General features: G+C 52.7%; 97 protein-coding genes and 3 tRNA genes (2 of these 100 only partly in view). 49 read left to right on the forward strand and 51 right to left on the reverse strand.

Annotation, left to right across the window (positions count from 1 at the left end; all coding sequences use genetic code 11):
* The 3 genes in view from IG609_RS15040 to phoB are tightly spaced (at most 27 nt apart) and all read right to left on the reverse strand, a layout consistent with a single transcriptional unit that may run on beyond the window.
* A protein-coding gene (locus tag IG609_RS15040; protein ID WP_193397574.1) for a PstS family phosphate ABC transporter substrate-binding protein crosses the window boundary here: on the reverse strand, positions 1 to 803 show its 5' portion. Its footprint begins 136 nt before the window's first position; 803 of the gene's 939 nt are visible here — the first part of the coding sequence; its start codon is at positions 801 to 803; the stop codon falls past the left edge of the window.
* Positions 804 to 818: 15 nt separating this feature from the next.
* Positions 819 to 2141 carry a phosphate regulon sensor histidine kinase PhoR gene (gene phoR, locus IG609_RS15045; protein WP_102116797.1) on the reverse strand — a complete coding sequence of 441 codons (1323 nt, stop codon included), beginning with the start codon at positions 2139 to 2141 and terminating at the stop codon, positions 819 to 821.
* Positions 2142 to 2168: 27 nt separating this feature from the next.
* The gene (gene phoB / locus IG609_RS15050) at positions 2169 to 2858 is read right to left on the reverse strand and encodes a phosphate response regulator transcription factor PhoB (RefSeq protein WP_102116798.1); all 690 of its coding nucleotides are present in this window, start codon (positions 2856 to 2858) and stop codon (positions 2169 to 2171) included.
* Positions 2859 to 3152: 294 nt separating this feature from the next.
* On the opposite strand from phoB, the gene sbcD reads away from it, so the two are divergent.
* The 3 genes from sbcD to rdgC all read left to right on the forward strand — a co-directional run bounded on the left by sbcD (position 3153) and on the right by rdgC (position 9330).
* Entirely contained in the window at positions 3153 to 4391 is a 1239-nt protein-coding gene (sbcD, locus tag IG609_RS15055; protein WP_193397606.1) for an exonuclease subunit SbcD, read from the forward strand.
* Positions 4388 to 8071 (forward strand): AAA family ATPase, encoded by a 3684-nt coding sequence (locus tag IG609_RS15060; RefSeq protein ID WP_193397575.1) that lies wholly within the window; start codon positions 4388 to 4390, stop codon positions 8069 to 8071. Before sbcD ends, IG609_RS15060 begins: the two co-directional genes overlap by 4 nt.
* 329 nt (positions 8072 to 8400) lie before the next feature.
* Entirely contained in the window at positions 8401 to 9330 is a 930-nt protein-coding gene (gene rdgC, locus IG609_RS15065; protein ID WP_193397576.1) for a recombination-associated protein RdgC, read from the forward strand.
* A gap of 95 nt (positions 9331 to 9425) precedes the next feature.
* On the opposite strand, the gene IG609_RS15070 is transcribed toward rdgC, so the two are convergent.
* From IG609_RS15070 to IG609_RS15085, 4 genes are all read right to left on the reverse strand, one after another.
* Positions 9426 to 11216 (reverse strand): methyl-accepting chemotaxis protein, encoded by a 1791-nt coding sequence (locus tag IG609_RS15070; RefSeq protein WP_193397577.1) that lies wholly within the window; start codon positions 11214 to 11216, stop codon positions 9426 to 9428.
* Positions 11217 to 11917: 701 nt separating this feature from the next.
* Entirely contained in the window at positions 11918 to 12202 is a 285-nt protein-coding gene (gene ppnP, locus IG609_RS15075; RefSeq protein WP_005975968.1) for a pyrimidine/purine nucleoside phosphorylase, read from the reverse strand.
* Between the two features lie 140 nt (positions 12203 to 12342).
* Positions 12343 to 12864 carry a shikimate kinase AroL gene (gene aroL, locus IG609_RS15080; protein ID WP_193397578.1) on the reverse strand — a complete coding sequence of 174 codons (522 nt, stop codon included), beginning with the start codon at positions 12862 to 12864 and terminating at the stop codon, positions 12343 to 12345.
* A 405-nt stretch (positions 12865 to 13269) separates the two neighbouring features.
* The gene (locus IG609_RS15085) at positions 13270 to 14319 is read right to left on the reverse strand and encodes a type II asparaginase (RefSeq protein WP_130633901.1); all 1050 of its coding nucleotides are present in this window, start codon (positions 14317 to 14319) and stop codon (positions 13270 to 13272) included.
* A 753-nt stretch (positions 14320 to 15072) separates the two neighbouring features.
* On the opposite strand from IG609_RS15085, the gene pelI reads away from it, so the two are divergent.
* A complete protein-coding gene (pelI, locus tag IG609_RS15095) occupies positions 15073 to 16116 on the forward strand; it encodes a pectate lyase PelI (protein ID WP_193397579.1) in 1044 nt (347 codons plus the stop codon).
* 98 nt (positions 16117 to 16214) lie between these two features.
* On the opposite strand, the gene uxuA is transcribed toward pelI, so the two are convergent.
* Together uxuA and IG609_RS15105 are read right to left on the reverse strand one after the other, a co-directional pair.
* Entirely contained in the window at positions 16215 to 17411 is a 1197-nt protein-coding gene (gene uxuA / locus IG609_RS15100) for a mannonate dehydratase (protein ID WP_193397580.1), read from the reverse strand.
* 405 nt (positions 17412 to 17816) lie between these two features.
* Positions 17817 to 18551, reverse strand: coding sequence for an FCD domain-containing protein (locus tag IG609_RS15105; RefSeq protein ID WP_039490436.1), 735 nt, complete (start codon positions 18549 to 18551; stop codon positions 17817 to 17819).
* A 217-nt stretch (positions 18552 to 18768) separates the two neighbouring features.
* Here IG609_RS15105 and IG609_RS15110 point away from each other — a divergent pair, with 217 nt between their 5' ends.
* From IG609_RS15110 to IG609_RS15130, 5 genes are all read left to right on the forward strand, one after another.
* Positions 18769 to 19962 (forward strand): alpha/beta hydrolase, encoded by a 1194-nt coding sequence (locus IG609_RS15110; protein WP_193397581.1) that lies wholly within the window; start codon positions 18769 to 18771, stop codon positions 19960 to 19962.
* Between the two features lie 85 nt (positions 19963 to 20047).
* On the forward strand, positions 20048 to 21292 hold the full coding sequence (locus tag IG609_RS15115) for a SpoIIE family protein phosphatase (protein ID WP_193397582.1): 1245 nt from the start codon (positions 20048 to 20050) through the stop codon (positions 21290 to 21292).
* Between the two features lie 13 nt (positions 21293 to 21305).
* A complete protein-coding gene (locus IG609_RS15120) occupies positions 21306 to 21860 on the forward strand; it encodes a SiaB family protein kinase (protein WP_193397583.1) in 555 nt (184 codons plus the stop codon).
* Between the two features lies 1 nt (position 21861).
* The gene (locus IG609_RS15125; RefSeq protein ID WP_193397584.1) at positions 21862 to 22314 is read left to right on the forward strand and encodes a DUF1987 domain-containing protein; all 453 of its coding nucleotides are present in this window, start codon (positions 21862 to 21864) and stop codon (positions 22312 to 22314) included.
* Positions 22301 to 23008, forward strand: a complete 708-nt coding sequence (locus tag IG609_RS15130; RefSeq protein ID WP_193397585.1) for a GGDEF domain-containing protein — start codon at positions 22301 to 22303, stop codon at positions 23006 to 23008. Before IG609_RS15125 ends, IG609_RS15130 begins: the two co-directional genes overlap by 14 nt.
* A 192-nt stretch (positions 23009 to 23200) precedes the next feature.
* Here IG609_RS15130 and mltB read toward each other — a convergent pair whose 3' ends face one another.
* The 3 genes from mltB to IG609_RS15145 all read right to left on the reverse strand — a co-directional run bounded on the left by mltB (position 23201) and on the right by IG609_RS15145 (position 26490).
* Positions 23201 to 24271, reverse strand: a complete 1071-nt coding sequence (gene mltB / locus IG609_RS15135; protein WP_116156107.1) for a lytic murein transglycosylase B — start codon at positions 24269 to 24271, stop codon at positions 23201 to 23203.
* 134 nt (positions 24272 to 24405) lie between these two features.
* The gene (locus IG609_RS15140; protein WP_010296489.1) at positions 24406 to 24747 is read right to left on the reverse strand and encodes a zinc ribbon domain-containing protein YjdM; all 342 of its coding nucleotides are present in this window, start codon (positions 24745 to 24747) and stop codon (positions 24406 to 24408) included.
* Between the two features lie 120 nt (positions 24748 to 24867).
* Positions 24868 to 26490: an EAL domain-containing protein gene (locus tag IG609_RS15145; RefSeq protein WP_193397586.1), complete on the reverse strand. Its 1623-nt coding sequence runs from the start codon at positions 26488 to 26490 to the stop codon at positions 24868 to 24870.
* 324 nt (positions 26491 to 26814) lie between these two features.
* Between IG609_RS15145 and fecI the strand changes: the two genes are divergently transcribed.
* The 9 genes from fecI to IG609_RS15190 all read left to right on the forward strand — a co-directional run bounded on the left by fecI (position 26815) and on the right by IG609_RS15190 (position 36794).
* Positions 26815 to 27336 (forward strand): ferric citrate uptake sigma factor FecI, encoded by a 522-nt coding sequence (gene fecI, locus IG609_RS15150; RefSeq protein WP_193397607.1) that lies wholly within the window; start codon positions 26815 to 26817, stop codon positions 27334 to 27336.
* Positions 27333 to 28289 (forward strand): ferric citrate uptake sigma factor regulator FecR, encoded by a 957-nt coding sequence (gene fecR, locus IG609_RS15155; RefSeq protein WP_193397587.1) that lies wholly within the window; start codon positions 27333 to 27335, stop codon positions 28287 to 28289. The genes fecI and fecR overlap by 4 nt, the downstream gene beginning before the upstream one ends.
* Before the next feature lie 92 nt (positions 28290 to 28381).
* Entirely contained in the window at positions 28382 to 30730 is a 2349-nt protein-coding gene (fecA, locus tag IG609_RS15160; RefSeq protein ID WP_193397588.1) for a TonB-dependent Fe(3+) dicitrate receptor FecA, read from the forward strand.
* Between the two features lie 91 nt (positions 30731 to 30821).
* Positions 30822 to 31736 (forward strand): Fe(3+) dicitrate ABC transporter substrate-binding protein FecB, encoded by a 915-nt coding sequence (locus IG609_RS15165; RefSeq protein WP_193397589.1) that lies wholly within the window; start codon positions 30822 to 30824, stop codon positions 31734 to 31736.
* Positions 31733 to 32725 (forward strand): iron-dicitrate ABC transporter permease FecC, encoded by a 993-nt coding sequence (fecC, locus tag IG609_RS15170; protein ID WP_193397590.1) that lies wholly within the window; start codon positions 31733 to 31735, stop codon positions 32723 to 32725. Before IG609_RS15165 ends, fecC begins: the two co-directional genes overlap by 4 nt.
* Complete coding sequence (gene fecD / locus IG609_RS15175; RefSeq protein ID WP_193397591.1) at positions 32725 to 33684, forward strand: Fe(3+) dicitrate ABC transporter permease subunit FecD; 960 nt, start codon at positions 32725 to 32727, stop codon at positions 33682 to 33684. The genes fecC and fecD overlap by 1 nt, the downstream gene beginning before the upstream one ends.
* On the forward strand, positions 33685 to 34452 hold the full coding sequence (fecE, locus tag IG609_RS15180) for a Fe(3+) dicitrate ABC transporter ATP-binding protein FecE (protein WP_193400095.1): 768 nt from the start codon (positions 33685 to 33687) through the stop codon (positions 34450 to 34452).
* Between the two features lie 196 nt (positions 34453 to 34648).
* Entirely contained in the window at positions 34649 to 35278 is a 630-nt protein-coding gene (locus IG609_RS15185) for a glutathione S-transferase family protein (RefSeq protein ID WP_193397608.1), read from the forward strand.
* 283 nt (positions 35279 to 35561) lie between these two features.
* A complete protein-coding gene (locus IG609_RS15190) occupies positions 35562 to 36794 on the forward strand; it encodes a DUF711 family protein (RefSeq protein ID WP_193397593.1) in 1233 nt (410 codons plus the stop codon).
* A 289-nt stretch (positions 36795 to 37083) separates the two neighbouring features.
* Here IG609_RS15190 and IG609_RS15195 read toward each other — a convergent pair whose 3' ends face one another.
* Entirely contained in the window at positions 37084 to 37416 is a 333-nt protein-coding gene (locus IG609_RS15195) for a DUF4225 domain-containing protein (RefSeq protein ID WP_250127218.1), read from the reverse strand.
* A gap of 70 nt (positions 37417 to 37486) precedes the next feature.
* Positions 37487 to 38368: an NmrA family NAD(P)-binding protein gene (locus IG609_RS15200; protein WP_193397594.1), complete on the reverse strand. Its 882-nt coding sequence runs from the start codon at positions 38366 to 38368 to the stop codon at positions 37487 to 37489.
* A 77-nt stretch (positions 38369 to 38445) separates the two neighbouring features.
* Here IG609_RS15200 and IG609_RS15205 point away from each other — a divergent pair, with 77 nt between their 5' ends.
* Positions 38446 to 39060, forward strand: coding sequence for a TetR/AcrR family transcriptional regulator (locus IG609_RS15205; protein ID WP_193397595.1), 615 nt, complete (start codon positions 38446 to 38448; stop codon positions 39058 to 39060).
* A 274-nt stretch (positions 39061 to 39334) separates the two neighbouring features.
* On the opposite strand, the gene IG609_RS15210 is transcribed toward IG609_RS15205, so the two are convergent.
* Positions 39335 to 39820, reverse strand: coding sequence for a winged helix-turn-helix transcriptional regulator (locus tag IG609_RS15210; protein ID WP_193397596.1), 486 nt, complete (start codon positions 39818 to 39820; stop codon positions 39335 to 39337).
* A 265-nt stretch (positions 39821 to 40085) separates the two neighbouring features.
* On the opposite strand from IG609_RS15210, the gene IG609_RS15215 reads away from it, so the two are divergent.
* From IG609_RS15215 to mutS, 8 genes are all read left to right on the forward strand, one after another.
* Positions 40086 to 41069, forward strand: a complete 984-nt coding sequence (locus tag IG609_RS15215; protein ID WP_193397597.1) for an MBL fold metallo-hydrolase — start codon at positions 40086 to 40088, stop codon at positions 41067 to 41069.
* Between the two features lie 8 nt (positions 41070 to 41077).
* Positions 41078 to 41971 carry an alpha/beta hydrolase gene (locus IG609_RS15220; protein WP_193397598.1) on the forward strand — a complete coding sequence of 298 codons (894 nt, stop codon included), beginning with the start codon at positions 41078 to 41080 and terminating at the stop codon, positions 41969 to 41971.
* Between the two features lie 80 nt (positions 41972 to 42051).
* On the forward strand, positions 42052 to 42462 hold the full coding sequence (locus IG609_RS15225; protein WP_193397599.1) for a hypothetical protein: 411 nt from the start codon (positions 42052 to 42054) through the stop codon (positions 42460 to 42462).
* A 53-nt stretch (positions 42463 to 42515) separates the two neighbouring features.
* Entirely contained in the window at positions 42516 to 42929 is a 414-nt protein-coding gene (locus IG609_RS15230; protein WP_193397600.1) for a tautomerase family protein, read from the forward strand.
* A 227-nt stretch (positions 42930 to 43156) separates the two neighbouring features.
* A complete protein-coding gene (locus tag IG609_RS15235) occupies positions 43157 to 43777 on the forward strand; it encodes a flavin reductase family protein (protein ID WP_193397601.1) in 621 nt (206 codons plus the stop codon).
* 287 nt (positions 43778 to 44064) lie between these two features.
* Positions 44065 to 44958 carry an MBL fold metallo-hydrolase gene (locus IG609_RS15240; RefSeq protein ID WP_193397602.1) on the forward strand — a complete coding sequence of 298 codons (894 nt, stop codon included), beginning with the start codon at positions 44065 to 44067 and terminating at the stop codon, positions 44956 to 44958.
* Between the two features lie 387 nt (positions 44959 to 45345).
* Positions 45346 to 46190, forward strand: a protein-coding gene (locus tag IG609_RS15245; protein WP_250127219.1) for an IS5 family transposase whose coding sequence is annotated in 2 segments (ribosomal slippage) — positions 45346 to 45691 and positions 45691 to 46190 — 846 coding nt in all. Because the reading frame shifts where the segments join, the coding sequence is not laid out codon by codon here.
* A 485-nt stretch (positions 46191 to 46675) separates the two neighbouring features.
* Positions 46676 to 49240: a DNA mismatch repair protein MutS gene (gene mutS, locus IG609_RS15255; RefSeq protein WP_193398009.1), complete on the forward strand. Its 2565-nt coding sequence runs from the start codon at positions 46676 to 46678 to the stop codon at positions 49238 to 49240.
* 57 nt (positions 49241 to 49297) lie between these two features.
* Here mutS and nlpE read toward each other — a convergent pair whose 3' ends face one another.
* Positions 49298 to 49993, reverse strand: coding sequence for an envelope stress response activation lipoprotein NlpE (gene nlpE / locus IG609_RS15260; RefSeq protein WP_193398013.1), 696 nt, complete (start codon positions 49991 to 49993; stop codon positions 49298 to 49300).
* Positions 49994 to 50066: 73 nt separating this feature from the next.
* The gene (locus tag IG609_RS15265) at positions 50067 to 50621 is read right to left on the reverse strand and encodes a YaeQ family protein (RefSeq protein WP_193398008.1); all 555 of its coding nucleotides are present in this window, start codon (positions 50619 to 50621) and stop codon (positions 50067 to 50069) included.
* A 240-nt stretch (positions 50622 to 50861) separates the two neighbouring features.
* Between IG609_RS15265 and IG609_RS15270 the strand changes: the two genes are divergently transcribed.
* Both IG609_RS15270 and rof read left to right on the forward strand, forming a co-directional pair.
* Positions 50862 to 51062 carry a YaeP family protein gene (locus tag IG609_RS15270; RefSeq protein WP_010285748.1) on the forward strand — a complete coding sequence of 67 codons (201 nt, stop codon included), beginning with the start codon at positions 50862 to 50864 and terminating at the stop codon, positions 51060 to 51062.
* Positions 51049 to 51309, forward strand: a complete 261-nt coding sequence (gene rof, locus IG609_RS15275) for a Rho-binding antiterminator (protein ID WP_029367608.1) — start codon at positions 51049 to 51051, stop codon at positions 51307 to 51309. Before IG609_RS15270 ends, rof begins: the two co-directional genes overlap by 14 nt.
* 143 nt (positions 51310 to 51452) lie before the next feature.
* Here the strand turns inward: rof and tilS are convergent, their stop codons facing one another.
* The 19 genes from tilS to rpsB all read right to left on the reverse strand — a co-directional run bounded on the left by tilS (position 51453) and on the right by rpsB (position 73092).
* On the reverse strand, positions 51453 to 52805 hold the full coding sequence (gene tilS / locus IG609_RS15280) for a tRNA lysidine(34) synthetase TilS (protein ID WP_193398007.1): 1353 nt from the start codon (positions 52803 to 52805) through the stop codon (positions 51453 to 51455).
* Positions 52795 to 53184 carry a VOC family protein gene (locus IG609_RS15285; protein ID WP_116163942.1) on the reverse strand — a complete coding sequence of 130 codons (390 nt, stop codon included), beginning with the start codon at positions 53182 to 53184 and terminating at the stop codon, positions 52795 to 52797. The genes tilS and IG609_RS15285 overlap by 11 nt, the downstream gene beginning before the upstream one ends.
* Positions 53185 to 53310: 126 nt before the next feature.
* Positions 53311 to 54270 carry an acetyl-CoA carboxylase carboxyl transferase subunit alpha gene (accA, locus tag IG609_RS15290; RefSeq protein WP_102118266.1) on the reverse strand — a complete coding sequence of 320 codons (960 nt, stop codon included), beginning with the start codon at positions 54268 to 54270 and terminating at the stop codon, positions 53311 to 53313.
* A 12-nt stretch (positions 54271 to 54282) separates the two neighbouring features.
* Complete coding sequence (gene dnaE / locus IG609_RS15295) at positions 54283 to 57765, reverse strand: DNA polymerase III subunit alpha (protein ID WP_193398006.1); 3483 nt, start codon at positions 57763 to 57765, stop codon at positions 54283 to 54285.
* A 102-nt stretch (positions 57766 to 57867) separates the two neighbouring features.
* Positions 57868 to 58464 (reverse strand): ribonuclease HII, encoded by a 597-nt coding sequence (gene rnhB / locus IG609_RS15300; protein ID WP_193398012.1) that lies wholly within the window; start codon positions 58462 to 58464, stop codon positions 57868 to 57870.
* A gap of 20 nt (positions 58465 to 58484) precedes the next feature.
* Positions 58485 to 59636, reverse strand: a complete 1152-nt coding sequence (lpxB, locus tag IG609_RS15305) for a lipid-A-disaccharide synthase (protein WP_193398005.1) — start codon at positions 59634 to 59636, stop codon at positions 58485 to 58487.
* Between the two features lie 3 nt (positions 59637 to 59639).
* Positions 59640 to 60428 carry an acyl-ACP--UDP-N-acetylglucosamine O-acyltransferase gene (lpxA, locus tag IG609_RS15310; protein WP_010284845.1) on the reverse strand — a complete coding sequence of 263 codons (789 nt, stop codon included), beginning with the start codon at positions 60426 to 60428 and terminating at the stop codon, positions 59640 to 59642.
* Positions 60429 to 60432: 4 nt separating this feature from the next.
* Positions 60433 to 60888: a 3-hydroxyacyl-ACP dehydratase FabZ gene (gene fabZ / locus IG609_RS15315; protein ID WP_005975923.1), complete on the reverse strand. Its 456-nt coding sequence runs from the start codon at positions 60886 to 60888 to the stop codon at positions 60433 to 60435.
* 101 nt (positions 60889 to 60989) lie between these two features.
* Positions 60990 to 62012 carry a UDP-3-O-(3-hydroxymyristoyl)glucosamine N-acyltransferase gene (lpxD, locus tag IG609_RS15320; protein WP_193398004.1) on the reverse strand — a complete coding sequence of 341 codons (1023 nt, stop codon included), beginning with the start codon at positions 62010 to 62012 and terminating at the stop codon, positions 60990 to 60992.
* A 3-nt stretch (positions 62013 to 62015) separates the two neighbouring features.
* Complete coding sequence (skp, locus tag IG609_RS15325; RefSeq protein ID WP_012773638.1) at positions 62016 to 62513, reverse strand: molecular chaperone Skp; 498 nt, start codon at positions 62511 to 62513, stop codon at positions 62016 to 62018.
* Positions 62514 to 62690: 177 nt separating this feature from the next.
* Positions 62691 to 65135, reverse strand: coding sequence for an outer membrane protein assembly factor BamA (gene bamA / locus IG609_RS15330; RefSeq protein WP_193398003.1), 2445 nt, complete (start codon positions 65133 to 65135; stop codon positions 62691 to 62693).
* A gap of 35 nt (positions 65136 to 65170) precedes the next feature.
* The gene (rseP, locus tag IG609_RS15335) at positions 65171 to 66526 is read right to left on the reverse strand and encodes a sigma E protease regulator RseP (protein ID WP_193398002.1); all 1356 of its coding nucleotides are present in this window, start codon (positions 66524 to 66526) and stop codon (positions 65171 to 65173) included.
* A 21-nt stretch (positions 66527 to 66547) separates the two neighbouring features.
* Positions 66548 to 67405, reverse strand: a complete 858-nt coding sequence (gene cdsA / locus IG609_RS15340; RefSeq protein WP_193398001.1) for a phosphatidate cytidylyltransferase — start codon at positions 67403 to 67405, stop codon at positions 66548 to 66550.
* 9 nt (positions 67406 to 67414) lie between these two features.
* Positions 67415 to 68176: a (2E,6E)-farnesyl-diphosphate-specific ditrans,polycis-undecaprenyl-diphosphate synthase gene (gene ispU / locus IG609_RS15345; RefSeq protein ID WP_193398000.1), complete on the reverse strand. Its 762-nt coding sequence runs from the start codon at positions 68174 to 68176 to the stop codon at positions 67415 to 67417.
* A 190-nt stretch (positions 68177 to 68366) separates the two neighbouring features.
* Entirely contained in the window at positions 68367 to 69563 is a 1197-nt protein-coding gene (gene ispC / locus IG609_RS15350) for a 1-deoxy-D-xylulose-5-phosphate reductoisomerase (RefSeq protein ID WP_193397999.1), read from the reverse strand.
* Positions 69564 to 69807: 244 nt separating this feature from the next.
* Positions 69808 to 70365: a ribosome recycling factor gene (gene frr / locus IG609_RS15355; protein ID WP_005975911.1), complete on the reverse strand. Its 558-nt coding sequence runs from the start codon at positions 70363 to 70365 to the stop codon at positions 69808 to 69810.
* 135 nt (positions 70366 to 70500) lie between these two features.
* Complete coding sequence (pyrH, locus tag IG609_RS15360) at positions 70501 to 71226, reverse strand: UMP kinase (protein WP_005975910.1); 726 nt, start codon at positions 71224 to 71226, stop codon at positions 70501 to 70503.
* 154 nt (positions 71227 to 71380) lie between these two features.
* Positions 71381 to 72232, reverse strand: a complete 852-nt coding sequence (tsf, locus tag IG609_RS15365) for a translation elongation factor Ts (protein WP_102118276.1) — start codon at positions 72230 to 72232, stop codon at positions 71381 to 71383.
* Positions 72233 to 72366: 134 nt separating this feature from the next.
* A complete protein-coding gene (gene rpsB / locus IG609_RS15370; protein ID WP_102118277.1) occupies positions 72367 to 73092 on the reverse strand; it encodes a 30S ribosomal protein S2 in 726 nt (241 codons plus the stop codon).
* 344 nt (positions 73093 to 73436) lie between these two features.
* Here rpsB and map point away from each other — a divergent pair, with 344 nt between their 5' ends.
* From map to IG609_RS15390, 4 genes are all read left to right on the forward strand, one after another.
* Complete coding sequence (map, locus tag IG609_RS15375; RefSeq protein ID WP_102118278.1) at positions 73437 to 74231, forward strand: type I methionyl aminopeptidase; 795 nt, start codon at positions 73437 to 73439, stop codon at positions 74229 to 74231.
* Positions 74232 to 74273: 42 nt separating this feature from the next.
* Positions 74274 to 76988, forward strand: a complete 2715-nt coding sequence (glnD, locus tag IG609_RS15380) for a bifunctional uridylyltransferase/uridylyl-removing protein GlnD (protein ID WP_193397998.1) — start codon at positions 74274 to 74276, stop codon at positions 76986 to 76988.
* A gap of 28 nt (positions 76989 to 77016) precedes the next feature.
* Positions 77017 to 77844, forward strand: a complete 828-nt coding sequence (dapD, locus tag IG609_RS15385; RefSeq protein WP_039490396.1) for a 2,3,4,5-tetrahydropyridine-2,6-dicarboxylate N-succinyltransferase — start codon at positions 77017 to 77019, stop codon at positions 77842 to 77844.
* A gap of 84 nt (positions 77845 to 77928) precedes the next feature.
* Positions 77929 to 78318 carry a DUF3461 family protein gene (locus tag IG609_RS15390; protein WP_010284811.1) on the forward strand — a complete coding sequence of 130 codons (390 nt, stop codon included), beginning with the start codon at positions 77929 to 77931 and terminating at the stop codon, positions 78316 to 78318.
* Positions 78319 to 78390: 72 nt separating this feature from the next.
* Here the strand turns inward: IG609_RS15390 and IG609_RS15395 are convergent, their stop codons facing one another.
* The 4 genes from IG609_RS15395 to syd all read right to left on the reverse strand — a co-directional run bounded on the left by IG609_RS15395 (position 78391) and on the right by syd (position 81409).
* The gene (locus tag IG609_RS15395) at positions 78391 to 78846 is read right to left on the reverse strand and encodes a flavodoxin (protein WP_193397997.1); all 456 of its coding nucleotides are present in this window, start codon (positions 78844 to 78846) and stop codon (positions 78391 to 78393) included.
* Positions 78847 to 78913: 67 nt separating this feature from the next.
* Positions 78914 to 79702 (reverse strand): tRNA pseudouridine(65) synthase TruC, encoded by a 789-nt coding sequence (truC, locus tag IG609_RS15400; protein WP_193397996.1) that lies wholly within the window; start codon positions 79700 to 79702, stop codon positions 78914 to 78916.
* Positions 79695 to 80045, reverse strand: coding sequence for a YqcC family protein (locus IG609_RS15405; protein WP_193397995.1), 351 nt, complete (start codon positions 80043 to 80045; stop codon positions 79695 to 79697). The genes truC and IG609_RS15405 overlap by 8 nt, the downstream gene beginning before the upstream one ends.
* An 815-nt stretch (positions 80046 to 80860) precedes the next feature.
* Positions 80861 to 81409, reverse strand: a complete 549-nt coding sequence (gene syd / locus IG609_RS15410; protein ID WP_193397994.1) for a SecY-interacting protein — start codon at positions 81407 to 81409, stop codon at positions 80861 to 80863.
* A 70-nt stretch (positions 81410 to 81479) separates the two neighbouring features.
* On the opposite strand from syd, the gene queF reads away from it, so the two are divergent.
* The 3 genes from queF to xni all read left to right on the forward strand — a co-directional run bounded on the left by queF (position 81480) and on the right by xni (position 85058).
* Positions 81480 to 82328 carry an NADPH-dependent 7-cyano-7-deazaguanine reductase QueF gene (gene queF / locus IG609_RS15415; protein WP_193397993.1) on the forward strand — a complete coding sequence of 283 codons (849 nt, stop codon included), beginning with the start codon at positions 81480 to 81482 and terminating at the stop codon, positions 82326 to 82328.
* 509 nt (positions 82329 to 82837) lie between these two features.
* Positions 82838 to 84202, forward strand: a complete 1365-nt coding sequence (gene ppnN, locus IG609_RS15420; protein ID WP_193397992.1) for a nucleotide 5'-monophosphate nucleosidase PpnN — start codon at positions 82838 to 82840, stop codon at positions 84200 to 84202.
* A gap of 73 nt (positions 84203 to 84275) precedes the next feature.
* Positions 84276 to 85058, forward strand: coding sequence for a flap endonuclease Xni (xni, locus tag IG609_RS15425; protein WP_193397991.1), 783 nt, complete (start codon positions 84276 to 84278; stop codon positions 85056 to 85058).
* Positions 85059 to 85111: 53 nt separating this feature from the next.
* Here xni and rlmM read toward each other — a convergent pair whose 3' ends face one another.
* The 4 genes from rlmM to IG609_RS15445 all read right to left on the reverse strand — a co-directional run bounded on the left by rlmM (position 85112) and on the right by IG609_RS15445 (position 88347).
* Positions 85112 to 86212 carry a 23S rRNA (cytidine(2498)-2'-O)-methyltransferase RlmM gene (gene rlmM / locus IG609_RS15430; RefSeq protein ID WP_039276084.1) on the reverse strand — a complete coding sequence of 367 codons (1101 nt, stop codon included), beginning with the start codon at positions 86210 to 86212 and terminating at the stop codon, positions 85112 to 85114.
* Complete coding sequence (locus IG609_RS15435) at positions 86205 to 86600, reverse strand: DUF423 domain-containing protein (RefSeq protein ID WP_193397990.1); 396 nt, start codon at positions 86598 to 86600, stop codon at positions 86205 to 86207. The genes rlmM and IG609_RS15435 overlap by 8 nt, the downstream gene beginning before the upstream one ends.
* A 64-nt stretch (positions 86601 to 86664) precedes the next feature.
* Positions 86665 to 87588, reverse strand: a complete 924-nt coding sequence (locus tag IG609_RS15440) for a transcriptional regulator GcvA (protein ID WP_193397989.1) — start codon at positions 87586 to 87588, stop codon at positions 86665 to 86667.
* 537 nt (positions 87589 to 88125) lie between these two features.
* A complete protein-coding gene (locus tag IG609_RS15445; protein ID WP_005975888.1) occupies positions 88126 to 88347 on the reverse strand; it encodes a YgdI/YgdR family lipoprotein in 222 nt (73 codons plus the stop codon).
* Positions 88348 to 88530: 183 nt separating this feature from the next.
* On the opposite strand from IG609_RS15445, the gene csdA reads away from it, so the two are divergent.
* Complete coding sequence (gene csdA / locus IG609_RS15450) at positions 88531 to 89736, forward strand: cysteine desulfurase CsdA (RefSeq protein ID WP_193397988.1); 1206 nt, start codon at positions 88531 to 88533, stop codon at positions 89734 to 89736.
* Between the two features lie 3 nt (positions 89737 to 89739).
* On the forward strand, positions 89740 to 90195 hold the full coding sequence (gene csdE, locus IG609_RS15455) for a cysteine desulfurase sulfur acceptor subunit CsdE (RefSeq protein ID WP_193397987.1): 456 nt from the start codon (positions 89740 to 89742) through the stop codon (positions 90193 to 90195).
* A gap of 15 nt (positions 90196 to 90210) precedes the next feature.
* Here the strand turns inward: csdE and tcdA are convergent, their stop codons facing one another.
* Complete coding sequence (tcdA, locus tag IG609_RS15460) at positions 90211 to 91029, reverse strand: tRNA cyclic N6-threonylcarbamoyladenosine(37) synthase TcdA (RefSeq protein ID WP_039310434.1); 819 nt, start codon at positions 91027 to 91029, stop codon at positions 90211 to 90213.
* 68 nt (positions 91030 to 91097) lie between these two features.
* Complete coding sequence (locus IG609_RS15465) at positions 91098 to 93356, reverse strand: molybdopterin-dependent oxidoreductase (RefSeq protein WP_193397986.1); 2259 nt, start codon at positions 93354 to 93356, stop codon at positions 91098 to 91100.
* A gap of 534 nt (positions 93357 to 93890) precedes the next feature.
* Here IG609_RS15465 and IG609_RS15470 point away from each other — a divergent pair.
* From IG609_RS15470 to IG609_RS15500, 7 genes are all read left to right on the forward strand, one after another.
* Positions 93891 to 95477, forward strand: coding sequence for an ABC transporter substrate-binding protein (locus IG609_RS15470; RefSeq protein ID WP_193397985.1), 1587 nt, complete (start codon positions 93891 to 93893; stop codon positions 95475 to 95477).
* Positions 95478 to 95530: 53 nt separating this feature from the next.
* A complete protein-coding gene (locus tag IG609_RS15475) occupies positions 95531 to 96517 on the forward strand; it encodes an ABC transporter permease (protein WP_014914428.1) in 987 nt (328 codons plus the stop codon).
* A 1-nt stretch (position 96518) separates the two neighbouring features.
* Positions 96519 to 97454 carry an ABC transporter permease gene (locus IG609_RS15480; protein ID WP_104213239.1) on the forward strand — a complete coding sequence of 312 codons (936 nt, stop codon included), beginning with the start codon at positions 96519 to 96521 and terminating at the stop codon, positions 97452 to 97454.
* On the forward strand, positions 97451 to 99172 hold the full coding sequence (locus tag IG609_RS15485) for an ABC transporter ATP-binding protein (protein ID WP_193397984.1): 1722 nt from the start codon (positions 97451 to 97453) through the stop codon (positions 99170 to 99172). Before IG609_RS15480 ends, IG609_RS15485 begins: the two co-directional genes overlap by 4 nt.
* Before the next feature lie 49 nt (positions 99173 to 99221).
* Positions 99222 to 100430 (forward strand): M20 aminoacylase family protein, encoded by a 1209-nt coding sequence (locus IG609_RS15490; protein WP_404825795.1) that lies wholly within the window; start codon positions 99222 to 99224, stop codon positions 100428 to 100430.
* Between the two features lie 85 nt (positions 100431 to 100515).
* Positions 100516 to 101217, forward strand: coding sequence for a TetR/AcrR family transcriptional regulator (locus IG609_RS15495; RefSeq protein WP_193397982.1), 702 nt, complete (start codon positions 100516 to 100518; stop codon positions 101215 to 101217).
* A 43-nt stretch (positions 101218 to 101260) separates the two neighbouring features.
* Complete coding sequence (locus tag IG609_RS15500) at positions 101261 to 102178, forward strand: 4-hydroxy-tetrahydrodipicolinate synthase family protein (RefSeq protein WP_193397981.1); 918 nt, start codon at positions 101261 to 101263, stop codon at positions 102176 to 102178.
* A gap of 87 nt (positions 102179 to 102265) precedes the next feature.
* Here IG609_RS15500 and mltA read toward each other — a convergent pair whose 3' ends face one another.
* A complete protein-coding gene (gene mltA, locus IG609_RS15505; protein WP_180784934.1) occupies positions 102266 to 103396 on the reverse strand; it encodes a murein transglycosylase A in 1131 nt (376 codons plus the stop codon).
* 292 nt (positions 103397 to 103688) lie between these two features.
* On the opposite strand from mltA, the gene IG609_RS15510 reads away from it, so the two are divergent.
* From IG609_RS15510 to IG609_RS15520, 3 genes are all read left to right on the forward strand, one after another.
* A tRNA-Met gene (locus IG609_RS15510) sits at positions 103689 to 103765 on the forward strand.
* Positions 103766 to 103822: 57 nt separating this feature from the next.
* Positions 103823 to 103899 (forward strand) — tRNA-Met (locus IG609_RS15515).
* Positions 103900 to 103956: 57 nt separating this feature from the next.
* A tRNA-Met gene (locus tag IG609_RS15520) sits at positions 103957 to 104033 on the forward strand.
* 214 nt (positions 104034 to 104247) lie between these two features.
* Here the strand turns inward: IG609_RS15520 and amiC are convergent.
* Complete coding sequence (amiC, locus tag IG609_RS15525) at positions 104248 to 105492, reverse strand: N-acetylmuramoyl-L-alanine amidase AmiC (RefSeq protein WP_193397980.1); 1245 nt, start codon at positions 105490 to 105492, stop codon at positions 104248 to 104250.
* Positions 105493 to 105750: 258 nt separating this feature from the next.
* Here amiC and argA point away from each other — a divergent pair, with 258 nt between their 5' ends.
* Positions 105751 to 107094, forward strand: coding sequence for an amino-acid N-acetyltransferase (gene argA, locus IG609_RS15530; protein ID WP_193397979.1), 1344 nt, complete (start codon positions 105751 to 105753; stop codon positions 107092 to 107094).
* Positions 107095 to 107271: 177 nt separating this feature from the next.
* Here the strand turns inward: argA and recD are convergent, their stop codons facing one another.
* The 3 genes in view from recD to ptrA are tightly spaced (each overlapping or abutting the next) and all read right to left on the reverse strand, a layout consistent with a single transcriptional unit that may run on beyond the window.
* Positions 107272 to 109155 (reverse strand): exodeoxyribonuclease V subunit alpha, encoded by a 1884-nt coding sequence (gene recD / locus IG609_RS15535; protein WP_193401144.1) that lies wholly within the window; start codon positions 109153 to 109155, stop codon positions 107272 to 107274.
* Positions 109152 to 112733 carry an exodeoxyribonuclease V subunit beta gene (recB, locus tag IG609_RS15540; protein ID WP_193401142.1) on the reverse strand — a complete coding sequence of 1194 codons (3582 nt, stop codon included), beginning with the start codon at positions 112731 to 112733 and terminating at the stop codon, positions 109152 to 109154. The genes recD and recB overlap by 4 nt, the downstream gene beginning before the upstream one ends.
* Positions 112730 to 115343 carry the 3' portion of a pitrilysin gene (ptrA, locus tag IG609_RS15545; RefSeq protein WP_193397976.1) on the reverse strand. The gene runs 323 nt beyond the window's last position, so only the last 2614 of its 2937 coding nucleotides appear in the window; the start codon falls outside the window, past its right edge; the stop codon is at positions 112730 to 112732. Before ptrA ends, recB begins: the two co-directional genes overlap by 4 nt.

Here is a 115343-nt window from a genome sequence, read left to right on the forward strand (position 1 = left end):
AGCGGTTGGCTGGGCGCTTTGTTTACATAGATATAGAGATAGCGGGTGTAGGGATACAAACCGCTGCGGATATTTTCAGTCGAGGGGTAGATGTAGTCGGTGCCCTGTGCGGCTAACGGCAGCATTCTCACACCGCTGGTACGAAACCCCACGCTGGCATAGCCGATGGCATCGGTTGACGCTGCAACCGCTTGTACGACAGACGCCGAACCCGGCAACTCATTAACTTGAGGAAGGAAATCGCCACGGCATAGCGACTTTTGCTTAAAGAACCCATAGGTTCCCGACGCAGAGTTTCGCCCATAGCGCAGTAGCGTGCGCTTTTCCCAACTGCCGTGCAGGCCGACATCACCCCACTGTTTTATCGGCTGGTGGTTACCGCAGCGCTGCGTAATTGAAAAGATGGCGTCCAACTGCGACAAGTTCAGCCCAGACAGCGGGTTATCCTGATTGACCAACACGACCAGCGCATCCAGTGCCACCGGCACCGCCAGCGGCGGGTAACCATAATGCTGGACGAACGCCTCAATTTCGCTGGCCTTCATCGCCCTGCTCATCGGCCCAAGCTGCGCGGCACCGGATGCCAGAGACGTCGGCGCAGAGGACGAACCGGCGGCCTGAATCTGTAAATTCACGTTCGGGTAATGCTGGCTGAAATCCGTCGCCCAAAAGGCCATCAGGTTAGCCAGCGTATCCGACCCCGCACTGGAGAGATTACCCGCCAGCATCTGACGAGGCTGTGCGGAACACAACGCGCTGAGCAGCAGTAAAAAAGCGCCCGCAATACGAGTGGCGGATGTCATAGATAGCGTTTTCCGTCAGGCTGAAGGTTTCACCGTATTTTCAGCCAGAGAGGCAGGGACAATCAACCGATTCGGCAACGTAAAGACAAAACGTGAGCCCAGACCATCCTCACTCATGATCTCCAGACGCGAATCATGATGGCTAAGCGCATGCTTCACAATCGCCAGCCCCAGCCCGCTGCCGCCCGTTTGTCGTGAGCGCGCCTTATCCACCCGATAAAAGCGTTCCGTCAGGCGCGGCAAGTGCTCGGCCGCAATGCCAGGCCCGTTATCGCTGACCTGAAATTGCGCGCCCTGTGGGATCTTCTGCCAACAAACTTCGATACGCGTTCCCGCTGGCGTATGGTTGACCGCGTTATACACCAGATTGGATACCGCACTGCGCAGCTGTTCTTCATTACCAAACACGCGGAGGCTTTCGTTCACACGAAAGACGATCTCATGACGCCCCTGACTCAGCGTCTGCGCTTCACGCTGCAATACGCGCAGCATCAACGGAATATCGACCTTTTCATTCAGATCGATGGCCGTTGCCGCCTCAATACGGGACAGGGTCAGCAACTGTTTGACCAGCCCGTCCATGCGTCGGGTCTGCTCCTGCATGGTATTCAACGCTTTTCCGCGTAGCGCCGCATCCAGCGTTTCTTCCTGCATCATTTCCAGATAGCCCTGCAACACCGTCAGCGGCGTACGCAGTTCATGGCTCACGTTGGCAAAAAAGTTACGTCTGGCTCCTTCAAGCTGGTGCATTTGCGTAATATCACGCGCCACCATCAATAGCTGGCCTTCGGAATAGGGCATCACGCGGAATTCAACATGGTGGGAATTATTCAACTGCAGCGTGAGAGGACGGCTAAAATCCTGTCCTTTCATGTAATTCGTGAATTCGGGATAGCGCAATAAGTTGAGGATATTCTGACCGTTATCTTCCGGCCAACGAAAACTCAGCAGGTGCTGCGCCAGATGATTACACCAGAAGATCGTTCCTTCTTCGGTGGTGATCACCACGGCATCAGGTAAGGATTCGGCACCGCTGCGAAACCGTTTGATAAGGAGCGCCAGCTCACGGCGTCGGCGTCGATTACGCAACTGCATCTGATAGAGACCGTAAAACAGCGGTTCCCAGCTCCAGCGGCCGGGCGGCGGCGTCATGCTGCGGTCAACCCACAGCCAATAAGAGAGTTTTAGCTGGTTATAAAAATTCCAGCACAGTAAGCCTAATACGGCGACCAGCAGAAACCAGGGCAGATAGCCAAAAATCAGCCCCAGCAGTAAAGCGGGCAAACAAAAAAAAGCTAGCTCCAATGCCAGCCTTTTCCAGGATAAACGTTCTAGCACGTTAATGTGTCTCCGGTTACGATCACCTCAGTAACGCGTTGAAAAACGGTAGCCCGTTCCCCGAACGGTTTGCACCATTTTGTCATGTCCGCTGGTTTCCAGCGCTTTACGCAGGCGACGAATATGAACGTCGACAGTACGATCCTCAACATAAACGTTAGTGCCCCAAACGTGATTCAGCAACTGTTCCCGGCTATAAACACGTTCAGGATGCGTCATAAAGAAATGCAGCAGTTTAAATTCCGTCGGCCCCATGTCCAACGCGTGCTCCTCGGTCGTCACGCGATGTGAGGAAGGATCGAGGTTCAGGCCACGCATTTCAATCACTTCTTCCACCGCCATCGGTGAAATTCGGCGCATGACGGCTTTGATACGCGCCACCAATTCTTTGGGTGAAAACGGTTTGGTAATGTAATCATCCGCCCCCACTTCAAGCCCGCGCACGCGGTCTTCTTCTTCGCCACGCGCGGTCAACATCATCACCGGAATATCACGCGTCAGCGCCTCGCGCTTCATATGCTTGATGAATTGCAGGCCCGACCCGCCTGGCAGCATCCAGTCCAATAACACCAGTTCCGGGAATGGCTCCGACAGTTGCGTCACCGCGCTGTCATAGTCTTCAGCTTCAACGGGTTGATAACCATTTTGTTCCAGTACAAAGCAGACCATTTCACGAATTGGTGCTTCATCTTCCACGACTAATATGCGTTTTGCCATTGTTAATCCTGTCGTTAATCATCGTCGCTGTTAGCAAGCGGAGGCATTATGCGTCAGTTTTATGACAGATTTATGAAAAGCACACGGGCCTCTCTGCACGATTGTTACAACGCGTACATCCGATTTTTCGAGCCGCTTTCCAAAAGCCTGATTCCACCGCGACAGCCGCCATCCCTGCTATATATAATCATGGCATTACGATGACAAAGCACCATGGCGACGACACACCCTTTCACATAATAAATAATGACAACGTCATCCACCGCCACGCGGCATGAATATCGAGAGAGCACGATGCGCATTATCCATACTGCCGATTGGCATTTAGGGCAATATTTTTATACCAAAAGCCGCGCTGCTGAGCATCAGGCTTTTCTAAACTGGCTTATCGTTCAGGTGGAACAACACCAGGTCGATGCCATTATCGTTGCTGGCGATATTTTTGATAACGGCTCTCCTCCCAGCTATGCGCGGGAAATGTATTATAGCTTCGTGGTCGCGCTACAGCGCACAGGCTGCCAGCTCATTGTTCTCGGCGGTAACCACGATTCTGTCGCGATGCTAAATGAATCTCGCGAACTGCTGGCCTGCCTGAACACGCAAGTGATTGCCTGCGCCAGCGACGATCCGGCCCAACAGGTGCTCCTGCTAGAAAACCGTCAAAGACAGCCCAGAGCCCTGCTCTGCGCGATTCCTTTTTTACGTCCGCGTGATGTGTTGACCAGCAAAGCCGGGCAATCCGGGGATGAAAAACAGCTGGCACTACAGGAAGCGATTACCGCGCACTACCAGCAATGTTATCAACTGGCTTGCCAAAAGCGCGACGAGCTTGGCCTGCCGCTGCCGATTATCGCAACCGGACATCTGACGACGATTGGCGCAACCCCCTCAGAATCCGTACGCGATATCTATATTGGTACGCTCGATGCCTTCCCTGCTCAGGCTTTTCCGCCTGCGGATTATATCGCGCTCGGCCATATTCACCGCCCGCAGCGCGTGACCCAAAGCGAGCATATTCGCTACAGCGGTTCGCCCATCCCGTTGAGTTTTGATGAGCTAAACAGCGAGAAATCGGTCTGTCTGGTGAGCTTTGCACCTGACGCGTTACCGCAAACGCCTCCGCAGATAGACATCCTGTCAATTCCCATGACTCAGCCGATGCAATTGATTAAAGGTAGCCTGAGCGATATTGAACAACAGCTGGCCACCTTCAAGAATTATCAGGGCGATAAACCCGTGTGGTTGGATATTGAAATCAACACGCAGGATTATCTGAGCGACATGCAAAAACGCATTCAGGCGATGACCGAGAACCTGCCCGTAGAAGTGCTGCTGCTGCGCCGCACGCGTGAACAACGCCTGCAGGCGATTACCCGACAGGACAAGGAAACGCTGAACGAACTGAGCGTACATGACGTTTTTGAGCGTCGTCTGGTAACGGAGACAGACATGGAAGACAGCCGCCAACAGCGTGTTCGCACGCTGTTTAATCAGGTTATTGACGAACTGGAAAATAGCGAGACGGCCAAATGAAAATTCTCAGTCTGCGCTTAAAAAACCTCAACGCGTTGAAAGGCGAATGGAAGATCGATTTCACGCAAGAGCCCTTTTCCAGTAACGGCTTATTTGCCATTACCGGCCCGACCGGCGCGGGGAAAACCACGCTGCTGGATGCGATCTGTCTGGCGCTGTACCACGAAACGCCACGGCTTGGGCTGCTTTCCGCCAGCCAGAATGACCTGATGACGCGTAACACCGCTGAGTGCCTTGCCGAAGTCGAGTTTGAAGTTAAAGGCGTCGGATATCGCGCCTTCTGGAGCCAGCGTCGGGCAAGAAACGCCCCAGACGGCAATTTGCAGTCTCCAAAGGCCGAACTTGCGCTCATTGAAGACGGCAAGATTCTGTGTGAAAAGCTCAATGATAAGAAAGAGATGATCACACAGCTCACCGGGCTGGATTTTGGCCGCTTCACGCGATCCATGATGCTGTCTCAGGGGCAGTTTGCCGCCTTCCTCAACGCCAAAGCAGATGACCGAGCGGAACTGCTGGAAGAGCTGACCGGCACGGACATTTACGGCCTGATTTCCGAACGCGTCTATGACAAGCACAAGCAGGCAAACGTCGCACTGAGCACGTTACAGGCGCGCGCATCAGGCATTCAGCTTTTAATCGACGACCAGCGCCAGCAGGTGGAAGAACAGCTTGCCGAGCTGCTCCAGCACGAGCAACGGGGCAACGTCGAACGTGAGCAAGCGCTGACTACGCTGCGCTGGTTTGAGCAACTGACGCAGCAGCACACACAACGAACCAACACGCAGGCGCAACATGCAAGCGCCGAATCCGCCATTCAGCAGGCTAAACCGCAGCTCGACAGGTTAACTCACAGCGAACCCGCAGAAAAACTGAGGCCACTACATCAGGAACGAGAACGCTATCGACAGGAATCTCTCACGCTGTCACAGCGTATTGAACAACTGACTGGGAAGCAGGCCGCCGAACAGGTGACGTTAACCGCGCTACGCCAGCAGGAAGAAAAAGCAGAGCGGGATGTGAGTGAGCACAAACAGGTACGGCAGCAACAAGAGCGGGTGATCAACGAACAGGTTGTGCCACTTGACCATCGCATTGCCACGCTGGAGCAGCAAAAAGCGCAGCAACAAGACGAACTGGCAAAAACGCAGGCTCGTCTGCACGCCGATGAAAGTAAACAAACCCAGACGGCGGCGGAACAGCAGCAGGCTACACAGCAGCTTGAACAGATCCAGTCTTACCGCCAGCAACACGCGCATCATCAGCAATGGGGAGAACAACTTCCTCTGTGGCGCACCCAGTTTCGCCAACTGCGCCAGCTTCAGGACGAGCAAGAGAAGCTGAAGCAAAAACAGGCGCAGCACACAGCACAATCGGCAGTGCTACAGCAAGAGACACTGACTCTGGCGACACAGCAGCGTGAACAACAAACGGTCGTTGATGCTGCCCGTCAGCAGTTCATGCAACACGATAAAACACGGCAACAGCAGGAGGCGTACCAGTCGCTTTACGCCCTGCAACAGCAGTTTAATCAACGCATTGACCAGCATGCTGAACGCCAACGACTCGCGACAATCAGCGACCAGTTCCAGCGTCTGCACGTCCGCAAGCAACAGTACCTTGCCAAACAGGGTGAAGTACAAGGGCATATCAGCCAGTCAGAAATCTTAAAGAAACAGCAGCAATCCGAGCATGAGCAGCGAAGCCAGCATCTGGTCGATCTGGAAACGCTGCTCCGGCAGGAAGAGCGTATCGTTAAGCTGGAAGCCGAACGCCAGCGGCTACAGGCCGGAGAAGCGTGTCCGCTATGTGGTTCAACCGAGCATCCAGCCATTGAACGCTATCAAGCGCTGCAACCGTCTGAAACCCAACAGCGCCTGACGGCGCTACAGCAGGACGTGAACCAGTTAACGGCAGCGCTGGCGAATACGACCGCACAGTTGGCCTCGCTAGCGCAACAGCGGGAAATGTTGCAACAGGAGATCGCTCAGATCGATAGCGAACATCACGCCCTGCTGCAACAGTGGCAAGATGTCAGTGAGCGCTTACAAGTTACCTACTCGCTGGAACAGCAGGACGAGATAGCCGTCTGGCTTACAGAGCGTGAAGCCGAAGAACAGGCCATTCGACAGCAGATTGCCGCACGCGAGCAATTGCAAAAACAGTGGCAGGAAAGTAAGGATTTACTGACTGCCGCAGAGGCATTGCAGCGGGAACTCGGCCAGAAAATCGCGCTGAATACCCAGCAGCAATCCTCGCTAAGCATTACGCAGCAAGAAATCGATCAGTCGCTGCAAAACGTGCACCAGCAAATCACACAGCACACTCAGGAAATCACGCAGACGCTGACAACCTTAAACCTTCCTCTGCCGGAGGCCGATGCCCAGAATGACTGGCTGGCTCAGCGCGAGAACGAGTGGCAAGACTGGAAAACCAAAGAGCAGCAGCAATCTCGCTTAGTTCCTCTATTAGCCACGCTGCAAAGCGATCTTCAACATCTGAATCGCAGCGTGACAGAGGCGAGACAACTGATCCAAACACAGCAACAGCAGTTGGAACAGTACCTCACGCAACTCAACACAAGCCAACAAGAGCGGCAGGCGTTGTTTGGGGACAAGCAAATTGCCACTGTGCGTGAACAGCTACAGCACATCAGCCAGCGGTACGACGATGCACTCAGGCTAGCCCTGTCAGCTCGTCAGCAAACCGAAACAACGTTAAGCCGTCTGACGGGAGAGCTGGCTAGCACGCAACAGCAGTATGAACAGAGCACACGCCAGCATGAGAGTGCGACCGAACGCTTTACTCAGGCGTTGCAGCAAAGCACTTTCGCCGATGAAACCACGTTCCTCAATGCGCTGCTTGATGAGCAGGAACGCCTGACGTTGCAGACGTGGAAGGAAGAACTATCTCAGCGTTTGCAGCAGGCGGCGGCACTTCACCAGCAGGCTGAACGTGAGCTGCTCGCCCATCAACAAAAGCGCCCCGCTTCCCTGACGGAAGACGCCACACAAGAAGCGGTACAACAGCAGTTGGCAGCGCTGGATGAAACACTGAAAACCAACCTGCGGCAGCAAGGCGAGTTCCAGCGTCAGTTGGCTGACGATAAACAACAGCGCCAGAATCAGCAGGATTTACTCAATGAGATCGCCCAAAGCCAGCAAATGTATGACGACTGGAGCTGTCTTAATACGCTCATCGGCTCACAAAGCGGGCATAAATTCCGTAAGTTTGCTCAGGGGCTAACGTTGGACCATCTGGTTTATCTCGCCAATCTCCAGCTTTCTCGCCTGCACGGGCGCTATATGCTGAAACGGAAACCCGGTGACGATCTGGAGCTGCTGGTGATGGATACCTGGCAAGCGGACGCCGAGCGTGATACGCGTACGCTGTCCGGCGGCGAGAGCTTCTTAGTGAGTTTGTCGCTGGCGCTGGCGCTCTCCGACTTGGTCAGCCACAAAGCCAGCATCGACTCGCTGTTTCTGGATGAAGGCTTCGGCACGCTAGATGCTGAGACGCTGGATATCGCGCTGGATGCCCTCGATAACCTGAACGCCTCCGGTAAAACCATCGGCGTCATTAGCCATGTCGAAGCCATGAAAGAGCGTATTCCGGTACAGATCAAAGTGCAGAAGATTAACGGGCTGGGCGTCAGCCGGCTGGCGCCGCAGTACGCCGTTTAACCATTATTCCGTCTTCGGCCAGAGCCAGGCGGCTCCGCGTACCCCGCTGGAGTCGCCGTGTATGGCCTGAAGCACGGGCGTTGGTAATCCACGGCAAACTCGGTGCCGGAGATAAACGTTTCAATATAATTTGAGTCGTGCTGCCAACGCACATGCAGCTTGAAGCATGACGAATATGACTAGATAAACCAATTAGTTACCATTCAACGCGTGATGGGATTCCTCTGGATCTCGGTATTTTATTCCACATAACCGCCTCGAATTCGTTATCATGCGCGCAACATTACAAACCCGCGTGCAAACCTGCGCGCCCAGTCAGGGATAACACCATGTTGTGGTTTAAGAACTTAATGATTTACCGCCTAAGCCGAGACAGCGTACTGTCCAAAGATAACGTTTTGTCTGCGGACGAACTGGAAAAACGGCTCAGTGCTTTCGCGTTCACCCCGTGCGGCAGTCAAGATATGATGAAAACGGGCTGGGTATCACCGATGGGATCCCATAGCGATGCCTTAACCCACGTCGTAAATGGGCAAATCGTTATCTGTGTTCGCAAAGAAGAAAAAATCCTGCCGTCCCCAGTCATCAAGCAAACCCTTCAGGCCAAGATTGAACGTCTGGAAGCGGAACAGCACCGCAAGCTGAAAAAAACCGAAAAAGATTCGCTGAAAGACGAAGTACTGCATAGCCTGCTTCCGCGTGCATTTAGCCGCTTTAGTCAGGTTTGGCTGTGGATCGATACGGTTAACGGCCTGATAATGGTCGATGCCGCCAGCGCCAAAAAAGCGGAAGATACGCTGGCGCTGCTGCGTAAAACGCTGGGTTCGCTGCCCGTTGTGCCGCTAACGATGGAAAACCCTATCGAGCTGACGCTGACCGAGTGGGTTCGATCCGGTGAACCAGCAGCAGGTTTTACACTACAGGATGAAGCAGAGCTGAAAGCCATTCTGGAAGACGGCGGCGTTATCCGCTGCAAAAAGCAGGATTTGGTCTGCGATGAAATCGCCGTACACATTGAAGCAGGCAAACTGGTCACCAAGCTAGCGCTGGACTGGCAGGAAAGGATTCACTTAGTCTTGTCCGAGGACGGTTCAGTAAAACGCTTGAAGTTCTCCGATACGCTGCGGGAACAAAACGACGATATCGATCGGGAAGATTTTGCTCAACGGTTTGATGCCGATTTTATTTTGATGACCAGCGAGTTGGCGGCATTGATTGCGAATCTGATTGAAGCATTGGGCGGAGAAGCCCAACGTTAATATTATCGTAGTATTAATACCATCGATTGTTAATATCATAGATGATTGCCCGCCACCGTTATGGCAGCGGGCAATGCAACTCAGTGACGAATCCGTTAAACCCGGAATGCCCCAACCACAGCGTTCAGCTCTTCAGCCTGTGACTGCAACGCACCCGACGCAGCGGCAGATTCCTGCACCAGCGCGGCGTTTTGTTGCACCATCGAATCCAACTGTGCGACCGCTTTGTTAATCTCGTTGATGCCACGCATTTGCTCATCTGCCGCATGTGTGATTTCAGACATCACCGAACTCACCGTAGAGACGCCGCCGACAATTTCATTCATCGTGTCGCTGGCCTGACGAACCTGCACCGAGCCAGACGTCACGCTGGAGACTGTCGCTTCAATCAGCTCTTTAATTTCTTTTGCAGCCTGCGCACTGCGCTGTGCCAAACTGCGAACTTCACCAGCAACCACGGCGAAACCACGCCCCTGTTCGCCCGCTCGCGCGGCTTCAACCGCAGCATTAAGCGCCAGAATGTTAGTCTGGAATGCAATGCCATCGATCACACCGATGATATCGCCGATTTTGCCAGACGCGACCACGATCTCTTCCATCGTGACAATCACATCGGATACCACCTTTCCGCCCGTACCGGCATCTTTCGACAGCAGTAAAGCTTTAGCATTAACCTGCTGTGCAGAACCTGCCGATTGCGTTACCGCCGCAGAAATTTCTTCCAGCGAGGCGGCGGTTTGCTGAATGCTCGACGCCGCAGATTCAGTACGCGCAGAGAGATCGTTGTTTCCCGCCGAAATTTCATCCGCAGCCACCTGAAGCGATGCGCTGATATCCCGAATCTGCATCATTACCTGACTGATTTTATCGACAAAAATATTAAACGAGCGGGCAATTTGCGCTACTTCATCATGCCCTTCATCCGGCAGACGCTTCGTCAGATCGTTATTACCGTTGCTGATATCATCCATTGCATCACGGATTTGCAGCAAGCGCTTAAGCGTTGACGCAATAATGAAACCAATCACCAACGAGCCCAACAGCGCGATAACGACCAGCGTGATGACAGAGGTAGACAGCAGAGAACGCATGCTCGCGGTGGCTTCGGCTTTATCCAACGCCACCAGCATGAACCAGTTCGTGCCAGCAATCGGTTTTGCCACCACAAGCTTTGTCGACCCAGAAAAATCCACATCACGGGCGCTATCTGCTGAAAGGATATCGTTCAAATCAATCCCAGGGGCAATGTCGGTGATATTTTTCAGCGTCAGTTTTTCATCTGGGTGAGCAATGATCAGACCGCTGCGCTCGATGAGAACACCGAAGCTATCTTTAGCTGGGTTAATTGCTTTTACGTTTTCAATCACGCTTTTCATCGTGACATCGCTACCGACTACGCCTCTGACCGTTCCGCCTTGCACCACGGAAGCAACGAAAGAAACCACTAACGTATTCGTCACCGCATCAACGTAGGGGGCAGTGACCAGCGGTTTGCCCTCTTTCACCGCCTGCTGATACCAAGGCCGGACAGTTGGGTTGTAATCGGCAGGAATACCGCCAGAATCGGCAAACTTGGCCGTGCCATTAGCATAACCCATGTACACATTCAGGAGGCCGCCGGATGCCGCAATCTGTTTAAACAGCGGAATCGGATCCTCATCAGTGGTGACACGGTCATGCAACGCAGAGATCATCAGCGTTTTAGAAGAAACCCAGTCGCTAATAGCGATACTATGGCTTGTCGCTACCGCATTCAGCGTATTCTGGATCGATTCCTTATTGGCGTTATTGGCGATGCTGTAATTAAGAAAGGTATTGATAACAAGCGAAAGCACAACAATTGTCGAACAGGCCGCAAGAATGCGGGAACGCGTCGTTTTCAGCATAAAATACTCTTTGCATAAAATAGTTATACTATCCATAACGGCACAGCAAAATAAAACTTGAATGCGATCACATTCCACAACCACCATTTATCTTAAAACTCAAAAAAACAATTAATATGTTTAACCAAATCCTTATAAAAAAAAAGACATCAAATGGATTTTAAACCAACAAAACAGAGCATTAGACCAAATTAACGAAAATAAAAAGAACAAAAAACTTATTTACCTACCATAATATAAAATTATCGGTCAATGCCATAATCCGCCGCATTTTAACAATCATGGGATTATTCCTAATAACCACGACATTCTTTTACGCAATTAGTTAATAAACACCATTAAATAAAATAACTCATATATGGAATTAATGATGGGCGTGACAAAGATTAGATGACATTTTTTTGACAGATAAACATGCTAGAAATAACCAAATATACTTTATTTTCTGTGGAAAATCGCGATTGCCATTTTCAGTAGAGAGGTAACAATCCCAATGGTAATGTTACCTCTACGCAGGCCGATCAGGATCAGAAAAGAATGGAACACGCGCATACTCGATTAATAGAACAACTTACTCAACGCTTTGTGACAACAGATAACATCCCACGCGACCTAAAGAGTACCGAAAGGGTAAAAAAACGCCGCGTTATGTCGTACACAACGCGGCGAGAATGATCTAATCTACACAGATAGAATAGAAATTACAGGTATTTACAAAGATAAGAGGTCGGTTCGACCACCTGCAAATTGAACTCACTTTTTCCCGGAACGAAAAACGTTTCTCCCGGTGTGAAAACCTGCCAATCCGGTGCGCCTGGCAGCAGTACTTTCAATGCTCCGGTGATCACCGTCATTTCTTCCGGCTGTCCGGTTCCAAAGGTGTATTCACCCGCATCCATGACGCCAACACTGGCGCGGCCAATGCTGTCGCCTTCAAAACCGATTGATTTGACCTTCCCTGCAAAATACTCATTTACATTCAGCATAGCGCGGCACCCTATCATCGAAAAAATTCATGAAATTCATCTTAAAAGGAGAGTCGAGCCACTGTCACGATCTATTCATTGAAAGTTGGTGTTCGGTAACACTGACTGGTGATTATTTTGCCAGTGTCCAGCCCACCGGCCTATGCAGCCGACGAGCGCAGCACTTTCAACACGCTTGCCACAATCACTTCCGGCGTTTGCGATGCATCAATAACGTGATGCGCGACGCCGCGATAAAGTGCCTCGCGTGCGGCCAGTACATCGGCCATTTCCTCGGCGATAGGGCGACCGGTCAACGTCGGCCGCTGGTTATCCTGCGGGTTTTCTTCCAGCCGCTGGGCCAACAGTTCGGCATCCGCATGGAGGTAAATAACAGTACCTTTCTCATGCATAAAGCGCCGATTGGCTTCCGCCAACACCATACCGCCGCCTGTTGCGACGATGCAACGGTTGGACGTCACTTGCTGAAGCGCCAGACTTTCACGCTGGCGGAATCCATGCCATCCTTCCTGCGCAACCACATCAGCCACCGTCATATTGGTGGTCTGTTGCATAAACAGGTCGGTATCGACAAAGTCATATCCTAACGCCTGTGCCAGTTGATGCCCAACAGTGGTCTTCCCACAGCCTCTGGCACCAACCATAAAAATGGGGTGTGTCATGTAGTGACGTATCCTTCTTCTTTATTGCCCCCTCCACCATACTTCAAGCTGGACGCGCGAAGGCAGTGCCGCCACTCGAATTATTTCGGGTATCAAAGATAAATAGGGGTGATTACCTGCTTTGTCGTGGGCTGAATCATACCGATAAAATCAACAGAGAGGGAAGTGACTTCTCAGTGGAAACGAAAAGTTGAATAACTAAAAGTAAAAATAGGATGACAGGAAATATACCCTAAATAATTCGAGTTGCAGGAAGGCGGCGAGCGAGGGCATCCCGATGAGCTTACTCAAGTAAGTGATTCGGGTGACTGAACGACGCCAACGCACATGCAGCTTGAAGTATGACGGGTATAAAAAGCCCCGCGTTTAAAGGCGGGGCCATCACACTACAAATCGATCAGGCGATTAATACGCGTGGAAATAATCCTGAATCACCGCTGGGTTCGTCGTTTTCGTCAGCGCCAGCATCAGCAGAATACGTGACTTAGCTGGGCTCAGAGAATCAGCAACTAGACCAGGTTGGCCCGCATCTGGTGGCACGATGCCGCTGCCGGTACGGCTGGAGCGCACAACAACGATACCTTTGCTTTCCGCTTTACGGATACCTGCATCGCCGCGCTTGGATACCGAGCCTGCGCCCATGCCCGCATAGACAATACCTTTCGCGCCATGTTTGATAGAGGCGTCATACATGTATTCTGGATCGTCCTGATAGCCATAAATAATGTCAACGGCTGGCAGTTTATCGACGTTGGTCACGTCAAATACGGAACGTGTGGTGTGAACTTTATCCAGACGAGTCTGGTAGTAAACTTTGTCACCGATAATCACGCCCAGATAACCTTCTTCCGGCGCTTTAAAGGTATCCAGCGTAGAAGCGTTGGTTTTGCTGATGAAACGAGCAGAGCCAATACGGTCGTTCAGCACAACTAAAACGCCGCGACCGCGAGAGTTTTTATCCGCTGCCACTTTTACTGCGCCGTACAGGTTCATTGGGCCGTCGGCGCTGATTGCCGTTGCCGGACGCATCGCGGCGGCAAAGACCACCGGTTTGTCACTTTTCACCGTCAGGTTCAGGAAGTAAGGCGATTCGTCGAGCGTATCCGTACCGTGCGTAATGACCACGCCATCAACATCGCTGCGTGCCAGCAGCTCGTTCACGCGCTTGCTCAGTTTCAGCAACACGTCGCTGGTCATATTTTCACTGCCGATGCTGGCAACCTGCTCACCTGAAATATTGGCAAGCGTTTTCAGCTCTGGTACTGCTTGAATCAGCGTCTCTACGCCCAGCGCACCCGCTTTATACCCCGTGGTTTGCGTATTGGCCGCAGCGGAACCGGCGATTGTCCCGCCGGTTGCCAGAATAACAATGTTAGGTAGATTTTCTGCCGCATTTGCCAGAGACGAAAAACAAACAAAAACAACAACGAATAATGCGTTAAATATCCTTTTCATAACCTATACCAACTTATTGAGTTAAGTGGCAGATCAGATACGTCAGGTGCCTGATCTGTAAATAAAAACGTCAACTCTGTTAGCAGCCTGCTAACATTGGCGTTTATTCTGCCCCAGAATTCAACGAATTAATATATGCCTGTCAGACTTCACGCTAACGGTGTGTGATACCTCACAGCACGGTATTCAGCCGCACCGATTTACGTTACCGACTAATCTGCGCCACAGCATCCCGCGAGGCCTGATTACGAGCTTCCCCCGTCAGCTCTGATAGCGTTCCCTGATGCATTTCCAGAAGCAAACGCCGATGCGCTGCACTTGTTATCTGAATTCACGCCCCAATTTATCAATAAAAGCATTCAGCTTTACATGTGGTTAAATGATCACCATAAATTAAATAACACATCAACGAAACGTGGAAACACACTGAATCCCATCACGCACAGCAATAGGCGAGTGATAAGATCCCCGCCTCTTCATACCATTAATTTCTCTTATCCTTTAACAAGAGATTTTCGCGTGTTTATTAATTTCCCAAAAATAATTAATAAGAAAATAATAAACAATAAATAAAATTAAATAAAAAATAATAACACGCTAAATTAAATAATCTGATTAACCTCAACAATTTCGTCGAATTATTATTCATTTCATATTCCCTGCTATATAATCATTTTCGATGTGCAAGGACTCCCTCTTTATTTGGAATAAATAAAGAGAAAAAATATCCGTTTAATTTACAAGGAAAAACAAATGTTTAAGTATTTAACACCGATATTTTTATGTACCGCTGCTTTCTCTTTTCAGGCTCAGGCGAGTGACACCATGCTGATGCTTCTGAAAAAAGACAATGCCACTTATTTAAGCTGGTCTACCGATGCAGGCAACGTTGTTCGCCAGGATGTGTATCGCAGCACCAGTGATAATCAGGCAGGCAGCGAAAAAATCGCAGAGCTCAATTCCACCGATAGAACCTTTACGGATTTAACCGCCAATCCGAAATCGGATTATTGGTATTGGGTAGATACCGTTAGCGGCAATAAGAGTGTCCTGAAATCTAATGCCGCATCAACGGCACCAGCACCATTGCGCGCCGCTCCGCTTAAGGCTGCAAGCTCTGAATGTAAGGCCGGTGCAGTCATCAAAAACAAATCTGTCGACTGCGATGGGATTACTCTGGGTCTGAGCTGTAGCGGTGACAGTGATAAGCAACCTCCTGTTATCACGCTGGAAAATGCCAGCATCAAAAATCTGCGCATTTCGGCAAAAGGCGGTTCTGACGGCATCCACTGCGCAAGCGGCGACTGCCGTATTGAAAACGTGATTTGGGAAGACATCTGTGAAGATGCAGCAACCAACAACGGCAAAACCATGACCATCGTCGGCGGTGTTGCCCATAACACCACTAATGGCCCTGGTGGAAAACCGGACAAAGTGCTGCAACAGAATGCCAAAAACAGCCACACTATCGTTCAAGGTAACTTCACCCTGACTGGGCAACACGGCAAACTGTGGCGCTCTTGCGGTGACTGCACCAACAACGGCGGCCCACGTAACCTGACCATCATCAGCGCAACCGTTAACGGCACCATCGACAGCATCGCTGGCGTAAACCGTAACTTTGGCGATGTCGCTGAGATCCGCGATTTGCGTATTAAAGGCTACAAAGAAGGTAAACCGCCGGTATGTGAAGAGTTTAACGGTGTAGAAAAAGGGAAAGGAAAGTCCGATAAATACGGAGAGTTCTGGGATACCAAGAACTGCAAAGTCAGCCGCTCAAACGTTAAAGCCCTGTAATTCTGCTGGCAGAATTCACACGTAATTAACTTCCTCTGGGGTCCTGACGCATCAGTCATCGACAGACCGTGCTACTAAGCACGGTCTGTTTCATTTCATCACCCTTGCTGCAATTCGGTAAACAGCGTGCGCTTCAGCGCCAGCTCGACGCCACGCAGTTCCGCCAGACCTTTCAGACGACCGATTGCCGAGTAGCCGGGGTTGGTTTTCTTTTTCAGATCGTCCAGCATTTGGTGCCCGTGATCCGGACGCATCGGAATCGGCCGGCGATCGCCGGCCTTCTGACGACGTAGCTCTTCTGCCAGAATGGCATTGATGATCGCTACCATATCCACATCACCTTGCAAGTGCGCCCCTTCGTGGAAGGAATTGGGATTGTCTTCGCGACAGGTCGCACGCAGATGGGTGAAATGCACGCGATCGGCAAACGTTTCCAGCATCGTAACCAAATCGTTATCGGCCCGTACGCCGTAAGAACCTGTACAGAAGGTAAAACCGTTATGCAGGCTATCAACCGTCTGTTTCAACCAACGCATGTCGTCAATCGTGGACATCACCCGCGGCAGCCCAAGGATCGGACGCGGTGGATCGTCAGGGTGAATGGCCAGGCGAATACCGACAACTTCCGCAACGGGCACAATCTCACGCAGGAAATGCCCAAGGTGCTCACGCAGTGTCGCATGGTCAATACCGTCATATTCCGCCAAACGTCCGCGAAATTGCTCCAGCGTATAGCCTTCTTCGGAGCCCGGCAGGCCCGCGATAATGTTCCCCGTCAGGCGCGCGATATCTTCTTCGCTCATTGCACGGAAGTAGTCAGCAGCCTGTGCCTGTTCATCCGCCGTGTAGTCTTTTTCAGCACCGTGACGCCGCAGGATATGCAGTTCAAAAGCCGCAAAGGCAATATGATCGAAACGCAGCGCCTTTGCGCCATCCGGCAGAACATACTCCAGATCGGTTCGCGTCCAGTCCAGTACGGGCATAAAGTTATAGCACACCGTATCAATGCCGCACTGCGCCAGGTTACGCAGCGATTGCTGATAATTGGCAATATGCTGCTGATAATTCCCCGTCTGGGTTTTGATCTCTTCATGAACCGGTACGCTTTCCACCACTGACCATACCAGCCCTTTCGCCTTCAATTCGGCTTTGCGCTTTTCAATCTCTTCAACCGACCAGATTTCGCCATTGGGGATGTGGTGCAATGCCGTCACCACGCCGGTCGCTCCAGCTTGCCGAACATCATCTAGTGAGACAGGATCGTTCGGGCCATACCAACGCCAGGTTTGTTCCATATTGAGTTACCTTTTTTCGCCAAGTGAGAGAGTTGTTTTCGTCACTTTCTTTCATCAATAAATAGGAAAAGCCTACCTCACCGGGACAAGCTGTCAAACGAAACTCACGAATTGATTGACCAATTACACAAAAAATTCGCGTTTTGGACTAACATCATGCGTATTCTGGCTGAGACCATGAGGAAAAGAGTCAGGAATGGGTTATTTGGTCTGATATCTTTTCTCTCCGTACACCGATGCAATGCCGGAGAGAAAATTCACACAGGGACACATACCCTAAATAATTCGAGTTTCAGGAAGGCGGCAAGAGAAGACATCCCGATGAGCTTACTTAGGTAAGTGATTCGGGTGGGTGAACGCAGCCAACGCACATGCAACTTGAAGTATGACGGGTATACAGGGGAATCAGGATTCCAGACGTGAGGGAACAGACTCGAACAGGTAGCCGTCGAAGGCCGGATCGTCCACATTCGAGATTTCCAACAGTTTAATTTTTACGTTTTCCAGATGCTGCCACATTGCCTGACGCGCCATGTTCACATCGCGGCGAGACACGGCACGCAGGATTTGTTCATGATCGTCCAGCCACTGGCGCTGATAGCTGAAATCATCGGTATGGGAGTGAATGCCCTGCCACATTGGGCTGCGTTTACGCGCCTGCCACACCTCATACACCATATTGGCTAAGACGCTGTTTTGGGTAGACTGCGCCAGCAGGCAATGGAATTGTTCATCGGCGCTTTCATCCACACTGCCGTTCTCAAGCGACGCCCGTTCTTGTTCAATGGCCTGCCGCATTTTCACGATGTCACTTTTGGTCGCCTGCATTGCGGCAAACGCAGCAACTTCGCCTTCCAGTAGCTGACGCGCCTGCATCAGCTCGAAGGGGCCATAGCCGCTGTCTACCACGCTGTCTTTTCCCTGCGCGGTCGGCAGTTGCATGACATAAACGCCAGAGCCTTTACGCACCTCAATCAGCTTTTCCAGCTCCAGCATGATCAGGGCTTCACGCACCACACTGCGGCTGACGTTGTAGGTTTCAGCAATATCACGCTCGGGAGGCAAGCGGTCGCCAATCTGGTAGTTTCCCTTCAGAATTTCCGCGCGAAGATTATCGCCAATCTGCTGATATAAACGCATACCGCCATCCCTTTATTCAACATCGGCCATCGTAATATTGGCCTGACCAAAAGACAGAAAAAACGCCCAATTTGTCTGAAGTATAACATGAAGCCATACAACGCCGCACGTTGAGCAATCTGCATGCTAAATGATTTAGGATTCGGATATAGTGTTGTCAACACGCCATTATCCCATTAGCGATCAGATTGGTATTGCCAAAAAGCAAGGAGCATAAATGACAATAAGCGTATTCCGGTTCGTTTCGTGGACAGGCTGGCAACGGGGAGTGGCCGGTTTTTTCGCCCTCATCGGCGTACTTTTTATGGCGGGATGCAACAGCAGTCCACGCGACATCGCGCCATTAGGGCAAACGTCATTCGAGCGTTACCAGCAAGACACCACGCGCTGGGTCGCAGAGCGCCGCGCCTTTCAAACCACGGATAAGCAGTTGGAATTACGTTGGAATACGCCGAGTGAAACTCGCCCCCTTGGTCAGCCGGAGAAAGCCATCTTATTAGTGCACGGATTGGGCGATTCACCTGGTTCATTCACTGACATCACCCCAAAATTGGTCGAACAAGGCTTTCTGGTCAGAACCGTGTTGCTACCGGGGCATGGCACCCGCCCCGCCGATCTGTTACACGTTACCGTCGACGACTGGCGCAACGTGGTCGCCGAGCAGGCTGCCATTCTCAGCAAAGAGGTCGATGAAGTTTATCTCGGCGGCTTTTCCACCGGCGGCAATCTGGTACTGGAATACGCTTTGCAGCACCCTGAAATCAAAGGGCTGGTGCTGTTCTCCCCCGCGATAAAATCCAACGAAAAATATGCCTTCATGGCACCAGTGCTGTCCGTGTTTACCGACTGGCTGATGCCGCCACGCCCTGGCTATCCTCAGCAGTTGGCAACCCGCTATATGCGCGTGCCGACCAACGGTTTCGCCCAATATTATTATTCCAGCAGCGGTGTGCGTTCAGAGCTTGCCAAAAAGCCTTATGACAACCCGGTGTTAATCGTGCTGGCGGAACATGATTCCGTCGTCGATACAACTTACCTTGTCGACACGTTCGATAAACAGTTTACCCACCCGCGCAGCCGTCTGATCTGGTATGGCGATCGCCCTGCCGGTATCCATTCCTCACGCGTTTTGGTGCGGACAGGCTCGCTGCCCGACTGGCGCATCAGCCAGTTCTCGCACATGTCGCTCCTGTTCTCACCAGAGAATAAGGAGTACGGCAAAACCGGATCAATCGTCATCTGCGCCAACGGCCAACCCCTGAACGACCTGAAAGCCTGTCAGGATCGCAGCACGCTGTGGTATTCAGACTGGGGATACGTGGAAAATGGCAAAACCCATGTGCGCCTGACCTTCAACCCCTACTTCGACTGGCAAAATCAGATCATGGCCAACGTGCTGGACGCGCAATAGCCTTACCGAAAACGGGGCGTTGTCATCATTTGGTCATCAAGGGCGGGTATTTTGACTTAAAGATCAATACGCCCAAAGATTAACCATGATCGCCATGCCCGTTCCTTGCGCCCGACCACTCCTGCGGGGTACACCCGTGGCGCGAGATCTTTGCATTCCTCTGCCGGACGTTTCTCCTAACACCGACAACGCCACCGTATTGCAGTTATTCAGTAAGAATAAAGAGTGGGTCAGTCTGCCTGTGGTGGAGGATGGACGCCCTTTCGGCTTAATCAACCGCCATATTTTTCTCTCGCAGATGTCCCGGCCTTTTTATCGCGAACTGTACGACAAAAAGAGCTGCATCGCGTTTATGGATAAAAATCCGCTGATTGTCGACGCACTGGCATCGCTGAACGACGTAGCGGATCAAACGGTGATTACTGGTGATAAATCGCTGACGGATGGCTTTATGATCACCGAGAACGGGCGTTATATCGGTATCGGATTAGGCATCGATCTGATCAAGGCCGTCTCCGATATGCACCTACGCCAGCATCAGCAGATTATGCAGAGCATCGAATATGCCAGCGTGATTCAGACAGCGATGCTGGCGACATCAACACAGGCGATGTCCCGCACGCTTGCCGACTGGTGTTTAGCCTGGGAGCCGCGAGACTGTGTGGGCGGCGACTGTTATGCCTTTAAAACCTATCAGAACGGCTGGCTTGCCGCCGTCGCGGATTGTACCGGACATGGCGTACCCGGCGCATTCATGACCCTGATTTTCTCTTCTGCACTGGAACAGGCGCTGACACAGCACGGTCCGATGCTGCCGGCGCAGTTATTACAGGCAATCAACCGTCATATCAAAGATACGCTGGGGCAGCGTGACGAAGCACGCCAGCTTTCTGCTTCTAACGACGGCTGCGACGCGATGCTGGTGTTCTGCGATATGATGCGCAACACACTGACGTTTTCCGGCGCACGCATGCCCGCCTTCATGCTGCAACGCGATACCGGGCAACTGACGCCACTCCAGTGCGATCGTATGGGAATTGGCTACACCGAAACGCCTTATGACTACCAGTGGTCGAGCTATGAATTGCCGCTTCATGATAATGATATGTTTTTCACCACCACGGATGGCTTGACGGATCAAATCGGCGGAGAACGCCGAATTATGTTTGGTAAACGTCGTCTACAGGAGTACCTCCGACACCATCAACACCAGCCGATGCGCGAACTGGCTAGCCAGCTCCTGTCGGCACACAAGATCTACCAGGGCGATCAGACCCGGCGAGATGATTTAACATTTTGGGGCTTCCGACATTGTTCGACTTTTGTTTAATCAGGCAGACAGAATGATGCCAAACATCAAATACACCGAATTTTTTTCACCCTCACACCAGCATGACATTACGCTGTATTACGTGGGCTATTTTTCACAAAACATCATCAGTTCACTGGCCGAAACCATGCGGCTACAGTTGGAGAAAAAACAGCTTCCTGCCGGCATCCGTCGCCGACTGTTTTCTACGTTCGTCGAAATGGTGCAGAACATTACCCGCTATTCCGCTGCACCGTTAACCGCGCGCGATCATACCGTCGAAGTCCGTCATGGCTCCGTGTGTCTGGGTTACGAAAATGGGAAATACTTCCTGTTATGCGCCAATCCGATACACCCCGACGATGTCGAGACACTGCGAGGACGTCTTGAACCGCTGCGCAATATGACGCTTGATGAAATCCGACTCGCCTACAAAGTCTCTCTGCGTGATGAAACCCCGTCATCAAGCAAAGGCGCGGATATGGGGCTGTTGACCGTCGCGCGTGATGCCAGTGAGCCACTCCAGTTTACGTTTCGGGCCGATGCATCAACGGGGCTATCTACGTTTTATCTGAAGGCAATCATTTGACATGAAAAATATAACAACCCTCAGCAACCTCTATATTTCGGGGACATCCTGTACCCCGACGGTTGATTTCCACTTTGACACACATCGTCTTTATCTTTCCGGCGAATCTTATCCTGAGAACGCTGCGGCGTTTTATCGCCCGCTGCTCACCGAGATTCAAACGTATTTACACACGTTAACAACCTACGCAGAAACGATGCCGCCGGATGAAGCACTGCCGAGCATCGAAATACACGTCTCCCTGATTTATTTCAACAGTTCCAGCACCAAGATGCTATTCAGTTTATTCAACCAGCTTAATCAGGCTGCAGAACAAGCACTCTCGATTGCGCTGTATTGGTATTACGACAAAGACGACGATATTGCGGAAGAATTTGGTGAAGAGCTTCACATCGATTTCCCTGCCCTAACCTTTAACAGCACGATTTTGAGTGATAACCATGAGCACAATTGAATTGTTTACACCGGAATACGACATTCTGCTCGCCGCGCGCAACATCGCTAACCAGCAGGAAAGACCAGCAGAAGTCTATCGCGACACGCTGCTGGCATTAACCGACCACTATCAGCGATTGGTACGCGAGTCGCACCGCCTGATTTCGCGCAGCGATCGAGCGGAGAAAGAACTAAACCGTCTGAACGCGCAGCTCAATCAGTTGGCAGTCGAACTGGAGTACAAAGCCAGCCACGATCCGCTGACCAGCGTGTATAACCGCGGTGCGATTATTGAACGCATCAACCATGCGCTGGAACGCAATCAAGCGGCACTCATCGTGCTGGATATCGATCACTTCAAGCAGGTGAACGATGCCTATGGTCACCCTACCGGTGACGCCGTGATCTGCGATCTGGTCTCGCGCGTGCAGCGCGTACTGAATACCTCGAACAGCATTGGTCGCGTCGGCGGTGAAGAGTTCACCATCCTGCTGGAAGGGCACTCGCTCATACAGGCCGTCTCGCTCGCCAACCGCCTGCATCAGGATCTCAACAGAATGCCGCTCAGCGTGCTGCCGCAACAACGCGTCACCGCCAGCTTCGGCGTCAGTTGGGCACCGCAGAAAACCCGTTTCGATGCGCTCTACGGTGCCGCGGATGCCGCGCTCTATCAGGCCAAAGAAAAAGGCAGAAATCGCGTGGAGTTTCAGTAAGTCGCAGGCTGCGCGATTGCCGTCGCCCTGACTCACGACCATAATAATGGATATCGGCTTATCTGAGGCAGATTCCCGCTATGCGTATAGTCTATGAATAGCAGCGTTATGGCGCACGAAACTGTCTCTGCGTCTGTATTGAAAATATGACGAAGAGACAGCCTGTAAATGGAAAACTTAATCGCTCGGGCCCTAGCGCGCGCGGCCTACGGCCTCACCCAGTTGCCACACGGCCATGGCGTAGTGCGTGCTGTGGTTGTAGCGCGTGATGGTGTAGAAGTTTGGTAATCCGTACCAGTATTGATAACCCGTGCCGATGTCCAAGCGCAGCAGGCTGGCTTCATTGTATCCCGCCAGCGAATGCTGTGGCGTTAAACCCGCTGCCTGTAGTTCCGTGAGCGAGTAGCGGGTATTGAAACCGTTCGGGAGCAGCGGCGCCTGACCGTTTGCCTGCACCGCGACAGGGGCACCTTTCACCCACCCGTGCGCTTTGAAATAATTGGCTACGCTGCCAATCGCATCCACCGGATCCCACAGGTTGGTATGCCCGTTGCCGTCAAAATCCACCGCGTAGTTCTTGAATGATGACGGCATAAACTGCCCATAGCCCATCGCGCCAGCGTACGAGCCGCGCAAACTGAGCGGATCGTTGCCTTCTTTACGCGCCATCAGCAGGAAGGTTTCCAACTCATCCGCAAAGTAATCGGCACGTCGCGGGTAATCAAACGCCAGCGTTGCCAACGCATCAATGATGCGCGTTTTCCCCATCACTCGGCCCCAACGGGTTTCCACGCCAATAATACCGACAATGATCTCAGGCGGGACGCCGTAAATATTCTGAGCACGCTGTAGCGCATCCTGATATTGATTCCAGAACGCCACGCCGTTTTGCACATTGTCTGGCGTAATAAACTGATTGCGATAACGGTTCCACGATCCGTTAGGCCCTGAAGGCGGGCGCGATGCTGGAGCTTGCTTATCCATCAGACGGATCACCCAATCCAGACTTTTTGCCTGCACCAGCACATCATGCAGTTGCTGGCGATTAAAGCCATGCTCCAGCACCATTTTATCGACAAACCGTGCAGTAGCCGGGTTAGTCGCAAAATCACCGCCTAGCGGATGAACATTGTGTGCGGGTTCAAGCAGGAAACCACCTTTAAAAGGATTACCTGAAGGCGCTTCTGCGGGAGGAGGGGAAGGCTGACTGCTACAGGCCGAGAGCAAAATGAGCAGAGGGAGAAAACGAACCAAATGACGCATCAGATATCCGTATAGCCAGGTAAGAAATCAATACAGGCTATGGTAAAGGATTGTCTGATGTGAAAAAACCAGCCAGAGGTGAAAAAATGCAGCGCGCCGACCAGATGGAAGACCAGCGCGCCATCGCACGCGAATCAGTTCTTCTTCACAAACTCGGATTTCAGCTTCATCGGGCCAAAACCGTCGATTTTACAGTCAATATTGTGATCGCCTTCCACCAGACGAATCCCCTTCACGCGGGTACCGATTTTCAGCGGCGTCGAACTGCCTTTGACTTTCAGGTCCTTAATAACTGTTACCGTATCGCCGTCCGCCAGCAGATTTCCGTTGGCATCTTTCACTACTAAACCGTCATCCTGCGCTGGTGCATCGCCTGCTGCCGACCACTCATTTCCGCATTCAGGGCAGTTAAGCATCTCACCTTCTTGCCAGGTATATTCAGAACTGCATTTTGGACAATGAGGTAACTGTTGCATGATAAACTCCTGAAAAATTCACAATAAAAAAGTAATAAATATCATTAGGTAACTTCCCTATTTTCGATATTTTACCTTTTTATGCATATTTTTGATAGTGAAGCCGCGTTTATCCTGACTTTACAGCTCATCTGACACCTTTTCGCCTCTTGCCGCCAGAAACGCAATCAATGCTTCTTTCGTTAGCGCTTTGGAATACAGCCAGCCCTGCGCATAAGCGACGCCAAGGCTTTTCAGATAGGCTTCCTGAGCCGGAGTTTCAATCCCTTCGGCAACAATATGCAGATTAAGACAGTGTGCCATGCTGACAATATGAGACAGCACGATATCGGTCGGTGAATGGTCACTAATATTCCCCACGAAGGACTTGTCGATTTTAAGCTTATTGGCTTTTACCCGCTCAAGATACGACAGCCCAGAATAGCCGGTACCAAAATCATCAATGGCAACATCAATGCCTTTTTGTTGATACAACTCCACCATCGGTGCTGCTTTCTGAGGCTCAATCATGGATGATTCGGTTAATTCGACATTAACATTGGCGCCATCAAGATCGTATACGGCAACCTGCTCCACGAGATAATTAAAAACGGACATATCCTCAAATTCAGCCGCCTCAAGATTAATAGAGACAAACATTTCAGGGTCATTTTTCTTCAGTACACTGGCCGTTTGTAGCGCCTGATTAATGACGAACAAAGTTAACTCTTTCATCAACCCAACCTGACGAATCATGGGAATAAAAGAGTCTGGCGTAATCAGATGACCATCCGAATGACGCCAGCGAATCAGCGCTTCACACCCCACGACCTGCGCAGTATCCAATTTAATAATCGGCTGATAATGCAATTCAAACTCGTTTTGCCTCAGCGCCTGATTGAGAACATAGCGTGGACTTTGAATTACCAGAAATTTTCTGGAGATAACCTCTGATAGCAGCAGAGAAATGAGCATGAAAATGGGCAAGGAAGAGAAAAAAATCGTTAAGTAAAATAAAAAATCCGCAGATTTATCTGCCATAACCACCAAAGTAAAATCGCTATCGAGTAGTGGTTTCAGGACATAATATTTATCGTCAATATAAAATCTATCGGGGTTATTTCCCCCTGAAGTCAAACGTGAATAAATATGGCTACTCATCGAGTCCGACAGAATAACCCGACCATCCAGCTTATTTTTCGCCAGTAATGCATATTTGATATTATAGCTGTAGGAAGGAACATCCAGAAATGAACGTGGATTCAACACCACAAGATGACGCGTAGTACCAACATAAATCATCGGCTTATCTTTATTCAGCGGACTTTCGACTTTATACCAGATGTCATAGATGCCTTTATAACGACAATCAGGCTCTGGAAGAAACATCGTATTAATGTCATTCAGCATTGAAGAACAGCGAAGCCGATTTCCATCGATATAGATCACATCCTGGATATAATCATTGTCGTAAGCAATTTTACGCAATAAATCCAGATGCGAATCATCACAATAAGGTGGATAGCTTTTTTCTAAAATATCGAGTGCAGATGTCGCCTGCAAGATTATTTTTTCAGCATGTCCAATGGTGACCTTAGAAAAATCATCCACTTCTCCTTCAAACTGTCTGAGCGAAAATGTCGAATAAACCGCAAGCACCAACGCAAAAAGCACAACCAACGTAAAAAACAGGCTGGAGGGTAATAAGAAAAAATTTTTCTTAAAATAGAGCGTTTGAAAATAGGCTAGCAGGCTTTTTTTCATAGGAGCGACGCATCATCATTATGAGAAATCCACCATAGCACACAACCCTTCCCGACAATGTAGCACTACCTCAAATAATTCTGATTTTAAGATGCCAGCAACCGTCGGATTCTGCGGTGCCTCTCAGGTAGAGGCGACATCGCTATTTGCTTTTCTATTTGCCTTCTTATTTCACTCAATATTTACCTTAAAAAACAGCCAGTTGCCTTTCATCACTATTTCTTACCACTATCGCGTTGTGATTTAATTGTAATGAGAACCATTATCATATTAACATAACGTCTATTATTGACTGTCGATACATTTTTTCTATCTCTGCTCATGATATCTGACCACGCCACTCCCTCTGCTGAACTGACGCTTGAATCACTCTATGGTTCGCATCATAGTTGGCTGAAGCATTGGCTAACGGGCAAGCTCCAATCCTCTTTTGACGCTGATGATATTGCTCAGGACACCTTCCTGCGCGTGATGAACAGCGAGTCACTGAGCGCAATCCGCGATCCTAAATCGTTTCTGTGTACCGTTGCTAAGCGCGTGATGGTCGATCTCTTCCGCCGCAATGCGCTGGAGAAAGCCTATCTGGACAGGTTGGCGCAGTTGCCGGAGGCGCTTGCACCTTCACCAGAGATCCAGCAACAGCAGCTTGAGACGCTCCAGCAGGTGGATCTCATGCTCGATGGCCTGAGCCACAAAGCACGGCAGGCGTTTCTGCTTTCCCAGCTTGATGGCATGGCTTACGGTGAGATCGCCACACGGCTGAATGTCTCCGTCAGCTCCGTCAAAAAATACGTTGCCAAAGCCACAGAGCATTGCGTGCTGTTCCGTCTGGAGCACGGGCTGTGAGCCTCCCGTTGACTGATTCCCAGCGTCAGGCTCTGCGCTCCGCCTCGCATTGGTATGCGGTGCTGGGCGACGAACGCGTGAGCCCCCAGCAAACCGAGAAATGGCAGCAGTGGTATGCGCAAAGTCGGGATCACCAGTGGGCTTGGTCGCAGGTAGAAAACCTGCGTAACCAGATGAACGTCGTGCCTAGCAACGTCGCCCACCGCGCCCTTCAGGATACGCAGCTTACCCGTCGCAGAGTGATGAGAGATCTGTTACTGCTGTTAGGCGTGGGCGGCGGGTGGCAGCTTTGGCGTTCCGATATCGGAACAGGCCTACGGGCCGACTACACCACAGCGAAAGGCGCGATCCGTCAGCAGCGCCTAGAAGACGGAACGTTGCTTTCACTGAACACCGACAGCGCCGTCGATGTTCGCTTCGATCCACAGCAGCGGCGTATTCACCTCTGGTACGGCGAAATCGCGATTACCACCGGACAGGATACCAGCAGTCGCCCTTTCTACGTGCAGACACGACACGCGCAACTGACCGCACTCGGCACTGAATTTACGGTCCGCCAGGAAGCCGACAGCACGCTACTGAGCGTGCAACACCATGCGGTGAAAGTCGTACTGGCAGAAGATCCAACCCAAGAGCGCATCGTGCGGCAGGGTGAAAGCCTGCGCTTCAGCACACGGGAGCTAGGCGAAACCCAATCCGCAGAGGAAGAAGACAGCAACTGGGCGCAGGGCATTCTCAGTTTCAGCAATAAGCCGCTCGGCGATGTGATAGCGACGCTATCGCGCTATCGTCACGGCGTGCTGCGCTGTAGCCCAGAGGTCGCGACGCTGCGGTTAAGCGGCACCTTCCCGCTGAAAAATACCGATACGGTGTTACAGGTCATCGAGAAAACACTTCCTGTTAAAATTCAGTACATTACTCGTTACTGGGTCAATATTCTTTCCGCACACTAAACGATAACGCAAAAAATTATCATTCTTGATTGTCCTTTTTCTCCCTCTCATTCGACTTAGGTGTATAGAACAAAAATGATGATGGAGATGTTATGACGCGCTTACGTGCCTTTCGTAAAGCAGCCCCTTTAGCCATGGCGATACAGCTCAGCCTGCTGTCAACAGTTGGTCTCACGACAGGAATGGCCTACGCGGCGATTGCGCCCGCCACCGCACGCTACGATATTGCTGCTGGCGAGTTAGACAAAGCACTCAACCACTATGCCTCCCGCAGCGGGATTACGCTGTCGGTCGATGCCAGCCTGACGCAGGGTAAACGCAGCAACGGCCTACACGGCGACTACACCATTGACGGCGGTCTGAAAGCCCTGCTGGCGGGTAGCGGTCTGCAACTGAAGGCGCTGGGCGATAACGCCTGGACGCTGGAACCGATCCCAGTAGCAGCGGAAGAAACGCTGACGGTCGTTGGCGACTGGTTGGGGGAAGCGCGTGAAAATGATGTCTTTGAACACGCCGGCGCACGCGATGTGATCCGTCGTGAGGACTTCGCCAAGACCGGTGCCACCACGATGCGCGATGTCTTAAACCGTATGCCGGGCGTGTATGCGCCGGAAAATAACGGCACGGGCAGCCACGATCTGGCCATGAATTTTGGTATTCGCGGTCTCAGCCCGCGCCTTGCCAGCCGTTCCACCGTGCTGATGGACGGCATTCCGGTGCCGTTTGCGCCCTACGGTCAGCCACAGCTTTCCCTCGCGCCCATTTCGCTTGGCAATATGGACGCCATTGATGTCGTGCGCGGCGGCGGTGCTGTGCGCTACGGACCACAGAGCGTCGGCGGCGTCGTGAACTTCGTCACCCGGGCGATCCCGAAAGAGTTTGGCATGAGCGCTGGCATAGAAGGTCAACACAGCCCGACGTCTTCACAGCACAACCCGAAAGAAACGCACAACCTGCTGATTGGCGGCACGGCGGATAACGGTTTTGGTTCAGCGCTGCTCTATTCCGGCACGCGCGGCAGCGACTGGCGCGAGCACAGCGCGACGCGCATTGACGACGTGATGCTGAAAAGCCGCTACGCGCCAAACGACGTGCACACGTTTAACAGCCTGCTGCAATATTACGATGGCAGCGCCGATATGCCGGGCGGCCTGTCGCGTGCCGATTACAATGCGGACCGCTGGCAGTCAACGCGCCCGTACGATCGCTTCTGGGGGCGTCGTCAGCTTGCCAGTCTGGGCTATCAATACCAGCCGGATCAGCAGCATAAATTCAATATTCAGGGCTTCTACACGCGTACGCTGCGCAGTGGCTATCTGGAACAGAATTCGATCATTACCCTGTCGCCACGCGAATATTGGGTACGTGGCATCGAACCGCGCTACAGCCAAAGTTTTACCCTCGGATCTTCCGCTCATGAAGTGGGCGTCGGCTACCGTTATGTCAGCGAATCCACCCATGAGGTGCGTTACTTCACCAGCACCACCAGCAAGACGCTGCCAAGCGCCAGCAGCCCTATCGACCGCGAAACCCGTGCGGGTACAGAAGCGCACGCCTGGTACATCGACGACCGCGTTGATATCGGCAACTGGACGATTACGCCGGGAATGCGCGTTGAGCACATCAAATCTCATCAGGACAACACGCTGAAAGGCACAGGCGAAGCGGTCAGCTACAACGCCCCGCTGCCTGCCCTGAACGTGCTCTACCACGTTAACGAGAGTTGGAATCTTTATGCAAACACCGAAGGATCATTCGGCACCGTACAGTACAGCCGAATTGGCAAGGCTGCTCAAAGCGGCAAAGTGGAGCCAGAAAAAGCGCGCACCTGGGAAGTCGGTTCCCGCTACGACGACGGCGCGCTGACGGCAGAAATGGGCATTTTTCTGGTTAACTTCAATAACCAGTATGACTCCAATCAGACCAACAACACCGTCACCACACGGGGGAAAACTCGCCATTCTGGGCTGGAAACGCAGGCTCGCTATCACCTCGCCGAGCTGTCACCCCGCTTAGACACGGTGTCGGTTTATGCGCGCTATTCGTATGTGAATGCGGAAATTCGCGAAGCGGGCGATACCTACGGCAATCAGGTGCCCTTCTCTTCAAAACACCGCGGCGGATTCGGCGTCGATTATCAGCCGGGCAATTGGACGTTCAACCTGAACAGCGAGTTCCAGTCCAGCCAGTTTGCGGATAACGCCAACACCGTTGCCGAAAGCGCCGATGGCAGCGCCGGACGTATCCCCGGCTTTATGCTGTGGGGCGCACGCGCAGCTTACGACTTTGGCCCGCAGTTCTCTGACCTCAATCTGGCCTTGGGTGTGAAAAACCTGTTCGACCACGATTACTACACGCGCTCGAACAGCGATGACAACAACAAAGGGATTTATGCCGGCCAGCCCCGCACCTTCTATATGCAGGGCTCGCTGAAATTCTGATTGTCACGTTATCACTCGCTGGGCCGATGCCCAGCCTGACTGACGATTATGACTTATTCAATCACGATAATGACCATTATGGGGTTACGCTATGTCTGCTCTACTTCGCGTTGCACTGATTACTACGCTTTGCCTGTTCGGACTGGGCCGCGCCAATGCGGTAACCGTGCAGGATGAACAAGGTTCCTTTACGCTCGACACACCGCCTCAGCGTATTGTGGTGCTGGAACTGTCTTTTGCCGATGCGCTGGCCGCGATAGATGTCAGCCCAGTCGGCATCGCCGATGATAACGATCCAGACCGGATCCTGACAGAAGTCCGCGAACATCTTAACCCCTGGCATTCCGTAGGCACACGCGCACAGCCGAGCCTGGAAGCCATCAGCGCATTGAAGCCGGATTTGATTATCGCCGACAGCAGCCGTCATAGCGGCATTTACACGGCACTGAAGGCCATCGCACCGGTGCTGTTACTGAAATCACGCAACGAAACTTATGAAGAGAATCTGCACTCAGCAGAGATCATCGGTAAGGTATTGGGGAAAGATAGCACGATGCAGGCTCGTCTGGCCCAGCATCGCGAGACGATGAAAGCCTACGCAGCCCAGCTTCCCCAAGGCACAAATGTGGCCTTCGGCACCTCGCGCGAGCAGCAGTTTAACCTGTACTCCAGCGATGCCTACACTGGCAGCGTGCTGGCCGCACTTGGTCTGAGCGTCCCAAAACCGATCAACAATGCCCCGATGGCTTCCATCAATCTGGAACAGTTGCTGGCGATTAACCCACAGTGGCTGATCGTGACGCACTATCGCGAAGAAAGTATTGTGAAACGCTGGCAGCAGGATACGCTCTGGAACCTGCTGGAAGCGCAGCAAAAACAGCAGATTGCCGCCGTTGACAGCAATGCCTGGGCGCGGATGCGCGGTATTTTTGCAGCGGAGCGCATCGGCAGCGATACGGTGAAAATTTTTAAGCATCAGCCCGTTAGCGTCAGCAGCGAGCAATGAGGCAAAGTTTTCATCCATTCTGGCGTTGGGGATTACCAATAGCGGCACTGCTAGGCGTGTTCTGGCTTAGCCTGTTCGGTTATTCCGCAATCCCCATTCCCGCCTTGAGTGCCCTCAAGGCGCTGGTAACGGGATCGTCCTCTTCGCTACCGGAGGCGCTAGTGCTCAACCTGCGTCTGCCCCGTAGTCTGGTTGCCGTACTAATCGGCGCTAGTCTGGCATTGTCCGGTGCCCTGCTTCAGACGTTGACCCATAATCCTCTGGCTTCTCCTTCTCTGCTCGGCATTAACAGCGGTGCGGCGCTGGCGATGGCGCTGACCAGCGCGTTCAGTTCCTCGCTCTCCGGTTACCCTATTGCCTTTGTTGCTGCTATCGGCGGCGGCCTGTGCTGGCTGATGGTAATGGCCGCAGGCGGCTGGCGACAAACGCTCGATCGCAATCGGCTGATTCTGGCGGGCGTCGCGCTTTCTGCGCTGTGTATGGCCTTAACGCGGATTACGCTTCTGCTGGCGGAAGATCACGCCTATGGCATTTTTTACTGGCTGGCGGGTGGCGTATCGCACGCGCGCTGGGTCGAATTCTGGCAACTCTTCCCGTTTGTTATCACCGTCACCCCGGTTGTCCTGCTGCTGACGAATCAGCTTAATTTGCTGAACATCGGTGACGTGAGCGCCCATACGCTGGGCGTCAACTTAGGCCGTCTGCGCCTGATCCTCAATCTGGCCGTGCTGATTCTGGTGGGTTCCTGCGTGAGCGTCGCCGGTCCGGTAGCATTTATCGGCCTGTTGATACCGCATCTGGCGCGTTTCTGGATCGGTTACGACCAAAGAAAGCTGCTCCCCATGAGCATGCTGATGGGTGCGGCGTTTATGTTACTGGCCGATCTGCTTGCCCGTGTGCTCGCCTGGCCGGGCGAACTGCCTGCTGGCGCGGTACTGGCACTGATCGGCGCGCCCTGTTTCGTCTGGCTGGCAAGGAGGCGAGGATAATGCGCCCCATTACTGTGTTCATCTCGATTACGCTGCTGCTACTCGCCACCAGCATTCTGTCGCTGCGCATGGGCGCGATTCCGCTGCCGTGGTCGGCGTTGATGAGCGGCTGGCACAGCACCAGCGAACATCATTATGTACTGACCCAATACCGTTTGCCCCGCGTGCTGCTGGCACTGTTCGTCGGCGCGGCACTGGCTATTTCCGGCGTGCTGGTACAAGGAATTGTGCGTAACCCGCTGGCATCGCCGGATATTCTCGGCGTGAACCACGCGGCGAGTCTGGCGACTGTCGGCGCACTGATGCTGGTGCCCGCGCTGCCCGTGATCTGGCTACCGCTGCTCGCGTTTATCGGAGGCATCGCCGGGCTGCTGCTCCTGAGACTCATCGCGGGAACATCATCGCCAATGCGGCTGGCACTCATCGGCGTCGCGCTGTCCGCGACCTGGGCAAGCGTCACCGACTACCTGATTCTCTCCCGCCCGCAGGATATCAACAACGCGCTGCTGTGGTTGACGGGTAGCCTGTGGGGGCGCGACTGGTCATTCGTGATGGTCGCGCTGCCCGTCCTCTGCGTATTGATTCCGCTCAGCCTGCGCTTTTGCCGCGATCTGGATTTGCTCGCGCTGGGCGACGACCGTGCCAGCACGCTGGGCGTGAATATCGGGCGCATTCAGTTTTGGGGGTTAGCGCTCGCCGTCGCACTCGCCGCAACCAGCGTGGCCGTGTGCGGGCCTATCGGCTTTATCAGCCTCGTGGTGCCGCATCTGATCCGCTATCTGCTGGGAGGACGGCACCGCTGGCTCCTCCCAACTTCTGCCGTTGCTGGTGCATTGGTACTGCTGCTTGCCGATCTGCTGGCGCGCACGCTGAACCCACCGATGGAATTACCCGCAGGGGTGCTCACTGCCATTATCGGCGCGCCCTGGTTTTTTTGGTTTCTCGTGAGAATGCGCTAAATGGAACTGACAACACAAAACCTGACGGCGGGCTATGGCGACAAGCGTATTCTTGACGGATTGTCGCTGTCGCTGCCCGCCGGAAAAATTACTGCCCTGCTCGGCCCCAACGGCTGCGGCAAGTCAACGCTGCTGAAGTGCTTTGCCAAGCTGCTTACCCCGGAATCCGGCGTTATTCAGCTCGACGGCAAGCCGCTCTCTGCGTTCTCTGCCCGCCAGCTCTCGCGCCATCTGGCGCTGTTACCGCAGCAGCATTTGACGCCAGAGGGGATCACCGTGCGCGACATGGTGGCCTACGGGCGCAGCCCTTGGCTGTCACTGTGGGGACGATTATCGCAGGACGATCGCCAGCGCGTGCAGCTCGCAATGGAGAAAACGCACATCGTCGACCTCGCCGACAAACGGTTAACCGATTTGTCCGGTGGACAGCGTCAGCGGGCATTTCTGGCGATGCTGCTGGCGCAGGATACGCCCGTCGTCCTGCTCGATGAACCGACAACCTATCTCGATATTAATCATCAGGTCGAGTTAATGAAACTGCTGCGTGAACTGAATCAGGCGGGCAAAACGGTCGTGACCGTCTTGCACGATCTGAATCAGGCCAGCCGCTATTGCGATCATCTGGTGATGCTGGCAGGTGGACGCGTGATGGCGCAGGGATCACCGCACGAGGTAATGAAACCGGCATTACTCCAGCAGGTGTTCAGCATTGATGCGGAGATCCACGCCGAGCCCATTTCAGGACAGCCGATGTGTGTGGTGCGGTGATAGCGGGTCATGTTTTTTATCCAGTATTCGTGGGCATAACTACCTCATAAAAATATTTATGCCCTCTCGAAAATAGCCTTGTTAGCCATGAGCTATCAGAACCGCTATTCTGCCTGTGTGACAGGGAACCAATACACATAGTGGGAACACCACTATGGCGATTAGCTCAAACCATCAGGATTTAAGGAAGCGCGATATGAGATTAAAATTGCATCATCTTAATGATTCACGGTCTGTTCGTATCCTCTGGCTGCTTGAGGAAGCGGGGATACCCTATGAACTCGTCAGATATCAGCGGGATGAAAAAACGCATTTAGCACCGGCCTCCTTGAGAGCGATCCATCCTTTAGGTAAATCACCGTTGATTGAAGAAGATGGCAAGATCATCGCAGAATCCGGCGCTATCGTTGAATACCTGATCAATCGCCACGCAAAACACCTGGCCCCGGATTCAAATGCGGCCGAATACATTGACTATCTGCAATGGATACACTTTGCGGAAAGCTCCGCCATGCTTCCAGTTTTATTGAAGATCTTTGGCGAGTTTGAAAAGAATACCGGCACCACGCTGAATTTCCTCGAAGGTTACGCTGACAACGAATTCGAGAAAGTCTTTTCATTCTTAGACGATTCACTATCTTCACGGAAATTCATCGTGGGCGATACGCTGAGCGGCGCAGATATTATGCTGGGCTTTGTTATTAACACCGTCGTGGAGAGACTCGTTCCCGGCGAGCGCTTCCCAAATATACAGCGCTACTCACAGCGCCTGAAAAACCTGCCTAGCTGGAAAAAAGTTCAGACCATTGAATCACGCACAGAATAAGGGATCAGCGCGAGGCATCATGCCATTGGGAATACTTGCGTACCGCCTCGCGCACTTCAGTAATAGTGGAAAAATCGGGTGTGCATCCATATCAAAACCAGCAACACGCTATTTTTCAAGATAATGCTTCAGATCCAATCGCGACTCATACATATTAATGCGTATAAAAAAGCAGTGCACGTCGCCGTATACATCAAATGCCATTGTATTTTTTTTGCTATGCCGAGTAGGATGATATGACAGAGTCACTCACTGTATGGCAATAGTTTCCAAGGAGAACCTAGTGGATTATAAAGAGAAAGCACTTTGTAAAATACGGACTGTGACAACGTTTCTATCATTACGTCACGATAAAGAGAGTTGGAAGACAGAAATTAATAAAGCCTCAAAATTTTTATCAGATTTAATGGCAGAGTTTCAACGTCACCACTACACGGTACAGTCCATTCGCATTGTTACCAATCCATTTGGGGAATATCTCAATCTAAGCAGTATAGAGAATGCCCGAGCTGATTTACACTATATTAGCGAATTATTGGCTCACAATAATCACTCAGGAGTAAGGGTAAGATTTGCTATTGGTGAAGCAAAAACAACAAGAGAAATTGAGATACTGCCTGATCTCATCAATGAGTTTGGCGATTTGTGTAATGCCTGTGTAAATATCCCCTTAGATGATTATGGCATTGTCGACAATGAGCTTATTAAAACTGCCGCTTTATGTGTAAAAAAAATCAGTATAATAACTCCTCGGGGTGAGGGAAACTTTAACTTTACAGTCAACTTCAATTGCAAGCCACTGATTCCTTACTTTCCGGCTGGATATCACAAAAAAGAATTAGGGGATTGCTTTGTTATTGGCCTTGAAACCCCCGACCTACTGGTTAATACATTAAAAACCTTTAATGAAGAGAAAAGCATAAAAAATCATAATGAACTATTCAGTAATTATTACACCATACTGAGCACAGCGCTTCAGTATCATATTTCAGCAATTAAAAATATTATTACACATGCAGAAATGGATTTTCCTTTTAAGTTTTCAGGCTTCGATAGTTCGGCAGCTCCCTCTAAATATTGTGCCAGTATGGCAGAAGTCTATGAACAGATGGGGGTCGAATACTTTGGTGCATCAGGTACTGTTGAAGCATCAGGGCTATTAACCAAAGTATTTAAATCAGTAAAAGAGACAGAATTAGTGGGTTTTTCTGGATTAATGCTTGCGTTAACCGAAGATCAAGGTTTAGCCGATGGCTCTGTGAAATCAAATTTTGATATTCGTGCACTGCTGACTTACAGCGCTGTTTGTGGAATTGGGTTGGATACTGTTCCTGTTCCCGGTGATGTATCTATTGATAAACTTTCTGCTTTAATGAGAGACACTGGGACGATGGCTTTTCGCCTAAATAAACCACTTACTGTTCGCGTTTTCCCTGTTCCTGGCATGCAGGCAGGTGATATGACCAACTTTGAAAGTGATGACTTATGTAATTGTGCGGTGTTGGCTGTGCCATAACGTTATGCTCAAAATAATTCGAGTTTCAGGAAAAAACGGCAAGGCGTTTTTGAACAGCGCTTGTGCTGACCCCAAAGGGCTGATGTCGTAAGGCCGAATAACGCGGCAAGAAAAGGTCAAATTCGTCGGGAACGAGTTTCACCAGCCAACGGCTGGCCTTCGGTGAGATACAGGATGTCTCTCATTTAATCCCGATGAGTTTACTCAAGTCAGTGATTCGGGTGAGTGAGTCTGAATGATATCGGCCGCACGATTATCTTCAGTATCAGTGATGCTCTGCTCATCGTATTTATTTTTCTATAATAATCGCGGGGAATATATCGAAAAACCCTCCAGTTTTTAGTGTTAAGTTTACGATGCCATAGAATGAAGTGACAAGATCGACTGAATGATAAGCTAACAGGCCTGATTTTTTATCAAATCCCAGAAATTCTGCCGTACGTATATAACCAGACTTCATAAATCCAATTTCATTATCATTCCCAATAAGATGGAAAAAACTCTCTATGGATGAACTTGTACCAGTGAAGACAATGTGAGCACCCATAAATCTCCCAACATATGTTGTTGCACCAGCAAGAATACCAAATCCAGAAACAAACTGAGCACCACCAACAATCACACCGATTGCATTTATTGATTCCTGCAGCCATTTTTAATATGCAAGGAGGTTAAAGGACACCCTTGGTCTTTTACCTAAAGAACTCAATGTGTTCCTTAAGCCAGTCAGAAAGCTCACGCGGGGCTGACCCAGTTAGTTCTTCGACCGTCAGGGTTCGCTCTATCAGTACTGACTGATTGAATATTCGCTCCAGTCCAACCAGCAGTTCTGCAACGAATGAAGGCAGCCCTTCAGCCAGTAACGCAGCACGCTGTTCCTCGGGTGAGCGGCCCATATAGGTGACCGTACGACCTAAAAGATCGGATAATTGCTCTGCAACCTCATGCATTGTCCAGTTACGTGGGCCGGTAAGGTGATAAGCACGCTGGGAGTTTTCCTCTACTTTTTCAAGTAGCGCCGCACGTGCCGCATCGGCTATATCCCGAACGTCAATCAGATTGACACGTCCCTTACCTGCTGCGCCTGCCCAAGTTCCAGCAGCGACATGTTTGCCAGCACGCTTGAGTACATCCATGAAAGTCGTCGGTCTCAATACGGTTGAGGCTACAGGTTGTTGGGCCAGATGAGCCTCTATCGCAGCATGCCACGCAAAAGGATTGGCGAGCGTCGCGGGTCCCATCACGGAAAGTTTAACAATATGGCGTACGCCTGTTTTTACCGCTGCATCAATGAGTGCTATCTCATTAGCCACCTGTTGAAGGGATGTACCATGGGAGATAAAAAGCTTATCGACACCCACAAGCCCCATTTCTAACGTTGAAGGCTTATCAAAATCCACAACCGCAAATGATACTCTGTCGGAAATATGTTTAGGTTCCTTTTGACGCGTGAGTGAAATAATCTCCACGGGATCTGATGAAAGCTTATTGATTAAGTGTGAACCGACCCGACCTGTAGCGCCCGCAACAGCGATGCGAAGTTCAGGTGCAGTAGTATTCGATTGATTAAGCATGGTGAAGCCTTATTATATGATGGAACGATCAGTACAGTATCTTGGTACGATCATTCCAGATTGTCAACGGAGGATTTATGAGCGGTAAACCGCAATACGATGAAAATACCGTGCTGAATGCAGCGATTGATGTTTTCTGGGGGCATGGTTATGCAAACGCATCCATCAGCGACCTTACTGAAGCAACTGGCCTGTCTCGGTCGAGCCTTTATCAGCGTTTTGGAGATAAGGACGGGCTATTCAATGAGTGCCTCAGGCTGTATACGGGCCGCGTCCTGACACGCATGAATTCGATTCAATCTGAGTCTTCAAGAGTGAGGGTTGAAGCATTGCTGCGTGAATTCCTTCCTGACAGCGCTGGAACAAGCCACCGCAAAGGTTGCCTGCTGTCTCGCAGCCTCACTGAGCAGGCAGACCTGACACCCGAAGGAAAAATAACTACTAATGTGGGCATTTGCCAACAGCGACAGGTATTTTTAAACATTTTGGCGCAAGGGCAATTAGCGGGTGAAATCGCGGAGGATGTCGATCTGGAACTGCTGGCCTGGTATTACTTTGGCATTCTGCAGTCGGTTGTCAATCTGCCTTCAGCCGGAGCAAGCCGACAGACGCTTTCACAGCTCATTGATATTTCAATGTCGGCCTGGCCAAAAAGCGAGATTACCCATTCAGATTCTGATGGGATAACCTGAATCGGTATCATCAAAAAATATCAGGCCCGCACTTACCGGAGTGTAAAACCAGAAATTGCCAGCAGGCAGCGTTGTGCCTAAACAAAACATCTGAGTACCCCACCGTTTCTCATTTCATCTCAGCAGCCTGATCAAACCGCCACCTAGCGGCTTCAACTTCAGGCTATTTATTCAGCGTACATTAGTGTAGTTCACGGAATGGTTGCTGCAAGGTCCAACTGCCATCAGGATGTGTGTTGCCATCGGGATGTATGTCATGGCGCAAAGATGAGTACTAATGATCGATTGCCTTCTCGTCGTCGGCGCTGAGTTCGGCCAAAACTGAGCGCGCTGGACGCGGTGCACCGAGATGCAGGTAACGGAGTTCATCCATAAAGGCACTCCAAAATGAGGGCCCCCCCCTTTCCAGCCGCTCCGCACGCAAAGACGCGTCCTTGCTAGCTTGCGTATGTCGAAGACCCCAAGCAGCCATCTGTGCGAGCAGAGGTACAAGCTGTATGGCCGCTTCCGTAAGGCTGTAGATCCCTTTCTGATGATGATTCGGATCCGGACATCGTGTCAGCAGGCCTGACGCGGCCAAGTGTTTCAGCCGACTTGCGAGAATGTTAGTGGCGATGCCTTCCTGATTTTGCTCCAGCAGGGCGCCATAACTGCGTCGGTTCTCGAACATAACATCGCGGATAACGATCAGGCTCCAGCGGTCGCCTATCTGTTCAAGCGTCAGGTTGATCGGGCAGCCCGATCGTCTTGTTTGCGGCACAGCGATTCTCCTTAAATCTTCACTTGCATTATGCAAGTTTCACAAATACCATGCAACCACTTGCAGTTTGCAAGTAATGAAATTCCTGACGGTTCGACAGCGAAATCGAACATGCGTGTGGCTTTCACCACGGATTATGTCGGCAATTCGGTAATGCGGGTGGCCGGAAAGGCAATAACGACATGGCACGATGAGCCGGCGTTCCGCGAAAGATCATTACGTATTTACGTACCTATCTCACTACACACAATGATTAGGAAACACGATGAAATTCTCCACTATCAGTTCGCGTACCCTGCTCGCGGTATCGTTAACATTCGGCGGCACTTTCGTTGCTGTCGCACCGGCCCAGGCTGCAGCGCCGATGCAGCACAAGCAGGTTGCTGGCTTCTATCGCACAATGATTGGTGACTATGAAGTCACCGTGCTCCATGACGGCAGCGGCAGCATTGACTCCAGCCTCCTGCATGGCGATCCGGCGCTCATCCAGTCCCTCCTGGCGCGCTCCTTCCAAAATGATCCCAAGAAAGTCTCGGCCACCGTCCAGGGCTACCTCGTCAACACAGGATCCAAGCTCGTTCTCATCGATACCGGCTCAGGCGGCCACTGGGGCGGTCCCACGCTGGGCAAGCTCGTGCAGAACCTGAAGGCTTCTGGCTACAAGCCGGAGCAGGTTGATCTGGTGCTGCTGACCCATCTTCACGCTGACCATACTGGCGGGATCTACAAAGACGGGAAACGCGTCTTCCCGAATGCGACCGTGATGATGAAGAAGGCCGACGCTGACTTCTGGCTGTCGAAGGACATCATGGCCAAGGCCCCGGAAGACGCAAAAATCTTCTTCACGGTGGCACAGGATGCCGCCGCGCCTTACATCGCTGCAGGCAAGTGGAAACCGTACGAAGGCATGGACGAAATCGTCCCCGGCATCGCACCGTATGCCATTCCCGGCCATACGCCCGGTCACACCGGCTACATGATTTCCTCAAAGGGTCAGTCACTGCTGGTGTGGGGCGACGTCGCTCATGTTGGCGCCGTGCAGATGCCACACCCGGAAGTCAGCATCGTCTTTGACTCAGACAGCGTATCGGCTGTCAAAACGCGTGAAGCCCTTCTGGTGAAACTCGCCGCGGACAAGACGATGATTGCCGCAGCCCACATGCCGTTCCCTGGCCTGGGCCGTCTTCGCCAGGCAGACAACGGCGTGGGCTATGACTGGGTGCCGGCTACCTTCGTCAACCTGAAGTGAGGTGAATCATGACCTACGACGCATCTTCCGCCCGCAAGCTCCGCGAGACGATATTTGCCTTCAATATTGCGAACCCAGTACACACCATCGAGACGCTGCGCGTCGGCATGGAGGCTATTTCACAAGCCAACCCACCGGCGGCTGACCTGACCGTCGAGTCAACCGAACTCGGAGGTGTCGCTGCGGTGGCGATTACGGCTCCCAGCGCGTCCAAAGACCGGGTTATCTATCATTTCCACGGTGGTGGCTGGGTGGCGGGCTCTCCTGCCTCGCATTTGGGCATGCTCGGAGAGCTGTCTCGAGCGGCAAAGTCCCAGGTCATCGTTCTGGACCACTCTAGGGCACCCGAGCACCCATTTCCGGCGTCCTACAACGAGTCCATCCGCGGCTACGAAGCCGTGCGTGCGCTTGGCAAACCGTTCGCCGTGACAGGAGATTCCAGTGGCGGCGGCATGGCTCTCAACGTTCTTGCCTACGCATCCTCAAAGGGCCACAAGGACGCGCGAGCCGCGCTACTCATTAGCCCATGGGCAGACTTAACGCTGGCGCTGCCCTCGTTAACACAGTTGGCCGACCGCGACCCAATGGTCAACGCGAGCGCGATGCGGGAGATGGTCGAGGCGTACGCAGGCAACCACGACTTGAAGGATCCGCGTATCTCCCCCCTGTTCGCCGACATGCACGGTTTTCCTCCACTGCTCATCCATGTCGGAAGCAATGAAATACTTCTCGACGACGCGCTTGAAATTGACCGAAAGGTGCGAGCGGCCGGCGGTGAGTCGCACCTTGAGGTCTGGCCGGAGATGCTCCACGTCTGGCACATCCAGACAGCCTCTTTGCCTCAGGCCCACGACGCGCTACAGCGAGCCGGCGAGTTTCTCATCGGGCACCTCGAGAAATAGCCGCGCACACTCTGCGAAGACGCAGATACTCGATAGAAGATTGTAATGACTACTGACAAGACATCAGACAGGAGATGGTAATGACTACTGAAACCAACGCGCCGGGAACGGCATGGATGCAAATCGTCATGAAGAAAGGAACGAGCGACTTCGCAAAGTCGTTTACCGCTGACGCCAGCCTTCAGACCTCAGCCCTCAGCCAGACCGTGGTCGGCCCGACACTCATCGGGGCGTTCTTTGCCGCGACGAGCACGATGTACGAACACTTCGAGTTCACTGCGGAGACCGTCGACGGTGCGAAGACTTACCTTGAGTGGAATGCCATCCACGCTGGCAAGCCGATCGCCGGCGTCACCCTGCTCACTCGAAATGAGTCCGGCCTCATCAACAATATCAAGCTCTTCCAAAGCCCGTTTGCCGTCGTTCGTGAGTTTTCATCCGGCCTTAGGGAGCGACTCGAAGGAACACTCGGTCAGGACTTTTTCAGCTAAGCCGAGAAAACAGCACCTCATTTAACCTGAACAACACAGCTGAGGAAACACTCATGCCAATATTTCACGCTCACATTCCGGCTCAAAAATTCTCTGGCGACGAGAAGCGGGCTCTGGCGGATGCCTTAAATCTCGCACTTCATGAAGCCATGGATACACCTATGGATGACCGTTTCGTCATCATCAGCGAGCACAAGGACGATGAATTCTTCATCCATCCGACTTTTCCTGACATGAAAAGATCTGACAAGCGCATGCTCGTAACGGTGACGACCGGTACGAGCAGGACAGTGGAGCAAAAACGCAAGCTTGCGGAGTTGGTCACCCGCTACGCAGTAGAAAAGGTCGGCGTCAGCCAGGACGATGTCACCCTTATAATGCAGGCTATTCCCCTGGAGAGCATGAGCTTCGGCGGTGGAAAGCTGGTCTCTGACATCGACCTTTCTATGCCGTGGGTAAACAAGTAAGAAAGACGAAGCGGCCCAGTTCCTGGAAACGGGGCCGCGAAATTGACCTGAAACGGATGTCTTGTACATTCCTCCGGCGTGGAGCTTATCTGGCTCCGATCCAACACCATTCGCTGGACGGGTATCGGGATGAATATAACCACCGCTCCGGCCCTGGCGCTGCGGACGCATACCGAACCGGAGGCGCCGGCTACATTCCTTTTGCCCGTACCCAAAGAGGTAAGACTATGACCGACTGGCATTTCTATGAACCGGCGCAGGGGCATTCCCTGCGTCACGATCCGCTCAACGCCATCGTCGCTCCGCGACCGATCGGCTGGATCAGCACAGTCTCTAACGATGGCGTGCGCAACCTTGCACCTTACAGCTTCTTCAACCTGTTCAGTTACAAACCGCCGATCATCGGCTTTTGCTCGCTGGGTGCGAAGGACTCGCTCGCCAACGCGCGTGACACCGGCGAGTTCGTATGGAATCTGGTGACGAGAGAGCTCGTCGAGACGATGAACGCCTCCGCGGCGATGGTACCAGCACACGTCGATGAGTTCGGGTTAGCCGGGCTGGAGAGTCTGCCTTCTGCCAAAGTGCGGCCATCGCGCGTTGCGGCTAGCCCGGTGCAGTTAGAGTGCGTGGTTACCCAGATCGTGCAGCTTGAGGCGCAGGGCGGCGCGGCGCTGCCGGCGTGGCTGGTGTTGGGCGAAGCAGTAGCGATCCACATTGACCGGAAGTTGATCAAGGACGGCGTGTACCAGACTGCGCAGGCACGCCCGATCCTGCGCGGCGGTGGGCCGGCCGACTACTTCGAAATCAGCGCGGAGCAGCTTTTCAGGCTTGAGCGACCCGTTGATTGACCCGGCGCCGAGCAAGATCGTGCATGGGCTGCTCGATAGCGTCTGGAAATTTTCCACGAAACTCGGTCGCCGCCAGCAAGGCAAGGTCGATGCCGGTCACTTTTATACGGTGCCACCTGACATTTTTCTACAAGGAGAACTCCCATGTTTCAACGTACCGATACCGCCGATTCGACAGCTTCGCCCATGCTAATCAGTTATGAAATCGGCGACAGGCCAAAGATCTTGACATCTTGTACTTATCGTTCCATGATGGCTCTGTGAAAACAATTCTATAGGAACGTTATATGTATATGAAAATAAATGGAATTATAAAAAACCTCCTGATACTTTGTACCCTTACTCTCACAACTGGAACAGTTTTCGCCAGCCAATCAGTCAACGTTTCCGATCTGACTTTTCATGTATTCACTTCAGAAGACGATGGCTTTTTTGATAACTCGGTGATTGTTGAGGGGGATAAAGAACTCCTGCTGATTGACGCGCAACTTACTCGAGCGAATGCGCTTAAAGTCCTCGATTTGATACGATCGCTCAAAAAGAATCTTAAGCAGATTTATATCACTCACGAACATGCTGACCATTTTTTGGGGTTGGAGGTCTTCAAGGACGCTTTTCCACAAGTGGAGATTTTAGCTAACTCTAAGGTCGCGAGCCGTATAGATGAGGTATACAAGGCCAAGCTTGAAAAGTGGCATGGGATACTGTCGTCAAAGGCTGCTACCCGTGAAATTCCCATAACCAGATACGATGGAGACCAACTCAGTATTGAAGGTACAAAAATCGAGATTCATAAACATCTTCAGGGGGATACTGATGAAAACTCCTACCTTTGGTTCCCAAAAGAGCGTGTCGCGGTAGTCGGTGACATGGCCTATGATCAAATGCACGTCTATACCGTCGAAACGACGCCTGAGAGCCGAAAACGCTGGGTTCAAAATCTCGATGAGCTTGCAAAACAAAACCCTAAAATCGTTATTCCAGGGCATAATTTTCCGAATAAAAAACTTGACGCCTACAGTGCAATTTATTTCACAAAACAATATCTTTTGGTTTTTGAAGAAGAACTTTCCAAATCAAGCAGTCGCGCCGAATTTCAAAACCGCATGAAAATAAAATATCCAGATGCAGAGCTTTTCTTTAGCGTAGAAAGAGCCTCCGCTAAGTTTTTAGATCAATAACTCTTATCACAATTATTTTGGGTGTATACCCAAAATAATTCGAGTTGCAGGACACTACGCGTTGCGTTTTGAATAACGCAACGCGTTGGCCCGTAAGACGAGGCCAATTGATGGGCTAAGTAAGAAAGCCAACGTGTAAGTATCCCCGTAAACGGCGTCTGCCGTCCCGCCATCCATCGCACACTGTGCGTACCTGAGCATTTTAACCAAAACTATGCCATTGATAAGCGTAATCACGTCATTGCGTGTGATTTCAGCGGCATTACGATCACCCAACTTATCTACCGCATCGGCATACCGTGTTCTGCGAACTTCGTTCTAGGCTGTGTCCCGTAACTATTTTTTGTACAATCAGGAACATGATTTCACCATAAAAAGTGCTTCAATTTGGCTCGTTACGATTTTCCCGATGATGCATGGGCACTGATTTCTCCTATGCTGCCGCCTGAAAGAGGCTCTTCCCGAGGCGGGCGTCCTTACTTTGCTCACAGGCATGTCATGAATGGCATATTTTGGGTACTTTGCTCCGGCGCGCCGTGGCGGGATTTACCAGAGCGTTATGGTCAATGGAAAACCATTTACAACCGCTTTAACCGGTGGTCTAAAGCCGGAGTAATGAACAGTATTTTCAATAAATTACTCCAACTCTTGGATGAAAAAGCACTGATTGACTGGGATGTTATCGCGCTGGATGGCAGTAACGTTCGCGCCCTGAAAGCGGCGGCCGGTGCGAAAAAAAACATCCCGATGAACACGAGGACCATGGGCTGGGTCGCTCTCGCGGCGGCTTTGGCACCAAAATCCATCTGGCGACAGATGGCACAGGATTACCGCTGAGTTTTTGCCTGAGCGGTGGACAAGCCCACGAAAGCCGATATGCGGAAAGCTTGCTTAACCGAGTCGGGGTTATCCGAAAAAGCGGGAACCTGAAATCACGTCCGAAAGCAGTACTGGCGGATAAGGGTTACTCCAGTAGACGTATTCGCATTTATTTGAAAATAAAAGGAATAAAAGCGGTTATTCCGTTTAAATCGAATGAGAAGGCCAGTCAGGACGGACGTCGGCCTCTCAATACGAGTCTGTACAAAAAACGCAATGTCGTGGAGCGTTGCTTTGCGATACTCAAAGAAAATCGCCGTATTGCCACCCGCTCGGAGAAAGCAGCCAGAAACTACCTGAGTATGCTAAAACTGGGAGCGATCAGGTTATTTTTAAAGCGATTGTTAAGTTAAGGGACACAGCCTAAATAGCTTCGTATATCCCCGTTTCACTTTATCCTGACCATGTTGGTTGCCGGGGAAGGATGAGGCTGTATTCATAAATTGAGTTACTCGCTACAGTAACTGCCATATATATCGGCACTGATGGCTACGCGTTATGGCTTCGTATCACGACAGCCAGAGCAATTCGATTGTATTCAGCCTTCGCTTTATTGAATGAATACATCAGGCAAACTTGCGAGCCGCCTCGCGAGCCTGAGCAATAGAGGAAAAATCGCATACGCATCTCGGTCCCAGTCTGGTAACGTCGTCTGGCGCCAAATAACGGCCACCGGTGGTAAGATAGCGCATTCGCGGGTGATGTTTTTCATCCGTCAGCCAGTATACTTCTGGCATTCCATTTCAATGCTCAGGTGACGTGCCATCAGCAAGGTTGACCATCAAACCCAGCGCCATCACCTGAACGAAAAACAGCGTTAAGACTGAGTAAAATCAATATGAATGAAGCCACAGAGAAGGACTTCACTGCCCATACGCCAATGATGCAGCAGTACTTTAGGTTAAAGGCTGAACATCCGGAAATCCTGCTGTTTTACCGCATGGGCGATTTTTACGAGCTGTTCTATGACGATGCCAAGCGGGCTTCTCAACTGCTGGATATCTCGTTGACGAAGCGCGGTGCCTCCGCAGGGGAACCGATACCGATGGCGGGCGTTCCTCACCATGCCGTTGAAAACTACCTTGCCAGACTGGTGCAAATGGGCGAATCCGTCGCTATCTGCGAACAGGTTGGCGATCCCGCTACCAGCAAAGGTCCGGTAGAACGCAAAGTTGTACGTATCGTCACGCCAGGAACCATCAGCGACGAAGCGCTATTGCAGGAAAAGCAGGATAACCTGCTTGCCGCAATCTGGCAGGACGGTCGGGGGTTCGGTTATGCCACTCTGGATATCAGCTCAGGACGTTTTCGCGTGAGCGAACCAGACGATCGGGAAACCATGGCGGCTGAGTTACAGCGCACCAATCCGGCAGAGTTACTCTATCCTGAATCTTTCGAGTCCATGGATTTGATCGAAAATCGCCATGGGCTTCGCCGTCGTCCACTGTGGGAGTTTGAACCGGATACTGCACGCCAGCAGCTTAACCTGCAATTTGGCACCCGCGATCTGACCGGTTTCGGCGTAGAGCAGGCCAAGCTCGCACTGCGGGCCGCTGGCTGCCTGCTGCAATACGCAAAAGACACCCAGCGCACCTCACTGCCGCATATCCGCGGGATTACCATGGAGCGCCAGCAGGACGGCATCATCATGGACGCAGCCACCCGCCGTAACCTTGAACTGACGCAGAATCTGTCCGGCGGCGTGGAGAATACGCTGGCTGCTGTACTGGACTGCACCGTAACGGCAATGGGCAGCCGGATGCTGAAGCGCTGGATTCATATGCCCAGCCGCGATATTGATGCGCTCAAACAGCGCCAGCAGGCCATCAGCGCATTGCAGGACATCACGCCCGATCTGCAACCCTATCTGCGTCAGGTCGGCGATCTGGAACGTATTCTGGCGCGACTCGCGTTGCGCACGGCACGCCCGCGCGATCTGGCTCGTATGCGCCACGCTTTCCAGCAGTTCCCCGATATTCGTGAGCAGCTTGCGCCACTGAATACCGATTCCGTTCGTCGTCTGGTCAGCCTGATTGGGCAATTTGATGAGCTACGCGATTTGCTGGAACGCGCCGTTGTCGAAGCACCGCCCGTGCTGGTACGTGACGGCGGTGTCATCGCGCCGGGCTACCATGCAGAGCTAGATGAGTGGCGCGCGCTGGCCGACGGTGCCAGCGATTATCTGGATCGTCTGGAAATTCGCGAACGCGAAAAACTGGGGCTCGATACGCTAAAAGTCGGCTTCAATGGCGTACATGGCTATTACATTCAAGTAAGTCGTGGCCAAAGCCATCTGGTGCCGATCCACTATGTGCGCCGCCAGACGCTAAAAAACGCCGAACGCTATATCATTCCCGAGCTGAAAGAGTACGAGGACAAGGTTCTGACCTCGAAGGGCAAAGCGCTGGCGCTGGAAAAAGCGCTCTATGATGAGCTTTTCGATCTGCTGTTGCCTCATCTCGCCGAACTTCAGCAAAGCGCCGCCGCGTTGGCAGAATTGGACGTTCTGACGAATCTGGCTGAACGTGCCGATACGCTGAATTACGTCTGCCCGACGCTGAGCGATAAGCCCGGTATCAAAATTACGGGCGGTCGTCACCCCGTCGTCGAGCAGGTGCTTCGTGAGCCGTTTATTTCGAACCCCCTATCGCTAGCACCACAGCGTCGTATGCTGATTATCACCGGCCCCAACATGGGCGGGAAAAGTACCTATATGCGTCAGGCCGCACTGATTGTGCTGATGGCGCACATCGGCTGCTTTGTGCCTGCGGATCAGGCGATCATCGGCCCCGTCGATCGTATTTTCACTCGTGTGGGTGCCGCCGACGATCTGGCCTCTGGCCGCTCCACCTTCATGGTGGAAATGACAGAAACGGCGAATATTCTGCACAATGCCACGGAAAACAGCCTGGTATTGATGGACGAAATTGGTCGTGGAACCTCAACCTATGACGGCCTGTCGCTGGCCTGGGCCTGTGCCGAAAATCTGGCGAATCGCATCAAAGCGATGACGCTGTTTGCAACACACTACTTTGAACTGACCACTCTGCCGGAAAAAATGGAAGGCGTGGTGAATGTGCATTTAGATGCGCGCGAACACGGTGATACCATCGCCTTCATGCACAGCGTACAAGATGGCGCAGCCAGCAAAAGTTATGGCCTTGCCGTCGCCGCACTGGCTGGCGTACCAAAAGAAGTGATTAAGCGCGCGCGCCAGAAGCTGAAGGAGCTGGAAACGTTGTCGAATAATGCGTCATCCAGCCATATCGATGGCGCGCAGTTGGCGCTGCTGAGCAATGATGAGCCGTCTCCAGCAATTGAAGCGCTGGAAGCCATCGATCCTGATACACTCACGCCGCGTCAGGCGTTAGATTGGCTTTACCAGCTAAAGAAAATGCTCTAACGCGTAGTCGATACAAAAAAGGCACTGGAATCAGTGCCTTTTCTTTTTAACACGGTATTAATCTATCTGCGTATCGCAGTTTGCCTGGGCGTTCATACGTGCGTTATCGCTGCTGTTAGGGACCACCGCTTTCACCCTCTGCCCTTCTTCCATTGATGGAATCACAGCAAAATGCGCGGTAAAGGAAACCAGCACCGGTTCACCTGCCGACGCCGTAGTACGAAGATACAGTCTTTCGAGCACAGCATTACTCGCTACTACAAACGTTTTCCCTGTCACGCAGTCAGAGAAGGTCGCAGCATCTGCCAGATAGCGGTACATACCCTTCATCGACATCGGCGTATCCGGCAATGCCTGCTCGGTTGCCGTCAGTTGGCGAGGAAGCGAAGAGTTGATGGGCAACCCTTGCTGATCCAGCATTTCAAGAGAGTTATCAACCGGGCGGAAGTAGCGTTTTTCACCCGAACTCTCCGTCAACACCAGCTTGTCGGCAGTGCGCCGCCATTGCCCATAGGAAGCAAACGTGTTGTTGCCCTCTCGCGTCGTTTGATACTGTTCACGCAGAACAAAAGTCCCGTCTTTTTCCAAAAACAGCGACGTATCAATCCCTCCGCAGTCCGCACAGGCTAAAACGCCACGATAACTTTGCGCCATTGGTTTAAGGGTTTCTTCCTGAGCTTGTGAGCGGGTATGACACCCGATCAATCCAGAAATCCCTACAATCAACAGCACACCGATAGCCAGTTTTTTCATCATTATTTTCCTGCCGTCTCTGCCCTGTTTTTATCGTTCTTACTCAACGTTCTGGAATATATCCAATCGGTTATCATCCCTTAGTCTGAGGAATTTTCCACTCAGAAAATGCTATTTCCAGACTATTCTTGTCGTCAGATAACCAGATCGTGCCTTCCTGTATCGTTGCCTGCAATGCCATGGTGCGCTGAACCAGTCCGGCAAGCTGAGTCAGCTGACTATCATCCAAAAAGCGGATAGCCAGATTCTTGTACCCAGAGACCTTACCCGATATTGCGCTCCACCAAACCTGTGCCGCACGCTCGCTATAGGCGTACAACATCACGGAACGCGACTGGTTGCAGGCTTTCTTGAGCCGTTTTTCATCCGGCAGACCTAGCTCAATCCACAGTTCCAACTCCATCGTATCATTACGTCGCCAGATTTCCGGTTCATCATCTGCGCTGAGTCCTTTGGTAAAACGCAGGTTTTCATCAGCATGGCAGATCCATGCTAAAAGTCGCAGCATCATGCGCTGCTCGGTTTCAGACGGATGCTGCGCTATCGTCAGGTTCACGTCGTGAAAAAAATTCCGATCCATATCGGCAATATTGATTGCTGCTTTGTAAACCGTTGCTTTTAATGCCATCAGTAACCTCGTCTTTATTCCCTCCTAGTTTACTTGAGTTAGCGCCATCCTCACAGTAAAGGTGATATCTGCCACGTAACCGATAGATTAGGCCTCTAAGGACTACTGATATCCTGTTAGTGCCTATGCTATAGTCGGTTTGATAAATAGAGTTTATCTTCGTAGGCTTACAACATCGCGCACCACAGCAAGTGATGATGCATGAATATCTACCGAGCTAAGCTTTCAAGGGAGGATATAGTGCAAGAATACTGTGAATTAGTACGTCGCTTATACGCAGAGATCGCCAGTGGCGATCTGGGCTATATACCCGATTCGCTGGGTTGTGTTTTGAAAACCCTGGATGGCATTGCTGCGAATGATGCGTTGCCATCCTCCGTCAGGGAACAGGCCGCTTTTGCCGCCGCTAACTTATTGGTGAGTGATTATGTCAATGAGTAATGAATATCAACCCATCAACTGTGATGATTACGACAGCCTGGAAGCCACCTGTCAGCAGAATTTGACGCTGACGCTGGAACTACGCAATGGTGAAGTTGTGACCGGTAAAGCCAGTGATATGATCTCACGTAAGCAGGTCGAATATCTGGTGATTGAAGCCTCAGGCACAACGCGCGAGCTGCGTCTCGACCACATCGTCAGTTTCAGTCATCCTGAAATCGGGAAGGTCGTCGTCAGCGAATCCTGACAGACTTCTCCTTTCATTCAGCGGCAAACGCTGAACCCATGCTTCCCAAACGGACAACGCAGGTTGTCCGTTTTTATTTCAGTACTAGCCTCAGCGTCAGGCTTTTCCCTCAGCTTTTTTCCCCTGGCTTATTTTTCCCAAACTTACTTTTCCCAAACAATACGCCATACAGGCTGGTTTTCTCTCGCCTGCCCTTCTCGCGTGACAAATCGCCCCACTGCCGCAATCAGTTGCTCGTTGTAGAACACCAGCGGCGTACGGTCACGCCACCAGGGCGGAACGCCCAATTCCTGCCAGAGTTTCTTGATTTGTCGCCCATGTGCTCTGCCAACAATATGCACGGTTCCGCTGATCGAAAAGCGAATGCTCACCGCCTCACTGTTTTCCGGCGCGCGAATCGCCACGCCGCTATCGGCCAGCGACAGCGTGCCCAGATTATCGGGTAGCGACAACGGGCATGACGGCGATTGCCACGAGATAATGCAGTCTTTGAGTGACGTCATCAGCGGCAGCAGATAGAGATGCTGACGAAAACGACGGATCTGCATCTGATTCAGTTGCAATACCGGTTCCGCATCCTGACGGCTCGTCGCCACCTCATCCCAGAGGCGTTGTAGCTGTTCACGCGCGGGCATCATCGCCCCTCGCTGCGCCAGCCAGCGACGCAGGAGTGCAAAACGACGCACCGGACTTAGCGTTACCAGACCGTCAATATTCAGCGCGCCATCCGGCTGGCATAACGCCTGCAATGACTCCTCCAGTAGCTCATCTAGCAACTGTTCCTGTTCGGCACAAAGCTCGGCGCTACGCGCGACGGCGGAGGAGAAATGCGGCCAGCGCTGCGTCAATCGCGGCAAGATCTGACGACGTAGAAAATTGCGGTCGAAACGTTCATCCTGATTGCTGTCGTCTTCAATCCAGTCAAGCTGATGCCGCTGCGCATAGGCTTCCAACTGCAAGCGAGAAATGCTTAACAGCGGACGCACAAGACGATGCTGACCGAGCGTTGTACTGTTACCGAGAAGAGTACTAGCCGCCATCGCAGATAATCCGGCAGGCCCACTGCCGCGTTTCAGCGCCAGTAAAAAAGTTTCGCTTTGATCATCAAGATGCTGCGCCGTCAACAAGATTTCCCCGTCTTGCAGATGCGCTTGCAAAGCCTGATAACGTGCCGTTCTGGCCGCGGCTTCTATACCGCCGTTCTGCGCTTCAACCTTCACCGGCAGCGAGGCAAAGGGCACCTGCCAGCGTTCACACTGCTGGCGACAATGTTCAGCCCAGCTATCGGCCCGCGGATTTAAACCATGATGGATATAAGCCGCACGAATAAGTAGCCCGGAACGCTGACGCACAGCCACCAGCAGATGCAATAGCACGCTAGAGTCCAGACCACCGCTGTAGGCCAACAGGATCGACTCGCATCCGGCCGTTTGCGTCACAATCGTCTGGAGTAATCCATCATCAGGTTCGGTGCGGTTCACGGTATCAGATCTCATACAGTTCTAAAGGCAAGCCGTCAGGATCGGAGAAAAAGGTGAAGCGCTGCTGCGTTTCAGGATCGATCCGGACAGGTTCACAGATAACGTCAGCCTGCTCCAGCGAGGCGACAGCCTGTTCTACGTTAGCCACAGCAAAAGCCAGGTGGCGCAGGCCGCAGGCTTCCGGACAACTCACCCGCGCGGGCGGATGAGGGAAAGAAAATAGCTCAATGGTATAGCATCCATTCAGCGAGAGATCCCCTTTCCACGACTGCTGTGCTTCACGGTAGACCTCGTTGTTCAACGTAAACCCTAGCACATCACAGTAAAATGCCTTGCTGCGTTCATAGTCAGAGGCAATCACCGCAATGTGATGGACATCGAGCAGCTTCAGCATGCTTCAAACCCTCATAGCAAAAAATCCGCTGTCATTTCTGACAACGGATTTTAAAAGTAACACCAGAATCACCTGATTGATAACACATCAATCAGACAATCGCCTTATCAGCAGTAACCACTGTACTTAACAGTAACCATAGTTCATCAAACGCTGATAACGGCGGTTCAACAGTTCTTCTTCTGTCAGGCCGTCGAGATCGAGCAGGTCGGCCAGCAGTTGTGCTTTCAGCGACGCTGCCATCACTGGGACATTACGGTGCGCCGACCCCAGCGGCTCAGGGATCACGGTATCGATCAGTTTCAGCTCTTTCAGACGCGGCGCAATAATGCCCATGGCTTCCGCCGCCAACGGCGCTTTATCCGCACTCTTCCACAGGATAGACGCACAGCCTTCCGGTGAAATCACCGAGTAGGTGCTGTACTGCAACATGTTGACCTTGTCACCCACGCCGATAGCCAGTGCACCACCAGAACCACCTTCACCGATAACGGTACAGATGATTGGCACACGCAGCGTCGACATTTCACGCAGGTTGCGCGCGATAGCTTCAGACTGACCGCGTTCTTCTGCGCCAACGCCCGGATAAGCGCCCGGCGTGTCGATGAAGGTGATGATCGGCATCTTGAAGCGATCGGCCATTTCCATCAGGCGCAGCGCTTTGCGATAGCCTTCCGGTGCAGGCATGCCGAAATTACGGCGAATCTTTTCTTTGGTCTCACGCCCTTTTTGATGACCAATGATCATCACCGGACGCCCATCCAAACGGGCAATCCCGCCGACAATGGCTTTATCATCGGCATAGGCACGATCGCCAGCCAATTCATCAAAGTCGGTAAAGATATGCTTAATATAATCAAGCGTATAAGGACGTTGCGGATGGCGCGCTAATTGCGCAACCTGCCAGGCACCCAAATCGGCGAAGATTTTGCGCGTCAGTTCAACGCTCTTCTCACGCAGGCGCTGGACTTCTTCGTCCAGATTAATATCTAATTTTTCGTCTTGACGGCTGACTGCGGTCAGCGAGTCAATTTTCGCTTCCAACTCTGCAATCGGCTGCTCAAAATCAAGAAAATTCAGACTCATAGTATTCCTATATTAGTCAAATTCCAGTTCCACCTGCTCATTACCCACTAATGTGCGCAGCTCGTTCAGTAGCGCATCGGCAGGCGTTACACGCCATGCTGCGCCGAAACGTAGTCGGGCACGCGCATCTTCACGCTGGTAATAGAGATGCACTGGGATCGTCCCCGATCGATGGGGTTCCAACGATTGGCGGAGACGGTTTAATAGCTGGTCATCAATTTGCCTGTCAGTCAGCGAGATAGCAAGCCCGCGCGCGTATTTTTCCCGCGCTTCACTGATATCCATTAACTCTCGGACGGTCATTTTAAGCCCGCCGCTGAAGTCATCAAAGCTGACCTGTCCACTGGCGATAAGGATACGGTCTTTCTCAAGTAAATGCTGATATTTTTCCAATGCATCGGTAAACAGCATGATCTCAAGCCGACCGGAACGATCGTCCAATGTACAGACACCAATACGGTTACCCCGCTTGGTTACCATGACGCGAGCCGCCAACACCAGCCCAACAGCAGTGGTCATTTTACCCCGATCCGTCGGGTGCATATCTTTCAAACGCACGCCACCGGCATAGCGTTCAATTTCCTTAATATATTGCGTGATCGGGTGGCCGGTCAGATACAGCCCCAACGTTTCCCGTTCACCATCCAGCACCACCTGCTCCGGCCACGGCGGCACCGAACTGTAGGATTGCTCAACCTGTTCAGGCGCGTCGGCCAGCACACCGAACATATCCACCTGACCAATGGCTTCCGCTTTCGCATGCTGATCGGCGGCCTTCAGCGCATCAGGCAATGAATTCATCAGCGCGGCGCGATGTGGCCCCAGACGGTCGAATGCCCCAGACATAATCAACTTTTCCAGCACGCGGCGGTTCAGCTTTTTAATGTCGGTACGCGCGCAGAGATCAAACAGCTCTCTAAAATAGCCGCCCTGATTACGCGCCTCGATAATCGCCTCAATCGGGCCTTCCCCCACGCCTTTAATCGCGCCGATGCCGTAAACAATCTCGCCATCGTCATTAACGTGGAAGTGATACAGCCCGCTGTTGATGTCCGGAGGCAGGATTTTTAACCCCATCCGCCAGCATTCATCAACCAGGCCGACCACTTTATCCGTGTTGTCCATATCGGCCGTCATTACGGCCGCCATGAATTCTGCCGGATAGTGCGCCTTCAGCCATAGCGTTTGGTAAGACACCAGCGCATAGGCCGCGGAGTGAGATTTATTAAAGCCATAACCGGCGAATTTTTCCACCAGGTCAAAAATCTTAACCGCCAATTCGCCGTTCACGCCGCGAGATTTGGCACCATCTTCGAAGCCACCACGCTGCTTCGCCATTTCGACCGGGTTCTTTTTCCCCATCGCACGACGCAGCATATCCGCGCCGCCCAGCGTATAGCCTGCCAGAACCTGCGCAATCTGCATGACCTGTTCCTGATACAGGATAATGCCGTAGGTCGGCTCCAGCACAGGCTTAAGTGACTCGTGCTGCCATTCGATATCAGGATACGAGATCGCTTCACGACCGTGCTTACGGTCGATGAAGTTATCTACCATGCCGGATTGCAATGGGCCAGGGCGGAACAGCGCCACCAGTGCGATCATATCTTCGAAACAGTCGGGCTTAAGGCGTTTGATTAGGTCTTTCATGCCGCGCGATTCAAGCTGGAATACCGCCGTGGTTTCCGAGCGTTGCAGCATGTCGAAGCTTTTCTTATCGTCGAGCGGGATCGCCGCAATATCAATCGGCTCCTGCCCTTGCTTCGCGCGACGGGCGTTAATCATCCTCAGCGCCCAGTCGATGATGGTCAGCGTACGCAGGCCAAGGAAGTCGAACTTCACCAGCCCAGCATATTCGACGTCGTTCTTATCAAACTGGGTAACCGGATGGTTTCCTTCGGAATCACAGTACAGCGGTGCAAAATCGGTAATCTTGGTGGGGGATATCACCACCCCACCCGCATGTTTACCCGCGTTACGCGTTACCCCTTCGAGCTTGCGCGCCATATCGATGAGGGCCCTAACTTCTTCATCGGCCTCATAAATTTCTGGCAGCTGCGGTTCAGCAGCAAACGCTTTTTCCAGCGTCATACCCGGATCGGGCGGCACCAGCTTTGAAATGCGATCGACAAACCCATAAGGGTGTCCAAGCACGCGCCCGACGTCACGAATCACCGCTTTCGCCGCCATCGTACCGAAGGTGATAATCTGCGATACCGCATCACGCCCGTACATTTCGGCGACGTGATCGATGACCTTGTCGCGTTTTTCCATACAGAAATCGACGTCGAAGTCAGGCATGGAGACACGTTCAGGGTTGAGGAAACGTTCGAACAGCAGGTCGAATTCCAGCGGATCCAGATCGGTGATTTTCAGCGCGTAGGCTACTAACGAACCCGCACCGGAACCACGTCCCGGCCCCACAGGCACATCGTTATCCTTCGACCACTGGATAAATTCCATTACGATCAGGAAGTAACCGGGGAACCCCATCTGGTTGATCACGCCCAGCTCAATATCCAGACGCTCATCATATTCAGGCCGACGCGCAGCGCGCACTTCCGGATCGGGGAACAGGAATTCGAGACGCTCCTCCAGCCCCTTTTTCGAGCACTGAACCAGAAAATCTTCCGTACTCATGTCGCCCGTCGGGAACTGCGGCAGGAAATATTCGCCCAAACGAATCGTTACGTTACAGCGCTTGGCAATTTCAACGCTGTTCGCCAGCGCTTCGGGGATATCCGCAAAGAGCTCGCACATTTCCTCTTCGGAACGCATGTACTGCTGCGGGCTGTAATGACGTGGACGTTTGGGGTCATCAAGCGTGTAGCCGTCGTGAATCGCTACGCGGATTTCGTGAGCGTCAAAATCATCGGTGCTGATAAAGCACACTTCATTGGTCGCCACCACGGGTATCCCGTGCTTCGTCGCCAATTCGACGGCTGCGTGCAAATAGCTTTCTTCATCGGGGCGGGACGTGCGGATCAGTTCCAGATAGTAACGCTGGGGGAAGTGTTCCTGATAGAAGGCCAGACACTGTTCGGCCTGCGTCTGGTTGCCGCGCAGCAAAAATCGACCGACATCACCCCGACGACCGCCAGACAGTAAAATCAGCCCTTCCTGATGCTCAATCAGCCAATCTCGGTCAATCGTCGGCCCAGCAGCACCATAGCCTCGTTGATAAGCATGGGAAATCAGCAGCGTAAGATTCTGGTAGCCAGCATTATTCATGGCCAGGACGGTAAGATGTGCGAGCTCATCCCCCAATTCGTCGCTTTCGACACAGAAATCTGCACCGATAATGGGTTTGATTCCCGCGCCATGCGCGCCGCCATAGAATTTAACCAGACCACACAGGTTGGTAAAATCAGTAATCGCCAGCGCTGGCATGCCGAGTGCTGCCGCTTTTTTTACCAGCGGACCGACTTTGGCCAGCCCATCGATCATGGAATAGTCACTGTGAACACGCAGGTGAACAAAACGTGGTTCGGCCATCTCCAGATCCCAGAATTTATCGATTAGTCAGCATGGCAACGGCACGCTTACGTGCCCACGCCATACCGAGAGTGAATGATGATGTTTACGCCAGCCTATGTTTTAAGCCAACCCTAGTGCACGTTTGACTGGCGCGAAGCTCCGACGGTGAAACTCAGTGGCGCCCAGTGCGGCCAGTTTCTCCAGATGAAAAGCCGTTGGATAGCCTTTGTGTTGGGCAAAACCATAAGCGGGGAAGCGTTGATCCAACTCGACCATCTCACGATCGCGAGTCACTTTCGCCATAATCGAGGCCGCGCTGATTTCTGCCACGCGGCTATCCCCTTTTACGACCGCCTGAGCGGGCATCGGCAGCGCCGGGCAACGGTTGCCGTCAATCAGAACAAAATCAGGCTCGACAGCCAATCCAGCCACCGCACGCTGCATTGCCAGCATGGTAGCATGCAGGATATTCAGTTGATCAATCTCTTCCGGCTCTGCCCGACCAAGGCTCCACGCCAACGCCTTCTCTTTGATTTCATCATAGAGCGCCAGCCGACGTTTTTCACTCAGCTTTTTGGAGTCCGCCAGCCCGACAATTGGCCTAGTCGGGTCAAGAATCACCGCAGCCGTCACGACCGCACCAACCAGAGGGCCACGGCCCACTTCATCAACACCAGCAATACAGGTCGCCTGCGGATAGATAAATATTTCACTCATGGTTTTATTGGATGGTTTTACTAACATGGCTTGACTAATTCCAGTACCGCCTGAGCCGCCTGCTCATCGGCGTTACAGCGGATCTGCTGATGCAAATCCACAAACGTTGCGCGTAGCTCAGCCATTTCTTCCGTATCGGAAAACAGCGGCAGCAGCGCAGCAGCCAACTTATCCGGCGTACAATCGGTCTGTAGCAATTCCGTCACCAGCTCCCGCCCAGCCAGCAAATTCGGCAGCGACACCCACGGCGTTTTGACCAAGCGCTGTGCTAGCCAGAAGGTAAAAGGCTTCATGCGATAACCGACAACCATCGGGCATTTAGCCAGCATGCATTCCAGTGCCGCCGTACCGGATGCCAATAGCGTCGCATCACTGGCAATCATGGCTTCTCGCGCCTGCCCATCCAGCAGATGCACGCGTAGATCGGGCGCCACGCTACTTTTTATCCGCTCAAACTGTTCACGCCGCTTGCTGTTGACCAGCGGAACCACGATTTCCAGATCGGGAAAATGCTGGCGCAGTAGCACAGCCGTATTGAGAAAATCTGCGCTAAGCATTTCAACTTCTGCACCTCGACTGCCCGGCAGCAGCGCCAGACAATGCACATCAGGCGCAATACCCAAAGTCGCGCGTGCTGCCAGTTTATCGGGATTCAGCGGCATCGCATCGGCCATCGTATGACCGATAAAGCGACAGGGCACATTGAAACGATCGTAAAACGCTTTTTCAAAAGGCAAGAAGGCCAGCACCAGATTGGTCGCTTTACCTATTTTGAAAACGCGTTTTTGCCGCCATGCCCATACAGAAGGGCTGACGTAGTGAATGGTATTGATACCGTGCTTTTTGAGGTTGCCTTCCAGCGTGATATTGAAATCAGGGGCATCAATGCCGACAAAAACATCAGGTTGAAATTCGCTAAAGCGCCGGGTTAAATCCCGCCGAATTTTCAGCAGGCGAGGAAGGCGTTCAAGCACCTCAACAATGCCCATGACAGCAAGCTCTTCCATTTCGTACCAAGCTTCACAGCCTTCGGCCTGCATACGTGGCCCGGCAACGCCGACAAACCGCGCATCAGGTACCTTTTCTTTAAGCGCACGGATCAAGCCTGCGCCAAGGATGTCGCCGGAAGTTTCTCCGGCGACCAGCCCAATAGTCAAAGGACGTGACGACATGGATTAACGAATGATGCCGCGAGTAGAACGGGCAAAGAAATCGGTAAACGCCTGCACAGCTGGGTGTTCAGCAGCCAGCGCTTCAATTTCCGGTTTCACTTCGTCCAGCGTTCTACCGCTGCGGTAGAGAAGCTTGTACGCGTTACGAATCGCGTGCAGAGTGTCTTTCTCGAATCCACGACGCTTCAGGCCCTCAATGTTCAGGCCGAACGGCGTAGCGTGGTTACCCTGCGCGATAACATACGGCGGCACATCTTGCGCCACGCCGGAACATCCACCCACCATGACGTGAGCACCGATAATGCAGAACTGGTGCACGGCCGTCATCCCACCGATAATCGCAAAATCATCAACGGAAACGTGGCCACCCAGCGTCGCATTATTGGCCAGAATACAACGATTACCCACGACGCAGTCATGTGCGATATGTGTGTTGATCATCAACAGGTTATCGCTACCGACTTTAGTCAACCCACCGCCCTGTGTCGTGCCACGATGAATCGTGACGCTTTCACGGATGCGGTTACGATCGCCAATCTCAACGCGGGTCGGTTCCCCGGCATATTTGAGATCCTGGTTCACTTCACCAATTGACGTGAACTGATAGATTTCGTTGTCGCGACCAATTTTAGTGACGCCATTGACGACGACATGTGATTTCAGCACCGTCCCCGCTCCGATCTCAACCTGAGAACCGATATAGCAGAACGGGCCAATATGAACGCCAGCACCAATAATGGCACCGTCTTCAACAATCGAACTAGGGTGAATAAAGGCGGTTTGATCAATCACGTTATCAGGACTCCCGACGGCGAGCACACATCATTGACGCTTCACAGGCCACTTCGCCATCAACTTTGGCAACACCTTTAAAGCGCGCAACGCCGCGACGCTCTTTGATGAATTCAACTTCAAGGATCATTTGATCGCCTGGCTGTACCGGGCGCTTAAAGCGCGCTTCGTCAACAGCGGCGAAGTAATACAGCTCACCCGGTTCCAGTTTGCCTACGCTTTTAAACGCAAGAATACCAGTAGCCTGAGCCATGGCTTCCAGAATCAAGACGCCGGGAAAAATCGGTTTACCCGGGAAATGCCCCTGAAAGAAGGGTTCGTTGAAAGAGACGTTTTTCACCGCCCGCAGAAACTTACCTTCTTCAAAATCCAGTACCCGATCAACCAGCAAAAACGGGAAACGGTGCGGTAATAATTCTAAAATCTCTTCAATATTCAGAGTATGAGTGTCAGTAGTCAAAATACTCTTCCTGTCCATAAAAACTGATGCCATCAACAACACGGCCTGCGCAGACCCTAAATTAGGTGTCTTCAGGCAGGCCGCAAATAAAACGCGAGTGATTAAACGTTATCGACTTTTCGTTCAACGGCTTTCAACCGTTTGCTTATCTCATCAATATTCATCACCAGCGCTGCAGTTTTGCGCCACACTTTGTTAGGTTGCAAAGGAATGCCCGAAGAGTATACCCCAGGTTCTGTGATGGGTCGCATGACCATCCCCATTCCCGTTACCGTCACTTTATCGCAGATCTCCATGTGCCCGTTAATCACGCTGGCACCACCGATCATACAATAACGACCTATTTTCAAGCTCCCCGCCATAATGACGCCACCCGCGACCGCGGTATTGTCGCCAATCACGACGTTGTGCGCAATCTGACATTGGTTATCAATGATAACACCATTACCAATGACCGTATCATCCAACGCACCACGATCGATGGTTGTGCTCGCACCGATCTCAACCCGATCGCCAATTCTGACCGTTCCCAACTGCGGGATCTTCACCCAGTTGCCGCGATCGTTGGCATAGCCAAAGCCGTCAGAACCGATCACGGTTCCCGACTGGATCAGGCAATGCTCACCCAGCTCAACGCGGTGATAAATCGTTACATTTGCCCATAAACGCGTACCGGCACCAATGCGGGCATCTTTGCCGATAAAACAGCCAGGGCCAATGACAACGCCATCACCCAGCTGTGCACCAGATTCGATAACGGCATGTGCACCAACGGACACGTTCTGGCCCAGCGTCACGTCTGGAGCAATAACCGCACTCGGCGCAATATCGGTTGCTGGCTGCGGCGTAGTGTCCAGCAGTTGCGCCATACGCGCATAGGTCAGATAGGGATTCTTCACTACCAGCGCCGCAACCTGACAGTAAGGTAAATCCGCTTCCGTCAGCACGACCGCTGACGCTTGCGTCCCGGCCAGTTGCTCACGGTAACGACTGTCGGAAAGAAACGTAATTTGCCCAGTTTTTGCCGAATGCATAGAAGCAACACCGGTGATGACGATATCGCCATCACCGTGTAATTGTGCATCCAACTGTTGAGCTAACGCGTCCAGTCGAATTGAATCCATGGTTTATTTAACCTGTTTCAGCACATCGGCAGTAATGTCTTTCGCATTGGCGACATACGCAACCGCGTTAGCGTCAATCACAACATCATAACCTTCTTTGGTTGCAACGGCTTTCACAGCATCCTGAATACGGCTCAGGATTTTGTTACGTTCTTCCATCTGACGGCGGCGGTTGTCTTGATCAAAAGCCTGCGCTTTGGTAGAGAACTGCTCGCGCTGCGCCATGACATCCTTCTCCATTTTGCTGCGATCGCTCGCTTTCATGGTAGAACCATCACGTTGCAGTTTCTGCATCTTGGTCTGTAAATCGTTTTCCATCGATTGCAGTTCAGAAGCACGACCTTTGAATTCGTTTTCCAGCTGTTTACCAACGGTTTCACGCTGCGGCAACTGTTGGAAAATGCTGGAGACGTTAACAACGGCAATTTTGTCAGCAGCCTGAACGCTGGCTGAAGCAGCCAATGCTAAACCGAGGCCTGCGGCACATAACCACTTTTTCACTATAAACTCCTCAACCTAACCTAATTTGTGTCTTAACACTTTAATTATGAGCATCGCGTCATGGTATGAACGTCTTATGATCAACCATTCCTATCCATGAACTATTCATATCAACGACATACTCGTCTCAACGAATCACGATGCGACATTCCCTGCATACGATCTATTGACGTCACACTACCAGGTTTTGCCAATGTTAAACTGGAATTGTTCCGACTTGTCTCCATCGTACTTTTTAACCGGCTGGGCATAGGAGAAGACCAATGGCCCAAGCGGAGACATCCATTGCAGCGCGATACCACTGGAAACACGGAAGTTACTTGCCTTGCTGTAATCCGGCACACCTGCGTCAATCGTTTCCTGTGTATTTTTCCAGTTGGTATCCCATACCGTACCGCCATCCACAAAGAAGGACGTACGTACGGAGCTCGCGTATTTATCACTGATGAACGGCGTCGGCACGATCAGTTCCGCACTCAGTACGGCCATCGCGTTACCGCCCACGGCATCATCTATATTGCTTGAGTCAATCGGGCAACTGGAGTAAGAGTTAAAGCCAGAGCCAACAAGGTTCGCTGGACACTTATAATACGCCGCTTTAGGCCCAATCGTATTCGACTGGAAGCCACGTACTGTACTGGAACCACCAGCATAGAAGTTATCGTAGAACGGCACTTCTTTACTTCCGATACCATCCGCAAAGCCTGCACGCGTACGGCCCATCACCACCCAGTTACCGCTATCGCTCAATGGGTAATAGCTCGTCGAATCAAACGTCAGTTTGTAGTATTCGTTGTCCGAACCCGGCACAGCGATCTTGGCATTCGCTGACGCACGCGTTCCTTTCGTCGGGAAGTAACCGCGATCCAGATTGTTATACGACCATCCGGTATTCAGGAAGAAATCGTTCGCTTTGAAATCTGCACTGGATTTAACATTCTCACCAACTACGGATGGATTAACCCCGACAGAATCCAGATAACGCCACATCGCCACCTGCGGTCTCATATCCGACAGATCGTTATGCACATAATCCAGACCAACACGCAGTGAGTTATTCTCGTTAATCGGGAAGCCCAAGGTGCTGCCAACGCCATAGCTCACGTTGGTGTAGTCGGACAGATCGGCGTCAGACGCCTCAAATTTGTTATAGAAGACGCGGCCGCCGAGGCTAACGCCATCAACGGTAAAGTACGGGTCGGTCAGTGACAGCTCAACATACGTCTGGTAGTCGTTTTTCGTCCCGCTGATACCAACAGAGTTACCCGTTCCCAGCCAGTTGTCCTGTTGGACACCAGCCTGGAAGCTCACGCCACTTTCTGTACCGAAACCAACACCAAAGTTGAATGTCCCCGTATTACGCTCTTTGACTTTATACGTTACATCAACCTGATCGGCCACGCCGGGAACACGCTGCGTTTCTACATCAACGCTTTCAAAGTATCCCAGTCGGTTTAAACGCTCTTTGCCCTGCTCAACCAGATCGTTGCCTAACCAGGCACCTTCCATCTGACGCATTTCACGGCGCAGAACGGAGTCTTTAGACGTGTCGTTACCGTCAAAGCGGATATGACGCACATAGAAACGGTTACCGGCATCAACGTTGATATTTAATTTCACCGTCTTGTCTGCGTCATTAATTTCCGGCTGTGTGACCACACGCGGATAGGCATAGCCATAGCGGCCCAGCAGTTTCTTGATGTCCTCTTCCATCCGGGTAACTTTAGTCCCGTTGTAGAGTTCACCTGGTTCGATCTTCGTCAGCCCTTCGACTTCCGCAGAGTGACCAGCCAGATTACCTTTCACCGTGACGCCAGACAGCTTGTACTGCTCGCCTTCCGTCATATTGATGGTGATATAGATACCTTTTTTATCCGGAGTCAGACTCACCTGTGTGGAATCGATGTTGAAACGTGCATAGCCGCGATCCAGATAGAAACTCCGTAACGTTTCTAGGTCGCCAGACAATTTTTGTTTCTGGTATTTACGATCGCCGACCACGTTCCACCACGGCACTTCATCACGCAGCTGGAAACGAGAGATCAATTCATCAGAGCTGAACGCTTTGTTACCGACAATATTAATCTGCTGGATCTTGGCGGAAACGCCTTCTGTGAAGACCAGTTTAAGGTCTACGCGGTTACGTGGGAGTGGAGTGACAACGGCTTTAACCGACGCGCTGTACTTGCCCACGCTGTAGTAGAAATCTTCTAGTCCTTTTTCGATGCTAGTGAGCGCAGTGCGGTCTAACGCTTCACCGACGCGCACGCCAGAGGCCTCCAAGTTTTCTTTCAGCATGTCGTCTTTGACTGACTTATTGCCGGAAAACGTGACACTGGCGATGGTTGGACGTTCTTTAACCTGCACAATCAGCGTTTCGCCATCACGCAGGACACGAACATCTTCAAAATTTCCGGTCGCAAACAAGGCACGGATGGTGTTACCGATATCATCGTCACCGATGGTATCACCAACGCGGACTGGCATACTGAGTAATGCCGCTCCGACGGCAACCCTTTGCAGGCCCTCGAAATGAATGTCCTTCACTACGAACCCGTCTGCACCGTATACGGTTGCGCTGCTAAACAGCAGCGACGCTATGAGCAACTTTTTGATCGCCATCGTTGTTATGCGTTTTTCCTAACCTAATCCCACGCCTAGAGACGAGAGAAATCATTGAAAAGTGCGAGTCCCATTAACAACATCAGCAACACTGTACCAATGCGATAGCTAACGTCCTGCACACGCTCAGAAACCGGCCTGCCCTTCAACTTTTCAACCGCAAGAAAGAGCAGGTGTCCACCATCCAATACCGGCAGAGGGAACAGATTGATGATCCCCAAATTGACGCTGATTAAGGCCAAAAACATCAGGTAATAAATCAATCCATAATCTGCTGACATTCCTGCGCCCTGAGCAATCGAAATGGGACCACTCAGGTTGTTCAGCTTAACATCCCCCATAACCAGTTTCCCTAACATACTGACGGTCAATTTCATCAGTTGCCAGGTTTTATCTGTTGCCTGGTAGATCGCACTGAACGGCCCATACTGGCGCACAGTCCTGTATTCTTCGGGCAGCGGCGTCACACTTGGCATAACGCCTGCCAGCCCTTCAACTCTGCCACTTCCCACAGATTTGCTGTCTGGCGTTAACGTCAACGGGACGGTTGAGCCGTTGCGCTCCACTTCCAGAGCAATAGATTGTCCGGGGTTGTCACGCACGGCGATAACAAAATCACGCCATTGTGCTAGCGCTTGCCCGTCGACTTTAACGATCCTATCTCCGACTTGCAAACCTGCTTTTTCCGCCGCCGATCCGACCTGCACCTGATGGAGTACCGGCTCGATTTGCGGACCACGCGGGATAATCCCGAGCGAGGCAGCAGGGTCTTGCTTATCAGGCTCAAACTGCCACTCGCGCAAATCCAGCGTTTTCAGGACGACACGGTCGGAACCTAAAGGTGCAGTTCCGATCACGACATCGCTATCACCGATTTTACCGATCAGGGCCAGACGCGCAGTATCCCAATCAGGCGTTTCGATACCGTCAACGGACTTTAGTTCCATCCCCGCCGACATTTCCGCCTGCGCCGCAATGGAGTCGGGCAGTATTCCACCGACGACTGGACGCACGCCCGGTACGCCGATAATAAACACCAGCCAGTACGCCACAATCGCAAACAGAAAATTGGCAATCGGCCCAGCGCTAACAATAGCCGCACGTTGCCAGACCGTTTTACTGTTAAATGACTGGTGACGAAATTCTGGCGCAACGGTGTCGACGCGCTCATCCAGCATCTTCACGTAGCCGCCAAGTGGGATCAGCGCAATCACGAATTCTGTACCGGTACGATCGCGACGACGCCATAGCGCACGTCCGAAACCGACGGAGAAGCGTTCGACCTTCACACCACAGCGGCGCGCTACCCAGAAATGCCCAAATTCATGGACAGTAACCAGCACACCCAGTGCGATGATAAACGCGGCAAGATTCCAGAGAAAACTCAGCATAAATAGCTCTACCGCTTTATTCTAAGCCACTTTAAACAGCAGCAGCATCAGGCAAGAGAACACAGGAACCGCAGCAGTCAGGCTGTCGATACGATCGAGCACACCACCGTGCCCCGGAATCAAATGGCTACTGTCTTTGATGCCCGCCTCGCGTTTGAACATACTTTCTGTCAAATCCCCCAACACCGAGGCCAACGCAGCGGCGATAGAACAAATCAACAACGTCGATGGCGCTACCGTTAATGGCGCATACAGGCTAAACAGCACGGAGATGAGCGCTGAGGTTGCCAGGCCACCGAGAAAGCCTTCCCAGGTTTTGCCCGGCGAAACTTTTGGCGCGAGTTTACGCTTACCAAACAGTTTACCGAACATGTAGGCACCGCTGTCCGCGCCCCACACCAGCAGCATGACGTACAACAGCCACCAGGCACCAGCAAATGGGTTAATTGCGTAATGGTAATGACGAAGCGCGACCATCCCCCAGAAAAACGGTACGATCGTCATAATACCGAACACCAACCGAAATGTACGCGAATGACGCCAGAATGAGGCGGAGGCTGGATAGAACAGCACCAACAGCAGCGCGACACCCCACCACACCAGTGATGACCAGAGCGCGATGCTGATTTGCGGAATATGGGCGGAATAATGGTAGGCCGGGAGTGATAACAGCATCAGCGCCAGCAAAAAACCACACAGGATCGCGAGCCACAGGCGTTGACCATAAGAGGCAAACCCTGCCAACTGACCCCATTCCCATGCCGCCAGCATACAGACAGCCAGCGTAACAAGCGTGAATCCCAGAGGAGGCAGCAAGAAAAGTGCTGCAATAACAATCGGGATCAAAATAAAAGCAGTAATCAGGCGATACTTCAGCAAAAGTTCCCCCTAGGATGCATCAACATCGATAGGTGTTGTTCCCCCGAAGCGGCGCTCGCGTTGTGCAAAAGCATTCAGCGCACCTTCAAAGACTTGTTCATCGAAATCAGGCCAGAGGACATCGGTAAAGTAAAGTTCAGCATAAGCAATTTGCCACAGAAGAAAATTACTGATGCGGTGTTCTCCACCGGTTCTGATCACCAAATCAACCGGAGCCAGATCATGCAGACAGATGTACTGACATAATGACGCTTCATTAATGCTATCAGGGCGCAGAATGCCTTCCTGCACCTGCTCTGCAAGTTGCCGTACTCCCTGAATAATATCCCAACGGCCGCCATAATTCGCGGCAATATTCAGTGTGAGCCCCTGATTCTTTTCTGTCAGTGCCTCGGAACGGCGGATTCGCTCTTGTAAACGCGGACTAAAGCGACCGATATCGCCAATGACACGCAAGCGAACATTGTGCTTGTGCAGGCTTTTCACTTCGCTGTCTAGCGCTCTAACGAACAGTTCCATGAGTGCGGAAACTTCCTGCGCCGGACGGTTCCAGTTTTCACTGCTAAATGCGTAAAGTGTCAGTGCGTCCAGCCCTTGGCTCACTGCAAAACTGACCGACCGTCGCACAGCTTTGACACCAGCCTGATGGCCAAAAATCCGCATTTTCCCTCGGCTTTTTGCCCAGCGACCATTGCCATCCATGATAATGGCAACATGCCGCGGCCCAGCGGGTGGCAGATCGTGAGTATTTTTTTGATTATCGGACGGCATAACGCGTACTTATTTCCTCAAGCAAGAAATACAACAGTTCTTCCGTAACATCAGATCCCGTTAGCGCAAAAAAAGCCGTGAACGATCACGGCTTAGCTTCACAGTCGATTAAACAACTTTCGCATAATCAACCATTGAGTGGCGCAGACTATACCACCTCCACCGCACATGAACAAATTGTGCCACGCCGCTATCGCGCGTAATGTGTCAGTGTCTGTGTTGCGACCTGTCTGGCCCAACGGTCGATAAACAAAACATCATCAACGCTGGCGGGCTCTGGCAATGTAAGTTGCTCAATGACATGCCGATTTACCGCTGCGATATCCGTAAAACGAATCTGCGACTGCAAAAATGCCGCCACCGCAACTTCATTCGCCGCGTTCAGTGCCGTGGTGGCAGACTGTCCATGATTACAGGCGTCAATAGCGAGCTCTAAACAAGGATAGCGCGCATAGTCCGGTGCCAAAAATGTCAGCGCGCCAATCTGGCAAAAATCTAACGCTTTTGCACCCGAGGCCACGCGTTCAGGATAAGCCATTGCATGAGCAATCGGCGTACGCATATCGGGCGATCCTAACTGCGCCAGAACGCTGCCATCACGGTAACGCACCATCGAGTGAATCACCGACTGCGGATGAATAATGACTTCCATCTGTTCGGCAGAAGCATTAAACAACCAGCGCGCTTCGATATACTCCAGCCCTTTGTTCATCATCGTGGCAGAATCAACCGAAATTTTGCGCCCCATTGACCAGTTGGGATGCGCGCACGCTTGATCCGGCGTCATGTCCGCCAACGCCGACACCGGGGTTTCACGAAACGGCCCACCGGAACCGGTCAGAACAATACGTTCGACCCCATGCTGCGACAATGAAGCGTAACCTAATTGACGCTGAATTTGCTCAGGTAAACTCTGAAAAATCGCATTATGTTCGCTATCAATCGGTAAAAGCTGTGCGCCACTTTGTGCCACGGCGTCCATAAAGAGACGTCCGCAGGTGACCAGTGATTCTTTGTTCGCCAACAAAACCTGTTTTCCAGCATGAATTGCCGCTAGCGTTGGCAATAACCCTGCCGCTCCCACAATCGCGGCCATCACCTGATCGACGCCATCCAATTCAGCAAGGTCACATGCTGCCTGAACTCCCGCCAGCACTTCCGTTTTACAACCATATTCCACTAACTGCTGGCGCAGGGCGGTTGCAGAGGCTTCGTCAGCCATTGAGGCATAGGCGGGTTGGAAAGTGAGGCACTGTTCTAGCATCAATTTGACGTTGTACCCAGCGGATAACGCGCGTACGGCAAATTTATCGGGATTGGCTTTAATCACTGCCAGTGAACTGACGCCAATAGAGCCGGTGGAACCAAGAATTGTCAGTTGCTTCATTAAAAATGCTCTGAATAACCGGATTTGATGACAGGAAGGTACACGAGTCTGAGGCGATTACCATGATATATCTCTGCTATCGATCACAGTCACGACAGTCACAGACACATAGACAGCAAAAAATTGTTTACTACCCAGAGGGGCTAGCCTTCACCCATTCCTTGTATCACCATAAAATAAAGCGCCGCCGGAAAAAAGAGGGTAAGCCTACAGATTCCCTGCGACGCACTATCCAATAGGCTGATTAGAACTCCATCAGCTCCGCTTCTTTTTCTGCCAGTGCGACGTCCACTTTCTTAATGAAGTTGTCAGTCAGTTTCTGCACGTCGTCCTGAGCACGACGTTCTTCATCTTCACTGATCGCTTTGTCTTTCAACAGTGCTTTAAACTTGTCGTTAGCATCACGGCGCACGTTACGTACGGAGATACGCCCCTGTTCTGCTTCGCCACGGACGACTTTGATCAGATCTTTACGACGTTCTTCCGTCAGAGGTGGCAACGGAACACGGATTACAGTACCAGCAGAAGACGGGTTCAGGCCGAGGTCGGAAGCCATGATCGCTTTCTCAACTGCCGGGCCAAGTGAACGATCGAATACCGAAATCGCCAGCGTACGGGAGTCTTCTACCACGACGTTAGCGAGTTGGCGCAATGGCGTTGCGCTGCCATAGTATTCAACCTGAATGCCATCAAGAATACTCGGTGATGCACGGCCGGTACGGATTCTGTTGATCTGATTTTTAAACGCTTCAACACATTTGTCCATGCGCGTTTCAGCATCTTTTCTGATTTCATTAGTCACGTTGTGAACCCTTGAAAACTGGTTGCCTGGCAGGCCATGTCAGTACATGACCCAGTGAATAATTAATGCCAGCGCACGGCTGGCGTATAGAGCAATACTGAGAATATATTACCCTATAATCGGGATTAGCCGTTATTACTGACTAATCAACGTCCCTTCTTTTTCACCCATGACAACGCGACGCAGTGCGCCAGGTTTGTTCATGTTAAAAACACGGATCGGCAAATTATGGTCGCGTGCCAGCGTAAACGCGGCAAGATCCATCACTTTCAGCTCACGTTCTAACACGTCTTGATAGGTTAGCGTTTCGTACATCGTCGCTGAAGGATCTTGTACCGGATCGGCAGAATAGACGCCATCGACTTTTGTCGCTTTCAATACGACATCCGCTTCAATCTCAATGCCGCGCAGGCAAGCCGCTGAATCCGTGGTGAAGAAAGGGTTGCCTGTTCCAGCAGAGAAAATCACTACGCGGTTATTACGCAGCAGGCTGATCGCTTCCGCCCAGCTGTAATTGTCACAAACGCCATTCAGGGGAATGGCAGACATCAGACGAGCGTTCACATAGGCACGGTGCAACGCATCACGCATTGCCAGACCATTCATGACGGTCGCCAGCATTCCCATGTGGTCGCCCACAACGCGGTTCATACCCGCTTTAGCCAGACCCGCGCCACGAAACAGGTTACCACCGCCGATAACTACACCGACCTGAATGCCTAACTCAACCAGTTCTTTCACTTCCTGAGCCATGCGATCCAGAATGCTCGCATCGATACCAAAACCTTCAGTTCCCTGTAAAGCTTCGCCACTGAGCTTCAGCAGGATTCGTTGATAGACGGGTTTTGCATTGGTTGCCATGGTGTTCTTATCCTACAGGCTGTCGTCGTATTGGGGGGTTGTAAAAATCAAAACTGTTCCACTCGGCCCCTATCTGAATGCAGGAAACCAAGCGTACTAAAACTCTTTGGGCTGGATAAAAAGGAACCGCCAACTGGCGGCTCTTTTTTTGCTATTAAGACTGCTTGCTCATTGCTGCAACTTCAGCAGCAAAGTCAGTCTCAACTTTCTCAATACCTTCACCCACTTCGAAACGGATGAAGTTAGTCACGTCAGCGTTGTGCTCTTTCAGCAGTTGACCAACAGACTTGGCTGGATCCATCACGAAAGGCTGGCCAGTCAGAGAAACTTCGCCGGTGAATTTCTTCATACGGCCTTCAACCATTTTCTCTGCGATTTCTTTCGGCTTGCCAGACTGCATCGCGATTTCCAACTGAACCTGGTACTCTTTCTCTACCACTTCAGCAGACACGTCTTCTGGCTTAACGAATTCTGGTTTGCTTGCTGCAACGTGCATAGCCAGGTGTTTAACCAGCTCTTCGTCAGCGCCTTTAGCGGCAACCAGAACACCGATACGCGCACCGTGTTGGTAGTTACCCAGAACATCGCCTTCCAGAGCGGAAACGCGGCGAATGTTGATGTTCTCACCAATTTTAGCAACCAGCGCAACACGCTCTTCTTCGAACTGTGCTTTCAGCACGTCAACGTCAGTGATTTTGCCTGCAACCGCAGCGTCCAGCACTTTGTCAGCAAATGCCTGGAAACCACCGTCTTTAGCAACGAAGTCGGTCTGGCAGTTAACTTCCAGGATCACTGCGTAGTTACCGTCGATCTTAGTCTTGATCACGCCATCAGCAGCAACATTACCTGCTTTTTTCGCCGCTTTAATCGCGCCGGATTTACGCATGTTTTCGATTGCTAGCTCGATGTCGCCATTAGCTTCAACCAGCGCCTTCTTACATTCCATCATGCCCGCAGCGGTACGCTCACGCAGCTCTTTTACCAGGGATGCGGTAATTTCAGCCATTCTAAAATCCTCGGAAGATTTTTTCTGCCTGGTCGTCACGACCAAACAGCTTTAAAAGTGAAAAAGGGGCCATAAAAAGGCCCCTAACCAAACTAGTACTACCTGGTTAATAAGGGCTCAACGAGCCAGACTTATTATTCAGCTTCTACTAAGCCTTCTTCTGCCTGCACAGCCAGATCTTGAGAACGGCCTTCGCGGACAGCAGTAGCAACAGCGCTCAGGTACAGGTTAACTGCACGGATTGCGTCATCGTTACCAGGGATGATGAAGTCAACGCCATCTGGATCGGAGTTGGTATCAACCACTGAGAATACCGGAATCCCCAGGTTGTTAGCTTCTTTGATTGCGATGTGCTCGTGATCGGCGTCGATAACGAACAGCGCGTCTGGCAGACCGCCCATATCTTTGATACCGCCCAGGCTGTTTTCCAGCTTGTCCAGTTCACGAGTGCGCATCAGCGCCTCTTTTTTGGTCAGCTTGTCGAACGTGCCGTCTTGAGATTGGGTTTCCAGATCTTTCAAACGTTTGATGGACTGACGAACGGTTTTCCAGTTAGTCAGCATACCGCCCAACCAACGATGGTTCACGAAGAACTGATCGCAGTTGTTGGCTGCATCTTTTACCGCTTCGCTTGCTGCGCGCTTAGTACCAACGAACAGAATTTTGCCTTTGCGAGAAGCAATTTTGCTCAGCTCAGCCAGAGCGTCGTTGAACATTGGTACAGTTTTTTCAAGGTTGATGATGTGAACTTTGTTACGTGCACCGAAGATGAATGGCTTCATTTTCGGGTTCCAGTAACGGGTCTGGTGACCAAAGTGTACGCCAGCCTTGAGCATATCGCGCATGGAAACAGTTGCCATGATTACCTCTATTAATTAAGTATGGGGTTATGCCTCCACATGTCCCATTGCGCCGACCCCATCTGGTGAAACACCTCAGGAGCACCCCGGCGAACGTGCCGACATGTGTGTGTTATTTACACAAAGTGAGTTTAGTCGATGTCGTTGAATACCGTATAACCGATATCCAGCCGGATCATCGGCGCGCTTTATACCATAAATCCCTCGGCGACACCAACATTTGTTATTCAATTGTCCGCAAATCAGAATGATAGTTTGGCAAGCAAACGGCATGGCTGGTAACATAAGTTATTAGTTATCGCTCTTAATTTTTGTGCTTAACAGGCACCTGCGGACAATCATCAATGGCAATTTCAATTAAAACTCCTGAAGACATCGAAAAAATGCGTGTAGCTGGCCGTCTGGCTGCCGAAGTCCTGGAAATCATCGAACCCCACGTGGTACCGGGCGTAAGTACTGCCGAATTAGACAGAATCTGTCACGATCACATCACCAACAAGCAGCAGGCCATTTCAGCTTGTCTGGGCTACCACGGCTTCCCGAAATCCGTCTGCATCTCCATCAACGAAGTGGTGTGCCACGGCATTCCTAGCGAAGAACGCATTTTGAAAGATGGTGATATCGTCAACATCGACGTCACCGTAATCAAAGACGACTTCCACGGCGATACGTCAAAAATGTTTATCGTTGGCAAACCGACCATTCTGGGTGAGCGCCTCTGCCGCATCACGCAGGAAAGCCTCTATCTGGCGCTGAGAATGGTTAAGCCGGGCATTCGCCTGCGCACGTTGGGTAAAGCGATCCAGCAGTTTGCGGAAGGGAATAACTTCTCCGTGGTGCGTGAGTATTGTGGTCACGGCATCGGCAAAGGCTTCCACGAAGAGCCACAGGTGCTGCACTACGATGCAGACGACGGTGGCGTCGTGCTGCAAGCGGGTATGGCATTCACGATCGAGCCTATGCTCAATGCTGGTGATTACCGTATTCGTACGATGAAAGACGGCTGGACGGTAAAAACCAAAGATCGCAGCTTGTCGGCACAGTACGAGCATACTATTGTGGTAACCGATAACGGCTGCGAAATAATGACGTTGCGAAAGGATGACACCATCCCCAACATCATCACGCATGAACAGTAAACACTAAGCCGGCAGATGCCGGCTTTTTTTATGGGCTGCGCTATGACAGATAACCGCTTTTCGCCAGACAGTACACCACCTGACGCTGCCTCATCAAACAGCCCTGTATACCCCATTGCACCCGCAGAGTTGCCCGCTTCACCGCTGACCTACGCGGATGACATGCTGGATTGTCAGACGTTAAAACAGCAGTTGGAACTGTTTCAGCTTTGGCTCGGTTCAGAATTCCGTTCCGGCGTCAGCGCAGAAAAGCTGATTGATGCCAGAACCTTGTTCATCGATCGCCTGTTGCAGCGGCTATGGTATTTCTACGGCTTTGAAAATATCGCGCAAACTTCACTGGTCGCCGTAGGCGGATATGGCCGCGGTGAACTGCACCCGCTTTCCGATATCGACGTGCTGGTATTGAGCCAGACAGCGCTGAGTGAAGAACATTCCCAGCGCGTCGGCCAATTCATCACCCTACTGTGGGATTTGAAGCTGGAAGTCGGCCATAGCGTCAGAACGCTGGAAGAGTGCTTACAGGAAGGCCGCGCAGATATTTCCGTCGCCACCAACCTGATCGAATCCCGCATGATATGCGGCGACGTCGCCCTATTTCTCTCGCTGCAAAAAAACGTATTCAGTGATGAATTTTGGCCGTCAGACACGTTTTTCCCAGCAAAAATCGCCGAACAGCAGGAACGCCATCAGCGCTACCACAGCACCAGCTACAATCTGGAGCCCGACATCAAGAGCAGCCCGGGCGGGCTACGCGACATTCACACGCTGCTGTGGGTCGCGAGACGTCACTTCGGCGCGACCTCGCTCAATGAAATGGTCGGTTTCGGCTTTCTAACCGAGGCGGAACGTAAAGAGCTGAACGAGTGCCAAAGCTTTTTGTGGCGCATCCGCTTCGCCCTGCATCTGATCCTGCCGCGTTACGACAACCGGTTGCTGTTCGACAGGCAGTTGAATGTCGCACAGCTGCTGCAATATCAGGGTGAAGGCAACACGCCAGTCGAGCGCATGATGAAGGATTTCTACCGTATGACGCGTCGCGTCAGCGAGTTGAACCAGATGCTGTTGCAGCTCTTTGACGAAGCGATTCTGGCGCTGGATGCGAGTGAAAAGCCCCGCCCGATTGACGATGAATTTCAGCTACGCGGCAATCTGCTGGACCTGCGCGATGAAAACCTGTTTATCAAAAAACCGGAAGCCATCATGCGCATGTTCTACCTGATGGTACGCAACCGTGATATCAGCGGCATTTACTCCACCACGTTGCGCCAGTTGCGTCATGCTCGTCGCCATCTCGCCAGCCCGCTTTGCACCATCCCAGAAGCGCGCAAGCTGTTCATGAATATTCTGCGCCACCCGCATGCAGTAAGCCGTGCACTGCTGCCAATGCATCGCCACAGCGTGCTGTGGGCCTATATGCCGCTGTGGGGAAACATCGTCGGTCAGATGCAGTTCGATCTGTTTCACGCCTATACGGTGGACGAACACACGATCCGCGTTTTGCTCAAGTTGGAAAGCTTCGCCGACGAGGATACGCGACCCCAGCATCCGCTGTGCGTCGAGCTCTACCCTCGCCTGCCACAGCCCGAATTATTGCTGCTGGCCGCGCTGTTCCACGATATCGCGAAAGGCCGTGGGGGCGATCACTCTGAACTGGGCGCGCAGGATGTGCTGGAGTTTGCGGCGCTACACGGGCTGAATTCGCGTGAAGCTCAGTTGGTTTCCTGGCTGGTGCGCTGCCACCTGCTGATGTCCGTCACCGCACAGCGTCGTGACATTCAGGATCCCACTGTCATTCAGCAATTTGCCACCGAAGTGCAGAGCGAAACCCGCTTACGCTATCTGGTCAGCCTGACGGTTGCCGATATCTGTGCCACCAATGAAACGCTGTGGAACAGCTGGAAACAGAGCCTGTTGCGTGAACTCTACTTCGCGACGGAAAAACAGCTGCGCCGCGGCATGCAAAATACGCCAGACTTACGCGAACGCGTCCGGCATCACCGCTTGCAGGCACTGGCGCTGCTGCGTATGGACAATATTGATGAAGAAGCGCTGCACCACATCTGGAGCCGCTGTCGGGCCGATTATTTCCTGCGCCATTCGCCAAATCAGCTTGCCTGGCACGCGCGCCACTTGCTGGAGCATGATGTCAACAAACCGCTGGTGCTGATCAGTCATCAGGCCAGCCGTGGCGGTACAGAGATTTTTATCTGGAGCCCAGACAGGCCTTATCTTTTCGCGGCGGTCGCCGGCGAGCTGGATCGGCGCAACCTCAGCGTGCACGATGCGCAGATTTTTACCAGCCGCGACGGCATGGCGATGGATACGTTCATCGTGCTGGAACCGGACGGCAGCCCGCTGGCGCAGGATCGGCATGAAATGATACGCCATGCGCTGGAGCAGTCGCTGACGCACCGACATTACCAACACCCGCGCGTACGCCGACCGTCGCCCAAGCTGCGTCATTTCAGCGTACCAACGGAAGTCAACTTCCTGCCGACGCACACGGACAGACGCAGCTACATGGAGCTCAGCGCACTCGATCAACCAGGGCTACTGGCACGGATCGGTGAAATTTTTGCCGATCTCAACCTGTCGCTGCACGGCGCGCGAATTTCCACGATCGGCGAGCGGGTAGAGGATCTTTTCATTCTGGCCGACAGCGACAGACGGGCATTAAAGCCGGATTTACGCCTTAAATTGCAAGAACGGTTGACAGAAGCCCTTAACCCAAACGATAAAGTACCATTGAGTTAATTTTTACAATCAGGAAAGAGAAATCAGGATGCACCAACAATTACAGAACATCATTGAGACGGCTTTCGAGCGCCGCGCTGAAATCACTCCGGCAAACGCAGACACCGTCACGCGTGAAGCCGTCAATCAGGCTATCAACCTGCTGGATAGCGGCGCCCTGCGCGTTGCAGAGAAAATCGACGGCCAGTGGGTTACCCATCAATGGCTGAAGAAAGCCGTGCTGCTCTCTTTCCGTATTAACGATAACCAACTTATCGAAGGCGGAGAAACACGCTTCTTCGACAAAGTGCCAATGAAATTCGCTGACTATGATGAAGCGCGTTTCCAGCGTGAAGGTGTGCGCGTTGCACCACCAGCCAGCGTGCGTCGCGGTGCTTATATCGCACGTAATACCGTGCTGATGCCGTCTTACGTCAACATCGGTGCTTACGTCGATGAAGGCACGATGGTGGATACGTGGGTAACCGTCGGTTCTTGTGCTCAGATCGGTAAAAATGTTCACCTGTCCGGCGGTGTCGGCATCGGTGGCGTTTTGGAACCGTTGCAGGCTAACCCAACCATCATTGAAGACAACTGCTTCATCGGTGCGCGTTCTGAAGTTGTGGAAGGCGTTGTCGTTGAGGAGGGTTCCGTCATCTCCATGGGCGTGTTCATCAGCCAAAGCACCCGTATTTACGATCGTGAAACCGGTGAAATTCACTATGGTCGCGTCCCAGCTGGCTCCGTTGTGGTTTCCGGCAACCTACCGTCTAAAGATGGCAGCCACAGCCTGTACTGCGCAATCATTGTGAAGAAAGTGGATGCGAAAACCCGCGCGAAAGTGGGAATCAATGAGTTATTACGCTCCATCGACTAAACTAGAAACGGCGGGTTAATCACCCGCCGTTTTTTTATGCTCGAACGATAATCAGGACTATCTAAAAACCGAGAAGGTGACGCTATGTATGACAATCTAAAAAGCCTGGGCATTACCAATCCCGATGATATCGATCGCTATAGCCTGCGTCAGGAAGCAAACAACGACATCCTAAAAATCTATTTTCGTAAAGATAAGGGCGAGTTTTTCGCTAAAAGCGTGAAGTTCAAGTATCCACGCCAGCGCAAGACCATCGTGGCAGACAATTCTGGACAGGGCTACAAAGAGATCAACGAGATCAGCCCAAATCTTCGCTATGTGATTGATGAATTGGACAAAATCTGCCAACAGGAACAGGTTGAAGTCGATCTGAAACGCAAAATCCTTGACGACCTGCGTCATCTGGAAAGCGTGGTTTCCAACAAAATTACCGAAATCGAAGCAGATTTAGAGAAACTAACCAAGAATCGCTAAGCACGATTATCTCAACAGGCCGCAACGAAAACGGGAGCGCGACAGGCTCCCGTTTCTCATTTCAGCACAGCATCACTGCGCGTCAACCAAATCAGCCCATGCTTCAACCCACGGGCATGAAATCACTTCCGGCTCAGGATGCTCGACGGCATCAACGTCCAAAACATCGCCCAGGCGCTCAGCACCGATTTCCTGCAATAACGCATCGAAAAGATGCCCACCCGCGCAGAAATTCGGGTAACTGCTGTCACCCAGCGCAATCACACCATAGCGCAGCGCGGGCTGGTAACCGCCTTTGTCACGCAGTGCGGCGTAAAGCGGAACAATAGAATCAGGCAGTTGGCCTTGTCCCGTCGTCGACGTGACGACTAAAACCGTCTGCTCGCGGTAGTCCAGCCAGGATTCCAGCGTCGCATCTTCAAAGACCTTAACTTCATGGCCACGATCCTTGAGGATATTTTCGGCTTCTTCGGCCACCAGCAATGCATTCCCGTAGACCGTACCAACAAAAATACCAATCTGCGCCATGCTTCTGACTCCCTGTTTAATTCGATATGTTGGATATAAAAGTAATACGGCAGTAATAAGACAGCGATTACTGCTCGACGAAATGCTCGCTATCCTGACCTGAGTCGGCAGGAAACTCAACCCCTGCAAACTCAGGGAGAATCCCCTGCCAGCCAAACTGTGTCATCACGGCCTGCCACGGCGCATCCCAACGCGCCTGCAACGTCAATGGCTGCCCGCTCACCGGATGATTCAGCTGCAACTCGCTGGCATGCAGCATGAGCCTGCCACAAGAGAAGTGCGATTCCATACCGCGATTGTGTCGCAAGTCGCCGTGCGCGGTATCGCCGATAATCGGATGGTGGATATGTGACATATGGCGGCGGAGTTGGTGCTTGCGTCCGGTCTGTGGTTTCAGCTCCATCAGACTGTAGCGTGCCGTTGGGTAGCGGCCGATGGCAACCGGCATCTCGACCTGCGCTAAGGAACGGTAATGCGTAACAGCAGGCTGCGGTGCCTTATCAGGATTAGTAAACTTGTCAGCGATCTTGTCCAGCTCTTCGGTGAGCGCATAATCGATCACACCATCATCCAGCACATAGCCCCGCACAACGGCATGATACATTTTCTGCATCTGGTGTGATTCAAACTGCTGTGATAGCGCACGGGCCACCTCGCTGGACAACGCGAGCAGCAACACGCCGGATGTCGGCCTGTCGAGACGATGAACGGTATACACGTGCTGGCCGATCTGATCGCGCACGGTCTGCATCACCACGACTTTTTCTTTGCGATCCAGCCAGCTACGATGGACTAACCAGCCACTGGGTTTATTGACGGCAACCACATGCTCATCCTGATAAATAATCTCAAGCATCGTGCACTGCGCCATCCTGTACATCGGGGGCGAATAGCTCATCGAGCAGTTTGATACGCAACAGAACCGCCGCTGTTTCTTCTGGCGACCCTTCCAGCGCGTCTTCGAAATAAGGCAGTAAAGCCAGTTCAGCGGGCAGCGCCAGATCGCTGTCCAATAAGGCATGCATGCGCGGCAAAAAAACCCACTGCAACCACTCTTCGGGTTTCATGGTATCGAGGCTAAAAGGCTCCGTGCTGTTAAACGCCAGCTCTTCCGGTGGGACAACCTGCCAGAAAGCGCTTTCCCTCAGTGCGCGCTCAATATCGAATAATGACTGACGAATCTGGTTCTCTCTGCTCATGCGGTTTCTCCCCCTTGACGCCAACAGTAATGGCGGCAAAGCATAGCACTGATATCAGCCAGTGCCCAATCGTCGCATGTTGGCGATACGCTATCGATGATAACCCCTCCAGTCACAGGCAAAAAATTGGGGGTACTGATTGCTCAGTACCCCCGGTTCGTTTTATAGCTATCCCGCTACACATTTGCATCCCTGCTCATCCGTGAAAACTTTTCCTTTTTGGTCGTCCTAACCTACAATCCTTGCTGGCGTCCCACTTTCTTCCTGACGTTTCCATCCTGTATCTTCCGTGATTCAATCCTTTTAGGCTCCTGCCCCACCGATATTCCTAATCGGCTCTCGGTCTCCTTCCTAGAGGTGTCCCTGATTTCATCCTGAAATCATGTTTCTTCCTGAAAACTGTGCTTCTTCCTGAAAATAACGCTTCTTCCTGAAACGACTGTTTCTTCCTAAAACAGTGTTTATCCTTAAAACAGCGTTTCTTCCTGAAACAATGCCTCTTCCTGAAACAATATCTCTTCCTGAAAACAACCCGAGTGCAGTAACGTTATTTTGTTACCTATAGTAACGGTTACACACACTGTAACCGGTTACTAACTTAAGTAATAAGATGTATTAATTGTCAGCTTTCAGCAAGGGGTAATTGACAGTGTTTCTCAATACCCCTCAAGTGACACTGCGGATTTTTATTGTAATTAACTAATTAATAATGAAAAAATTAAAATGAAACATATTTTCAACATTAAAGATAAGACATTTCTTACAGAGAATGTAAGAGATCTCTCACAAAGCAGAAAGTGAAATTCGATTAACCATTAGACCGCTAACGGCTTAAGGCCAGAAAGAAACACCGCTAGCGTTGGCGCTAAAGTCTGACGTTTTTTCGTGCCAAATTCTTCCAGGATAATTTCCCCAGAAACATTACACAGCGACACCATTGTCAGCTCCGAATCGGTTGTCGCTAAAAACAGCGTCGGCGTGAGATTAAGGCGCTTCTGCGTTAATAAATGACCAATCAGATTCTCCTGCATCCGAGTGAAATCCTCTTCGCTCCATACCTGCAACAGCTGGCACGATAGCGAATCAAACTGCGCCGTCATATCCCCAGCATACTGCGCGGTGTAAAAAGCATGAATATCGGAATGCAGGCTGATTTCCAGCGCACGTTCCACGCCATCCAATGCGGCTGAAGGCACAAAAGGCTGTGGCAACCAGTAAACCGTATCGTCACGATTTTCGACAATACACGGGGAAGGTATACCGTAAAGTGCTTCACTGGCGGGCAAATGCCCCTTTTCCTGCTGCCAGCAGGCAACATAGCGCTGGGTGAACGCCGTCAGCGCTGAAACAACCTCATGCTCCATAATTTTTCTCATCACTCTTTTAGTCAGGTTACACTATTCGCCATCACGCTTATCACATCAAGGTAACAGCATGTCCGTCTATGACAAGCATCAGGCCCTGAGCGGGCTGACACTGGGCAAACCCACTCCCTATCATGACCGCTATGATGCCGCACTTCTGCAACCCGTGCCACGTAGCTTGAACCGCGATCCACTCGGCATTTATCCTGACAGCCTGCCTTTTCATGGTGCGGATATCTGGACGCTCTATGAGCTTTCCTGGCTGAACAATCGCGGCGTACCTCAGGTAGCCGTTGGTGAAATGCATCTCAATGCGAAAAGCCTGAATCTGATTGAATCAAAAAGTTTTAAGCTGTATCTGAACAGCTTTAATCAGACGGCATTCGACAGTTGGGAAAGCGTTCGTGCAACGTTAGCCAAGGATCTGGCGCATTGTGCACAGGGGGATGTCAGCATCACGCTTTTCAAACTCAACGAGCTTGAAGGCCTGCCGCTCGCGGGGTTCACAGGCGATTGCATTGACGACCAAGACATCCAGATCGACAGCTACGACTTCAACGCCGACTATCTGGCGACCAACGAACAGGACGCGCCAGTCGTTGAAGAAACGCTGGTCAGCCATCTGCTGAAATCCAACTGTTTGATCACCCATCAGCCCGATTGGGGGTCGGTACAGATTCAATACCGTGGCAAGCGTATCAACCGTGAAGCGCTGCTGCGCTACATTGTCTCGTTTCGTCATCATAACGAATTTCACGAACAGTGTGTGGAACGAATTTTTAACGACATCATGCGCTACTACCAGCCGGAAAAACTCAGCGTGTATGCCCGTTATACCCGCCGCGGCGGGCTGGATATCAACCCGTGGCGCAGCAATACCCCGTTTAACGCGCCAACTGGACGCCTGCCGCGCCAGTAACCGACCGATAAATCAAAAGTCCGCACGATAAGATACCCTAAATAATTCGAGTTTCAGGCAGGCGGCGAGTGAGGGAATCCCGATGAGCTTACTCAAGTAAGTGATTCGGGTGACAAATCTGCCGGGAGCAGATTTGAACGCTGCTTGCAGCGGCCCTTCAGGGCGAGGCCCACGACGGGCCGAGTATTTGAATGTAGCCAACGCACATGCAACTTGAAGTATGACGGGTATATGCGTGGCGTCACGCAAGTTAGGCAACAGACTGCCGCCAACATTGGAAAAAATGATGGCAGCGCGTTAAGGTGGTGTGCCAGACAACAAAAGATCCATAACGTCTGAACGGTGCTCAAGTAGGTTTCATTTAGGCCGAGGTATTTAACGCATGCGCGTAGCGCCTTAAATGAATGACATTCGTGCCGTGCTGCTGAAACGTCGAGCGTGTAACAACGGAACGTGCTCTCGGCAGCCAGCATGGCATCGCGAATTATATTGCGTTTCAAGGAGCAAAATTGATTACACATATCAGCCCATTGGGATCGATGGATTTGTTATCGCAGTTGGAAGTGGACATGCTGAAAAGCACAGCCAGCAGCGATCTCTACCGTTTGTTTCGCAACTGTTCCCTCGCCGTACTGAATTCCGGTAGCCAGACAGATAACAGCAAAGAGCTGCTGTCTCGTTATGAAGATTTTGATATCAACGTGCTGCGCCGCGAGCGCGGCGTCAAACTGGAATTGGTGAACCCGCCGGAAGACGCCTTCGTTGACGGCAACATCATTCGCGCCTTGCAGGCTAACCTGTTCGCCGTATTGCGCGACATTCTGTTCGTCAATGGCCAAATCGCCAGCGCAGGTCGCTATCAGAACCTGAATCTGGAAAATTCTGCCCATATCACCAATCTGGTGTTTTCTATCCTGCGTAATGCCAGAGCGCTCCACGTCGGGGAAGAACCGAACATGGTGGTTTGCTGGGGCGGACACTCGATTAATGAAACCGAATACCAGTATGGCCGTAAGGTGGGCAGTCAGCTCGGCCTGCGTGAACTGAATATCTGCACGGGCTGCGGTCCGGGCGCGATGGAAGCGCCAATGAAAGGTGCCGCCGTCGGTCACGCGCAGCAGCGCTATAAAGAAGGACGCTTCATCGGCATGACTGAACCGTCCATCATTGCCGCTGAACCACCGAATCCGCTGGTCAATGAACTGATTATCATGCCAGATATCGAAAAGCGTCTGGAAGCGTTTGTCCGTATCGGACACGGCATCATTATTTTCCCCGGCGGGGTCGGAACGGCGGAAGAGTTCCTCTATCTGCTGGGCATTATGATGAACCCGGAAAATAGCGAGCAGGTGCTGCCGATTATCCTGACCGGGCCAGAGGAAAGTGCCGACTATTTCCGCGTGCTGGACGAATTCATTGTTAGCACGCTGGGCCGTCAGGCGCGTCGTTACTACTCGATCATCATTAATGATGCCGCAGAAGTCGCCCGTCAGATGAAGAAAGCGATGCCACAGGTGAAAGAAAGCCGCCGCCACACGGGCGATGCCTACAGCTTTAACTGGTCACTGCGCATCGCACCCGATCTGCAACTGCCTTTTGAGCCGACACATGAAAATATGGCCGCCCTCAATCTGCATCCGAATCAGCCGGCTGAAGAGCTGGCTGCCGCGCTGCGCCGAGCGTTCTCCGGTATTGTGGCCGGTAATGTGAAGGAAGTCGGTATTCAGGCGATTGAGCAACGTGGGCCGTACAAAATTCACGGCGACCCGCAGATGATGAAAAGCATGGATACGCTGCTACAGGGCTTTGTCGCACAACAGCGCATGAAGCTGCCCGGCAGCGCCTATATCCCCTGCTACGAAATCTGCGCCTAACGGTTCACCGCTCGATCGTACCTCTGTGGGGAAGCCTCGCTTCCCCCCCTCTTATCACATCAGGAATTACGCGATGCCCGTCCATTTGCTGATTGTCGACGCACTCAATCTGATACGTCGCATTCATGCGGTACAAGGTTCGCCTTGTATCACGGCATGCCAACATGCGCTGCATCAACTCATACAAAACAGTCAGCCTACGCACGCGGTCGCCGTCTTTGATGATGAAGATCGCGATACCAGTTGGCGTCACCAGCTCTTGCCGGACTACAAAGCAGGACGCACGCCAATGCCAGAGAATCTGAAGCAGGAACTCCCGCAGATTAAAGCGGCATTTGCCGCCGTTGGCGTAGCAAGCTGGCATAGTCCCGGCAATGAAGCAGACGATCTGGCGGCTACGCTGGCCGCCAAGCTGTCATCCGCAGGTCATCAGGCAACGATCGTGTCGACTGACAAAGGGTATTGCCAGCTACTGGCTCCACACATTCAGATCCGGGATTACTTTCAGAAACGCTGGCTGGATCTGCTGTTTATCGAACAGGAGTTTGGTGTGTCACCGCAGCAGCTTACGGACTACTGGGGGCTGGCAGGTATTAGCAGCAGCAAGATTCCGGGCGTCGCAGGCATCGGTCCTAAAAGTGCCACACAGCTTTTGCAACAGGCAGGAAGTCTGGAGGCGTTGTATCAGCAGTTGGATACCGTACCGGAGAAGTGGCGTAAGAAGCTGGAGCAGCATAAAGAAATGGCGCTGATCAGCCGTCAGGTTGCGACGCTACGTACCGATTTAACGCTTAATGGCAATCTTCAACAGTTGAGGCTGCCGGTGCAGAATATCGCTCAGCCGCATTCTCACTAGCGGATGAAGACGGATGCGTACCTGAGTGGCCTCAGATACGCACCTGTTGGAGACTATCGCTCGTCGCGACGGCCGGGCACCGCGCTCCAGAAACGACGAACATGCACGGTGATTTCCTCACGGTCATGATACAAATGCTTGGCATGCACTTCAGCATTAACGCCATTTTCGCTCAGGCGCTCACGCAGCATGGCCAGATTCTGTGACACCTCTTCATAGCGCTTCTTCATCGGCAATTTCAGATTGAATATCGCTTCACGACACCAGCCCTTGATTAGCCAATCACTCATCAGGCTGGTGACTTTCGCAGGCTTCTCCACCATATCGCACACCAGCCAATACACGTTATTACGCGGTACTTCGAAGCGGAAACCATCCGCCTGATGGTGCATCACCTGTCCAGTATCCATCAGACTCGGTGCCATTGGGCCGTTGTCTACCGCATAAACCATCATGCTGCGTTTAACCAGTTGGTAAGTCCAGCCGCCGGGGCAGGCACCTAAATCCACCGCGTACATGCCGCTGCCCAAACGCTCATCCCACTCGTCGGCAGGAATAAAGACGTGAAACGCTTCTTCCAGCTTCAGTGTCGAGCGGCTTGGTGCATCAGAAGGGAATTTGAGGCGTGGGATCCCCATATAAAACGGTGAATTGTTATTGCTATAAGAGTAACCGGCATAGCAGCAGCCGGGCGCAATGAACAGCACATGGAGCACCGGACGATCTGCTTTTTCATAACCCAGCAGAATTTTGTGCTCGCGCAATGCCGCGCGCAGCGGCACGGTAAATTTGCGGCAGAACTTCATCAGCTCTTTGCTTTCATTGGTGTCGGGAACTTCAACGCGCAGCTCTCCCGCCCGTTCAATCGCTCCCGTCAGCATACCAACGATGGGCGTGATGCGGTCTTCTGGCGGCAGGTCGCGTAGCAGTTCACCGCTCACGAACATCTGGCGAGCAAAAATCAGCTCATGAAACGGCAGCGTTTTGACCAGACGTTCGGCATCTTCATGCTGATAGCATTCAAACACGACGTAGCCACTGTTCTCTTTTACCCGTGCGAAGCCGAACGCATTATGCTGCGTAGCTTTTTCCGTTATTTCCGCCGCACACTCTTTCTCAAATCCAGGACGGCAATACAAAATGACTTTATTCATGGCGTTTAGCCTTTCTCTTCAGACGCAGTGCGCCAATCAATAATAATATCCATCCCACCAGAAAACAGGCTCCGCCAATCGGCGTCACATAAACCCACAGTTTCAGGTGAGAAAGCGCCAGACAGTACAAACTTCCGCTGAAGAGTACCGTTCCCAACGCCAGAAAAACGCTGCTCCAGTAAAACCACAGATTGGTTCGCTGTTGCATCGCAACCGCTAGCGCCAAAATCGCCAGCGTGTGAAATGCCTGATATTCAAGGCCGGTTTTCAACCAACCCAGCTCCGTTACACCCAGCGTTTTGCTGAGAACGTGAGAGCCAAACGCGCCCAGCGCGACAAAAGTGAAGCCACTGATAGCAGCAAACACCAGCATGAAACGACTATTCATCGTTATTACCTATCATCGTAGTTACCTACGTGAGTTATTCGGTTAATCAGCCCGCGACACGGCTTCAGCGCGTGCTGTTGTCATAGCGGAAACGAAATTTTTCCTGTTCGCTGGCTGCCCGCGCCAGAATCCAATGGCGAAAGGCGGCTATTTTACCCAGTTCTGCCTGACTGTCATGACATACCAGATAAAAAGCATTCCGGCTGACCAACACATCGTTAAACGGGCACACCAGTCGCCCCGCTTCAAGTTCCGTCTGCGCCATCACATTATTTGCCAGCGCGACGCCCTGCCCGTGAATCGCTGCCTGCAACACCATCGCGCTGTGGCTGAAAATCGGCCCTTGCTGCACGTTAATCTGCACGCCAAGCTGGCGCGTATAGGACAGCCAGTCACGCCGCGACGCATCATGCAGCAGCGTATGTGCAACCAGATCGTCCGGCGTTTTTAACGGATGATTCCCCGTCAGCAGCACCGGCGAGCAAACGGGCAACAGATATTCGGCGTACAGCTTTTCAACCCGCAGCCCCGGCCAGTTTCCCCGGCCGTAGAAAATCGCGACATCCACATCATCCGCTAGACGATCTTCATCTCGATCCACCGCCTGAATACGCACATCAATCCCCGGATAGTCGGAGTTAAAACTCGAAAGACGCGGCACCAACCAATGAATGGCAAAGCTGGGCAGCAGGCTGACCGTTAACGCGCCTTTGGCGCTGCGGGATTGCAGCTTACGGGTTGCCTCATTCAAAGAGGAGAAGATCTCTTTGATATCAAGATAGTAACTTTGCCCTTCCTCCGTCAGTAGCAGGGAACGATTACGACGGCGGAATAATTTAAGCCCTAGGAAATCTTCCAGTGACTTAATCTGGTGGCTGACGGCAGCCTGCGTAACAAACAGTTCTTCTGCCGCTTTGGTAAAACTTAAATGGCGAGCCGCCGCATCAAAAACGCGCAATGCGTTGAGCGGAGGGAGACGTTTTGACATGAATGAAATCTTTTGGTTTACGCTAAATCAGCGATTTATCAGGCACATTCGTACCCAATAACGCTTAAGGTGCAGAAAGGCGACAATCGGAAATCGCCCCAGCCGATCCGCTGTCTACACGATCAAAATAATCGACAGCGACCAACCTCTCCACAACGAAAAGATGACGGGTACATATATTAGTTTTTGTAATCCGAGACATTATAATTTGTCCGTTGAGGATGTACCAGCAAATACCTATATTAGCGCAACTTCCTGGGCCGGAACGAAAAGTGCGGAGGGGTGACCTGAGGTGCTTTTGGCTTGTGGTTGTGATGTTGTGTTTGCTATTTGTTTGTCTGCCTTTTGCAGATGTGGTAGCGAGTCTACCCTATTCACTTCCTGAACATTTACCCTGTCTGTCCAAAGTGATTTTTTGTGTAGCACCGCAAATTGCGGTGCTTTTTTTTGCTTACGTTTCACACCTGAATGCCATGGCACGCAGATCTAGCCTCTGGCACGGCTTAACAGGCAACGTGTGATGATGGGCAAACGACACTATTTCCCTTTCGCCATTTCTTTCACATTATCACGGTTAATTTGCTGCTGCTGACCGTAGGCATCGGTATAGCTGATCATACCCGTCTCATCATCCACCTTCGGTTTCCCCTCTGCGACGATGGTACGCCCGTCATTGGTATGCATGACGTAATTACTGGAACAGGCTGCCAGAGAAAACGCCATCACGATAGCGGCAAAAATAGAAATTTTATTCTTCATAGTTAACCCTCAATGAATTTAAATGTTTTCTAGTTAACCTTATTCATCAGGAAATCCTGAAAATTAACACTTTAAAGCGTAGCAATGGTTACTTTTTTTTCCATAAAATCGCATTAGGCATAGTCCTAAACTTGTCTCTCTCGACAAAATGGGACAGGATCTGCCCTCCAAAAGAGGATGCTCATGACACCGTTTAACCCCGCCACCTTTCGCCAACAGTTCCCCGCTCTCCAGCATTCAACTGTCTATCTTGATAGTGCCGCGACCGCACTGAAGCCGCAGCCCGTCATTGATGCTGTGCAAGCGTTCTATTGCCGTGAGAGTGGTACGGTGCATCGTAGCCAGCATCGCGGCGCGCAGGCGTTAACCCAGCGTTTTGAGGGCGCTCGTGAGCAAGTTGCCGCTTTGCTCCACGCAGACGATCCGCGTTCCATTGTCTGGACCAGAGGCACGACGGAAGCGATCAATCTGGTCGCGCAGAGCTATATGCGCCCCCGACTTCAACCTGGCGACGAGATCGTCGTAAGCGAAGCGGAACATCACGCTAACCTCATTCCGTGGCTGATGGTGGCGCAGCAAACGGGCGCGAATATCGTGAAGTTACCGATAGGCGCGGACTGGTTACCGGATATCGAACAGCTCGCCACGCTGATCACGCCAAAAACCCGCCTGCTGGCGCTGGGACAGATGTCAAACGTGACAGGCGGGCAGCCCGATCTGGCGCGAGCGATTACGCTGGCTCACCGCTATGGTGCGGTAGTAATGGTTGACGGCGCGCAGGGCATCGTTCATTGCCCGCCCGATGTGCAAGCGCTGGATATTGATTTCTACGCGTTTTCCGGGCACAAGCTTTATGCCCCAACCGGGATTGGCGTGCTGTACGGCAAAACCGCCTTGCTGGAAAGCATGATGCCGTGGCAAGGCGGCGGGAAGATGATGACGCAGGTGTCCTTTGACGGTTTCAAACCGCAGGCGATTCCACAGCGCTTTGAAGCGGGAACGCCGCACATTGCCGGCGTACTTGGCCTGTCTGCGGCACTCGACTGGCTGACCACGCTGGATTGGCACGCCGCAGAGCAGCATAGCCAGCAGTTAGCGCAGCTTGCCGAAACGTATTTAGCGCAGTTCCCCGGCTTTCGCAGCTTCCGTAGCCCGCATTCCAGCGTACTGTCCTTTGATATTGCCGATGTGCACCACAGCGATCTGGTTACGCTGCTAGCCGAAAGCGGCATCGCACTGCGCGCCGGACATCACTGTGCGCAGCCGCTGATGGACGCACTCGGTGTCAGCGGCACGCTCCGCGCCTCGTTTGCCCCGTATAACAACCAACAAGATGTTGCTGCGCTGATCGCCGCAGTGAGCAACGCCCTTGAATTACTGATCGACTAAACCATGACCCAGACAACTGACACTATGCATCCTTTTGGCCACCACACCACTGTCGCCGACCTGCTGGTGCGCTTCGATGCCTGCCGCGCATGGGAAGATCGCTATCGGCAGCTCATTTTGCTGGCAAAGGCATTACCAACGTTGCCAGACGAGCTGAAAACCGAGGAGATTTCATTATCCGGCTGTGAAAATCGCGTCTGGCTGGGTTATCAACGTCAGGAAGGCGGCAGGCTGCATTTTTACGGCGACAGCGACGGGCGCATTGTGCGGGGATTACTGGCGGTCTTGTTAACCGCCGTAGAGGGAGAAACGCCAGAAGCGCTGTTGCAGCACGATCCGCTGGCGCTGTTCGATAAGCTAGGGCTTCGCGCGCAGCTCAGCGCTTCGCGTTCAAGCGGACTGGCGGCGCTGGCCGCCAGAATCAAGGAGATAGCTGAACAAGAGGCTGCGGACAAATAGCGGTATTCGCGCTATTTATTTCTGCAGCGCAGACGCTCTTTCCCTTTTCGCTATCATCTTCTTCAGCGCATGAGATACCGCAACAAACCCAAAGGTTGCGGTGACCATCGTCGCAGCGCCAAAGCCTGACGCACAATCCATACGCATCACCCCATCAGCCGTACTGCGCGACGCACAGACGGAACCGTCAGGCTGCGGATACACCAGCGGTTCGCTGGAAAACACGCAGTCGATGCCCAGCTTTCCTTTGCTGTTCTTCACCACGTTAAAATCGTGCTTTAACCGCTCACGCAGCTTGGCGGCCAGCGGATCCTGAATCGTTTTCGCCAGATCGACGACTTCAATGCGGGTCGGATCGATCTGCCCGCCCGCACCGCCGGTTGTCACCACCGGGATCTTATAGCGGCGGCAGTAGGAGAGCAGCGCCGCCTTCGGGCGCACGCTGTCGATAGCGTCAATCACATAGCTGAAGTTCTGGTCGAGCAGCTCAGCCACGTTTTCCGCGCTAATGAAATCATCCACACAGGTGACGCGACATTCCGGGTTTATCGCCAGAATACGTTCGGCCATCACTTCCGTCTTCGACTGTCCGGTGTGCTGACGCAGCGCGTGAATCTGCCGGTTGGTGTTACTGACACACACATCATCCATATCGATCAGCGTGATCGCACCGATGCCGGTACGTGCCAGCGCCTCAGCCGCCCAGGAGCCGACGCCACCAATGCCAATCACGCAAACGTGAGCCTGAGAAAACAGCGCCAGCGCCTGTTGACCATATAACCGCGCAGTGCCGCCGAAGCGTTGCAAATAGGCTTCGGATAATTGCGTACTCATTCAACCAACCTTACGAAAACAAAATCACAGGAAAATAAAACCGCGAGAAAAAGCGGCTCAGGATAGCGCTAAACCCGCACGACATCCACCAGACAGCTCATGGCGTTCGGTCCCTGCGTCAGCGGCGACGTGCCGATATCCAGCGTCAGTACATTCGCATTTCCTGATTGTTCAACCGGATGCCACGTTTTCTGGCCGAAGCCGGGCTCAAACCAGGCCCCGGTGGACATAATCACCACGCCCGGCGTGACGCCGTCGGTAATCTGTACGCCCGCCAGAATACGGCCACGCGCGTTTCTGACTTCCACCTGTGAGCGATCGACGATATCCCGCGCAGCGGCGTCCTGCGGGTGCATATAAAGCGTCTCTTTTCCTGCGGTCTTATTCGCGGCAACCTGCGGTGTAGCGGCCAGTTGGCTGTGCAAACGGTCGGACGGCTGAATGGAAATAAAGTGCAGCGGCCACTCTTCCGTGCTTTTGGCGCCCAGCCATTCAACGGGAGGCTGCCATTCAGGATGCGGCGCAAAATCCGCATAGCCATAGCTGGCGATGGCAGAGCTAAACAGTTCAATTTTACCGCTTGGCGTACTGAGCGCATGCTGCTGCGGATCGCGGCGGAAATCCTCAAAGAACACAAATGGCTTTTCATCCATCGGGATTTCTACATGTCCCTGCTGCCAGAACTCCTCAAATGACGGCCAGCGATCAGCGGCATCTCGCTGCCTTGAACGACATTCCTCATAAAGATGTTCCAGCCACTGCTGCTCGCTGCGATTTTGCGTGAACGCCTCGCCATAACCCAGACGCTCTGCCAATTCGCTGAAAATATCCACGTCATTACGCGCCTGATGCTGCGGCGCAATCGCCTGATGCATGGCAAAGATAAAGCGATCGCGAGACGACCCACCGATATCATTACGCTCTAGTGTCGTGGTGACGGGCAGCACGATATCCGCCATCTGCGCCGCGGGCGTCCAGACGATATCCTGCACAATCACCGTATCCGGCTTGCGCCAGCCGTCCACCAAACGGTTCAACTGCTGGTGATGATGGAACGGGTTACCGCCCGCCCAGTGAATCAGATGAATATCGGGATAGGTGTGGGTTTCGCCCTGAAAGGTATAAGGCGTTCCCGGATGCAGTAGCATATCGGCGATACGCGCCACGGGAATCGCCTTCCCCACATTCGGGGTTGATGGAGAAGCTGGCGCAGGCGTTGAAATACGCTCGTTGCCGACGCTATTCATCGAACCGTGGCCGAAGGAGAATCCGCCGCCCGGTAACCCCACCTGTCCCAGCATGGAAGACAGCGCAATCATCATCCAGTAAGGCTGTTCGCCACGATGGGCACGCTGCACGGAGTAAGAGCAGGTAATGAAGCTGCGTACGCCGATCAGTTGCTGCGCCAGACGTCGGATGCGCTCGGCGGGAATGCCTGTGATATCGCTGGCCCATTCGGGGGTTTTCACCACGCCGTCGCCGCGACCGTGCAAATAGTCAATCAGCTGTTCATAACCGACGCAGTAGCGTTGCAGGAAATCCTTATCGTCAGCCCCCAGGCGCTGAATTTCATAGCCCAGTGCCAGCATCAAGGCGACATCGGTATTCGGGCGAATTGGAATCCACTCGGCATTCACAAATTCAGGGCAGTCATCACGCATCGGGCTGATGTTAATCACCGGAATTCCTTTCGCCACCAGCGCTTCCAGCGCGGGCTTAAGCGTGTGGTGCCCGGCCCCGCCGGATGCCACCTGTGCGTTTTTCAGCGCCAGACCGCCAAACGCGAGGAAAATATCACAATGCTCGGCGACGCTGCGCCACTCGGTGACCTTGCCCGTCAGCGGATGAAAGGTGCCAATCACGTACGGCAGGAAGAACTGCGCCGCACCCCAGCTGTAATTGCCCTGCTGATCGACCGCACCGCCGCCGGAGAAATAGAAGCGTCGAACCTGAGAACGCGCATGGTGATAACGCCCCGCAGACGACCAGCCGTAAGAACCGGCAAACATACCGTCCGCACCGTAGCGATCGCGAATACGGCGATTCTCCTGCGCGACCAGATCGAGCGCGACGTCCCAATCCACTTCAACAAAATCTTCCCGACCACGCAGCGTTCTGTCGCTGTTTTCGCGTTTCTGAAGCCAGGATCGACGCACCGAAGGCCGACGGATACGTCGGTCGGAATACACCAGCGGCACGATGGAATCGAGCATGGCGGACGGTGCCGGATCGTCGGCAAATGGCTCGCAGCGAATCAGCTTGCCGTCTTCAACCACAGCGGTAAACGCGCCCCAGTGCGCAAGATGTGGATAACGTTTAATCGCCATGACAACCTCAGGATAAGTAATTAGCAGGCTGGATAATAACCCGAATTATCGGTGTCCCCAACAGCAAGAAGCGTGAATAGCTTATGCGTAATGTGGCATTACTTATCCATATTTAAACGTTCGTTTAAAACACACGTTGGGCTAGGGTTTAACCAGAAAATAAAGAGGTGGCTCAGGATAATGCCGATCGCTTAAGAACCGAGATACACGGAGCGACCACGGGGCGAGGTATCCCTACGGGAACCTCATCCCCGTGTTTCTCCTAAAATGAGGCCTAAGTGATCCGCCTTAAAATTCAGGCAGTTTTATTATTTTTTCGTTATTCAAACCAGGAACGCAGCATGAAACCCATTACGCCACACAGCAACGGTAATGACGCTATTTTACTGCCCCGATGTTGACTTAATTCAGCCTGATTTCTCTTCCTCCTGAAGAGAACGGTTTTTTGTCACCCAAAACACATCATTCAAAACACGCCATTAAAAAAATAAAGGCGGAGCGCACAACGCTGCCCTCTGCATACGGATGGGAAATATGAAAAAAAATCTATTCTTGTCAGCGTTGATTCTGACGTCTTCGCTCTTCGGCCTTGCCGCACAGGCAGAAACGCAGACGCCAAAGCGCGGCGGCACGCTGAACTTTTTGGCCGAGCCTGAACCGCCCGTATTAACCAGTCTGGTCAGCACCAGCGGCGCAGTGATGAAGGTCAACGCCAAGGTGATTGAAGGTCTGTTGAATTACGATTTCGATATGAAGCCGACCCCGCAGCTGGCAACCAGTTGGTCAGTAAGCCCGGACGGCAAACAATATACGTTCCATTTGCGTAAAGGCGTGAAATGGCATGATGGGCAAGACTTCACCTCTGCGGACGTCGCGTTTTCTATTCTGACCGTCAAAAAATACAATTCACGCGGTCAGGGCACGTTTGCTAACGTCACTGAAGTGAAAACCCCGGATCCGTATACCGCGATCCTGGAACTGTCAAAACCCGCACCTTACCTGCTGAGCGCGTTCTCCGCTAATGAAGCGCCTATCGTGCCGAAACACTTATACGAAGGCACAGACATTCTGTCGAATCCCCACAATACCGCACCGATTGGAACCGGCCCGTTCGTCTTCAAAGAATGGGTTCGTGGCAGCCATATCCTGTATGAACGTAACCCAAACTACTGGGACAGTCCCAAGCCTTACGTCGATAAACTGGTGGTGAAGATTATTCCCGATGCCGCCACTCGCACGATTGCGCTTGAAACCGGCGCGCTCGATCTGGGAAGCGACTCTCCCGTTCCGCTGAGTGAAATTGAACGCATCAAGAAAAACCCCAAGCTGGGCATTGAAACCGCTGGCTACGGTTACAGCCCAACGCAAACCCGCATTGAGTTCAATCTGGATAACCCTTACCTGAAGAACCTGAAGGTTCGCCAGGCCATTGCGCACAGCATCAATATTGATGTGTTGAAAAATGTGGTGTGGTACGGCTATGCGGTAAGTTCACCGACGCCGATTACGCCAGAACTGGCGCAGTTCCATGATGCAACGCCGTCACCTTATGGCTTCGATATTGCCAAAGCGAACAAACTGCTGGACGAAGCCGGCTTCCCACGTCAGGCAAACGGTATCCGCTTCACGCTGGTACATGATTTCATGCCCTATGGCGATAGCTTCAAACGCGTGGCGGAATACCTCAAATCCGCACTGGCCAAAGTGGGGATTGACGTCACCATTCGCTCACAGGATTTCGCCACCTTCGTTAAGCGCGTTTATACCGACCGCGACTTTGACTTCAACAATGGTTCCATCTCGAACCTGTTCGATCCTGCCGTGGGCGTACAGCGTCTGTACTGGTCAAAAACCTATCAACCGGGCGTACCTTTCGGCAACGGCTCACATTACAGCAATCCAGAAGTAGATCGTTTGCTTGAGCAGGCCTCGGTAGAAACCGATCCTGAAAAACGCGTGGAGCTGTACAAGCAGTTCCAGCGCATCATCGCCACGGATATTCCCGATTTGAACCTGCTCCAAATTAAGCGCCAGACGATTTACAACAAGCGCGTGCATAACGTCGTCACGGATATTCAGGGCGTCAACGGCAGTCTGGCCGACGTGTGGCTGGATCAGTAATCGTAATACGGCATTCCCCTGCTCGAGCAGGGGAACTCTCATGAAGGTATGTGATGAATAAAGTAGAACGAATCGGGCGCGTACTGTGGCGTACCCTGCTTCACGCGCTGCCAACGGCGATTGGCATTATCATTCTGGTGTTTTTCCTGTTGCAACTGGTGCCGGGAGACGCCGTTGATGTGCTGGCTGGCGAGGCAGGCAATGCAACCGAAGCGACCATGGCACACCTGCGCGCTCAGTTCGGTCTCGATCAACCCATACTGCAACAGCTTTCTGTCTATTTGGGCAATTTGGCACAGTTCAGCCTCGGCTTTTCGCCTCGCTATAACGCACCGGTAATGGATCTGATCCTGTCACGGCTGCCGGGCACGCTGTTCCTGATGCTGCTGTCACAGGTTTTCGCCATCATCATCGGCATAACGCTGGGAACGATCATGGCGGTGTGGGCGGGTAAATGGCCCGACCGCCTGCTCTCGCTGATCGCGCTGCTGCTCTACTCCACGCCGGGGTTCTGGATCGGCCTGATGACGCTGATTCTGTTTTCCGTACATCTTGATTGGCTACCAAGCGGCGGCAATATCACCATCGGCGCAAACCTCACTGGCTGGGCATATTTCAAGGATATGTTGCAGCATGCCATCCTTCCGGTTGTGGCACTGAGCAGCTTTTTTATCGCCATTTATGCCCGCCTGACCCGCGCGGCCATGTTGGAAATTGCCCAGCAGGATTTTGTGCGCACCGCACATGCCAAAGGGCTGTCGCCGCTGTGGGTTACCGTCAGGCACATTCTACGCTGTGCGCTGCTGCCTATCACGACCGTTGCGGGTATGCACTTCGGCAATCTGCTGGGCGGAGCGGCGGTGGTCGAAACGGTCTTTAGCTGGCCGGGACTGGGCCGTCTGGCGCTGGAAGCGGTAATGGCACGTGACTTCAACGTCTTGTTAGGCGTCCTGCTGCTTTCCGCCTTCTTAGTCATTTTGGCTAACGTGCTGGTGGATTTACTGCAATCCTGGCTCGATCCCCGAATTAAGGCGCGCTGATATGAATCACCTTTCTCCTGAAAATCTCACACCGAAGAAAGCCGCAGCGGACGGCGTTAGCTCAGCAGCAACTCGCCCGTTAAAAATGCCTTTTCGCCTGTCACCTGAGGTACGTGCATTTATCCGCAACCCCGCCGGGATGGCTGGCCTGCTATTGCTGATTACGGTATTTCTGATGGCCGCTTTCGCACCGTTGCTGTATCCCGGCGATCCGCTGGATATGGTCGCTCAGCCTTTCTTGTGGCCGGGCGAAAATCCTGATTTCCCGTTAGGAACCGATTCGATGGGCCGGGATGTCGCCGCTGGAATCGTCCACGGTTCACAGGTTTCTTTGCAGATTGGCTTCTCGGCGGTCATCGTCAGCCTGTTAATTGGCACCGTCGTCGGTGCGCTGGCGGGCTATTTTGGCGGTCGGGTTGATGACCTGCTGGTTCACATTACCGAACTGTTCCAGACCTTCCCGACCTTTTTGTTAGTCGTGGTGCTGGTCGCCATCGGCTCCCCTTCGGTGACTCTGATTTCTCTGGCCATCGGTATTGCCTCCTGGCCGACGATTGCACGTCTGGTGCGGGCCGAGTTTCGCTCGCTGCGTGAAAGCGATTTTGTGTTAGCCGCACGCAGTCAGGGATTTTCCAGCCTGCGTATTATTTTTCAGGAAATGCTGCCGAACGCGCTGCCGTCGATCATCGTCACCACGTCGGTCATGGTCGCCTCGGCCATTTTGATTGAATCCGCCCTCTCCTTCTTGGGCTTTGGCGATCCGAACCGCGTGAGCTGGGGCAGCATGATCGGCGCTGGCCGTGAATCGCTGCGTACCGCCTGGTTTCTTACTGCCCTACCCGGCACCGCACTGGTCTTAACCGTGCTGTCACTGAATCTGGTGGGCGACGCGTTGAACGATGCCCTGAATCCACGGTTACGGGGGAGAAGCGCATGAAGCCGCTGGTCAATATTCAAGATTTACGCGTTGATTTTCCCGGTCATCAGGCCGTTCGAGGGCTAAACCTGACGATTAACGCCGGAGAAACGCTGGCGCTGGTTGGCGAATCCGGCTGCGGTAAATCCGCGACGGCGCTGTCCCTGATGCGATTGGTCGCCGAACCGGGGAAAATCAGCGGCCGCATCCTGTTTGATGGACAGGATCTGCTAATCCTGCCAGACCGGCAGATGCGCCAGCTGCGTGGCAGTGCGCTGTCGATGATTTTTCAGGAACCGATGACCTCGCTCAATCCAGTACTTTCCATCGGGCAACAGATTAGCGAAACGCTGCGGTTGCATGAAACGCTGACGCCCGCACAAGCACGGACGCGCGCCATCGAGCTGTTGGATCTGGTCAAGATCCCTGAACCAGCACGCCGGGTGGATGACTATCCACATAACCTGTCTGGCGGACAGCGTCAGCGCGTCATGATCGCGATGGCAGTGGCGTGCCGTCCGCGTCTGCTCATTGCTGATGAACCGACCACGGCGCTGGACGTCACCATTCAGGCACAGATTCTGGCGCTGCTGGATAACCTGCGTCGTGAATTCTCGATGAGCCTGCTGCTGATTACGCACGACCTTGGGCTGGTGGCGCAATGGGCCGACCATGTGGCGGTGATGTATGCCGGGCAAAAGGTAGAAGAAGCACAGGCAGCCGACCTGTTTCAGCCATCCACACACCGTTTCGCCCCCAAGCACAGCTACACACGCGGGCTGTTAGCGACATCGCTGCACATGGATCAGGACAGACACTACCGCACCCATCGGCTGGCGGAAATCCATCACGCGCCAACGGATGAAGGCTTTACGCTGCTGACGCCGCCCACCTTAATTCACCGAGCCACCGATACGAGCCAGCCGCCGCTGCTCTCGCTGAAAAATATTCATACTCGCTATTCAACCGCACAAGGCAAGGTGCTAGCCGTTGACGATGTGTCACTGACGATTTTGCCCGGAGAAACGCTTGGTCTGGTGGGCGAATCCGGCTGTGGTAAATCCACCCTGTCCAAAACCATTCTGCGCCTGCTACCGCCTTCACACGGGCAGATCGTGTTCGATGGGCAAGACATCACGACGCTAAAAGAATCACGGCTGAAAGCGCTGCGTCAGCGGGTGCAGATGATTTTTCAAGACCCTTATGCGTCGCTGAATCCACGCCACAGTATTCAGCATATCCTTGAAACGCCGCTAATTGTGCACGGCCTTGGCGAGCGTGCGCAGCGACAGCAGGCGATCAAAAATATCATCGATCGTGTTGGTCTGCCGCAAAGCAGCCTGAGCCGCTATCCCCATGAGTTTTCCGGCGGGCAACGCCAGCGTATCGGTATTGCCCGTGCGCTGGTGGTACGTCCTTCGCTGGTGATTTGCGACGAGCCGGTGTCCGCACTTGATGTCTCTATTCAGGCGCAGATCCTCAATCTGTTGGTTGAGTTAAAAAACGAAATGGGCCTGTCGCTGCTATTTATTTCCCACGATCTCGCGGTGGTTCGTTATATCGCCGACCGGGTCATGGTGATGCAAAACGGGCGCTGCGTGGAAAGTGGCGATCACCACAGCATCTGGCATCAGCCACAGCATCCGTACACCCGCAAACTGATTGATGCCGTCCCCGGCGGCGGGCAGCGCGAAGCGTCTGTATCTCCACAGCTGATGAGCAGGCAGGCGCATGGATAAGCACAGTGAACGCCAAGTGAGTACATCAACCGCTATTGACCAAGCAGCGATGGAATCGGTCATTCAGGATTTTTTACCTGAGCTGATTGCGATTCGTCACCATATTCATCAGCACCCAGAAATCGGCTTTGAAGAGGTTGCTACCGCGCAATTGGTGGCGGAAAAGCTGGCGGCATGGGGGCTTGCCGTCACCACCGGCATCGGTGGAACGGGTGTGGTCGCCACCCTACATGGCCGTTATCCCGGTGAAGACAGCATCGGCCTGCGGGCAGACATGGATGCGCTGTATATCAATGAGAAAACGGACCTGCCCTATGCCTCGGTGCATGCTGGGAAAATGCATGCCTGCGGACACGATGGACACACCACCATGCTGCTGGGTGCCGCACGCTATTTGTCTCAGCACCCCGACTTTGCTGGCACGGTACATTTTATTTTCCAGCCCGCGGAAGAAGGATTAGGTGGCGGGCTTGCCATGCTCAATGACGGCCTGCTGATCAGGTTCCCCTGCAACCGACTGTTTGGCCTGCATAACAAGCCCGGTATCGAGGTGGGTCAATTCGCGATTAGCAGCGGCCCGATGCTGGCGGCAAGTGATACCTGGCAGGTCACGTTTCACGGCACAGGCGGACACGGCGGTTCAGGCGTTCACCTTTCTATCGACCCGACGCTGCCCGCCGCGCAATTTATGCTTGGCCTGCAAACCATCGTCAGCCGCAACGTCCCTGCGATGGAGGCAGCAGTGCTCAGCATCGGTCATATTCAGGGCGGCGATGTCCATGCCCCAAACGTTATCCCAGATAGCGTCATCCTTAAAGGAACCGGACGGAGCTATTCGCCGAGCGTGCGCCACCTGCTGGAAACGCGCCTGCGAGAGCTGGCACACAGCACCGCACAAGGTTTTGGCGCAACGGCCGACGTGCATTATGAACGGCAGTATCCCGCGCTGGTTAACGACACGCACGCCACGCAGTTAGCCGTTAACGCTGCCGCGCAGGTGGTCGGATTCGAACAGGTTAACGCCGCGATGACGCCGCTACTGGGTGCAGAAGATTTTGCCTACATGCTGGAGCAGCGCCCTGGCGCCTTCATGATGCTGGGGAACAGCGACAAAAAGGCGCCCAACGTGCATCACCTACATACCCCGCACTACGACTTTAATGATGCGCTGATCCCATTAGGGATCCGCTATTGGGCGACATTGGTTTATCAAGAACTGGGTTTACCAAGGACTGACGTTATCAGTAACCGAGTCTAGAGGGAGCGCATTTCCCCACGGCCTCAATCTAACAATGCATGACGTCGGAGCATCCGACGGCGAGCGTGAGCAAAAAGGATGAATCATGGTGGCGTTATTGAAAACTAAAGATCAAAGCAAAGAAAAAGAGGCAGACATTAAACAGCGCATCCTGCGTGAGGCCATCACGATCTTCGCCTGCAAAGGCAGTGAGCTAACAACGATTCGCGAAATAACAGAAGCCACCAACGTGAATGTGGCGTCGGTGAATTATTACTTTGGTTCGAAAGAAGGGTTACTGCGTGCCGTATTGGACAACGTTCTCGGCCCGTTAAATGACGAAAGAACGCGTCTGCTGGATGAGGTGGAAAAGGCTAATCACGGTGATGAACTGCCCGTTGCCGTGCTGCTGGATGCGCTATTGCGCCCGCTGGTTAAAACAGCTCGCACGCCCGACGGTGGACGTATTGTCGTTCGCCTATTACAGCATCTGCGGGCGACACCGGGTTTGGAGGTAACCGCCCTGCTGTCGGCCCAGTTCGATCACGTCGCTCACCGTTTTATCGATGCCTTTTCTCGTGCTTTACCGGCGCTATCGCGCGCGGAGGTGATCTGGCGTTATGAATTTGCCCGCGGTGCCGCCATGCACGTGTTAACCGACGCCGATCCGCGTTCTGGCCGTCTGGCGCTGCTCTCCAAAGGGCTGTGCGACAACCGCGATGACGATCGCGTGCTGTCGCACCTATTACGTTTTGTCGAGGCGGGTTTTACCGCCAAACCACTGACTGAGACATCCCTTCAGTCCTGATTTTTCGTTATTCGTAACACGTTTAAACCGACAGGAAACAGACATGAGCAGAGAAAAAATTGAAGGGTCATTCGTTGCCCTCATTACACCTTTCAATGACGATGGCAGCGTGGATTTCGGCGCATTTGAAGCGTTATTAAAATTCCAGGAAGATAACGGTACGGCAGCCGTTTTGATTATGGGCTCAACCGGGGAAGTATCCATGCTGTCCCCAGATGAGAGAAAAGCGATCATCCGCCGAACCGCGCAATACAGCACCAGCAAAATGAAGCTGTTCTATGGCTGTACCGGTAACAATACCGATACCACCATTGACTACGTTCGCTATGCACATGACAACGGCGCAGACGGTGCCATTATCGCCGCCCCTGCCTATATCTGTGCCAGTGAGAGCGATATCGAAAACTACTTTCTGGAAATTGCAGACGCGACCGATTTGCCATTAGGGATTTATAACAACCCACCGCGCGTAAAAACGGACCTGCACTGGACATCGCTGCTGCGTATTTTCCAACACCCAAACTACGTCATTCATAAAGAATCCACCACTCGCGTGGGTCAGGTGGCACAAGTACTGGCAGGCAATCCCGATGTGTCGGTGATGTGCTGCGACTCGCCCAATCTGGGTTTAGTCGTGCCAACGATGTCACTGGGAGGCCATGGAACTGCCAACATGACAGGCAATATTGCACCGGCAGAACTGGCAGAAATTTCGCGCCCGTGGAAAAACGGCGAGGATGCAGAACGCTTCCGGAAGGCGTATCAGCATTTGCTGCCGCTGCTGCACTATACCTACTCGGCAATCAATCCGGTGGCGGTGAAATCGTTGATGAAGGCGGTGGGTTTACCAGCAGGCAGCCTGCGCCGTCCGCTGCGGGGTTTGCAGGGCGAAGCGTTGGAGTCAGGTATTCGTATCGTGAACGAATTAGGATTGAGCAGCAAATACGGCTTTAACCGCTGATTCTGTTCTGGCGCGTGGAGAACAAGTGTTTCATCTCAGAAGTGGTTCATCTTAATTCCACTTCTGAGATTTCAAACGAAAGAATGACTACTGAGGATTATTGACTAACAGCGATCCTGAACCGTTCGTCGGGCTGCTTTGCGCGTTCTTCAACACCCAGACCCGGCCATAGTGGTTATAGAAACCCGCCGAGTGACCTGCATCTGGCCCAATGCCCTGATACATATCGAAATGCTGGCCTTTAATCGCCCCGCCGACATCCAGCGCGATCATCAGGCGCATTTCATACTTGCCGGTGAATTTTCCAACGTTATCCAGCAGCGGCACTTCCATTAACAGAGCCGTACCTGCTGGGATCAGCGAACGGTCAGAGGCAACGGAGGCTTTAGCCACCAGCGGCACGGCGCTAGCCCCTTTGACGGGAGCAGACATCATTGGCTTAAAGAACACAAAAGAAGGATTCTGCTCAAACAGTTCACGCACTTCATATTCGGAATGCTGCTCCGCCCACTTGCGGATGGCCTGCATCGACATCTCTTCACGCGGCACTTCACCACGATCGATCAGCACCTTACCAATACTGCGGTAGGCATGGCCATTTTTGCCAGCGTAACCAAAGAACGTCAGCGGACGTCCATCGCCAAAATCAATATAGGCGCTGCCCTGCACTTCCATCATGAAGTTATCGACCAGCGAGTTAGTCCAAGCGAGAACCAGCCGTTCATCCAGCGCACCTGAATAAATACCGGCGCGATCTGGTAGCCGACGGCTATTTTTGCCCTTTGACGGCATGGCATATAAAGGATGGCGGAATTCCCCCTGACGGGTATGACGCGCCTGCAATACCGGCGTGTAATAACCGGTGAACTGCACGTTACCAAAGTTATCAACGCCTTCCATCTGCCAGGCATTCAGACCAAACTTGCTCAGCTCGCGGGTATCGGCACCGGACATCATCCAGTTTTCAATCGCCTGAAAGGTCGTATTATTGCGCGAGTACAGATTAGGTGACGCCGACCGAATTTCAGAAACCTGAGTCATAAAATCCCGTGCGTTGACCGGTTTTCCTTTGGCATTAGGTTCATTCACCAATTCCAGAGGCTGGTTGAGGTGACCATCTTTATATTGCTGCCCGCGATCGGTTGGCCTGGATTGGCACCCCGCCAGAATGGCAATGACCACTGCGGTCAGCACGTATTTTCCCCACCGTCCCTTCATCTTTGCGCTCGCTTTTTACATCAAAAAATTTACCGTCGAACGATAACAAACGGCTATCGAGAAAGGAATGGGAGAGCACATAAATCCACGGGTCAAACAAATGCTACTCAGCACACGGCATCGTAAAAAATCGATTTTTCTGTTAATCGTCGTATTCCGTTCACAAAACTATCCATTCGGTGACAAATCAACCCACTCGATGATAAATTAATCACCCAACAACCCAATGCTGCGTTTTTTACAGAAATAGGTTGCATCAATGTTCATGACGAGTATAGTGCGCATCCACGGACGCGGGGTGGAGCAGCCTGGTAGCTCGTCGGGCTCATAACCCGAAGGTCGTCGGTTCGAATCCGGCCCCCGCAACCAATTGGTGTGAGTCGTCCATCAAGAGATGTGAAAGCAGTAAAAATAAGTCATTACGGACGCGGGGTGGAGCAGCCTGGTAGCTCGTCGGGCTCATAACCCGAAGGTCGTCGGTTCGAATCCGGCCCCCGCAACCAATTGGTGTGAGTCGTCCATCAAGAGATGTGAAAGCAGTAAAAATAAGTCATTACGGACGCGGGGTGGAGCAGCCTGGTAGCTCGTCGGGCTCATAACCCGAAGGTCGTCGGTTCGAATCCGGCCCCCGCAACCAATTAAGGTTCTTTAAATTAAGAACTGCGCGATAAAGCACCTTAACAGGTGCTTTTTTGTTTTCTACGCATTATCTGTTTCTACATACTATCTGCTTCTACGAACTATCTGTTTCTACGTACTATCTGCTTCTACGTACCATGCCCCAGACCTCATTCCCTCTGAACCGCGCCAGCTAGGCGCGGTCATCGTGCGTTCTATATCTGCAACATCAACTACCGCTCAGCCTGACTGGCAAAGTAGGCTTTAATGCCTGCAAAAATGGATTCCGCAATTTGCTGCTGGAAATGGCTAGTGCGCAGCTTACGCTCTTCTTCCAGATTACTGATAAAGGCCGTCTCAACCAGAACAGAGGGGATATCTGGGGCTTTCAGTACTGCAAACCCGGCCTGATCGACGCTGTTTTTGTGCAGACGATTCACCTTGCCCAGCCGGGTCAGGATCTCTTTACCAAATTTCAGGCTATCGCCAATCGTCACGGTCTGCACCAGATCGAACATGGTGTGATCCAGATAGCGGTCGCCACTCATGCTCACGCCACCGATCAAATCCGATTCGTTCTGGGTCTCTGCCAGAAATCTGGCAGCGGTGCTGGTTGCCCCTTTTTTCGAGAGGGCAAAAACCGACGATCCTCTTGCCGATCGATTGGTAAACGCATCAGCATGAATAGAAATAAACAGATCGGCACGCTGCTTGCGCGCTTTCGCCACCCTTACGCGCAGCGGAATGAATACATCTTCATTGCGCGTCATATAGGCTTTCATGTTGGATTCGTTGTCGATCAGCTTGCGCAAGCGGCGAGCGATTTGCAGCACGATGTCTTTCTCGCGCGTTTTATTCTTGCCAATCGCGCCGGGATCTTCACCGCCGTGACCGGGGTCGAGCATGATAATTAGCGGACGATCCCGTCCGGCTTTCCCCGCTTTAGGCGCTTCTGCCGGCAGCGTACGTTCCAGATCGCCTTTGTTGTAATCCTCCAACAGCGCCAGCAGCGGATCGTCTTCGTTATCGTAGCGCCCTGCGGCAGGATACAAATCCAGCACCAGTCGGTGTTTGAACTCGGCCACTGGCCCCAGCGTAAAGACCTTGGTCGTCGCCTGCTGCTTGAGCTCCAACACCAAGCGCACCGTGGTTTTATCAAACTGGCCGATACGCGCTTCTTTAATCAGGGCGTCGTTATCTGGCTTAAACTGGCTGGCGATCTCCTTCAGCACGCTGTTCAGATGAACATTTTCGATATCCACCACGATGCGTTCAGGATTACTCAGACTAAACTGTTTATATTTCAGCGGGTGATTGGATTCCAGCGTGACGCGGGTATAGGAAGAAGACGGCCAGACGCGCACGGCAACGACCTGTGTCGTCGCCGCTATCCCTACACCACTTACGCTTAACAGCCAGGTTGCTGCTGCGGTTTGTAATAGACGCCGTCGAGTCAAACGATGATTCGAATGAGACATGCCACTCCGATCTGATTGCTGTGCGCTATCCTGTGCCGTTGTGTTGCCAATGCACTGGATAGGTCATTAAAAATGAATAAAGGTAAAAATTGTCAAAAACTTTAACGAATCTGCTCCACGCTGTCATGCAAAAATCCTGTGGAGGCCTTATAACAGGCGGATATCATAAATTTGAAGCATTAACCTCGCTTTTCTGGTTAATACTTCCTCTTGCCTTTTACGTCATAAAGAATAAAAATACAGAAATTACGAATAAAAATGCAAAGAGGGCTCGTAGTGAAGGAACGGAGTACAGAACTGGTTCAGGGCTTCCGCCATTCAGTTCCCTATATCAATGCCCACCGTGGCAAAACGTTTGTCATCATGTTAGGTGGCGAAGCCATTGAACATGCCAACTTCTCTAGCATCGTAAATGATATCGGGCTGCTACACAGTCTGGGGATCAAGCTGGTGGTGGTTTATGGTGCTCGCCCCCAGATCGACGCCAACCTGACAACGCATCACTATGAGCCTCACTACCATAAAAACACCCGTATCACCGACAGCGCCACGCTGGAGCTGGTCAAACAGGCGGCGGGAATGCTGCAGTTGGATATCACCGCTCGGCTGTCGATGAGCCTGAACAACACGCCCCTGCAAGGTGCCCACATTAATGTCGTCAGCGGTAATTTTATTATCGCGCAGCCGCTTGGCGTGGATGACGGCGTGGACTACTGCCACAGTGGCCGTATTCGTCGTATTGATGAAGAAGCGGTTCACCGCCAGTTGAATAGCGGCGCGATTGTGCTGCTCGGCCCGGTTGCGGTTTCAGTCACCGGTGAAAGTTTCAATTTAACCTCGGAAGAGGTTGCAACCCAGCTCGCTATTAAGCTGAAAGCGGAAAAGATGATCGGTTTCTGCTCCTCGCAGGGCGTGACCAATGAAGAAGGCAACATCATTTCCGAGCTGTTCCCCGACGATGCGCAGCAGCGTATTGATGCACTGGAACAGGCTGGTGATTACCATTCGGGTACGGTCCGGTTCCTGCGCGGCGCGGTCAAAGCCTGCCGTAGCGGTGTGCGCCGCAGCCACCTGATCAGCTATCAGGACGACGGTGCGCTGTTGCAGGAACTGTTCTCACGCGACGGAATCGGTACGCAGATCGTGATGGAAAGCGCCGAGCAGGTTCGCCGTGCGACCATCAATGACATTGGCGGTATTCTGGAGCTGATTCGCCCGCTGGAAGAGCAAGGCATTCTGGTCAGACGCTCGCGCGAGCAGTTGGAAATGGAGATCGACAAATTTACTGTCGTGGTACGCGATAACCTGACTATCGCCTGCGCCGCGCTTTATCCGTTTCCAGAAGAGAGCATTGGCGAAATGGCCTGCGTCGCGGTTCACCCAGATTACCGCAGCTCATCACGCGGCGATATGCTGTTACTACGCGTTGCCGCTCAGGCACGTCAGCAGGGTCTGAAAAAGCTGTTTGTACTGACGACGCACAGCATCCACTGGTTCCAGGAACGCGGCTTTTTACCCGCCGAAGTGGAAATGCTGCCGAAGAAAAAGCAGGCGCTGTATAACTACCAGCGTCGCTCGAAGATTCTGGTGCTGGATCTCTGAGTTATTCCACTCGATAACACTTCTCGTGGCCGATCGCAAAATCGGCTACGCTATTTTTATCCGCTTATGGCCGCTTGCCAAACTCACCGCTCACGTTGTTCATTTCAATAAGCCATCAGACAGGGATATCATGCCAATTTGTCAACGCAATTCACACCCGCAGCGTATCGTACTTCCCTAACTGAATGGCATCTTACTAGCAGAAGAGCGCACCATTAATGCGCTAATTCTCTCTTCCAAGCCGCTATAGCGCTGCGTTGGCGTTTTCACCGCCCGGCAGAGAATGCGGACATCGGTATAGAGTGACAAACGCTGGCGCGCACGCGTGATGGCGGTATACACCAGCTCCCGCGTCAGCACCGGTAAATAGTGGTTCGGCAGCACCAGCGCCGTATGATCAAACTCCGATCCCTGCGATTTATGCACTGTCATCGCATAGGCGGTGTCATGCGGCGGCAGACGGCTTGGCGTAACGTCTTTGGTTTCGCCATTTGGCAACGGGAAAAATACGCGCAGCTCACCGCTTCCTCCCATCATGGCGATACCGATATCCCCATTGAACAGGCCTAATGCGGCATCGTTACGTTCAATCATGACCGGTCGGCCGAGATACCAGCGGTTAAGCGGATTACGGCTACGCTGAATCAGCCCAGCCTGATGCAAAGCCTGCTCAATGCGCTGATTCAGCCCTGCTACGCCAAATGACCCTTCGCGCAATGCGCACAGTTGGCGATAGCGCTGGAAAGCAAGCAGCACAGCGTCCGGCGTGGCTCCCGCCGCCACAAGCTGTAGATAATCACGATACCCTTCGACACACTGTGCCAGCATGGCCTGATACTCCTCAGCCGCGGTTAACGGGCTACAGGTAATATCGGCAAACTCGCCGTTTAACACAGAACGCACACGAGCGTCATCACCGTCGTTCACCGCCAGCGCCAGTTGGCCAATACCGGAATGCGGATCGAAACGGTAGCTCCGGCGCAATAGACAGATACTGTCACTGACCGTCGTCTGTCCTTCAGGACCACTTTCATCCAGCTTACAACCCGTCAGCCGCTGCAATTGCTGCGCCCGCGCGCGGCTATAGCCAACCTCGGCAAAACGACAGATATCGCCCAACACCGCCCCCGCCTCGACGGACGCCAGTTGATCGCGGTCACCCAGAAAGATAATTCTGGCGTGTGGCGGAAGCGCAGCGATCACATTCGCCATCATCGGCAGATCGACCATCGACGCCTCATCCACAATCAGCACATCCAAATGTAGCGGGTTGTCCTGATGGTGACGCAGGCGCTGACTGTCTGTCACCGCCCCCAAAAGCCGATGCAGGGTTGTCGCTTCCTGCGGAAACGCATCCCGCAACAAAGGATCCACCGCTAGACGGTGCAGAGCCTGCCCTAGCGACTCCGTGAGCCGCGCAGCCGCTTTCCCAGTCGGCGCAGCCAGTTGAATACGTAACGTCTCTCCCGTATTCAGCTCAATTAGCGCCGCCAGCAATTTGGCCACCGTCGTGGTTTTCCCCGTTCCCGGCCCGCCGGAAATCACCGCAATGCGGCGCGTCAAGGCGACAGCCGCAGCGACCTTCTGCCAGTTAACCTCTTCGCCCACGTCAGGAAACAGCCGATCAAGAACCGCTCGGATCGCGGGTTCATCGACGAGGACTGTATCGCGCTCGCTGGCGATAAACCGCGCCACGCGGCCTTCACTCTGCCAGCTACGCTGTAAGTACAGCTTTTCTCCTTGCAACACCAACGGCGTCGGCTGGCTTCCGTCGCTGACGGCATCGGACGCCAGTAAGCGCTGCCGCCATGCGGCAACCGTGTTTAGCCCTGCCTCCGTGAGTAGCTGTTGTGCCAGCTCAGGCTCGCGGCCGTCAAACAGCGTCTGCGCCTGCAAGTTCTCCAGCGGCAAACACACGTGCCCCGCGCCCGAATGTGCACTCAGGCAGGCCGCGGTCAACAGCAGATCGGGCGTTGTCTCATCCGCCAGCATTCTGGCGAACTGAACATCCAGCGGGCGCAGTAACCGCCGCGCCAGTGCCGTTTCAAGTAACACAATCATGAGGGAATTCCTGTATCAGCATCGTCAGGCGTCTTTCCCTTAAAGAGCGCATCCAGCCCAAAAACAAATTCAGCAGAGGGACGACAGGCAAAGATGCCATTGCCGGGGTGAGACACTTCAACGCCGCGTAAAAACAGATAAAACACCCCGCCAAAATGGCGCTCATAGTCATAATCCGCAATCCGGTGACGCAGATAGCGGTGCAAAGCCAGCGTGTAGAGCTGGTATTGCAAGTCATAGCGATGTTCGGCCATCGACTGCATCATGGCCGTTTGAGTGTACGCGCTGGCATCAGGGCCGAGCCAGTTGGACTTATAGTCCAGCAGGTAATAACGCCCTTCCCAGCGGAACACCAGATCGATAAACCCTTTCAGCATGCCTTTAACCTGCTGAAAAGAGAGCGCCGGACACCGCGCAGATAGCGGATCGTGATTCTTTGCCAACCGATCGAGCTGCGCCGCCTGTATTGGCGCATCAATCGGTATATAGAACTGTAATTCGGCCTGCTTATCTGCGTTATCCAGCGATGACAGCATAATCCCTTGCTCGTTAAGCGACGTATGCAACAGCGTATCCATCCACGTCTTCAATACCGGATGCCAGTGCGCTTCAAATCCCTGTAGCTGTAACTGCTCGGCCAGCCAGTCATCCTCAACGGGCTGAGTGAAATCCAGCGTTTCAAACAGGCTATGCAAAAACGTTCCCGGACTCGCGCCGCGCGGGAACGTATGCGGGGTCAGTTGGGTTTCGTCCGCTTCCTGACGCTCGCCTATCGCTTCGATATCCAGACGCGGCACCAGATCTTGTGCGCTTGCAGAGCCCTGATGCTGAAGCCCCGAATAGCTCGTTACTCGCCAGCCGTCGCGCAACTGACGTTCGATGTAGCGAGCCCGCAGCTCTGCCAATTCCGGTCTATCCGGCTGCCAACGCTGTTCTTCCGTTGCCTGTAGCGGTGTTAATGCGATACCGTCGCCAACCATGCCTTCCAGCTCGTTGACTAACGTGGCAGCCTCGGCTTCTTTACCGCGCTGGAGTAAATAGCCCAGCGCGCTCTGGTGCATATCGCTGCTGCCATCTTTCTTACGCGACCGCTGAACCGGCGCGACGCCCACGCTACAGTGGTAGATAGAACGGGTCAGCGCGACATACAGCAAACGTAAATCTTCTGCCAGCCTCTCTTCTTCTGCCAGGGTCTGGCTTTCTTCATTATTTTGCAGATCCAACACGGCCTGATAGCTCTCGCGATCGTGATAAATTCCCTGATCCTGCACGCGGAAGTTACTGATGAAAGGCAGCCACACCAGCGGGTATTCGAGCCCTTTCGATTTATGGATCGTCACGATCTGCACCAGGTGACGATCGCTTTCCAAACGTAGCTGCTGATTCTCTGCCTGCGGATTAGGTTGGACAATCTGTTGTGATAGCCAGCGTACCAGCGCATGTTCGCTATCAAGCGTTGCCGAGGCATCCTGCAATAATTCACCGATGTGCAAAATATCGGTAATCCGGCGTTCGCCCTCCGCACTCGCTAGAAGGTTCTCCGCCAGTTGATGTTGACTCATCAACGCCCGCAGCATCGGCAGCACGCCACGCTGACGCCACAGAGCACGGTAGCCTGCAAATTCATCGACCAACGCATCCCATGCGGCTTCGCTTTGCCCTAATGCATCAACCTGTTCAGCATCCAGCCCCATCAGAGCCGTCGCCATCGCACTGCGTAACGTGCGCTCCTGTTCCGGTGCCAGCACCGCCTGCAACAGCCACAACATATCGCTGGCTTCCGGCGTGCTGAATACGCTGTCGCGATTGGACAGATATACAGAGGGAATGGACAAACGGCTCAGCGCGTCACGAATCAGCGAGGCTTCACGCCGGCTACGCACCAGCACACTCATGTCAGATGCCCTGACCAAACGGCGGGAGTCATCAGTAACCAGCCAGGCTTCATTGCGCTGACTGGCAGCCAGCCAGTCACGAATCTGCGCCGCACACTGACGCGCCATCTGCTGTTGATAATCACCTACGCCAATCGGTTCTGAACCCGTTAGCCAGAATTGCAGCGCAGGCTGAGGCTGCCCCGCAACCTCAAACACCAAACCGCGCTTGGACTCAGCAGGCTTGACTGGCAGAAAAGGGATATTTTGGAAAATAAAAGGATTTTCCAGACGTTCAAACAAGCGGTTAACGCCGCGTACCATCTGGTGCGACGAGCGCCAGTTCGTACCCAGCGTATAATGCGCGGCCACTTCTCCGCGTGCGTGCATATAGGTAAAAATATCCGCACCGCGAAACGCATAAATAGCCTGCTTAGGGTCACCGATCAGCAGCAGCCCACACTGCGACTGCCCGACGTACAGCGTTCGGAAAATACGGTACTGTTGGGGGTCGGTATCCTGAAATTCATCGATCATCGCCACCGGATAACGTTCGCGAATGGCGCTGGCAAGCTGTTCCCCGCCAGGCTGTTGCAACGCAACATCCAAACGACTCAGCAAATCGTCAAACCCAAGCTCTGCTCGCTGCCGTTTTTCCTCACTCACCGACTCGCGGATCGCCGACAGCGCGCGAACAATGACTAAATCGCGCAGCGACAGCGGCGCTTCAAGCAGCCGTTCGGTCTCCTCAAAGAGAGTATGAACAGGCGGTTCGCCTTTCTTCGTTTTCTCGATTAGCGTTTGCTGGGCAAATCTCACCAGATCTTTCGGCAGTTGGTAATCCAGCGTCGGCTGCTCTGCCCACAGCGTGACTTTCTGTAGCCAGTTGGGAAGATGCTTACTGCTGTAGCTGCGTTTATCGACGCCAGAAGCACTAATCAACACTTCCAGGTCCGCGGCTGACGCCAGCCAGCGTTGTTTGTACGCGTCGATCGTCGCCACGATCTTCTCATGGCGGCTCTGCAACGTTTCGCCCTCTTCTGGCGGCAAGCGAAACACAGGCGCTTCACCGTGCAGATAGGGAGCCAGATCGGCCAGCAGGTTTTCCGGCCCTTTCCACTCCAGACCGACAATACGTGCGACCTCTACTGGCAACGGATAGCAATAACGACGCCAAAAGTCGGCACAGGCCTGGCGGCGCAGCGGCTGTTCATCTTCTATCAGCACCTGTTCGAAAAGCACGCCGGATTCAAACGCATTGGTACTGAGCATACGCTGGCAGAAGCCGTGGATCGTGTAGATCGCCGCTTCATCCATTTGGCGTTCGGCCGCCAGCAATACGTCGGCCGCATCGCGGTGATCCGAAATCTCCGCCAGCAGCTGCGCTAGCGACGTATCTTTAGGCTTATCTGCTTCTTCACCCTGCGCGCTTTTACGCAGGCAGGCGATGCGCAACGCGTGAATTCTGGCACGAATACGCTCCCGCAATTCTTCGGTCGCCGCCTCCGTAAAGGTCACAACCAGAATTTCCTCGACCAGTAGTGGACGTGGATACGCGGCTTGTTTCCCCAGCCCCAGCAGCAGGCGCAGGTAAAGCGCAGCCAGCGTATAGGTTTTCCCCGTTCCGGCCGACGCCTCAATCAACCGCTCCCCGAGGAGCGGCAACGTCATAACGTCTAATGATTGCGGCGCGGCATTTTTCATTCTGCTGAAACCTTACCGACCGCTGTCGATGCTGCTGGCGCAGGGATCATCGTAGGCGCTTTCTCACGCGGTAACGTTTTCTGCAATGAAGACGCATCCGCGTAGGTGTGCCATCCCTTCGGTGCGGCATAGTCCGCTTTACCATGATGGCTACCGGACACCTGCGACAGAATCGCCAGCCCTTCAGGCTTCAGCGCTTTCTGGAAGAAGTCTGCCAGTTGCGTGACCGTCAGCGGTTTGATTTGTTCGAGCAGTTTCTCACGCGAGTCAAAAGCAAAGTTTTCCTGATCCAGATCTTTACGCAGTCGGCTAGCCTCTTCACCTAAGGTTTGCGGGCGCTGATTCAGTTCATTCATCACGCCTTGCTTATACTGCGTGAACTCTTCTTCACTCATTTCACGCAGTCGTTTTTGCGCTTTCAGGTAAAAATCTTCATAGCGCTGATACAGATAAGCAGGCTGTTTGCTGTTGCTTTGCAGCAGGAAGGCAATGCCCATCTGTCGGCCGATCGTCGTTGGGAAGGCAAACACCGCGTAACCCAGTTGCTCTTCCGTTCTCAGTTGGCTGTAGAACCAAGGCTGAACGATCTGCCCCAGCACCGAGCTATACGCCATGCTTTCCGTTTCCGAATACCCCGTCGGTACATACACTGCTGCTAACGCAGAATCCGTGCTGCTGCCCGGGCGTTGCAGATTAGCAAGCTGCGGCTTACTGACTTTGACATCATCGCTACGCGACAGATTCTCGCCACCAGCCTTCAGATGCGCCTTCAGCATATTCGCCAGCTCGGTAACTCGTTCTGGTGCCAGATTGCCGACGACCAGCATTTCCGGCGTGGCTTTTTGCAGCAGGTCTTTACGGTAGTTAACCACGTCCTGTAAACGGATATCCTTCAGCAGGCTACGACGTTCTGCGCGCTCAAAGTAAGGCAATTGCGATATCGCCTGAACCGGCTGTAACGCCTGTTCAAAGGCTTTTGATTTCTCTACCGCATCCAATTGCTGTATGTACCAGGACTTTGCCTGCTCCAACTGTGCTTCCGTCGAGGTAAAGGAGGCGTAGCCATCCGCCAACGTCAGCAGCAATCGTGGCAAATGTTGGGTATAACCATTGGCGCTAATCACCAGACCATCATTGCTGCGGGTGGAGAAACTGATGCCGCCGATCGAAGCCTGATAGCTGAGTTCATCCAGCGCCAGACCTGCCAGATAATCGTTTAACGCAAACAGTACCTGATTACGGGCGGTACTGCGCGCTTCCTGATTACGCAGGAACAGCGTGATTTCCGCTTTCGGCTCATCAGCGAAGTAGTGGCTTGGCATATAAAGCACGCGCAGCCCCGGCTGATTCAGCAGAAGTGTCGGTTTAGCGATCGCCTTATCGGCTTTGATCAGGGAGAAATCATCCGGGATATAGGGGTTGATCGTCGGCAACGACAGTGACATTTTCTGCCCCAGCGTTTTCCATTTTGCAAATGTGGCTGACGGGATTTTATTCATCTCGTACGGCGCATCGACAAAATAGGCCACTTTATTATGCGGCTCATTCGGGCTGATGACCCAGACGCGCGCATTCTGCGGCGTCATCTCGTCCAGTCGTGCGGCGATAGCTTTCGGATCGTAGCGATCGGCGACATACTGCGCATCCAGAGTATGTTCGACCGGCACGCTCAGCATGGTATCCACCAGCCATTCGATGTAGTCCATATCACGGCTGATGGACGGATAGCGGAAATCCAGATCCAGGACATGCGCGATCTCATCAAAATAGCGCTGCTGAATCCCTTCTGTGCGGATTTGTTGCAGGTAACGGAATATTGCAGCGATCACTTCATCACGCTGTGCTAGACCTTTATCGGTCAGCGAGGCTGAAATAGCGAACATGCCGCCATTACGGTCGATGATCGGCGAAGAACCCGCCCCGATAGACTCAACCAGCCCTTCCTTTTGCAACCAGTCAGAGAGCGTATTCTGACTGCGGTTGCCGATCAGATAGCTTATGTAGGTATCCGTCTTGCTGCGAAATTCCTGGCTAATATCGCTGACGCGAAACTCAATGCGCAGCTGTTTTCTCGGCTGAGCAGGAACATAGTGAATCATTACGCCACGCTGCTTTTCCGTCGCCACAGGAACGGTAACAGCAGGGACGCTGGCGTTGTGATTGGGAATACGCCCGAAGGTATCAACCGCCAGTTTCGCCAGTTCAGGCAGAGGTTGATTGCTGTAAATCACCCCTTTCATCAGGTTGGCTGAGTAGTATTGCTGATAGAACTTCACCAGCTCATCATGCAGTTTACTGCTGGGTTTATCGCTCAGGGTTTCAAGATTGCCCCCCGAAAAACGCGCGCTCGGGTGCGCTGGGTTCAGCGTCTCTGCTCCCACCTGCGCCATGCGGTGACCGTCACGCGAACGCGCCATCGTTAATTCCGCATTGACCGCGTTACGTTCGCGATCGGCATTCACCGGGTCGAGCAGCGGTTCCGCAATCGCATCCGCCATCCGATCGACGGCGGGCCGCAGCGCATCATTTTCCACTTCCAGATAAAACGCCGTGCGATAAGACGCCGTGCTGGCATTGTGGCTACCGCCATGCTTTTTCAAAAACTCTGAC

Source organism: Pectobacterium quasiaquaticum, from assembly GCF_014946775.2.
GTDB classification, from domain to species: Bacteria; Pseudomonadota; Gammaproteobacteria; order Enterobacterales; family Enterobacteriaceae; genus Pectobacterium; species Pectobacterium aquaticum.

What these genes read in the sequence shown, in the direction of transcription:
- IG609_RS15235 (WP_193397601.1), top strand. Translation starts at nt 43,157, where the DNA reads ATGACCGACTGGCATTTCTATGAACCGGCGCAGGGGCATTCCCTGCGT.
- ispC (WP_193397999.1), bottom strand. Translation starts at nt 69,563, where the DNA reads ATGAAGCAACTGACAATTCTTGGTTCCACCGGCTCTATTGGCGTCAGT.
- IG609_RS15220 (WP_193397598.1), top strand. Translation starts at nt 41,078, where the DNA reads ATGACCTACGACGCATCTTCCGCCCGCAAGCTCCGCGAGACGATATTT.
- rlmM (WP_039276084.1), bottom strand. Translation starts at nt 86,212, where the DNA reads ATGAATAAAGTCATTTTGTATTGCCGTCCTGGATTTGAGAAAGAGTGT.
- dapD (WP_039490396.1), top strand. Translation starts at nt 77,017, where the DNA reads ATGCACCAACAATTACAGAACATCATTGAGACGGCTTTCGAGCGCCGC.
- fecA (WP_193397588.1), top strand. Translation starts at nt 28,382, where the DNA reads ATGACGCGCTTACGTGCCTTTCGTAAAGCAGCCCCTTTAGCCATGGCG.
- IG609_RS15165 (WP_193397589.1), top strand. Translation starts at nt 30,822, where the DNA reads ATGTCTGCTCTACTTCGCGTTGCACTGATTACTACGCTTTGCCTGTTC.
- csdE (WP_193397987.1), top strand. Translation starts at nt 89,740, where the DNA reads ATGACCCAGACAACTGACACTATGCATCCTTTTGGCCACCACACCACT.
- IG609_RS15215 (WP_193397597.1), top strand. Translation starts at nt 40,086, where the DNA reads ATGAAATTCTCCACTATCAGTTCGCGTACCCTGCTCGCGGTATCGTTA.
- uxuA (WP_193397580.1), bottom strand. Translation starts at nt 17,411, where the DNA reads ATGGAACAAACCTGGCGTTGGTATGGCCCGAACGATCCTGTCTCACTA.
- syd (WP_193397994.1), bottom strand. Translation starts at nt 81,409, where the DNA reads ATGGAGCATGAGGTTGTTTCAGCGCTGACGGCGTTCACCCAGCGCTAT.
- accA (WP_102118266.1), bottom strand. Translation starts at nt 54,270, where the DNA reads ATGAGTCTGAATTTTCTTGATTTTGAGCAGCCGATTGCAGAGTTGGAA.
- argA (WP_193397979.1), top strand. Translation starts at nt 105,751, where the DNA reads ATGCAAAGAGGGCTCGTAGTGAAGGAACGGAGTACAGAACTGGTTCAG.
- rseP (WP_193398002.1), bottom strand. Translation starts at nt 66,526, where the DNA reads ATGCTGAGTTTTCTCTGGAATCTTGCCGCGTTTATCATCGCACTGGGT.
- mltA (WP_180784934.1), bottom strand. Translation starts at nt 103,396, where the DNA reads ATGAAGGGACGGTGGGGAAAATACGTGCTGACCGCAGTGGTCATTGCC.
- IG609_RS15435 (WP_193397990.1), bottom strand. Translation starts at nt 86,600, where the DNA reads ATGAATAGTCGTTTCATGCTGGTGTTTGCTGCTATCAGTGGCTTCACT.
- map (WP_102118278.1), top strand. Translation starts at nt 73,437, where the DNA reads ATGGCAATTTCAATTAAAACTCCTGAAGACATCGAAAAAATGCGTGTA.
- IG609_RS15405 (WP_193397995.1), bottom strand. Translation starts at nt 80,045, where the DNA reads ATGAGCAGAGAGAACCAGATTCGTCAGTCATTATTCGATATTGAGCGC.
- IG609_RS15205 (WP_193397595.1), top strand. Translation starts at nt 38,446, where the DNA reads ATGAGCGGTAAACCGCAATACGATGAAAATACCGTGCTGAATGCAGCG.
- IG609_RS15200 (WP_193397594.1), bottom strand. Translation starts at nt 38,368, where the DNA reads ATGCTTAATCAATCGAATACTACTGCACCTGAACTTCGCATCGCTGTT.
- tilS (WP_193398007.1), bottom strand. Translation starts at nt 52,805, where the DNA reads ATGAGATCTGATACCGTGAACCGCACCGAACCTGATGATGGATTACTC.
- rdgC (WP_193397576.1), top strand. Translation starts at nt 8,401, where the DNA reads ATGTTGTGGTTTAAGAACTTAATGATTTACCGCCTAAGCCGAGACAGC.
- IG609_RS15495 (WP_193397982.1), top strand. Translation starts at nt 100,516, where the DNA reads ATGGTGGCGTTATTGAAAACTAAAGATCAAAGCAAAGAAAAAGAGGCA.
- IG609_RS15110 (WP_193397581.1), top strand. Translation starts at nt 18,769, where the DNA reads ATGACAATAAGCGTATTCCGGTTCGTTTCGTGGACAGGCTGGCAACGG.
- aroL (WP_193397578.1), bottom strand. Translation starts at nt 12,864, where the DNA reads ATGACACACCCCATTTTTATGGTTGGTGCCAGAGGCTGTGGGAAGACC.
- IG609_RS15060 (WP_193397575.1), top strand. Translation starts at nt 4,388, where the DNA reads ATGAAAATTCTCAGTCTGCGCTTAAAAAACCTCAACGCGTTGAAAGGC.
- glnD (WP_193397998.1), top strand. Translation starts at nt 74,274, where the DNA reads ATGACAGATAACCGCTTTTCGCCAGACAGTACACCACCTGACGCTGCC.
- IG609_RS15440 (WP_193397989.1), bottom strand. Translation starts at nt 87,588, where the DNA reads ATGTCAAAACGTCTCCCTCCGCTCAACGCATTGCGCGTTTTTGATGCG.
- fecD (WP_193397591.1), top strand. Translation starts at nt 32,725, where the DNA reads ATGCGCCCCATTACTGTGTTCATCTCGATTACGCTGCTGCTACTCGCC.
- pyrH (WP_005975910.1), bottom strand. Translation starts at nt 71,226, where the DNA reads ATGGCAACCAATGCAAAACCCGTCTATCAACGAATCCTGCTGAAGCTC.
- IG609_RS15125 (WP_193397584.1), top strand. Translation starts at nt 21,862, where the DNA reads ATGAAAAATATAACAACCCTCAGCAACCTCTATATTTCGGGGACATCC.
- mutS (WP_193398009.1), top strand. Translation starts at nt 46,676, where the DNA reads ATGAATGAAGCCACAGAGAAGGACTTCACTGCCCATACGCCAATGATG.
- recD (WP_193401144.1), bottom strand. Translation starts at nt 109,155, where the DNA reads ATGATTGTGTTACTTGAAACGGCACTGGCGCGGCGGTTACTGCGCCCG.
- IG609_RS15285 (WP_116163942.1), bottom strand. Translation starts at nt 53,184, where the DNA reads ATGCTGAAGCTGCTCGATGTCCATCACATTGCGGTGATTGCCTCTGAC.
- IG609_RS15145 (WP_193397586.1), bottom strand. Translation starts at nt 26,490, where the DNA reads ATGAAAAAAAGCCTGCTAGCCTATTTTCAAACGCTCTATTTTAAGAAA.
- tsf (WP_102118276.1), bottom strand. Translation starts at nt 72,232, where the DNA reads ATGGCTGAAATTACCGCATCCCTGGTAAAAGAGCTGCGTGAGCGTACC.
- nlpE (WP_193398013.1), bottom strand. Translation starts at nt 49,993, where the DNA reads ATGAAAAAACTGGCTATCGGTGTGCTGTTGATTGTAGGGATTTCTGGA.
- mltB (WP_116156107.1), bottom strand. Translation starts at nt 24,271, where the DNA reads ATGCGTCATTTGGTTCGTTTTCTCCCTCTGCTCATTTTGCTCTCGGCC.
- IG609_RS15115 (WP_193397582.1), top strand. Translation starts at nt 20,048, where the DNA reads ATGATCGCCATGCCCGTTCCTTGCGCCCGACCACTCCTGCGGGGTACA.
- IG609_RS15105 (WP_039490436.1), bottom strand. Translation starts at nt 18,551, where the DNA reads ATGCGTTTATATCAGCAGATTGGCGATAATCTTCGCGCGGAAATTCTG.
- IG609_RS15395 (WP_193397997.1), bottom strand. Translation starts at nt 78,846, where the DNA reads ATGGCGCAGATTGGTATTTTTGTTGGTACGGTCTACGGGAATGCATTG.
- lpxD (WP_193398004.1), bottom strand. Translation starts at nt 62,012, where the DNA reads ATGGATTCAATTCGACTGGACGCGTTAGCTCAACAGTTGGATGCACAA.
- xni (WP_193397991.1), top strand. Translation starts at nt 84,276, where the DNA reads ATGCCCGTCCATTTGCTGATTGTCGACGCACTCAATCTGATACGTCGC.
- fecE (WP_193400095.1), top strand. Translation starts at nt 33,685, where the DNA reads ATGGAACTGACAACACAAAACCTGACGGCGGGCTATGGCGACAAGCGT.
- IG609_RS15185 (WP_193397608.1), top strand. Translation starts at nt 34,649, where the DNA reads ATGAGATTAAAATTGCATCATCTTAATGATTCACGGTCTGTTCGTATC.
- IG609_RS15230 (WP_193397600.1), top strand. Translation starts at nt 42,516, where the DNA reads ATGCCAATATTTCACGCTCACATTCCGGCTCAAAAATTCTCTGGCGAC.
- csdA (WP_193397988.1), top strand. Translation starts at nt 88,531, where the DNA reads ATGACACCGTTTAACCCCGCCACCTTTCGCCAACAGTTCCCCGCTCTC.
- ppnP (WP_005975968.1), bottom strand. Translation starts at nt 12,202, where the DNA reads ATGCTGAATGTAAATGAGTATTTTGCAGGGAAGGTCAAATCAATCGGT.
- IG609_RS15390 (WP_010284811.1), top strand. Translation starts at nt 77,929, where the DNA reads ATGTATGACAATCTAAAAAGCCTGGGCATTACCAATCCCGATGATATC.
- tcdA (WP_039310434.1), bottom strand. Translation starts at nt 91,029, where the DNA reads ATGAGTACGCAATTATCCGAAGCCTATTTGCAACGCTTCGGCGGCACT.
- IG609_RS15130 (WP_193397585.1), top strand. Translation starts at nt 22,301, where the DNA reads ATGAGCACAATTGAATTGTTTACACCGGAATACGACATTCTGCTCGCC.
- IG609_RS15470 (WP_193397985.1), top strand. Translation starts at nt 93,891, where the DNA reads ATGAAAAAAAATCTATTCTTGTCAGCGTTGATTCTGACGTCTTCGCTC.
- rof (WP_029367608.1), top strand. Translation starts at nt 51,049, where the DNA reads ATGTCAATGAGTAATGAATATCAACCCATCAACTGTGATGATTACGAC.
- IG609_RS15225 (WP_193397599.1), top strand. Translation starts at nt 42,052, where the DNA reads ATGACTACTGAAACCAACGCGCCGGGAACGGCATGGATGCAAATCGTC.
- IG609_RS15120 (WP_193397583.1), top strand. Translation starts at nt 21,306, where the DNA reads ATGATGCCAAACATCAAATACACCGAATTTTTTTCACCCTCACACCAG.
- IG609_RS15240 (WP_193397602.1), top strand. Translation starts at nt 44,065, where the DNA reads ATGTATATGAAAATAAATGGAATTATAAAAAACCTCCTGATACTTTGT.
- ispU (WP_193398000.1), bottom strand. Translation starts at nt 68,176, where the DNA reads ATGCCGTCCGATAATCAAAAAAATACTCACGATCTGCCACCCGCTGGG.
- amiC (WP_193397980.1), bottom strand. Translation starts at nt 105,492, where the DNA reads ATGTCTCATTCGAATCATCGTTTGACTCGACGGCGTCTATTACAAACC.
- IG609_RS15465 (WP_193397986.1), bottom strand. Translation starts at nt 93,356, where the DNA reads ATGGCGATTAAACGTTATCCACATCTTGCGCACTGGGGCGCGTTTACC.
- IG609_RS15485 (WP_193397984.1), top strand. Translation starts at nt 97,451, where the DNA reads ATGAAGCCGCTGGTCAATATTCAAGATTTACGCGTTGATTTTCCCGGT.
- rpsB (WP_102118277.1), bottom strand. Translation starts at nt 73,092, where the DNA reads ATGGCAACTGTTTCCATGCGCGATATGCTCAAGGCTGGCGTACACTTT.
- recB (WP_193401142.1), bottom strand. Translation starts at nt 112,733, where the DNA reads ATGAAAAATGCCGCGCCGCAATCATTAGACGTTATGACGTTGCCGCTC.
- queF (WP_193397993.1), top strand. Translation starts at nt 81,480, where the DNA reads ATGTCCGTCTATGACAAGCATCAGGCCCTGAGCGGGCTGACACTGGGC.
- IG609_RS15490 (WP_404825795.1), top strand. Translation starts at nt 99,222, where the DNA reads ATGGAATCGGTCATTCAGGATTTTTTACCTGAGCTGATTGCGATTCGT.
- IG609_RS15445 (WP_005975888.1), bottom strand. Translation starts at nt 88,347, where the DNA reads ATGAAGAATAAAATTTCTATTTTTGCCGCTATCGTGATGGCGTTTTCT.
- phoB (WP_102116798.1), bottom strand. Translation starts at nt 2,858, where the DNA reads ATGGCAAAACGCATATTAGTCGTGGAAGATGAAGCACCAATTCGTGAA.
- bamA (WP_193398003.1), bottom strand. Translation starts at nt 65,135, where the DNA reads ATGGCGATCAAAAAGTTGCTCATAGCGTCGCTGCTGTTTAGCAGCGCA.
- fecC (WP_193397590.1), top strand. Translation starts at nt 31,733, where the DNA reads ATGAGGCAAAGTTTTCATCCATTCTGGCGTTGGGGATTACCAATAGCG.
- IG609_RS15265 (WP_193398008.1), bottom strand. Translation starts at nt 50,621, where the DNA reads ATGGCATTAAAAGCAACGGTTTACAAAGCAGCAATCAATATTGCCGAT.
- truC (WP_193397996.1), bottom strand. Translation starts at nt 79,702, where the DNA reads ATGCTTGAGATTATTTATCAGGATGAGCATGTGGTTGCCGTCAATAAA.
- IG609_RS15140 (WP_010296489.1), bottom strand. Translation starts at nt 24,747, where the DNA reads ATGCAACAGTTACCTCATTGTCCAAAATGCAGTTCTGAATATACCTGG.
- dnaE (WP_193398006.1), bottom strand. Translation starts at nt 57,765, where the DNA reads ATGGCCGAACCACGTTTTGTTCACCTGCGTGTTCACAGTGACTATTCC.
- pelI (WP_193397579.1), top strand. Translation starts at nt 15,073, where the DNA reads ATGTTTAAGTATTTAACACCGATATTTTTATGTACCGCTGCTTTCTCT.
- lpxB (WP_193398005.1), bottom strand. Translation starts at nt 59,636, where the DNA reads ATGTCGTCACGTCCTTTGACTATTGGGCTGGTCGCCGGAGAAACTTCC.
- IG609_RS15480 (WP_104213239.1), top strand. Translation starts at nt 96,519, where the DNA reads ATGAATCACCTTTCTCCTGAAAATCTCACACCGAAGAAAGCCGCAGCG.
- IG609_RS15500 (WP_193397981.1), top strand. Translation starts at nt 101,261, where the DNA reads ATGAGCAGAGAAAAAATTGAAGGGTCATTCGTTGCCCTCATTACACCT.
- sbcD (WP_193397606.1), top strand. Translation starts at nt 3,153, where the DNA reads ATGCGCATTATCCATACTGCCGATTGGCATTTAGGGCAATATTTTTAT.
- IG609_RS15475 (WP_014914428.1), top strand. Translation starts at nt 95,531, where the DNA reads ATGAATAAAGTAGAACGAATCGGGCGCGTACTGTGGCGTACCCTGCTT.
- IG609_RS15070 (WP_193397577.1), bottom strand. Translation starts at nt 11,216, where the DNA reads ATGCTGAAAACGACGCGTTCCCGCATTCTTGCGGCCTGTTCGACAATT.
- IG609_RS15085 (WP_130633901.1), bottom strand. Translation starts at nt 14,319, where the DNA reads ATGAAAAGGATATTTAACGCATTATTCGTTGTTGTTTTTGTTTGTTTT.
- rnhB (WP_193398012.1), bottom strand. Translation starts at nt 58,464, where the DNA reads ATGAGTGAAATATTTATCTATCCGCAGGCGACCTGTATTGCTGGTGTT.